Here is a 115343-nt window from a genome sequence, read left to right on the forward strand (position 1 = left end):
GGCTCTGTAAAATCTACCTCAGTGCCGCTAGCAGGTACGCTTGTGGCATCTTTTGAAAGTGTTAGGTTAGGTTTTAGCGCTGTGATACTACTTCCTGCGAAGGCTTCAATAAATATCGTATGGTTTTCATCGTCTATAACAGCCGGGCTTAGTTGCGCATCTAATTCAAAGAATAAGATATTTGCTTCGCCATTTTCAGGACAATCTACACCTGCATCGGTAATGGTCCATTTTTTTTCGTTAATCAGGAAATTACGTGCTTCTTCGCCCGCACAAAAATTAAGACCATTGGCTCCAAGCTCAATATTAGGTCTTACATTCTGAGAGGCCCACCCAATGAGTGTTCGATCATAGTTGAGGCGAGATAATCCGCTACTCCTCAGAGCCAGATCCATGGTTGGTGTGTTTTGTACGTCCCAGTTACCTAAACTTTGATCAAAAGCAGACGCACTAAAGAACATTCGATCCATGTTCAATAAGCTACTTATATCCCATCTTGAAATATCGGCGTTGAAAGCTCTTGTCTCTCTAAACATTTGAGACATGTTTGTTACATTGCTCACGTCCCAATCGCTCAAGTCACTGTTGAAAGCTTTTGCTCCATTAAACACGTCAGTCATACTAGTTACGTTACTCACGTCCCATCTACTAAGATCGCCATTAAAAAAATCTGTCTTTCTAAACATACCAAAAAAGGAAGTGACACGACTAAGATCTGGCACATCGGAGGCACTAAAACCACTTCCATCCCAGTTCGAAAAACTAAACCCAAGCCATTCTACATTCCCCCATTGATTCACATCTAGTAGTTTTTCTCGGGGATAGTTACTGAAACTTGGAAAGTTTCCGATAATTTCCAATGTATATGTTCCCACATTTTGAAAAGACGTGGTAAAATCCGTTCCATCACTTGCTATGCTATGTGCGCCACTAGCTATTGTGGCACCACCTTCATTTTTCCATTCATACCTAAAATCAAAATTTTGTTCATCGTCTAGCTGAATACTTACGTCATCGTTTGAAGTACTTGTTTCCCATGTGGTGATAAAAGGTTTGAAATCGACTGCTGAAACCGTCCAACTTTGGGTTGTGACGCCATCCTCAGCTGTCACGATATAGGTTACTGGACTGGATAGATCCACTGTCTCACCGCTAGCCGGAATGCTTGTAGCTCCGTCTGATAGTGTAAATACAGGCACCACATTTGTCAGGTCTATATCAGACACCTTGTTGGCTGTGACTGTATGATTTTCTGTATCTATTGAAGAAAAACGAAGAAGGTTTTCCAATTCGAAAGTCAGGAAATCCGTCCCTGTGCGAGGAGGTACCACCGCTACACTAACGGTCCATTCCTTAGCAGTAGTGCTACCTGGTCCTGTCACACTGTACGTAACCGGCTCGGTAAAATCCACACTGGCACCAGGAGCTGGATCACTTGTAGCTCCTTCCGAAAGCGTGATGGTTGGTGAAAGACTTGTTGGATCTGTGCCTCGAACAACCTCGGCACTAATGGTAAGATTTTCATGATCAATGATCGAACGGCGCGCCTCTTCGCCAAGCACGAATGTTTGAATATGATCGTCTGGAAGAATGTGTGCACTTGATCCTATCGCATAACTATAATTGATCCTGTCCTCTAATTTTACACGTGTTGTCGTGACCACTAACAGGTAGAGCTCCTGTCCTTGTGCTACCTCTACTTGCACTTGTGATTCTCCATCTCCCAAAGCAACTGCGCTACTGATGGGTATATTGTGGTATTCGTAAGATCCAGGCACTCCAACAACTACTTTTCCTACAAAGCTTGTTCCTTGCTCATTGTCTGTACTCCCTTTTAACTTCAATGTGTAGGTGGATGCCGCAGTGGAGCTGACCTTATACGTATTCCAGGCATAAAAACCACCAGGTAAAAATTCTTCGTGAGCTGGCTGGAAAACCCCAAAGGTGCCAACTTCTGTCATGACATCCACGAGTCTGTTGTCTTCCAAACCGACATTAATGGCGGATTGCTCACTTGCAGCAAAATCATCGCTTATGGTCGGATCAGGGTAATCCCAAACGGCTGTACGTGCAGCAAACTCAGCAAATACCTTGTCAAAATCGTGCCCTTCTTCTGCCAATAACTTACTAATTGCCAGAACGGCATTACCCACTACAGTCGGTTCATTGTAAAGCCGACCCATAAATGCTTCATCCGATACAAAGTGCGTGATGTAAGAAAGTAAAAGAGAACTATGGTAGAATCGGGCAAACTCTGACCCCACCTGAGACTCAAATATTGTCCGATGCGGATCAAGTGTATATCTCCCTATTGATCGAAGGGATTCTTTATAGTAATTCCAAGTGGCCCAGTTTGCGGAAGCTTCTGCCAACCATTTACCTCCTTTTTCAAGTGGTACTTGATAGCCATGGAAATTTTCATGAAGCCAATAGGAAGTATTGCCTTGCTCCTTTGTAAAGATGTTGTCCAGCTTGAAATAATCAAACCCACTAGAAATGACGTTTCTGTCTTGTTCCACCCACGCATCTAGGTCTGGCTGAAGATACATGCCGACATCAAACGTGTTCTTATCGTAGGCAATATCTTGTGCTACAAGATAGGCACGTTTTCTTTCTTGCTGAAGCTGTGATTCATTTTGTACCCACAGGCAGGTGTATACCCCACAATGTTTAAAAGGAGAATTGGAAAATGGTAGTTCTGAAGGTTCTACTTCACTGGTGCAGCCTCCACTGATTTCATTGATGATTGCATCGTCAATCTGGGAGTTCACAAAACGTACTTCCCACAGGTTTCCATTGTATTCACCTAGTGCAAAACTATTTATGCTAAATGTTCCAACATTTACATCATCGAACCACGTTCCATTGACATATGGGGACATAACTCCATTGTTAAATCGCAACGCTATATGATTACATGTTATGGAATCAAGCATTACATCATAGATATTAATCTCGCCATTTGCATTGATAAGAAGTTTATCTCGAGCCTGAGTGATCCTCAATGACTGAGAGCGAAAAAAATCCACACTTTGATTGTGTGTATTGGGCATTATTTTGAAAGAAATGGTGCCGTCTAATGAGGATAAGGGATCCTCCAGAATCACACCGATCTGTTTACCGATCATTCCTGGGTGCCTTAAGACATTCTCAACGGTATCAGCAGTCGTATTTACGTTGATCGTATTATTCTGACTCGTTCGATCGTAATCGCCAGCCAAACGCTGCAGCAGCAACGTGGTGAATTGGATTTTCTGGATTTCCACATCTTCCTGATTGCTTGGGAGTGATGCCATATTTCCATCGATGGCTCTCACCCGGTAAAAAAAGGTGCCTCCTAATGTCAGGCCATCATCCTGAAAAGAGGTCACATTTGGACCTACTTCAGCCAGATCTTCAAATATGAAGTCATCTCCCTCTATTGCACGTTCTATGCGAAAGCCCGTTTCATTATCCGAGTTGTCATCCCAGGATAATATTGCTTCATCTGTCTGACTTGACTCTACTTCTAAGTTGGAAGGAGCTGCTAACGTGCCTGAGCCTTGTGAGACAGCAACGTCTCTCCAGGTAGCATCGCTGATTTTATCATCTGAACTTGCATGAGATACCAACCCAATAAACGTATTTGCGCCCATTGCGATAGTTTCCCGATTGGTCTCTGTCCAATTCTTCCCATCTTTTGAGTATGAGGCAATAAAGATATTGCCTGATCGCTCCATCTTTAGCCAAATAGGCGTGTTGTGAGTTCTGGTACTATCTTCTAAACTGAAAAAATTACCATTCTTGCGGCCTTTGAAAATAAGTATCCGCTTATCTCGATATAGCTCATTCATTGCATACGATGACCCAGGGTCAAGCGTCTCTTTGATCATTATTCCCTGATGATCCCAGTGAGCCTCTCTCATCCTGGTTAGCTGAGCTATTATTTCCCCGTCCCCTTGCAGGGACTGATACACAAAATGAAAACTATTTGCTGTTTGGCCCATCCGTCCGTTCCCTTCCGTTTCGAAGACGCCATTACTAAATGTTGCCGAGCCATCTAATCTGGGACTACCTATATCTATATTGCTCCAGTAGTAAGGAAGCTCTGACGCATTGGAATTGGTCGTACTGCTTGCAACATTAGAGTACACTGAATCTCCGGTATCATTGAATGCACTTACCCGATAAAAGTAAGTAGTTCCTGCGGAAAGCTCATGATTGACCAAGTAGGTAGCATTGGCAGGCAATAGGGCAAATGATTCAAAACCTGAATCGACACTTAGCGATCGCTCAACTTTGAATCCGGTTTCATCAGTTGAATTGTCTGTCCAGGTTAATTGAATGCTGCTACTTGAAATAGTAGATGCCGTTAATCCAGAAGGTGCCCCTGGAGGTGCCTGAAATTCAACTTTCCTTGAGAATGATTGCGAGATTCCTGTGAAGACCAGTAAGACACAAAGTAGCCAATGAACTGAGAAGGTTTTATAAATAGTATTTTTCATCTAATTAGTTTCATTTTGACGATAAATCTACTTGTCATGGGATGGAGTATCTATCACAAATCCGACATAGAGTAGTGCAAATCCGACAATCGATGAGAGGGCAATAAATGGCGATTAATGAATATAGAAAAAGAAAAGGGGACTCATAGAGCCCCCTTCATTGCATTCTCTACCTTAGAAAATGCCACCTTAGTTGTTTTTAGCTGTTGGCTTTAGTTTGATTTGATAATTCTGCGTGAAGTGATTTGACTGCCCGATTGTATCATCAGGAGATAAGTACCATTCTTCAGTTGGCTCAAATCCATCTCGAACAAGCTTCCTTGTTTCTCAGTCATGATCACACGTCCATTCAGATCAGTTAGGCTGATATGGACTTCCTTTTCTGTCTTTACATGAAGAATATCACTCACTGGATTTGGATACGTACTTATTTCTACCTTCCCATCTAATCCTAGAGGTTGCTCAACTTGAGTTACAGTCACAACCCAGTCTTGCGATGTTGATTCATCATCAGCAGTAACTGTGTAGGTCACCCGATTACTGAAGTTCACAGTTGCTCCGTTTGCCGGATCGCTTGTTGCACCTTCTGATAAAGTAATTGTAGGAGTCAGTGTGGTTACATCTGTCCCTGAGGTAACCCCAATCGCTACTGTATGATTGGTTGTATTGATAACGGCGGTTTCAGCTTGTTCAGCCAATACGAAAGTAAGAATATCTGTTTCTGCACTCAATACCTCTTCCTCGACAGTAACACTTATTATCCAATCCTGATTGGTTGTTCCGTCCTCGGCAGTGACAGTGTAGGTGACAGCATTCGTAAAGTCTTGAACGGTACCACTTGCAGGATTACTTACAGCGCCATCTGATAGGGTGATCATAGGAGTCAGTTCAGCTACACCTGTGCCGAAAGCTACTTCGATGGCTACCGTATGGTCCGTAGCATTGATTACTGCATTTCCTACTTGTTGATCTAAGGAGAAGGTTAAAATATCCGTTTCTTCACTTGCAGGAGCTATCGTTACTAAGATTGTCCAATCTTCGGTGATTTCTTCATCTTCTGCTGTAACTTGGTAAGTCACAGGATCGGTGAAATCTATTGGATCTCCACTAACAGGATTGCTGACAGCTCCCTCTGATAATGTAAAAGTTGGGGTTAGTGAAGATATATTAGTTCCGAAGCTTACCTCAATGGCCACCGTATGATTTAACGGATCAATTGTGGCTACACCCGTTTGCTCATCTATAGTGAAAGTTAAAATATCTGTAGCGGTATTCTCTGCTAGCGTTACATTGACTGTCCAATCCTGGGTATTTTCCCCATCTGCTGATGTTACTGTGTAGGTTACTTCACTCGAAAAATCTTGTGCCGTACCAATGATAGGATTACTTATAGCTCCTCTCGATAGGGAAATTTCTGGTGCCAGATTTGTAAGATCAGTACCAAAGGCGACCTCAATACCTACGGTATGATTTACCAAATCAATGATCGCTTCTCCTGTTTGTTGATCCAATGCAAAGGTCAAAATATCTGTTTCTGGACCAGGTGCTGCTACTGTCACATTAATTGTCCAATCCTGAGTGGTGGAACCATCCTCTGCCGTCACTATATACGTGACAGCATTTGAAAAGTCTTGTACAAAACCACTGATAGGATTGCTCGTTGCTCCAGGAGATAGTGTGATACGGGGAGCCAGCGTGTCCAGTACATTGGTAAATAGGACTTCTATGTCTATGGTATGTGTATCCGGGTTAATCACTGTATCACCCGTTTGATCGGTCAATACAAATGACAAAATATCCGTTTCAGAAGAGCAAAACTCGCCTCCATCATTGATGGTCCAATTAAATGTATCTGGATCAGACAATATGTCTCGGGCTGCTGCTCCTTTACAGAATGTGGTTCCCACAGCATCAAATCTTACGCCGCTAACTACTCCGGTAGTTTGCGCAAGATTGGCCCAGCCGACCAGTATATTATCAAAATTTTGAGGCGAGATCGCACTGCTTGAAAGCATTCCCGTCATATCCGTTACTTTACTTATATCCCAACCGCTCAAATCCTGATTGAATCTACTAGCAAGAAGAAGCATTCGATTTGTGTTTGTCACACTACTCATATCCCAACCGCTAATATCTGAATTGAATGCTATGGCTTCTCTGAACATAACAGCCATATTTGTCACATTACTCACGTCCCAAGTACTTAGGTCGCTATTGAAATTGGTTGCTTCACGAAACATGACAGACATGTTCGTTACCTGACTTAAGTCGGGATTATCAGCAGCACTAAAGCTTGTGCCGGTCCAATTTTGAAAACTATTAGCCATACTCCCCCAAACGATATCTCCCCACTGCGTCACATCCAGTAGTTGATCTTTCGGGTAGTTTCGAAAATGGGGGAAGTCTCCGGTGATCTCCAGCGTGACATTTTCTGTAACGGTGAATGATTGCACAATGTCACCCGTTACTCCTATATCGGAAAATATCTCCGTCCCTGATGCATTTCTCCATACATAGTTGAAGTTGTAAGTGAATCCAGTATTGGCAGGGATGATAATTTCATCGCCATCTGTTACAGACCAGGACGTGATGAAAGCACGTGATTCTGTTAAAATCACTGTCCAGTCTTGGGTAGAACCATCTGAAGTTGTCAAAGTATAGGTAACAGGATTCATAAAATCCTGAACTTCCCCACTGGCTGGTATACTGGTAGTACCTTCAAACAACGTAAAGGATGGTATGAGTGCAGTTAGATCAAACCCTTCGGGAAAGTCTACAATAATTTCAAAATTAGTCTCATCCACGATCGTTGATCCTATTTGTCCTGGTATTGCGAAAAATTGAATATCAGTAGGGCAAAACTTTTCATCTTCGATAATATCCCAACCCTTATCATTGATCAATGTATTTCTGGCTACTTCTCCTTCACAAAAAGTTAAGTTTCCTGCTCCCAGGGTTACGCCTTCCTGAACATCCTGTTGCGACCATGCTGCCAACAATGCATCATAATTCTCTTGGGATAGATCAGAATCATTCAACATTTGGGTCATATCTGTCACGTTACTTACATTCCAGCCACTCAGATCTGCATTGAAGGCGCTGGCCAAATTGAATAGGTGATTCATTGTGGTAACGTTACCTACTTCCCATTCACTAAGATCTCCATTAAAAATTTGAGCCTCCGTGAACATAAAACTCATATCTGTAACGTTATCAACCTCCCATTCACTGAGGTCGCCATTAAATTCCGCCGTGTTTTGAAACATCCGACTCATATCTTCTACCTCGGTCAGGTTAGGCAGATCTGTAGCACTAAAGTCTGCCCCTGGCCAATCTTGAAAACTTGAGTTCATACTCCCCCAAATGATATCTCCCCATTGGGTTACATCCAGCAATTGGGTTTTCGGATAGCCTTGAAAGTGGGGGAAGTCGCCGATGATTTCTAATGTGACCGTCTCTGTGGCGGCAAATGATTGCACTATATCACCCGTGACATCCGTTGCTGATGCAATCTCAGCCCCTGAAGCATTTTTCCATACATAGTTAAAATCATAAGTGAAGGCAGTATTGACCGGAATGGTAATCTCATCACCATCGGTCACCGACCATGAAGTTATGAATGTAGACTGCTCAAATACACTGACTGTCCATTCTTCGCTGATAGCTCCATCACCTCCAGGTATATCGTAGGTCACGTTGTACAAAACAGGGTTAGTGAAATTTACTGCTTCTCCACTGGCTGGTGAACTAGAAGCTCCAGCTCCCAAGACGATGATGGGAGATAATGCAGTAACATCTGTACCTACTGGCACGGGTACAGAAATGGTTGCATTTGCTGTGTCGATGATGGAATTTCCTACTTGTTCGTTGATAATGAAGGATAGTATATCCGTGGTTCTTTCACAAGCTTGTCCTGCGTCTACTATGGTCCAGCCCAAGCCTTCTAATACTGCTTTGGCTCCATTAGAACTACAAAATGATATGTTGGTGGCTGTAAGTGTTACTCCAGACTGTAAGTTTTCTTGAGCTGCCCAGCCTATGAGGGTTTGGTCATAGTTTGATGTTGACAATCCTGATCCACTGAACATTGCATTCATATTAGTAACTTGACTGACATCCCATGATCCGAAATCTTGATCAATCTTGTCAGCAGCAGCAAACATTCGACCCATATTGGTGACATTACCAACGTTCCAGCTGCTTAAATCCTGATTGAAGCTGTCCGCGTTTTCAAACATAATGTTCATAGCTGTTACATTGTCCACAACCCAGGCACTCAAGTCCTGATTAAAATCAAATGCCTGTCTGAACATAACTGCCATATTCATTACATTACTCACATCCCAGTCGCTGATGTCATCATTAAATGAGCCTGCACGAAAGAACATTTGAGACATATCCGTTACCTGGCTCAGATCAGGATTGTCTTCTGCACTAAACACCACACCGGGCCAGTTATTGAAAGTCTGGAACATACTTCCCCAAACGATATCTCCCCATTGGTTCACATCTATCAGTTGATTTTTTGGGTAGCCTTGAAAGTGAGGGAAGTCTCCGAGGATTTCTAGCGTGACGTTTTCTGTGACGCTGAATGATTGTACTATGTCACCAGTGACTCCCGTAGCGGAAAATATCTCCGCTCCTGATTCGTCTTTCCATATATAGTCGAAATTGTATATGAAACCTGTATTTGCAGGGATGGTAATCTCATCGCCATCGGTCACCGACCATGACGTGATGAAAGGATTCTGACCATGTGCCAGAAGTTGCAAAAATACCAGCAGCACAAAAGAGGTAAATTTTAAGACTTGTTTCATTGTGGTAAATTTTAGAAATGCCTTAACAGTCGATTTCTTAAGCTTTTACTTTTAGCAATCGATGATTCAAGGCATGAATAAAAATTGTATTATTTGAATTTTTATTTTAATTATTCCACAAAAGTAGATGAGGGTATTATTTGAAAATGACACTTTTTCGTCTTATTCTATCACTTTTCCGACATGAATGCCGAAATGCAAAGAAGACACGCATGATATGTTGTGATTACTTTGCAAGCCAACCATCTTTGTTTCTGCTAATGATGTTTGAGATACATAGTCAATCAAATGCAACTTGTTTGATGATTACTTGATCTCAGTTTTTTAGGTACTATTTTCTGGATTAAACATATAGATAACCATGTTGGAAAGGATTAAAACAAGTTTATTGGTATGGAGTGCTATTTCTTTGCTTAATACTACTCCCGTTTTAGGGCAAAGTACTACGGATAGTTTAAGGCAGTTACTATCTCGAAATCCTACAGACACTCTCAGGATTGATGCATTGAATCATCTTTCGGAAATGTTCTACAATTCTGGGACGGATACTTCAGTGCTACTCGCTAAGCAAGCAGCCGAGCTTTCCACTAAAATTGATTACAAGAAGGGACTGGCAACTGCTTATCACAATTTTGCAACAAATTTCCTTTATGATAGAAAACTAGATAGTGCTTTAAGCTACTATGAGAAAGCGCTCAAACTGAGAACAGAAATCAATGACATCAGATCCATCGCAAATACAGTGAACAATCTAGGAGTGATCTACTATGTCAAAAATAATTATGCTGGAGCCCTGTATTATTATCAAAAATCCTTGAAACTGAAACTTGAACTTGGTGACAGCTTAAAAGCTTCATCCACACTCAATAACATTGGGAATATTTATGGCGAACAGGAAAAACATGACCTGGCCTTGAAGTACTACAATCAGTCACTCGAAATCAAGGAAAAACAGCATGAGGATGAACCTGAAAAACTGTCTTCTACTCTTAACAACATTGGCGCGACGTACCAAGAATTGAAGGAATATTCAAAAGCACTCATCTATCTTGAGAGAGCATTCAATATAAATCTACTCGACTCATCAGGGACCAATTGTGAAAAGGTCACTACGGCGATCAATATAGGTATTTGCTACAGAGAGCTCAATGAGTTGGAAAAAGGCTTAGAGTACCTGAATCTGGCCTATATATATGGTTTGGGTTGTGATCATCCTTTCAATACATCGCTTGCCTTGTTGGAAATAGCAAAATTACATAGGATGAAAGGCATGATCTCCCAGGCGGAAAATGAAATGATACGGAGCTACGAAATGGCTGAAAGCCATGATTTAAAAGTGCGATCGGAGGAAGCCTCGAAAGCACTTTATGAACTCTACAAAGAAAAAGGGAATGTTACCAAAGCTTTTGAATACCTTGAAATCGCCACTCAACTAAAGAATGAATTATTCGACGAGGATTTGACAGAACAACTCACTACCATGGAGCTAAATTACCAGTTTGAGATAGAACGAGACTCTCTTGAGCACCAGAAGCAGGCAGAATTGCTTACGGTACATGCCCAGTTAGAAAACCAGAGGTTTTTCAAAAATCTCATTATACTGGGCTTGATTGTGGCTATAGCGTTTTTATTTATAATCTATCGAAATTTTCTTCTAAAGAAATCAGCCAATGGTTACCTCATAAAGAAAAACGAACTGCAAAGAGAGAAGCTAAACATTGAGGAAGAGGTCAGAAAGCAGTTGGAGATAGAAAACAATCAAAAAGCAAGATCACTGACTGCCACTTCTTTACAATTGCTCAATTTGAATGAGAAAATAGCCGAGCTATCGGAGGAAATAGAAGAAGATCAGGAGATAAGTAGCCCTCGTAAAAAGACCTTAATCAAAGAGTTAGGAAATCTTCGAAATGAAGATAACCAATGGGATAGTATCAAACTTCATTTTGAAAACGTACACCCTGATTTTTTTAAGCGACTAGATCAATCCTTTACTGAGTTATCAACCAATGATTATAAGCTGCTGGCATTTTTGAAGATGAAATTATCAAATAAAGAGATTGCACTGATTCTCAATGTGACAACAAGAGCCGTGGAGCAGTCAAAAAGGAGACTGAAAAAGAAACTTGAGATGGCCAGTGAGGATAATGATATTTTGGGTTTTGTAGAGCATGCTGTGGTGGAGGGTGTCTGATCTTCCAAGATTAGCAAAAAGGCTGGCAGCACACTACCAAGAATACTAACCAGCCATACTACCGTGCTAAATCACTGACGTGATATTTGCAAACTTAAATTGCACAAAGAGCAACCTCTTTTTGAATTTTAACAATGCAAATTTGTTCGATTAGTGTATCTCTTAGTCTAAGATATTCGCCAAAAGATGCAAAAGATCCGACAATCAAAATCACAAGAGTTTCCTTTTGGGAATTTTATTCAAGTATTATTGACATTAGCTAAAATATTGTTTGAGTTAAAAACGAGCTTAATGTTTAATAGAAGATGATTCTGATCCAGAAAAGAGACCACCCCACCCTTATTCAGATAGCATCTCTTAGCCTTTTCCTACTTCCTTTTTTCCTTGACGAAAAAAGTATCGCAGCGGCGAACCGCCAAAAAAGTCAAGAAAGTTTGAAAGCTGCCCTTGCTAAGGCTTACCCACCCCGCCAAACTTTCATTCCCACCCTCCTAAGCACTTGGTTATAGTATATTTCTAAGATGTTAGTATTCAAATGTGATAAGTAGCAGATGGGCTTGTCCCAAACTCTTCCTTAAACTTTTTAGAAAAGTAAGAGGGATTTGAAAAACCTGTTTTAAAGGCTACCTCGGCAATATTGAGATCTTTTGATTTCAATAACTCCTTAGCACGGTGCAGCTTTACTGTATTTATAAACTGAATAGGAGATTTACTTGTGATCGTTTTTAGTTTTCTCTGAAGCTGTCTTTGACTAATACCTACTGATCTACAAAGTTTACTAACAGTTAATTCTTCACTTATATGTGTGTTGATACTCTTCAAGATGATTTCTACAAAAGCAGTATCTCTAGGTATTTGTTTGGTTTCTAGATGAACCTTAGGGTCGGTATCCGGGTCTGAAACTTTATAAATTGTCAAAGGATTTTTCTGAAAAAAGTCGAGTTGGTTAGCTTGTTCTGAAAACAATAACTCTGTTCCAGTAAGTAAGTACTTGACGGTTTGCGTAACTGCTAATTCATTTGGTTCTATTTTTTTCAAGAAGATTTTAATAAGCTCATTCGCTTCTTGATCTTGGGCTCCAACATCATTTTTAGCAACCTCCATAATGTGAACTCCAGCGGAAATCGAAAGGCCTCTTTCTTTTGAAAGCTGCATCACTTCTAGTCCACAGTAAACTGCTTTACTGGGGCCCTCAAATGTTGCTACAATTTGTTGGCTGTAATTCAATATTTCCCCATTGAACTTTGATACAATTTCTTTAACACTGGAGACTATTTGCGGGGTGTTAATCGCATTTTCAGGTATACTTAGAGCAAGAATCGTTAAAAGCTGTTTGTCATAGCTGACCTTCGGTCTTGCATCTTGGATGAATGTTTTTATTTCATGTAACACTGATTGAGTATCGCCGATCCAAAAGAGATGATCTTCACCGGCTAATTCAACGAAAGAAGCATTTTCTATATGATCTGCCAAGAAGGTGCCTTCTTCCACTTTTACATCTATATCGTGAGTTCTTTGGAGAATGAGCGTGGGTACCTTGATTGAACTCAGTATATGAATGATATCTACTTGAGTGTTCATTCTAGTGAGGAGCATAGCGGCATTGGGACTGGCGCCAGATCGAAAGTAGTTAGCCAACCATTCCATAAATATTGGATCATGGGCTTTTGTTGGAGCAAGCTTATCCAGATTCATTTCTCCATTGCCCCAACTGTTTTCGATCATCTTATAAACCTCTTGTCTCTCCGCATCTGTAGGAGCCCATGGGTATTTTTCAGCATACCTACGTTTTGCAAAGGCCCCAAAGGTGATTAGGGATATAACTCTATTCGGATAAGTTGCCGCAAAAAGCATAGCAGCACTTCCTCCCTCTGAATGACCAAATAAGATTGCTTTTTCAGAGTTAACAGCGTCCATAACTGCTCGAATGTCGTCCATTCGCTCTTCTAAAGTGGATAGTTCCACGATGCGATCTGAAAGCCCCGTTCCTCTCTTATCGAATAAGATTACTCGGGCCACTGTTCCTAATTCTGTCAAAAATTTGACCAAGTCTGGAGATTGCCACATCCAATCAATATTGGAAACCCAGCCTGGTATATACACAAGATCAACTGGTCCGGAACCAAAAACTTGGTAGGCAATATTGATACTACCACTTGTCGCGTATCGAGTGTTGGGCTTATCCATGCTGGTAGTAGATTTTAAATCTGTTCATGGCAATAAAACCTCATGTGTTATTTGAGGCGATGGTTAATCGCTACAAACTTACTTCGGGACAATGGCTGAGAAGTAATTCTAGTGCCCTACAAAACTACGACAGTAGAGTACTGCTGTAAATATCTTTAGGAATTGGGTAATCAGATTCTTTCAAAGGTTTGAAATACCAAGCAATGAATTATCAAGCAAATCGATTACTAAATAAAATTTAAGTTTGTCACCAAATTGTCTACCACTCTGATCGTACTTTTCAAGTGTAACTATTTTACTTTGAAGTAACTATCAACTATTTCAATTAATTATAATATCCTAAATGGTGTTTGTGGATTGAAATGTAAAAGTATACCATCATGAACATCCTGATTCTGGATGATGAGTTACATGCTCGTCTTTCTGTAAAATCTTACCTCGATCGGTTCATGGATTCTGAATACACTGTTCGAGAAGCCAGTGATATCAACGAGGCTATCACTATCACTAAAGAATTTCACCCAGATCTGGCCTTTTTGGATATTAATCTGGAAGGGGGAACAAGTTTTGATTTCCTTTCTCATTTTGAAGAAATCAACTTTAAAATCATCTTCGTTACTGGTCATAATGAATATGCTGTCAAAGCCTTCAGGTTTAACGCTCTTGATTATATCTTAAAACCAATAGAGCCTAGAGAATTTGAAGAGGCACTAGAAAAAGCTATCGAAGCTTCGCCAATCAGCTCTGGACAGTTAGACAAGTTGACGGAAGACATTCACTCTGACTCCATTGAAAAAATTGTTCTAAAGGATATTAACTCGGTATATTTTGTTGCAATCAACGACATTATATATTGCCAATCTGAAAACAACTATACTTCTTTCTTCTTCCTTGACGGTAGCGAAATAACCATTTCAAAAACATTGAAAGGGTATGAAAATATTCTAAGGCCATTGGGCTTTTTCAGAACTCATCGTTCATTCTTGATCAATCTAAAATTGGTTAAATCCTTTGACAAAAAAGAAGGGGGAAGTATCAAAATGATAGATGAGAGTATGATTCCTCTAGCAAGAAATAAAAGAGATACATTCACCAAATTGATGAAAATCAGTTAAGTGGTCGCTCATTCGATCAAGCCGTTCTCTCATCCAACCCAACCAAACCAATAACTTAACATTGCATAACCTTTAAAAGAGGGACTTTAGAGTATAAGATTAACCTCTTCTTATTATGCTCAAGAATATAGGCTCTCATCTTAATTCTTCGGAATGGATCATTTGGGGAATATTGATCATTTCTATTCTATCGCTAATAATACTCTACATCAACTATCGTGGAGCAAGAAAAAATGCGAAGAACTTAGCTAAAGAATACGAAAACTTATCCTCGAGTATTAAAGAACTCAACGAGGAGCTCCAAAAAAAAACCAGGCAGATTTCCAGTATGTCTCTCCACTTAATGACGGTGGATGATAATATTGAAAAATTTGTAGAAAAAACATCAAACGGACGACAAGATGTTAACAAAGTAACTTTGGAAATACGTCAGTTTTATAGAGAACTGAAAAACACGAAACGCTCGCTTGAGTCAATGAAATTTTGTTTCAATAATATGAATTCAAAATTTTTCGATAAAATCGAAAAGCAATACCCTGCTGTTAGCAAACAGGATCTGAAATTGTTAGCCTTCTTAAAAATGAATCTGACCAACAAAGAGATATCGAATGTAATGAACGTCACGACGGGAGCTGTATTTCAATCCAAGAGGAGGTTAAAAAAGAAGTTGGGTCTAAGTCCAGAAGAAAAATTGAGCAAATTTCTGGAGCGTTTTGAACATCTCTCAAATAGTCATTTTAGTTTGAATTAGTTAAAATCCTAAACCAGCTGTGTCGGATCAACCAAGGACTCTACTGTTTTGTGCAGTAGGGTCTTGCTTGCTAGAAGATCGTATTGTTCATCCCGACACACCTCGACTACAGAACAAGAAACATTTTAACACAGATCATTTGTCCATTTTTTCAAGCCTCCATCTTAAAGTACTATTCAAACTTTAAATACGAATAGTTGCACTACCCTTTTTAAGGTATTTTTTGTATAAATCGCTTAAAAGATTCCTTCTTGCTTCCAATTCAAAGTATCTTAATAAGACTTTACATTCATAAAACTCACCAACATGAACCAACTCAACACAACCAGTGCACAGGTGGAGTGGAAGGAGGAGGAGAACGGCGTACAAATTCAGATTAATTTACCAGTAAACAATCCTTTGACTGTATTACTGGAAAAAAAACAAGAGGCTAAAATCGCAAAAGCAAAAGGTATCTATCGATCATGTGTACCTGGAATATTTGTTAGAAACGGCATTCGGTTTGACAAAATTCTCTACTGCGATATCCTGTACCTGGAAGCTCAAGGAGCCTACACACTCATATGTACCAATAATAAGAATTACACAATTTCTCGAAATCTGACTCAAAGCTGCAAGGAGCTTGCCTATCCATTCATGCGCGTCCATCGCTCTTACACCATCAATCTTGAAAATATTGATTCTTTCTCTGAAGCGAATGTTTTTTATCGGGACAAGCGAATTCCTGTAAGTGAACAATATCGAAAAAATCTTCAGACCTACTTTAATCGAATCTAGCCTCAACTCAAAAGTTATGAAAAACACAACCTTATTCGCTTTGCTAATAGCAAGCATGCTTTTCCTATCTACAAAGTCTCCTGATGAGGCAAAAGATGAACAATTTCCTAATCCCAAAAAGCTTGTGGAGCAGATGCAAAAAGAGCTGGATCAGGTTTTTGATAAATACGAGAACAAGCTGGATGATCAATTGCAGAAATATGAAAACAAAATGGATGAGCAGATCGGTCGCATGGATCAGAAAGTAGCAGCCATTGAGCAACGACTGGATGATCAGGTCTCGAAAGCGGAAGGTAGACTGGATGATACGTTTGATAAAGTTGATAATGAACTCGGAGATGTGAAATCTACCCTACTCAGTACGGTTGGTACCATTGCCTGGCGTCTCACGATCGTAGACATCATTACTGCGCTTGTAGCTACATTCGTTACTGCTTTTCTAACGGCCTACTTAGCAGCAAAGAAACTGCATGTAGAGAAGTTTAGAAAAGAGATGGAGGTAATGATGGCGGAGATGAAGAAGAGTATGGAGGGGTTGAAGACATAAAGGCACTCGTTCCAAACAAGTGCTAGCATGGGACTTTAGGAATTGTCGTCATTCCATTTGTCCCAATTAAAAATTTTAGGATTAACTGATGTACCGTCATGTCCATTTTTATCCTTTACATTCTTTCTTATCTCAAAATGTAAATGTGGTCCTGTTGAAAATCCTGAGTTTCCGGTAATGCCTATGATCTCACCTTCAACCAACTCTTGTCCCTTACCAACATCAATTTTTGATAAATGACCATATCTTGTGACCAATCCATTTCCATGATTAACATAAACTACTGCGCCATAAGTTACCGGCCCATCAGGATATGTGTTTTTATAATCCTTGCGAACAAATACTACCGTTCCTTTAGCAACAACTCCTACAGGAATTTCTCCCTTATTATCCTTACTAAGATATCTCGTCGGTTGATCCAATCCTCGATGAAAATGACGTCCTTTGGAGCCAATTGCCCCGCGCCATCCGTATCCAGACCCTTTGCTGCTTAAAGGCAATCTCACTCCTCCTTTTTCCTTAGTAATTTTTGTTACATCCCTACCTTTTAGCCATCCAATAAAGGCATTCCACCAGTGAGATGCAGTGGATCCCACAGTTTTAAAAAAATTCAGAATGACATTAATAATGTTTTCAAATGATAGTCCTGCATTCAAAGCAGCTTCTCCTCTTTCAAATGTATTATCTCCTAGTATCCCGTCCCATTCTCTCCTTTCCTTCTTCAATGGGAAAAGTTCCTTTTGAACAGACAATACCAAATAGACAAAATTGGCAGTAATACGTCCGTTATCCTTTAGTGCTCTATCGTAATGTTTCTTGTTTCCTGATATTTCCAAAAGCTTATCTAAAAGTCCTTTGGTTGATTTATGCCCCTTGGCTTTGTTTATTTATATGGCATAGGCTATCCAGCTTTCGTCTTTCTGCTTTTTTCTTGAAATATAATTATTCGATAATTTCCCTTTTCTCCGAATTAAATTGATGGGAGTGGATGAAGCCTGGGGCAGGATGGGAGATTGTTTGGCAGGCTGCCTTGCTCCACGTCGATTCGGAGAAGATGTTTTTGAAGTTTGGAACGATTTGGTGGTGGGTTGATGCATTGATTGATTCAATATGTTAGATCAAGTAAAGCAAGCCAAATGCTGTAGCAAAGGATTGAAATACATATGAGCACACATTTATCTTGATGGGAATGTCTACAAATTGAATCGTATTCATTTCACTTCTTTCTGCTTAAGTTGGCTGATCAATGTTTTCTTTAGATCCTGTACCCAGGTTTTCTTTATCCTTGCATCGACCTCCTTCTTTTGTCTTCCATCTAAATCCCTATAAGATTTCTTGTACACCTTCTGAGCTGTTTTTTCCTGGTGTTCATTTTCAGTATGCGCGATTAATAATGTAATGTACCTTTTAGCTTTGGCATCAATTCCTGCTTTGCCAAACACTTTCAAACCATGTTGATCTTTCCAGATCAATTCGATATTTACCGTACCACCACTTGTAATTCTATTAGCAATAAGAATGACCGAATGAAAACCATTATATAAGGACATTAGAAAAGCATAGTAACCATCGTGCTTTTCCTTCTTTACAGTCTTTATAATTAAATCGTCAACACTTTTATTAAATCCTGACTTGTTAGCACCAACTTTCACAGATTTTTCTGCCAACCCTAATTTCTGCAACTTTTTAATTGATCCAAAGGCTGTGCCTGACAGATCTCCTCGCTCCAATACTTTTTTACCTTTTATTGGATTATCACCATACAACTCTACTATTGCATTATTGAAAGTAGGTATACAAGAGGGCTTTCCCTCATCATCTGTTATAGGTGGGGCATCTTTCAGGTCTTTTGCTTGAATATCTAAAAATGTCTTGGGATAACTCTTTCTAAATGCTTCGACAAACTTTATGATCGCTTTTATATCATCTTTTTTCGAAATGAAATGAGGACCAGTCCCCAAAGCACTTTTTACTTTAGAAGGAGTAATCGAGGTATATTCCAATTTTGCCTCCCAATGTTCATCAGCGTGTTTCTTTTTCGGAGGTTTCACCATAGCTTTTTTATCAATCAATACCAGCCTAATACCAATCATATTAAGCAATCTATTGAGCCTACTAAACTGTGTCACCGGTCTAAAGTAATAATGATCTTTTTCCGCGGGTTTTTTGTTTACTTTATTAGCAGATCCTTTAAACTGCTGCACTGTATGCGTCAACTCGTGTGCCAGTAGGTGCTGCCCTGAACTGCTGCTCGTATCATACTTTCCCTGGTTGAAGTAGATGTGGTTACCATGGGCGAAAGCTTGAGAGTTTAGTTCTTTATTCATCTGCACTGCACTGCTGTCTGTATGGACTTTCACCCCACTGAAACCCGTACCAAATCGAGAGCTCATAAACTCATTGGTCTCCTGAGGAAGGGAATTTCCTCCACCCTTGCTATTGCTCAGACGGGATTCCAATGAAGCACTTACTTCACCCGATCCTCCTTTTCGCTGGATGGTTCTGACCAATCCTGTGATTGGCTTTGTATTGACGTGTTCAAAATCCAGGTCTTCTGATGAATGAGATCTTTTTTCAGTTTTTGGCTGAATAGGGGGCTTCTTCGCAGGTTGCTTTACTCCACCTCTTTTGGAGGTAGAATTTTTTGAAGTTTGGGCTGATTTGGTGCTGGAGTAATGCATGGACCGGATCAATATTTAAGATATATACAACAAGTAGCTTGCACCAGTGGGAGTCTTGGTACAATACCAGTTCTTACAATTCCATCGCAAAGTAGGCGTAGCTATCAGCATTATCGATCGTCTTGTCTGCTTTTAACCCGGCATATTTTGAAGTCTCCCATTTATAAGCATGATCATCTATACCGGCATACTTATGAGCTATTTCGTGAATTATAATTCTCCTTCTTTGAAAGCTTGAGATAGTATGGAAATAATAGAAACATATATGAACATCACCTGCTATCAAACCAAAGAAATAGTAAGGCACATAAGCCTCTATATTAGATTTACAACTATTGTCACATTCAAACTCAAGGCCCTTAGAGAAGGACATCTCTATTTTATTGAGCTTCTCCAACATTATATTTATATCACTATTTAATCGAAAGTGTCTCTTAAGAAGGTTTTTGTAATGATTTGGTATAATCTTTGGATTATTTTTAATCAGCTCCAGTGCTTTACGTGCGGCAATTACTTTTCTGAGAGAACTCTTTATTTCATTCGCTATTTTTCGACGTTGAATAGGTGTACAATTATCAAATTGTTCCTTGCCCAATTTGAATCCATTTGGTTTTTTATTAGCTGAAAGTCGCTCCTTGACAGACTCTAATGATGGCATGAAGAATTCTCTATTAGTAGGGACTTTTCTCCAGTTAGAAACGGGACCATTCAACTTAATGATGTAGGCCCGAATAGCTAAGTTGTTAGCCCTACTTAATCCATGTTTTGTGTCCTTGTAAATATTCCATATTGCAGTGCCAATACTCTTTACATTTTTAATCTTGCCCGGTTTGTTTTTCTCCACCGGCAAGATAACTTCATATGGATCGTTGCTTTTCTTCTGAATAATTCGATTGCTATTATTATTTATAACTCCTTTATGCGATGGACTGATAAGATCTGCAATTGCTTTTGTTCCTTTTGCTTTTTCATAAACACCTGTATGAATATTTTTTTTTATACTATCGCCATTTTTAGAAGGCTTATTATGTATTGATTTAGTAACATGTCTTGTTTTAGAATAACTGCTAGTAAACATATTATACTCCTTTTTTTATAAGGATTTCTCCAAATTAATGGTATTCATCCGATCTGTAATTAAGATCTTAATTGTATTCAACGATAACATATTTTCTACGCCAATTTTCATCTGAAATCTTATTTGCATCCAATTCTTTACCCAAATCAGATGGGGCAGATCCTTTTTCTAAACCTGTCCATTTTATAGTTGGAATTTTGTTATAATTGATCGACTTAGTGGCTTGTAGAGCAAGTGTTTTCATTTCAGATGAAATTAGTCTGTAATATCTTGGTCCTGAACCGACATTGTAAAAACGACCTTCGCCAGTTAATGCAAGTACCTTGCGGTTAGCCCCTTCTATCCATCGAGCTTTAATAGTTCCATACCTTCCGTCATCCGTCTTTTCACCAATTGGTTTGATTTCATTTTGAAACTTAAAAACTAAAACTTCGATTAACTTACCATATTGCTCCTTGGTTGGATCAAAAGCCAAGAACAAAATTCCAAGTTCTCTGTTATTTTTAATTGATAAATTATTATTCAACTTATCAAACCCCTGAGCAGCTGATTTTTTCAAGACCTCAAAAAAAGCTTCATATTTAGAATCCCCAGTTATTGATGATAGCTGGTTCTGTGCATTAATACTGGCCAATTTTCTTCCGGTCTCAGTGGCCTTTAAAAAAAGGCTTTTAGTTCTTTTATCATCTAGGAGTGCCAAAGCGAGTCTATACTGGGTAGTTGATGCAGATACAGGCAATAGTTTAGCAAAAGCGGCTAAACCTTTACCCAATAGTTTTCCAATTCCTGGCATCAAAAAACCAAGAGCAATTTCCAAAATAATTGATGCAGCTTCTTTTTGAGCCTTTAGCATATTTGCAACCTTAACCTTAACCTCAAGTAGAGCCGTTCTGAAATAGCTAGAACAAGTTACTATTCTATCACCAGTAACTCTGATGAGTTCACTTCGTTTGCTCATTGGCAGCCTAAAAGATAGCCCACTTCCCTTTTTCATTATTTTTGACTTTCTAGGGGTAACTCTATATTTCTTTTCTTTTAATCCTCCCCCCTGCTGCACCGTATGTGTCAGTTCATGCGCCAGCAAATGTTTACCTGAACTACTATTCGTATCGTACCTTCCTTGATTGAAGTAAATGTGGTTGCCATGAGCAAAGGCCTGCGAGTTTAGCTCTTTGTTCATTTGCACCGCATTGCTGTCGGTATGTACTTTCACACCGCTGAAATCCGTCCCAAAGCGGGAGCTCATGAACTCGTTTGTTTCCGCAGGTAATGGATTGCCTCCACCCTTACTTGCGTTTAGCTGAGATTCTAAAGAAGACCCAACTTCTTTTGATCCATTCGTTTTTCGTTGGATGGATTTTCCCTGAAGTGGTTCCTCTTCTTCAGGAGGCATCCGTTGAATCCTCTTGGTCATAGGCTCTTCCTCCTCAGCACTCATTCTTTGGATCGGTTTTGTTGCCAGTTCTTTATCGTCTTCCATCCGCTGGATTCGTTTTGATTGAATGGGTTCCTCCTCTTCAATGGGCATGCGTTGGATGGATTTGCTCTGAACAGCATCTTCCTCCTCGAAAGATTGTCGTTGAACCAATGGGGTAATCAAACTGGCTAAAGGTTTGGTTTGTGCTTCTTCTTGTTGACAGGCCGTGCATTTTTGTTGGATACTTAAATGCCTCCCCCTTAATCCCCCAAAACGTTGGACCGCTCCAGAGGGGGAGATTTTGGGTGCGGGCATGCTCATCACCTTATCGGCCATCGCATCTGCCTCATGTTCATACTTGTCATTGGGGTCACCTACCTTGATTTTGGTTTGAACGACTCCTTTGCGCTGAGCCCCTGCGTCGCGTTTGCGTGGGGAGGTTTCTTTGTCTGAGTTGCTGAACATGGTTTTATAAGGTTGTTTTTATTTCTACTCGATGACCCACCCCTAGCCCCTCCGAGGAGGGGAATTTCTTAGTGAGATCTTAGATTGTTTTTCCTTCTTTTAAAAATTCCTTTTGAATTCCCTTTTTTAGGTCCTCCAGTCGGATATTGTTACTGTTTCTATTCAATGCCATCAGGCTACCGTATCGAATTACATTCATTACTGATCCTCCTGCCAACTCATAGCTTTTGGCTAATTGGTCCAAATCAACCGCTATATCCAATTCACAATGCTCAGAAAATCCTCTTTTCCATAGCTCTAACCGCTCAGCCTGTTCAGGCATGGGGAGATGGATAATGGATTGAAAACGCCTGGTAAAGGCTTCATCCAGGTTGCCACGCATATTGGAAGCCAGAATCACGACACCTGGGAAGTCTTCGATACGCTGCAAGAGGTAAGACACTTCCTGATTGGCGTAGCGATCGTGCGAGCTACTAACGGTAGTGCGCTTACCAAACAGTGCATCCGCCTCATCAAAAAACAAGATCCATTGCTTGTTTTCTGCTAAATCAAACACTTTGGCTAGATTCTTCTCGGTTTCTCCAATGTATTTGGATACCACCTTAGATAAGTCAATGCGATAGACATCACGCTGCATAGCCTTCCCTAATAAAGTGGCTGTCAAAGTCTTACCAGTCCCCGGTGGACCATAAAAGAGTGCTCGATAACCAGGTTTGATTTTTCGATGCATGTTCCACTCCACCAGAAGCTTATCTCCATGCTCCATCCACACCAAAATTTCATCGATTTGACTTCTAATAGATTGATTTAACACCAAGTCATCCCATTCCATATCAGTGGTGAGCAGTTGAGCAGGAAAGTCGACGCTATAACTCATCTTCTGCTCCTCTCCAGTCAGCAAGAAGTGAAGGTAATTTTCATAAACACTCAGTAGACCACTTAAAGAAGGCTCACTTACCCCTTCACCAGATTCCATCCTAACTACCTTGTTCTTGATCAATGGATCTTGCTTTTCAAAGAGCTGTAAGCACTTCATTCGATCTGAGAGATGATCGCCCGCCAGCAGAAATAGCGCAGTTTCACCAGTAGGTAAAAAACCAGTGTGACTTTTGCCTTTTTGTCCTCCAAACTCAGTGAACTCACGGTCATAGGTAGCATTCTTCACAAAAAAGGGATCCAGCAATTGAGGCTGCAGATGGGGTACTAATGTCAGCAATAGCAGCAAGCGTTGATTGATATTCAATTTCAATTGATCAATAAGCCTAGCGTATGGGGTATGACTATTGACAAGGTCAGGTGGAATTACTTCATGAATGTTTGCATATTCACATTCATGACCGAAGTACAACTTCAGTCGAGTTTCAAGGACACGAGTGAACCACGCTAGTTCCTCAGCAAATTCTGTTGCAATTCTATCGTTTAGTTGTGGTGCCATTCGGTATAAATAAAGTAATCGTTCCAGGGTAGTGTACAGATGTTAATGCCCCAGGGAAGGTGTTCCAGGAGCATGTCGTAGGGCCTTTCTTCTACATCCAACCTCCAACCATCCTCTATGAGCGACAGTTTTCCTTGTCTTTGTAGAAATGAGGTTCTCAAGCCTTCAATCGAAGTATTCTTAAGAACACTCCAGTTGTTTATCACGGAGGTCAACAGGTCGTCCGATTCTGCCTTTTCCTCCTTTGAAATACTCAGTTCAAGAGGAACTGGTGTTTGAAGAGGTAATCCACAGATCAGTTTATTGAACGTCAGCAAGTGTTCCGGGTGTTGGGTTTCGCCTGACACCAGGAACTGTACTAGATGGATGGCCCGAATGCGAGCCTCTTCATCCACGAAGGACCTGGTATCGTTCAATAATCCAAGGTTTTTAAAAAATGCCGGTAAAAAAGAAGCTAACAAGATCACGCCTGCATTGTCAATGAAATAGGCTTTAGTCTGGTCATACTCTTCTGTTTGATGCTTACTCATCAAATGCTCCAAAGTCAGGTTGTCCTCAGAGTGAGTACCAGAATTTTCATTGTCTCCTCCTATGATCGACATGTCATCATCGATGTTTGGTAGGTCGTCGCTATCCACCTGTGGTTCGCTGGTTTTGTTAGGTGTTTTTGGATGAATCCAGCTACTTGTATCATGTTCAGGAACCTCTCTGATTTCCTTCTTGGGTGAAGAGATATTCTGCAGATCATTGCCTTCCAATGTTGCGAAGAAAGAAGATAAGGAACTCGAAAAGGTATGACCCTTATCTTCCAGGAAGGTAACGATTCTGGCAAATTGAGCAGCTATCTTTTGATAGGGTTTTACCTGAAAAGAAGCGATTTGTTCAAGCCAACCTTTAATCAGGTAATCTGCCGACCTGGCACCACTTTCAAGCGTCCAAATACTTTTCCATAGCCATTCCTTTGTTTCCATTAGTAAGGTAGTAGGTAACGATTTAGCTTTCTCGGATGAACTAATGAAGTTCTTTTCGTATACCAGGCAAATGGTCATCAAATCCTCAATGAGAGGAACAAATCGTACAACATGATCAGCATCTGTTAAGTAGGTAATTCGGACTAATAAGATATGGTCAAACTGCTGGATCAACCCGAATCTACTTTCGCTAACGAGCATCCTGACCAGCGCTTTTCGTTGTTCTTCGGTAAGAAGGAATTTTCCTTCGGCATGCATCTGATAAATAAGGTGTTCAACCTCATCCAACCTTCCCTGATCCATGGCCTTCTGCAAGTCCATCAACCAGGCATTTACCTGCTCGTCTAACGAGGACTTTTTTTCTTCTTTCTTAGAAAAAGAAGAAGTCACTGACTCATCCTCGCTCAGTAGCCGATCGTAGCTTGATACGTAGGTATTCCGATTTTCAAATTGCTGAATCGCTGAATGAACGTTAGTAACCAGATCCTGATAGGTCACTTCCGTGTTGCCGGCAATATATCCAAGCACCGAATGTAAAAGCGGCAGCTGATCTGTACGCTTAATGCTCCGAAGAAAAGCCTTTTCCCATATCCAACGACGAACATGCGTGACGATTGTGCCAGGAATTTCAATCTCTTTAAACAAAGTAACCAGGAACAACACTTCTTGCCCATTCACGATTTCAACATCCAGAATTTTGAATAGCTCTCTTAGTTGATCATCTGTGATCTTATCCATCCACTCCGTTGAACCAATACCATACATTAGGTTTTCTTTCAAAAAGGATGTCCACTCTTCTTTGCTAAACTGCTTTAACAAAAACTCCCACTTCCCAAATAAACCTGAAGCGATCTCCGATTCAAGAAAACGCTTGAGTCCTTTCTGACTACCTGATTGTTTTCTTTCATTTTCCTCCTCTACAGCCTGCTTCTTTTTATGGTGTTCTGAGTTTTGCTCCTGATTTTGTTTACCTGAATCGTGGGAAGCAGCATCATATACCTGGTTCTCTTCGGATGCGTTTGAAGTAATCGTTAATGCCAGAGGGGTTTGTAGTTTTTGAGGACTACCGAGTAGGTTCTGGTTTATTTTCTCATCACTCAGCTTCTTTTCACAGCGTTTCCAGCTTTCTTCGATTTGTTGCCTGAATGAAGTGGGAGCATCATCAATCAACTTTTGAATTGAAGCACCTTTCTTACCCATCAGTCTAAAAACATGATCCACCCATGCTTCTTCTTGCCTAGGATTATCAACCAGGAACTCCAGATATCGTTCAAGCATTTCCTGAATGGAAACGGACACCAGACCCGAGTTCCACATTCTTTTGATCAACCAACTATCGAACTCTACATGCTGAGTCGAGTTGGACGGATTCGGCATAAGCCAGTTAGCTACCTTCTCTATGGTGGTTAAAGAACATTGCATGACCATTCTTCTTATGCACTTCGGATCCTTCAAGGCAGTACTTAATAGCAACTTCAATTGATCTGCTTGAGAAGTAGTCATTCGATCTAGAATGGTTTCAATGGAGAGGTCTGGCCCGGATGCAGCCCACCAGGGAACAGCACCCGTTTTCAAATAGCTTAGTAACAGCTCTTCATCTACGACTTCCGGTGACATTTCTGACAGCTGTGGTTGATCAGCCCCATCCGATTCCCTCAATATATCAGGAAGAATTGTTCGTAGTTTTTCACGTGTTCGTTTGGGCATTTCTTCCTCAAGATCTTCCAGCATGATATCTCCCAAATCAAGTGGTAATGATTCTAAACGAAGGTGTACATTTTCAGGAATGAACTCATCACATACTTCTTTCAACACTGATTCCAGTGCACCATGCATCACGTCACTGCATCTTCGATGTAGTACGAACGTATCTGAGGATTCAGGTGCCTGTACCTCCAGAAGTAATGTTTTCAGTTTATGCTGCTGTCCTCCCATTATTCTACGTCAAAGTTTTTGTTGATACGCATTCGTCCAATTCCCCTTTTCGTTAATTCATCATGGCGAGTTACTCGAAAGGTATCTCCCATCCTCATATCACCAATGCCCGGGTAGTATTCACACGTATGGCCAATGACAAACTCTTTCCCGATACTCATCTCTCCGATTTCCCAATAGTCTGTGGGACGAGGAGAAACCAAAAAATCTTTATGGAATGAAATCACATCATCCTTAGCTGATTCATTCCGTCCATCTGATTCTGTCAATGGTTTCTTAGGCACGATTTCCATTCCCTCTTCCCCGATCCCATGGTTATCATGTATTTCCTGTAAAGCATCTAATAATTTCCGATGAGCCCTGTTCAAATCGTAGGCATAATGTTCCTGCAGGATCGGATCCATTGATTTTTCTGCTGCATTCATTAATAACCAGCCCCTATATGCCCGCTCAAATCGCTCAAACCCTTCCGGATGTACCCAGTAGATCTCAGGTAAAATATGGGCGGGAAGCTCTTCTATGATCTTAGTTTCAGCCAAAGACCTAAAGGCAGGGTGACAAAACCGACCGGTATGCAAGGGGAGCACCACACTTACCTTAAAAGAATACGGTTCGACCGCCTGTTCCTTGGTAACCTGAAGCGGGGGTAACAACTGGTCTTCCAAAAAGACCGGTAAAGACTTGATCTTGGAAAAGTGAGCAACGATTCCTTCGATCAAATCTTCAAGTTCTTCTTTTCGAGTTGTTCTGGATGAAGTGGCTATCATTTGGCCTTCTATATCCGTCAATCGGATCTCGTACTTTTGCTTTGTTGCTTTATGGATTTCATATCTCCTTTTATCCGAGATGTATCTGGCACTCAAGCTGAGTTTTTCTTTCAGCTCGTAAACATTCTGATAAGTACCACTCTTTAACCACCACTGAAAACCTTCTTCTTCACCAGATCTATCTCCTATTTCAAATTCGTAAGTGTCAACAAATTTTGCCCGTGTGCCAAATCCTGTTTCCACTTGTGTATCCTTTGGACTTTTTTTGATTCGATAATACCTCTCCAATGATAGAGGTGTATCTTCTTCACCTGATTGGTTTGGAGTATACAGCAATCGCTCTTCATCAAAGTAACTAATGCGATTGAGCAGGCTCGATGAAGTAACTGTTTGCCTGATTTTTGGTCTCAGCAAGAGGTGTTCCAAGACGTAAAGCCGTTCATTTGCAAACCTTGATCGCATGAATTCGATTGTATGCTCGATCTCTTTATGAACTTCTTGGTGTGTATCAAAGTAAGCAATCCTACGTCCGACAATGTCTCCTGTTGGATCTAACACATTAAAATAGAATGTCCCGTCCTGAGCACATTCGCACCGATAGTTGTAGGAATGAAAACTTGAATGGATCAACGTGTCCAATTCCCGGTGAAGCTCTTCTAACTCGAAAAATTGTTTAGTACTACTTAGCAACACGCTTCCCTTCTCATCCTTTATCCGAAACCGATATTCATCAATATCATCCAGGTCTTCCTCCTGGTAGATCTCTACGTACTTGTTAGTCAATTTCCCAGAATGAAAGTCACGTCTCTGGTAATTTTCAAGCCCTAGCTTAGCATAAAGTCTTCGTTCAAATCCTGAAATGTTTTTGCTTTCCCATACGTCAGGGTAATGATTAACGTCGATTTTTTTGTAATTGAAAGCAGTGCTTCGATCCCTACTCAAGGTCGGATAATCATTGAGGAAATCTAATTTATCGGCAATAACTGTATGTGCATCATTGATTTGATGCAAGGACATCATGCGACCCAGATCATCGAAATCTTCACCATGCCTAGCCAGCAAGTGATCGAGTACTTCATTGCGTCTTCTCAGGAATGTATTTTCATTTTCTGAAATGTGATTGATTGTTCGGATGTATTCGTTTTCAGGATCCTTTTTAAAGTATTGCCATGCTTCCGTTGGATCTTCAACATTGTTTTGGTCAGCTAAAAAAGCTTTGAGAAGATTGGATACGTGGGGAACATCATAGACAGGTTTAGGGAAATAAGTTCTCGATTGACGAGGGTCAAGAGAAAAAAGATCCTTGGTATGGGATAATTGAGATAAGTAGTCTGCCAATAATTGATCAAAAACCACTAAATATCCTTTCAATTGCTTAGCCTGTGCTTTTCGCTTCTCAGATTGTGCATCGCTTATTCCTTCATCCCCAATGTGGTACACATTAGGAAAATCATTTTGAACGGAATCATAGGAATCCAATTCCCATGATTCACCTTCTGGCATCACTTTACGTAAAAGCGTCATTGGATCATCTCTACGTTCCCTTCGAAATTGGTGAAAATACTGTTGCGCTTTTTCAGCATCCGCATATTGATCTAGAAAGGAGATTTGGCAATACTCCGTACCTAGCCGAGGTTTATAGATCTTAGGATCCAGCACCAGGAAGTCTGAAATTTCTTCATAAATCGTTCTATGCTCTGCCAGATTCGTGAATTCCAATCCACTTACTCCAATCACTTCATCAATTCCCATAATCAGACTGACCAGATCAGAGGCATAAATAGTCTCTCGATCGGCTGCTGCCTCTATGTCAGCATCACTGATAAAGCCATGATACAAAAGAGGGCCTTGCAAAATGTCCTCCAGATCGTACCCTTGATCTTTCAGTGACTCCACACTCTTACGCTTAATGGGAGGGTCTAAATACTGATCTAACAGATCATATATTTTCCCAAGAACCATATTAACATCACTATGAGGCTTGACCTCCACATTTGCCAATACTCCTACGAGCTGCTTTCTGGCACTACGGACCCCAACAAAGTCTTCGCAGAGATTTCTATGATCATGCAATAGTTGAAATACTTTGTTAGCCAACTTTCGTGAACGGTTGATCCTCGCAATGTATTCCGGAAGTAATGGTTCAATAAAAGGTAAGACCTGATCAGCGATGAACGGAATAATTGCCTCACCTGATAACATAACCTTAGTACCCAGTTGATGCCCTTCTCGCTCGTAAAGAGCTAATGGATTGAGTTTGAAAGGAATCACCCGCTCTTCTCCATCTATGATGGTATTGATCTTAAATAGGCTACCGGAGAGTTCATCTTCTTTATTTGATTCTTTATCGAAGATTTCAGATATTTCTATTTCAAGAATCCGGACAGCATCCCTTACTTCATCAGAAAAAGCCAGTTCCTCCCAATGTGGAAAAATGACCACAGCGTCAAATACAAAGTATTTAGATCCATCGCTGAACTCAAACCTATTCTTGAATTCATAGGCATTGAGCTCTTCTTCCTCGAACTCTAACAGTACCTCATACATCCCCTTAAGATCGACCCGATCATTTTCGTCTCCGCTGTATTTCATCTTAGAATCAGATGGATCGCCTAAATTTGCTTCAGATAAAAACAAGCTCTGCTCGGAGCGAAAGCTTTTTTCGATCCAGCAGTTCTTTATTCCTGGCAAGTCGATGACTATTCTTCGAAAATCATTGACCGATAGTGGTGCGTTTGGTAAAACTTCTTCTGGAGCAAAAAACGGTTGGTATTTTCCCAACAGCGATTTTCCATCTTCGGAAAGGATGTCCTCAATCGCATGGTTAGTCCGGTATCCAAGCTCGGTCAGTGAATAGCAAAGTGCTTCCAGGATGGTGATACCCGGATCATGGGTATTATGATCGGTCCATTCCCCGGCATGATCACAGATGTACTGCATACCTACCTCTCTCAGGAAGGTATAGTCCATACTGGTATGAGCGGGACTGGCCCTTGATATAGTAGTTTCCGAAGACAACCGAATGACTATTTTTTCGCTTCAGCTACTGCTTGCTCTGTTTCACTTTCAGTAGCCAGTCGATCATTGAGTTGCTCGCCCGCCTGATATTGTAGTTTGTGAATGAGTTGATGCACTTGCAGGTAGGGCAAGCTACCCAAAGATTGTAAGATCTTGTTGGTCTCTTCTACGGTAAGTTTTAGATTAATTGTTTCCATGATTTTTGTATTTAAGTTGTATTTATTCTGATGGTTTTAAACCCTCTATTTCATTGTTGACCTGTATGAGGACTTTATGTAGTATGGTTAAGTAATTTTTGAGATCAAGATTGTCCATCTTAGCTTCTAATTCTGCCAATGCCTGGCTAAGTGTCCCAGTAGTAAGCACTTCGGTTGACGGATCAACCTTACCTACTATTACATTGTCACACGTTATGCTCTTTGCCACATCAACTTGTCCGGTATATTTTGCAATCTCATTTTCTTCAGCCCAGGGAGAGTGTGTGAGGGTTTTTCCTCCCAGCTGTATAGCTTGAAAGCTTGCTTCACCGTTTACTACCAATAAGGGATCCGTATGGTCAGTGGGAGGTTTTGAAATGCTCATCTTTCCCTCAATGGAAAGTACTTCGCTTTCCTGAGGAGGTTGCCCAATACCTAAGGCGTTGAATTGGCCTTCTCCGCCTACCTTAAAGAGCATATTTATAGAAGAATTAGGAGGTTTCTTAATACCCACCTCGCCCGTAATTGAAAGTACCTCACCAGATTGAACTTGTCCACCAATACCTAATGTTTGAAACGTTCCGTCACCTTTTACCTCAAGAAGAGGAACCGTTGCAGTCCCATCAATCTGAACAGGACCCGTTCTTTTTATACCATCGTTTTCATCATCTAATGACTGCCAATGGATGATTAGATCATCATCTCCAAGTTTCAGTGACCCAACGTTTATCGAGCTAAAGACTGCTGAACCATCCGATAAAATGCTGCCAGAAGTGCCAGTACCTATTTTAAGTCCTCCATCAATCGTAATATCACCGGTAAAGCTGGCCTTGTCTTCAACCTTTTTCCAGACCTCTTCTACCTTGTTTCCATCCACGTTTAAGGTTCCAACATTCAACACTCCATTGACCTCTAACTCCTTGATGAATCCGCTTTGAGCATCCAGTGCATTCACCAAAACCTGACTCCTTAATATTTTAAACGTTTGCTCGTCAACGTCAACGCCATCATCTTCCGGGTTAAGGAATGAGTCAATGACCAATGCAAAATCTTCATCTGTTGGCTTATCTCCAGGTTGGAATTTATCTTTTAGGCGATCTCGACTGCTTTTCTCTTCCTGATTTACTTCACCATCCATAGCTCTACTTCTTTAGAAATGTCTTTGATCTTGAACCAGGAAGGAGCAGTAGGCGATCCTTTCTTTAAAGGGATTTGACCCAGAAGTCCCACACAGTTCCACTCGGGTCTTTTTTCCCTGCTTATGTATTGTTTGTTAGGGGCATACTTCGGATTTAGCTTAGGACGCTCCATCGTTTCAAATTTTCCAGAACCTACCATCATAGGTCTTCCTTCTTTATCCAATACTGGAACTTCTTCTTCATAGGTTTCTATCACTGGAATTTGATGCTCACCTACTTTGGTTTTCCCACTTTCATCAAATAGCTGTACTGTTTTAAACATCGGTTCTTCCACTTCTCTTTTCTCTTTCTTTTCAACTGGTCTTTCGACATACTTCTTTCCTTTCTTCACGACTTCATAGGTGGTTACTATCTCCTCTATTGTTCTTTTCTCCACTTTTTGCCGTTCTTTCTTCACCTTCTCCGTCTTAGGCACCAAGATCTCTTCTTTGATCTTTTCCATGACTCTCTGACCATAATCGTCTTTGAGATATTTACCAGGCCAATCCATATAAACTCCTCCGACTATTCCAGCGCCTACTGATATAATTCCGAAAGGTGATTCTCCTTTTTTGGCTGGTCTGACTTTTCCTGCTTCTAATACTACCGTAGTGCCAACAGGTATAGGCTTCCCATTTTTTGATTCAAAATACTCTGCGTAATCCTGGTTCTGATTGTAGGCTGTACCGGCTATGTAGAGATCCCCATTTCTATTGAGCTCGAGTGCATTAGAACGCTTATTATTATCTATTCCGTTACCTACTATAAATATGGGTTCATCTTCTCTAGTTCCGCTATTCTGCCCTTTGATTTGATTATACATTCCTGCGGTTAGGGAGGATCGGGTGGTAGCCACTACCCCTTCGCCTATAGCAGTAGATGCCCACCCCCTTGCTTCAGATCTATGACCTGTTGCAAATGAATAAGCCATACTTGCATCACAGTTTTGTCCAAATGCAACGGAAGAATTTCCACTGGCGATGCTGTTCACACCCATCGCAACAGAACCAAAGTTTGAAGATGTACATCGGCTCCCTGCAGCAAAAGAGGAACTTCCTTCTGAAGTAGCATAATAACCCAATGCTATTGATTCCGGACCAGAAGCAACACATTCACGTCCCAAAACCATTGCATAATTACCTGAAGCGGTGGAGCGAAAACCTATCGCTACGGAATTAGTACCATTTGCATTTACTTGAGAACCGATTGCAACAGCTCCATAACCATGCGCTTTTGACGAATTACCCATCGCTAACGATTGCCGCCCAAATGCTTCACTAAAGTGGCCAAAAACCATCGATGATTGCTCTGAAGCCACACTACCGGATCCCAATGCGACAGAATACATTCCAGCAGCATGCGAATTATGACCTGCAGCGAACGATGTAAATCCAACATTCTCAGGATCCCAGCGATCTCCTGTAACATAACCAGCTCGGAACGCAGACTTCTCAGGAATCCACATCATGCGATGACCACCTCCCCTCTTTTCAGTAGCAAACCCTTCACCCTCCACGATCAATCCCCCGTTTTGCACATGTAAGCTAGCCTGAGCAAATCCTCCCCCAACAACAACTCTCCCTTCATAGTACATTAAGTCATCTTCATATTTTTTCCAAGAGGTAGCGCCTTCCATTCCTTCGGTCAAGGATTTCCAACCATCAGTTGTCCTGCCTTCAAAATCAGAGCCAGTCCAGCGAATAGTGCCAGGTTGATTTAGTGCACTTCTTCCAATTTTGATCGCACCATCTACTTCTAGTCTCTCTTTTGGATTTGTTAGGCCTACTCCTACGTTTCCATCAGTATAATAGACCCGATTGTTTGAGCCTTTAGTCCAAGTATCTGATTTTGTAAAGGATATCCATTGATTTCCGATTTTCCCTTCAAAGTCTGTTCCGGTCCATCTTATGGTTCCTTTTGAAGCATTATTTTGAGTGTTTCCTAAAGTCATTGCTCCGTCTACTTCTAATTTTTCTTTAGGAGTATCTACCCCTATTCCTAACTGGCCACCAGGGCGGATAACCATCTTTTGAGAGATTTCTCCTCTATTAGTTCCACTTTGCGTTACAAAACCTATCTCTCCACTGTAATTGTTGACCCTTTTTCCTGTGATCGCTGAAAAAACATTGGTAATAGGCTCATCATCCGTCCCTGGATGCAATGCGATCCCGACCATTGTACCTGCTGTTGTCTTGTTGGATTTCAACAAGAGGTTGTAGCTACCAATTTGCGAAAGGTGATGTTCAGGACCTTTCCCATTTTCCAACTCGACTGTCAGCTTAGCAGCTGGTCTTTTTGCACCAATTCCTACCTGGCTTTCATCTGCGTAAATGCCTCTGCCCAGTTCCGCTCGCTTCCATTCTGAAGACTCGTAAAAGGTAAGAGACTTCCATCCCTCATGGGTCATTCCTTCGAAATCGTGACCGTTCCATCTCAATGTACCTGGTAGGTTGGTACGTGATTGTCCGATCTTTATCCCTCCTTCTACTTCAAGTTTTTCCCTTGGCACAGGATTATTGATCCCTACATTGCCTTCTCTTGTAATCGTCAGTTGTTCTCGCCCCCCAGTCCAAAACTCCAGTTCGGCATTCGTTGTTTGAAGTGCAACAGGTCGATCCCAACTATTGAGTACGACTTTACCATTTAGCTGTGGATCACCATAATTAGAGCTGTAGGCTCCAACGTATCCGTCAGTACCAGGTGCCACTACATGCAGTCTGGCGCTGTAGCGATTCCTTGTTGTCTCCACTTTAAGGATACTTTCATTCTCATCTTGAATATGAAGCGGGTTTGTCGGGTTTGACACTCCAATTCCGACCTTTCCGTGAGCATAATATACATCGGAGGGATTGGTCGCCTCTTCCCATTTTCCAAACTGACTGACATCCTTACCATTTAAAAAAAAACCTTCAGCATTTATGCTTCCATTGACATCCAGCTTACTGTCACTAGACGGTTGTTTACCTATGCCAATGTTATTGGTTCCTTTTTGGACATTGACCTGATCTTCCGATTGATGAATGAATGAATCAATAAGCTCAGCAAATTGAGCTTCTGTAGGCCGTTTGCCTGTTTCAAAGTAGTCTTTTAATCGATTTCTCCCTTTTAGTGTACTCATGGTGGTTGCATTTAGTGGTACTTATTTCTTGAGGTTATTTCGGAATTTTTGTACTTGGAATGCATCTAATACATAAAGCATTTGCTGATCGTCTACGGCGATACCTCCACTGGTTAAATGATTTATGGATTGATCCTTCTTAAAAAGACTTCCCAGTGAGGTGATTAATGTACCTTCATTATCATATATTTCCAGGTATCCTAAAGCTTGACTATATATGTATACATTTTCCTGATGGTCAAGCGCGAGTCCGATTCCGCCCCTTGAACTTAGATGTAGAAGTTCGTCTACATCTTCATGGATACCCCTAATTTTCCATTCCTTGATAAATTCTCCGGCGGGGCTAAACTTCAAAATCCTCCTGTTCCTATAATCACCAAAATAGACGTTGGTTCGTGCAGCAATACTTGACCTATCATGATGGACCATCTCATCAAGTTTAGAATTCCTTAAGTATCCTTGAAACTCACCATTTTCTGAAAAGATCTGTACCCTTGAATTACCTCTATCTACCACATACAATTTGTGGTCAGTTGAAACCGCAACACTTACAGGGCTTTCGAATTGCCCTGGTCCGGAACCTTGGGATCCAATAGTCTCGAACTTAGGGTTTTTACCCGGCTTAAATTTCTGGATCCGATGATTAGACATATCAGCCACATAAATGTGGCCTTTTTGGCTTACTGCTATCCCCCGGGGATGGATAAAGTTTCCGGGTTCATCAGCATATTTAGAAATTTTCTCTATTTCACTAGATGAAGGGTTGAGTTTTTTTAATCCTCTTTCAGAATGATGACCACCAGAATCAAATAGGAGGTATTGATCATCGCCACATGGAATGGAAAATTGAGGAGATTGTAATAATTGATTCTCATTTGTCCATACCTGTTCTCTCGTACCATCTGATGGATTTAACTTGATAATCCCTCCATTCTCTTCCAATACAATAACATTGTTGTCATTATCAACACGAACATCTCTGACATACAAATCTTGAAGTAGGCCAGACCAATCACTATCCAGCAACCCTTCCGAATCATAGCGGTTTATTTTTCGATTACTTACTGTATATAAATGGGTATTGCTTGGATCTTGTGAGGTAATAAACCGTAGTTGATAGCTATTAGCAATTTTCCAATATTTCACTGGATTCCCTTCGGAATCGAATTTAAAAAACAGTTCCCTTTCACAGGCATAGACATTTCCTTCAGCATCTACCGCTACATTATTCAGGTGAATGGAGTTAAGGTGTCTTTCTTCTTCTAAAGGGAAGAATTTATAAATATCAAATGTCTTTTGGGATTTTAACTCACTGTCGAATTGATAGACTGTGCGACGGCTTGAAACATAAATGTTATCAAATTGATCAATACTTAACCCTTCAAAGTATAGTCCTCTGCGTTCATATTTATCAATAAGCCTGCCGTTTGCGTCATGCAATAGAATTACATTGTCATTCAACGCTATAATCCTTTTATTACTGTCTATTGCAAGAGCTCGGAAATGATGCCATACATCTCTAAGCATAAACAAGTTACCATACTGCCGTAGAAATTGTCCATTTAGATCATATTCTTTGATGTTGTGATAGATTTGATCCACAACAAATACTGACTTTTTCGAAACAGTAATACCCCAAGAGCTTAAGAGTGACTCGTTCTTATTGTCACCAACTCCTCCCCAGGATTCAATAAACTCAAGATCGGGAGTTATTTTCCAGCTGATCGTCGTATTTGCCAGCTCAGGCATGATTTGACTGCCATTTATTCCAATTTCTATTGCGGCTTCTTTATCTAACTTTCCATTTATATAGTCAAGTACCTTTTTGGAGAGAGTGATTTCAACAGTGAAATCATCAAGTAATTGCTTTTCATAGTTTAGCTGCAAAGGACTTGAACAACCAGATTGGGTCTCCTGTAATTGCATATTATGATCTATTGTCACGCCTACCGGAAACAGATAGGGCTCGTAATAGACAACTTCAAGGTTCTGATCATTTAATTTCTTTGCCTCAGGAACAGACAGTTTCAAAATGAATGATCCGGACAATTCCTTTATGGGAATTAAGGTTCCATCAGTTATTGGCTTTGAGCTACCTTCGTCATTTTGTAATATTAGCTCTGATATTGGATTTACTTTTGAACTCTCTCCATGGGTAATTTCCTCTCCATTGACGTAGATGGCTTTCGCATGGATCGCTCCCTTTACATCTAGCTTTGCGTCCTTGTCTGGATATTTTCCTATTCCTACATTTCCGTTCACCAGAAGTCCGCTGGCTGGCGCTTCTTGTGTACTACTGGAAGGAAATCCTACACTCAGGTTCCCTGATACATCTAATGTATTGGATGGTTCTTTTTTTCCTATTGCTATTTTTTCCGTTTGCAATCGTGTTTCTCCTTTTTCAGTCCTTTCCCACATGCTCTCACCTGATCCTTTTGTCAAAGACTGCCATGCTCCACTTATATTCAGTACCTCCAAATCCTCTCCTGTCCATCTGATGGTCCCTGGCTCTGCCTGATTGGTATTTCCAACACTAAAACCACCACTTATTGAAATTTTCTCTGCTTTAATTGCTCCCTTCACTTCCAGCTTTTCGGTTGGATGGGTGGTACCTATTCCTACATTTCCTTCTACTAAAAGTCCGTTGTTGGGATCTTCATTTTTGTCAACGTAGGAAGTACCTATTATTAATCCGTCCCGTACTTCAATTGTATTCTCACTATAAAGATCGTTTGCTACAATGGTCCCTTCGACATGTAGTTTTTCCTTTGGATTTTTGATCCCTATGCCTACCCTGCCCTCTACTATCAAACTATTAACATAGGGCACTTCTTTTTTGCCAGCATAGTTAGACCCGATAGCCACACTTCCTGAAACATCTAGTTTATTTGATGGGTTTTGAATGCCAAAGCCTACATTTTTGGTTACCTCATCAACAAAAATCTCATCATCAGTGCGAGAAATCATCTCATCAACCAGTTGTTCAAACTGCTCGGCAGTAGGCCTTTTTCCTACTTGGAAATAGCTTTTTAATATTTCTCGCATGGACATGGTCGTGTTACTCATTTTCTTCTATTTTCATGATAAAAGCCAAAGCATAGTAAGGTGGACGGTTTTCGTGAGGTAGGTTTTTCCCAGTTTTATCTGCAGTATGGGAGTGGGCTCCTGCATATTCACTATCCTGTGTCGTATGGCCATCTAAAGCTCCTCCACTACCTTTTGCTCCATCGCCTGTTTTATCTCCTCTTGAATAGCTATGTCTATGATTACCTGAGTTGCTTATACTATGTGTATGGGCCGGTAGCTCTTCTATCTTCAGTGCCACATTATTCAGTCCTCCTGTAGCATTCGCTTCATAAGATTCACCAGCACCAACTATGAACCTGTCTCTTAAATCTGGTGTCCCATTTTCTCCATCACAGAGAATCCACCCATGTGGAATTTGATCCAAAGAACCACTCCACATAATGATGGCCCCAGTTGGAATACTAATGTTTTGAACTCCGTTGATGTTTGTCCATTCCAGCTCACCTTCCAGTTTGCTGGCTCTAACTACATCAGTTACCACCAAGTTCTTTGCGTTGATTTCTCCGTCAACTATAAATAATGACGTGGAATCTGTACTTTTCAATTCCACCTGCTGATGAAACACCACAGCACTGTTGAATTCTGACACTACATCAGAGGATAAACCGATGATCAATTGGCTTGCATTTACCTGTCCAAATACATTCAACTCTCCATTCGCTTCCGCTTTCCCGATATGGACAGATCCCTTAATCTGAAGTTGGTCCTTTGTAAAATGATGATCTCCTATCAACAGGCTTTCTGCTACCAAATCTCCTTGTACCGACAACTGAAAAGCCTCTTTCGATCCATCATCCATCTTTCCAATCGTCAGCAAATTATCTTGTGTTTGAATCCTCCCCGTCAATTCCAGATTTTTAGGAGCATCTAAACTTCCCACTCTGACATCACGACCAAACTCCATTGAGCTCTCTGCATTTTCCGGAACCTGAATACCGTCCTCCTTTTTGTGCACAAATGCTTCTATCAAATAGCTAAAATGCTCGTGCTTAGGTCGTTCACCGGTCTGAAAATAGCTTTTCAGTTCGTTTCTGCTTTTTTCTTCTCGATCAGTCATGACTTCATGTGATTAGCAGTTCTACCTCTGTTGCCATGGTTCCAATTCCTTTAGGTTCTCTACTACCATCTACGATGTTGATCTGATGTGATGATGCTGAAATAAGAATGGATTTCGCATCCCTGGGTTCGGCTACTTCAGGCTCTAGAAATACCTCAAAATCAATCTGGCCTAATGGCTCGGATTCATCCGAATCCTTTCTTGTAACCGTCATTCTATTAATTCCTTCCTCCTTGTCTACTGAAAAGAATTTGAAGTCAGTAATAAAATCCACGTATTTTCTACGCTCAATAAAGTCAATAATGGCTGACTTGTAGATCTTCCCACCAAATACAATCTCCTTGGAAGAGTCTGTGATCCATGGTGACAGAAACCCAATGATCTCTTCATTAAGCAATTGTAAATGATACCCTTTGTCTACGCCTACAGTAAAGCTTACATTGAATTCTACCCGTATTTCCTGGTATTCAGGATTGAGTACAGTAACATCCACCCAATCAGAAACATAGTTCTTGATGTAGTTTTTGATCTCCAGAAGCAGTTTGCCTGTCGCTTTGGGAGCCAGCGTATTGACCCCTGTACGATTCAGTACTCTAGGTAAAACCACAAGTGTCACATTTCCGGGAGCATAAGCACCAGATAGATTCGTATGCCCCAAGCATTTTACTTTGTAGATAGAAGGAAACCGATCCAATATAATCCGCTCATAATCCCAGGTGGTAACTGCCCTGTTCTTATGCCGCAATCGCTCACTTGCCCGGATGTAAAGATCATCTCCAGATTCTTTGATCTTTCCACCCCAGGATGAAAAGGGCTGTGAGATTTTTTTGATGGCCGAATCCTTATTTTCCAGCTTATTGATTCTGTCTTTTGGTAACGGATGTTTTAAATGATCCGGATCATTCTCCTGATCAACAAACTCCACCTCGACTGCTTGAGTCCCTAAAGAAATGAATTTTCCTACCGCCTTGTAATTCGTGACATTGGCTCTGATCCAGAAGGCACTCTCAGGCATTAGGGTGGCTAACTGAGAAGCCTCCTTCGGGATCTCAAATTCTATGATGCCTGACACCTGCAACTTTTCTGTTGTATCGGAGAGTACTTGTGAAGCCGAAAAACTCTTCCAGCCCTTTTCTGTCAGAAAACTCCAGGCAATATTTGCCTCTTCCTTTGGATCAGCAGATCCATCTGCAATATGAAACAGAATGGAAAAATTTTGGGGCGGCTTCAATCCTGTTACCTTTAAAAACAGATACCCCTGCTCTGTGTACTCGGGAAACAAGAGCAGCCCATGAGATACCGATACCTGTTTATTTCCAAATGGTTCCAGATAAAAAAATTGTACGTCATCGTTAGACGTATGTACCGAAATATTTTGTTCAGCGGAGTAGGATAATTGAATGGATTTAACCATAGGTGTATAGGGTGACTTGGGTAATGCCAAATCACCATCATCATCCGTAGTATTGGTAAGACTCAGAATAGCTGCTGTATTCAATCCCACAAATTCGCTGTGCCCAAATGCCTGCATTGGCATAACTGGATGACTCAGTTCCATTTTAAGAAAGCCATCTACAGTAGTTGATCGGTAAATCTCCTCTTTATAATCATTAGTCAGCATAAGCTGTCGATCGCTGAGGCCCATCACAATCGACCGGTTTTCGTTCACAACTATTTTCTTCTCCGTCCCCTCATTCTCTATTTGTGTTTCCTCAAAAAGTGGCACCCCTTCTGCCAACGGCTGCCAACTGCCTTTCTCTAAAATGGAAGTGCCCATTTTAAAACTTGATGTATCAACTTTTCCATAAGCCTGGTAATGATCTTTAAACCCTTCTGGGGGTAACTCCATCCATTCCAGATCTATATCAACGGAGGAAACGGATTTGGAAAATATTTCCTTGCTTCCAAGGTAGAAGGAGGAACCAATCTTGGGAGAAAGGCCAAAAGGGTTAAACGGTTTGGAAGGGTCCAGTTTTCCATGGTCACTTTGAAGCGTGAAATACGGAAAAGAGGAAGCTTTGATCCCAATGTGGATCTCTTTGACCATTAACCATTGGAATATGTCAGGTATGCCAATTGACGGATTAATATGTACTTTGAGAAGTGGCCATTTTGATGCAATAGCTTCTTTCATAAATAGTTCTTCATTTACTACAAAAGCCGGATCATCTGCTCCCAATTCCAACAGAAAAGTTAATTCTATCTCACGTTCGAAATTGATTTCAAGATCTACTTCCAAAGGGGATGACCAATCTTCCTCCTGGCTCCAGGTGACAATAAGCGCTCGCTCAAGTTTGCCTTGATCCAACGACCATTCCGATTGATTATCAGAAGCTTGTTTTTCACATTGAATCTTAATCTCAATCGTTCGATGGCCTCCTTGCAAGTAAAAAAGTGGCGAGCTCAATGCAAATCCAAGCGTTGTTCTATCCATCACCGTATCTGGATCAGATAAAGATGGAGGGCTACCAAACGCAAACCATTCGGTACCTGAAGGGAGTTCTCTGATAGAAGAAAATATTTTTTTCCCTGATTCTACTTCTCCATTATTCGAATCAATAAAAATGGATCTGGATTCTTCAATGATTGCCTGATTTAAGGCAATATCTTTAGTTGTTTTGTATGAAAGCGTCTTACCGTTTTTATCCTTTCCGGCCTGAAGAGATGTCCCTTTCTGTATCTTATGCATCCCGATATTCTTGGCAAGCTGAAATGTGATATAAGCTTTATCCGGAATGGCTTTCTTAGTGTTAAAGCCAATGATCTTATCCAAGTATAGGTCAAGGTGTCGTTTCGGAATCGTGTTTAAATGAGCTTGTGTATGCTTAAAACATTCTAAAAAAGCCCTAAAAAGCTTAAAGTGTGGATGATCTCCAGCTTCTTCCTGAAAAAAAGAACGCCAGGAACCATTTGGTCTGTTTTGCTGGTCGTAGTATTGGATCACATCGGCATACTTCTCTACGTATTCCATGAGGTCATCAACACTTCTGTCATCAACTAAAAAAGAGGAAGGTGTAAGTGATCTACTTGACCGGGCTCCCTGACTGGTTCCATCCGTGTTTATCTTTTTACTACTATGTCCTACTCTATTGTTCATCAATTTGCTCCTTCATCTTTATAGAATGGATAAACCAGATTGTATCTCGAATTGGTTGTTCTGATCTTATATTCTATGTCAATCAGGATCAGTCCGTTTTCTTCATCTACCTCTTCAAAAGTCACGTCCAACACTTCTATTCGTGGTTCATGATAGAGAACGGCCACTTCGATGATTTCCTTGATCATGGTTTGAAGGGTAAGGGTAAGCGGTTCATAGAGCAATGGGGTGAGATCACAACCGAAATCGGCATTCATTACTCGCTCCCCAGGTTGTGTCGAGAGAAGTATTTCCAGACTTTCGTTGATATCTGACTCGCCATGGACTAACCCCACTCCTGTACCCTGAGAAAAGTCTGGAGGAAACGACCATCCTGTTCCATGAAATAGTGAATTATTCTGTTCCATTTGTTTTCAATCTCCAATTAATACCGTTGGACAACCTACTACAATAGATCCTCCATGCGCTGTTGTATCTCCCATTCTGGCAGCAGGCATACTACCGATCATGACAGTACCCGAACCCATTGCTATGGTATCAGGTGATCCTACACACACCAGTATATCCCCAACTCTTGCCGCCGGCATTCCTCCAATCAACACGGTTGGCTCACCTGGTGGATTGATAGGACCTCCAACATGTGGTACCGGACCTGTTGTCATTGGGCATGTATGCATATCTCCTACTCTGGCGGCTGCTCCCATGGCTAATTTATTTGTACCATTGACCCTTTAATTACTGCAATTGCACCGGAAGCGAATTCCGCCCCGGACCCGCCTTCGCATTTCCACTCGGCAGATGCAGCACCCTCAATATTAGTTCCTTCCATCAGCAGATCACCTGCTGCCACCAGTTTCAGATCAGCGGCGCTTTCTATAGTTACCCCGTCAGCTGTCATCTCTATCTTATTCCCATTTTGATCTTCGATCAACACGCCCTTTGTTTCTTCGCTTAGACTAAGTAGGTTTCCAGATGGTGTGCTTATCTCAAGGCTTTTGCTTTCATCATTGATCACTATTTTCATTTCTGATTTCGTGATGATCCCTTTTTCAGGATTCTCATCTGAAGCGGCAATGGCTGGTGGTGCAGAACTACTGTATAATGATCCAAGAATTATCGGATTTCTGGGATCATCATTCAGAAAACCCAGGATCACCTCATCTCCCACCTCTGGCCAAAAGGTTAAGCCCCTGTTATTTCCTGCATCGGGATGAGTCATTCTTGCCCAGATACCATCTTCCTGATCATTGATAAGTGGCACCTTCACCAGTATTCTTTCTTCTCCATCCGGATCGCCTGATAATTGCGTTACAATACCAATGTGTAAGCCTTTGATCGGGGGTATGATCCCTGAAGCTGCAGGAGCACTCACGTCTACTTTTTGGGTGAAACAATCCGGGTCCAGTCCAAATTGGAGTTCCGTATTCCAATCGCCTTCACTAACTGTATGTGAAACTCCGGAAACAAAAGCTTTTCCATTAAAACGGTCTCCAAGTCCGCCCAACTCAATCATATCCCCTACTTCTATATCAGAGAATCCTTCGTGCATTACCTTCCCTCGAACAGGTGATAGATCAGATCGTAGAAAGTGCCCATTAGCCCATGCGGTCATTTCTGCATCTGCAATCTGGCCTCCATGAAAAAGATTCAGGCTTTCGAGACCCATAACTTCCGACAACTCCCCATTGAGATTCCCTGGTTTTGTCAGTCCCGGACTCGTCCCTTCCATCTCCAGCACCGATTGAGAAGCTGCATCCCAGGAATAGCTTTTAATGGCACCAAATTGATTTCTTGCATCGATCTCTCCCTCGAATTCTTTTATCGTTTCACCATACAATAGTCCTAACTTAGGTTCTGTACTAGTATCTGGTTTGCTTAGCACCACATTACCATCATTCACCATCACTAAGTAACCATTGGCATCTGCTCGTAGCATAACAAAATCCCAATCCGATACATTGTATTGGACCATCTCAGTATGGCTGACTGTTGTCGGCTCAATTTCGGATGTCAACCCATAGGTGCCAATGATCTCTTCTATGATCTCACTGTCCTTGCTTTCGTAAAACAGATTGTTTTTCCTACCGATCGTCATTTTTACCGCCTCATCCTTACAGTCGAGAACCAGTTGCGAAGATTTTCCATTTTTGACCCGAACACCGTGCTTGACAATAACTCCTTTGAAAAGTGGTTGATCTTCTGAGTTATACCCTACCTGAATTTCTATTTTTTTGCCTGGTAAAAAAGTATCCGTACTGCTCAGTTCAAAATCTTCTTCTGGAATACTACCATCATCAAGTATGAGCCTCGCGGTTGGTATTTTCCCAACGGATTTACTTGTGAAAATTCCAATCACATTATGCTCCGGTTTTATTTTCTCCCCTTCAATCAAGATGGTATAAGTGATAAGGTCAGTAGGTGTTTCAATTGGTAGTGTTCTGGAAATACTCATGAAGCTTTATCTAATGGTGGAAAATAAAGTTTGGTCCCAGGAGTGAGCATACGAAAGTTTTTCAGTTTGTTGAACCGGGCCACTTCCAGGTAGTACGACTCTTTCCCATATATCTCTTTGGTGAGTAAGGGCAAGGTATCTCCTGCTTTCACCACACGTGTATGGGTTAGATCGGGAGAATTAGTATTTTCTTTAAGTACTCTCTCTTTTTCCGTTAAACTACTATGGAAGGTAGCTTCCCCTTTTGCCCTCAAAGGCGCTCCGTCTGCTTTAAAAAGCGTATAGGTCAACTTCAATGAAGTGAGTAATCCTTTGAATAGAAAGTCTCCCCAAATAATTTCTACTGTTGGTGGCTTATGGGTCTCACCCTTTAGATCTACGGTAAGCTCTTTAAAATCCTTTATTTGTGATTTTACATCCTTACCAACACCATAAATGCCGGTCCCATCAAACAAGAGGTTCAACTTAAACTTAGTGGATGACGTTCCTACGTATTTGAAATTCGTGCTTTTTCCTTTTTTGCGGTTCTTCTTATCGTACTGGATTTCAATGAAATCTTCCAGTTGATCTGGGTTAAACAGCACTTCATGTGTTCCTAGCTTATCTTTATAGCTATTGTCTTTGTAGGCCACCATTTTCAGTTTCTGCAGCTTTCCTGTAATCATCTTTCGTTTTGCTCTTTAAGAAGTTCTAAAACCTGTTCTACACATTCTTTTATTATTAAATCCGCATCCAATTCATAGTTATTCTTCTCAGGATCTTCTTCACTATTGGATTTATCCAGAACGTTGATGCGAATGATGGATTCTCGTATTTCTAGTGGCATGGTTTTAAAATCTTTTCGCGAAACGTTTGACTTTGCTGTAAATACTGTACCCCTCATCGACCTTACGTTTCAATTTCTTTACTTGCTTCAGCTTATCTCCAAATGCCGTCAAAGGAGCAGAAGCTCCATTGATCACCTTGAAATAATTGTAGTGAAGCTTAATGGTCTCGACAGATATCTTACTGTCCATACTATTGAAATCGGATATTGACCAGTGAACGGGATAGGCATGATGCACTGCCCACATATTAATAGGTTCTCCCTCCTCATTGAGCAATGTGATATTGATATCTATCGGATTAAACTCGAAATCCTCAATGGCTTTCCTGCACCACTTGATCACCTTTGAGTCTGTTAACAGCCCGCGTTTTAAGGTAAGGTCTGAATATTTGGTCCTTACTGGTAGTTTATGCACAAATCGGTTTTCCCCTCCCTCCTTGAAATCCTCTGTCTCAACATCTACCGAGAGTCCTGACACTTCCTGAAAGCGTAAATCCTTCGAAGAACTCCCAATATCAGTAAATTCGACTTTGAAGTAGAAAGAGGTCGGTGGGAAATAGATACTCATCTAGCTAAATCTAAACTAGTGTCAAACCCTCATGAGCCAACTCTATCGACTCTATGGCGACATTGTTATCATCAGACTTCAGGCTTGGACCTTCAACCTTGATTGGCCAGGCATTTTTTATACTCCAGGACATAACCGGTGCGTGATCCTCATTCAACAAACTAATGGTAAGGTCCTTTCGCTCAGTTTTCCGCATGCTTGTAGTTTTGATCCACTTGAAGAACTCATTGTTCCCTGAATCTTCAACAATACCTCTCTTAAGTGTGATATTGCTGTACTTCTTTAATCCTGCCAATTTAATTTTGGTGAACTCCGGACTGAATCCATCTCTATATTCTATTACATCATTTTCAACTGTGAGTCCGGAAGCTTCCGAAAACCCGATAGCGCTACCACCAAGGGTAACCTCGAAATGGAAAGCTGGTATTGGATATGCCATAAGTTTAGTTTTTAATTATTGAGTATTTATTTATGCTTCCTGGAGCTTGTGAGAAAATCGCAAGACAATGAATTCGGCAGGACGCACGGCTGCCATTCCAATTTCTATAATCATGCGACCTTCCAGGATATCTTGAGCCGTCATTGTGGTACCAAGACCTACATTGACAAAATAGGCTTGATCTGGCGATGATCCCGCCAACGCTCCGTCTCTCCATAGTCCGGTCAGGAAGTTTTCTATCATTGATTTGACTTTGATCCAGGTATTGGCATCATTGGGTTCAAATACCGCCCAGTGGGTAGATTTCTTAACCGATTCTTCGACCATGTTAAAAAAGCGTCGAACAGGTACATACCGCCATTCATTGTCATTCCCGGCCAGTGTACGCGCACCCCAAACAAGTGTTCCCTTGCCAACAAATGATCGGATGGCGTTGATGGATTTCCCTCCATTCACATCCACATTCAGGCTTTCCTGGTCTTTGTCATCGATCTTAAGTGTAGGTTTAATTACTCCATTCAAGCTGACATTGGCTGGTGCTTTCCACACCCCCCGATCACCATCTACCGCGGCATAAATACCAGCAATAGCCCCGCTTGGAGGAATTACCACTGTGTCTTTATCCAACTCTTTTTTGATCTTATTGTATAGAGAGGTTCTTGAGGTTTTTAGTGTTGCCAGCGTAACATCTGAAGCTACTAGTGTTGTATCTAATTTTCTGACCACCGAATCTCCCTCACCCAATTCGTTAATTAGAAAAGTACCTTTCTCCGTAAACCCTGCCCAGTCCGTCACCACCTCTTTCCCAGTTGTCCCTTTTTCAACAGTTATTGTTAATTGATCTAGTTCATTGGTCCTTTCTACTGTAAAATCTGCTTTCTTATCACCAGCCACGGTTCCTACATTGATTTTGATTTTAGGTGAATAAACCTTATCAACAGTTCTGCTGGGATCTTCGGGAGTTGGATCTGGTACAGTCTCAATTGGAGTTGGTATCGTAAAAATCACCTCAATGGCACCTGGAATTGTATAATCAAATTCAGCGGAATTCGCATCACCCACACCTTCTACTGTCAGCGTACTTTCATCAATTCGTTTTTTCAGAATCGTCTTTAGGTTGGGATAATAACCTGCCCCATATTTAAGATCCTGAGTACCCATTCCGTTCCTAAATGCTAAAACGGTATCATCACCAGGTTCGCCATGGATGTCCAGTACTGCAAACCTATCTTGAAGATTAGCGCACTGAGCTACAGAATTTTGAGCCAAGGCATAATACTCATTGATACTTGTTAGATTGATCGCATCAGTAAGAAGAATAATGGTAGGTTCATCTTCCTTAGCTAATTCCTTCAATCCTTCATCAAAATCACCTTTAGATATTGTTCCTTCAGCATTGTAACCTCCAATGGAAACAATGTAACAATCTCCACCTCCATTATTAAAAAACATTTCCAAGTGGTGAAATAGTAAATAACTTAGAGGTTTAACTGTGTCAATTTTCACATCCCCATCCAGTTCAACTGTCGCTTGATATTCTACTTTTTGAGAACCACCAAACAGCTCCTGATATTCCAGTAAGGAACCTATTCGTGTAGGTTTTAAAGTGAGATCTTCACCTTCATCATCTGCTTTTTCCGTGTACCCGATAAAGGCCGGAATGGCGGTCTCTACCTGGGCCACAGATGCCGGAAAAGTAGAAATCTCTTCTACGTATACTCCGGGTGTTTTGTACGTTGACGCCATTGTCTATTCGTTTTTAATTGGTTGTATATTTTTTACTTAATTTCTTCAGTTTCCCTATCCAAAGTCTCCTGAATCATTCCTTCTTTTAAATCATCCAAAGAAGCTTGTGATCCATAGGGGGATGCATTTCGCGATCCAACCAAAATCTTGTCTTCACCTATGATACCCACTTGCTCCAGATCATGATCAGAGGTAATGGTGATCATCTTCATCTTGTATATCAGGGAAGGGGCATACTTAGCACCCAGAGCTCCCCACAGTTGATTGATTTGCTCGAAACTCGGTGTATGTAATTCAAAAATTAGTCTGGCTTGTATCGTCACTGATCCTTGAATAAGGCCTGGTGTAAAAACCCTTTCTTGTTGAAAAAAACTAACAATATGTGTTAGTGATTTAAGTGCTTCTACATAGTGTTTGAAATGATTAACAAAGAGTATGTAGAGGTTAAGATTTATATCAGCGTTACGCTTTACATATCCATTCTCACTTTCCACATACTTAAATGCCTGATGATTGGTAATCTTCTCCTCCTCTACATTTATCAAGGAACATAGAATTTTATCCTCCGGCAAATGATCAATACTGCCATCCTGTTTTACTAGGTTCGCAAGAGTGACTTTTTTCTCACTACCAGTTTCATCTTCGGTTTTTACCTTGATGTAATTAGAAAGTTCAGTACATATGTATTCAAGAGCTGGGTGAATCATTCTGCTATGTGTACCTTTTCTATATGTTCGATTAAAACTTATATGAAGGTATGGATAGCTTTTATAGCAGCGAATAAGGTTTTATGTAGGGGTGTTTTTTCTTTATAAAAACTTGGTATTTCTTTCTAATACACAAGTAATTATTGAAACCTTTATCGTTATTACCTTTTCAAAAGGAATGAATAACATCGATTTCGCAAATAGCGTGGACAAGACTTCTTTTATCAAGCATGGGACAGGCTTCTCTTCAAATTAAACAAAAAGCCTCAGATTTCTCTAAGGCTGTCTAGTATAGTAGGGAGGACAAAGACCCGGCGTGGGTCGCTCGAACCACTGTGGTGGGCCGTCTGTGACCTTCGGGTCATGAGAATGTTTTTATTTTATACTTATTTCCTTCATCAACACTTGGGTACTCTTAGCATCTCTGATTCCTGAAAAACCAGGTTGTTTACCTCCTACACTTATAATCATCTTCTTAGGATTTGATGATGGATTGCCATCTGCATTAAAGATTTGTAGTTCCTTTTCTCTTACTTCTATGATTACCTTCTTGGTTTCTCCTGGCGCTAGTTTCACTCTTTGAAAAGCCACTAACGTTTGATTTGGGCTGTCATATAATTCTTCATATTTAGAATAAACTTGAATCACTTCTTCACCTGCCACTTCACCTATATTGGATACCTCTACTCTCACTTGCAAAGGGTTTCCATTTTCTAAAATTGAAGGAATCTCCAAATTGGCATAAGTAAAATTGGTATAGCTAAGTCCATGTCCAAATGGAAAAAGAGGTTCTTCTCTAAAGTACTTGTATGTCCTATTTGTCATGTCATAAGACTTGAAATCAGGGAGATCCGCTACTGATTTGTAATAAGTAACCGGAAGTTTTCCTGATGGATTATAGTCTCCAAAGAGTATATCTGCTATTGCATTTCCTCCAAACTCTCCTGGATACCATGCCTCAACAATGGACGGGATTTTTTCAGCTGCATAGTTCACGGCAAGTGCGCTACCATTCATTAATACCACAATCACAGGCTTACCTGTTTCCACTACCGCTTTTAAAAGCTGACGTTGAGTCTTGGACAATTGAATATCAGACCGGTCTCCTTTATCAAATCCTTCTAATACAACTGGCATTTCTTCACCCTCTATGTCAGGACTGAGTCCTAAAAACAGGATTGCTACATCTGACTGTTTCACCGCCTTCAAAGCAGGTGATAGCAAATCTTCTCCCAACTTGGCCCATAATAATTGTATTTGTGGATCTGTATGAAAATTGGAATAGTCTATTTGTATATCAATAGGCTTATCTTTTTCTAGGATGATATCATAGTATTTCATAGACGGTTGATGATCGTCTTTAAACTCAATCACCTGTTCGCCATTGAGATACATCTTACCCACATTACATGCCCTAAGACCTAAGCGATATTCGCCACTTTTCGGAGCTATCAGTTGCCCTTCCCATCGAACAGAAAACGTGTCTGACTTGACCTGAGCCATTGGTCTCTCTACCCAAGTAAAATTCACTTCTTCATCTATTCTTTCCATAGACGGCTCACCTCCACAGTTGCTGTTGGCGTAGTATTTTCCCTTCAATCCTGTGTTACCTTCTGATTGTAAGTTTTCGTTTGGTATAGGCGTTAGAAGTGGCCATCCATCGGCGATATAAGATCCTTTCTCATACAAAATATTTGCATTTGGAAGCTTATTCTGAATACCCATCAATGGAGTGATATTGTTCGTAGAGGTCCCATGATAGTTTCCTAACAATGCCTGGCGCGTATCGGCATTAGGTCCAATAACCGCAATTGTTTGCAAGTCTTTACTCAGAGGCAGCATGTTCTCATCATTTTTAAGTAATACAATGGATTCTCTAGCTGCTTTTAAGGAGAGAGCAGCATGTTTACTACTTCGTACTACGTCATACGGAATTTTCGAATATGTCACTAACGAAGGATCATCAAACATTCCAAGCTTAAACCTGGCTGTCATCAATCGAACTAACGCTTTATCGACTTCTCCTTCATCAATCATCTCTGCAAGTACCGCCTCCGATAGGTTGGGATCAAATGTGCTTCCACAATTCAAATCTGTCCCCTGCTTCACTGCCAGTGCAGAAGCTTCTTCAGGACTATTAGAAACTCCGTGTCTTTCAGGTATATAGAAGTCATTGATTGCCCAGCAGTCTGAAACCACGTAACCCTTAAATTTCCAATTTTTTCTAAGAATTGAATCCAATAACAAATTACTTCCACAGCATGCCTCGTCTCGATAACGATTATATGCGCACATGATGGACTGCACATTTGCTTCTTTAATTGTTGCCTCAAAAGCTGGTAAGTACGTTTCGTATAAGTCTTTATTAGAGGTTTGATAATTATCCTCGTGTCTGGATTTTTCTGGTCCTGAATGCACTGCAAAATGCTTAGCAGTAGCCACTACTTTTAGATAGTTCTCATCATTCCCCTGTAAGCCATTGATGAAATTGACCGCCATTCTACTCGTTAGAAAAGGATCTTCTCCATATGTCTCTTGTCCTCTACCCCATCTAGGATCGCGGAAAATATTGATATTGGGCGTCCAAAAAGTTAATCCTTGATAAATTCCTCTTTTGTTTTCACTAATAAAACGATGGTGTTTTGCTCTAGCTTCATCAGAGATCGCTTCTCCAATCTTCATCATCAATTCTCTGTCCCATGTTGCTCCCATACCTATAGCCTGAGGGAAAACAGTAGCCTCTCCCGCTCTACCCACTCCATGCAGGCATTCATTCCACCAATTATATTGCGGCACATCAAGACGCGGTATGGCGGGTGCATCATACTTCATTTGAGATACTTTTTCGCTCAGAGTCATTTCAGCCACCAAACTTTGCGACCTTTCTAAGGCAGTGAGCTCTGGGTTCTCAAAGTCATAAGTATACCTTTCTGCTGTAGTACATGATATCGTAAGACCCAGTATTAAGGTCAAGGTAAAAATCTGTACTGTATCAATGTATGAATACTTTTTCATTCGTATTTTCAAGTCTTATTTTATCTGTTCTACTGTGAGTGCCGAGAAATATTAATTAAGAAAAATTCTTCCAACTACTTTAAAATCATCATCAGCCATCAACTACAATATAGCAGTAAAAATAAACTGAATTTGATGTCACATGTTCCGAACATGTGGGGGTGATGTGTCGCTTCCTCAGGTCTATTGGTCATGTTAATTAAGTACATATCTATCTTTCAAGATTCAATCCTTGTATAGCTTCTACATAAAGTCCAAATTGAAAACACCTTCGAGAGGGGAGATTTGAGTTCAATTAACATCATTTAATGGGATGAGTTAATGAAATAAGAGCGCTATGATTAGTTGCGTTTTAAAAGTGTTTCACTAAACCCCGATTCATTAAACTCCCACAATCTGGTAGATTACAAATTCCCCAAGGTTTTATTTCTTCTATAATGATGCTAAGGCTTTATTCAAACATAAGAATCCTTGCCAAGAAACTAATCAACCAGTAAGTCAATCGCCAACCTGCTTACAGAAGACGAAAAGCTGGAATAAGCTATATAAGTTCGGTCTTAATTATTCACCTATGTTCTCTAGTGGCTCTGCAAATGTGAGGTAGTAGCCATTGACATCTCTCACTGTAAACTGTCTCATGCCTTGAGGTGTATCTTTCAATGTAACAACTACATCTAAAGATGAATATAGGTGATTGTAGAATTCGCTAATATCAGTCACCATAATAACTAGTGTCAGTCCTCCAGCAGGATCATCGTGACGTAATTCGGGTATCTCCTTTTTGAGGCTTTCTTCACTTTGAAACATGATTTCTACATTTCCCTTTTTTACTTTGGCTTTCCTAAATTCTTCACCCGATTCTGGCCAAGTACTCACTGTATCAAATCCAAGGACTCCATGGTAGTAGTTGAGGGTAAGGGAAATATCCTCTACCATCAAATTAGGGATAAGTTTTTCTAGTTTCATATTGGTATTTTTTTGACTGAATACGTTCATCTACAATGGCTGATTTACTTACAAATCACTTTTCTTTTAATCCTAGTGAAATCATTTCTTGTTTGATGGCATCAATCCTTTTGAAGTATAATTTTTTTATTCCGTCACCGATCTGGATAGTTCTATTCTGTAAAACAGAAATTAGAAAATTCAATTCAAGCGCTAGCTTGCTTATTTTCTTTTCATGATATATTTGTCTGGTCATTACTATTCTTATGACTTAATCTCCTATTAAAAGTCACAGGATAGAGTGAAATATTTTTTGAGTAATCCTGCAAATGGCCAAAAGATTATCAATGATCGTTATCATTTTTTTTCTCAATTTCAATGCGAACCTTAACAGCTCTAATCCCATTTATTTCGAGAATTTCTACTTGAACTCCTTCATCTAGTTCGATCTTTTTATTCTTCTCCAATTTATGACCCTCTTTTTCCACAATCAGTCCTGATAGGGTATCTGCGTCTTCTGCGCTAAGGTTGAGTTTGAATCGCTCGTTGATATCATCAATTTGGACATCTCCATTCACAATGAATTTACCGTCTTTTTGTTCGACAATTTCAGGCTCTTCAATATCAAACTCATCTTGCATACTACCGACCAATTCTTCCAATAAGTCTTCCAGTGTGACAATCCCCAAAACTGTTCCATATTCGTCTTGGACAAAAGCAAGGTGCTGACGTGCACTTCTGAACTCCTGTAGCAGTTTGCTAAGCAAGATGTTTTCGGGAACCATCATGGAAGACCTAGCTACTTCTTTCAGATCTACGGTATCATTTTGATTATACCCTACAATGTCTTTTATATGGACTACTCCCAAAACTTTATCCAGGGAGTCATCACATAAAGGGAAGCGGGTGTGCCGTGATGCTCGTGCAAACTCAAGGTTCTTGAGAAATGAATCGTTGACATCAAGGAATTCTACTTCGTTTCTGGGTTTAAGAATTTGCTTAGCCACTGTATCGTCAAATTTGAAAACTGCATTGAGTAAACGATGCTCATTTTTTGTCAGTTCTCCTTTGGCGTAGGCTATACTCAAAGAAGCCTGAATTTCTTCTTCGGAAAGTGGGGTGTCATGCTCATCAGACTCATCAATTCCAAGCCGTCTGAGAATGACATTCGTGATGCCATTTAGAACATACATAAATGGATATAGCACCATATAGAATCCTTTCAATAGCAATGCCGAGCCTAAAAAAACGGGGACAGGCTTCCTGATTGCATAGATTTTAGGGACTTGCTCTCCAATTACAATATGGAATGCTGTGATCGTAGTAAAGGCGATTGTAAAGGCAATTCCATGAACAACGTTTTCCGAATTGATACCAAGGTCATGTATTAGAGGGGTGATCAGGTTAGCAATGGCAGGTTCACCTATCCAGCCTAATGCAAGTGATGCCATGGTAATTCCAAGCTGACATGCTGAGAGTGCAAGATTCTGACGCTTGAATAACCACATAGCAGTTGTAGCAAAAGGCTGCTTTTCTCTAATCATTTTCTTGATCTTACTTTTGGTAAGCTTGACTAATGCAAACTCCGCTGCTACAAAAAATCCATTTAGAATAATAAAGATGACGGTCAATCCAATTTTGATTCCGTCCATTGTATAGTTAGGTCCTGCTTCCATTGAAGTTTAGGTTTGTTCGTGATTTGAAATTGCTGTTGAAGTATAGCGATCCACTTCATCCATTGAATGTAGCCAATAGCTCGATGAATAGATGGTAATAGTGGTTTTATCTGAATCTATCTTTGAATCAAAATGCCAAATAATTCCCTCTGACTCAGGAAAAGGCTTGCCATCAACCTGCTCGTCAAATAGCCTATTGATCACGGCATGATCGTCCATACCATTCGCAAGTAATCTTGCCAAAAAGGTATTATCTACTTTTGCTAAAGGTTCATTTTCTTTTGCCACCACCTCTATCACACATTTTACTGCATCAGTCTCCGGAAATTGGCCAGGAAATGACCACTTCAATAAAACTGCACAATCATAGAGTTCTTTATGAAGATTGATATCTGTGTACTCTTCCCACAGTATCTCATCCATCATTTCGTATGATAGATTTTGTATTTGACCTGCACTTAGCTTGTTGCCTAGTTTGAAACTTAACACTAGTACCGCCGCTTCATCTGCTTCAAGTTCTTGCAATGCCATGATTGTATAATGCCGTAGTTCATCTGAATCAAGCTTATCTAGGTCTTCAAAATCAGCGCTTTCCAGAATTTCTTTAAATTCCTCACTGCTCCAGGAATCAGGTAATTCGTGGACTTCTTCGAAGGAAAGAACCTTCACTTCGTATGTTAGTTTCATCAATAAATTTTCTATAACTATTAAGACTTCTTCATTTCAAAAAAGTCACAATCCTTACCCTGCGAGAGATTTTATTTAGCTTTGAATGAGAGGTTTTCCTCTTCCACATCAACTATGAATCGGGACTGAAGAAGTTTTCGCCCCAACAGTATTGGATAATTCATTTCAGTTCTATCTGTGAGAGAGAAAGATGTTTGGATTTTTCTTCCAAACAGAATTACGGTTGTTTTAATGATGTATCTTTTCTCTGAATGTCCATTAGAGCTTCGTATCTTTTTTTCAAAAAAATCTTGGGTCTGAAACACATTATCCCCCTTACTATTGTCAAGGGGGATATGAAAGCTTAGTTCCATAGAATCATTATTTTCGATAATTACAATATCGCGACAATGAATCGCTGACCTATTTGCTCCTGTATCAATCTTTGCTTCAATGTCATAAAGGTTAAAGTGAGGTAAATCAACTTTATCTACACCGCCAATTACTTTTTTCTGCATTTTCTTTTTTGATATTAAAACCTGGTCCTAGATGAGGATTAAGCTGTAGTTATGGTTGTTTTAAATTATTTTTTTATTTCATTCAGTATATCTGCAGCTCCATCGACTCCTTCTCTAAGAGATTTCTTTACAGAATCCGCAGCTTCTCCTCCAATGTCTTTTGCTGCTTCAAGTGCTGCAAGAATTGAATTCTTTGTAGCCTCTACAGTATCACCACCAACCTGCTTAACACCACTTATAGATCCTTTGACAGCTTCCACAGCAACTTCTCCAACATCAATTCCTAATTCCATTCCAGCATGAAGTGCTTGATTTACTGAGCCTTGTACAGCATCTTTTTGCTCTACTCCAGCACTCATTGATCCCTGAACAGCTCCCTCTACTATGCCTTTCACTAGTTTGATCGTACTAGTTCCTATAGCCGCAACTCCTTCAAAAGCTCCTTGCACTATTGATGCTGGCACTTGAATACCCTTTACTACTAAATCTGAAGTACTTTTGATTGTTGTAATTGCCAGATCCTTTATAGACCCAACAATTGAACTTCCTAAATCTGCACTTCCGGATAAGGCTCCTTTTACTCCACCTTTTACTCCGTTAACTACGTTTGATAAAATGTTTGACATGATTTTTTTCGTTTATGGTTTAAAATGATTGTTAGAATATTCTTATGATGCGATATTTTCAGTTTCTCCCAATGTGCATGAGTGCATCTCCTCGATTCACCACAGGGTTATTGTTCACAGCGATGATATGTCCATTAAACTGGCTTTTGACACTTTTTTCGAATTCACCAAAAGGCCCAGCAATGATTCCTACTTTTTGTCCTTTTTCGACTATTTCTCCTGGGCGAACAAAAGAGTAGTATAACCCTCCGGCTTTTGACCTAAGCCATGAAGATGAACTGATGCGAATGCTTTGGTGAACAGGTTCAGGGGCTTCTTTTCTCATCCCTAAATACTTCATGACCCTTAAAGCCCCATTTACACCCTCGTCGATAGAGTTTTTTCTCAGGCGTTGGGATTCGCCTGCTTCATACACAAGAATATGTTTTCCTCGTTTGGCAGCCTCCTTCCGTAAGGATTTTTCTCGAAAAGGTGAATGGATGATGTATTTAGCGCCAAAGGCTTCTGCCAACTTAAGATTTTCCGCTACATCCATTTGACCCCTTATCTGTGGAAAGTTGTTGATGCGTGATCCTCCGGTGTGAAAATCAAGTCCAAAATCTATCAGCGGTAGAATTTCATTCCTAAAATGGAATGCGATCTGACTCGCCAGACTACCACTTCTTGTTCCAGGAAATGAGCGATTGACATCTTTCCCGTCTGGTACTTGTCTGGAGAAGTTGAGAAAACCATAAACATTTAAGATTGGGATACATATAGTCGTTCCGATTTCAACTTTATGAAGTTTTTGACTAATTATTCGCCTAACAATCTCTACCCCATTAATTTCATCTCCATGCATTCCTCCCATTAGCAAGAGAGTTGGGCCCGGCTTTTTGGAACGCGAAACCACTATGGGTATATCAATTTGTGTTCTTGTTGGTAGACGAGAGATAGTGGCCAGAATTTGTTTGTCTTTCCCAGATTCAATAATCTGACCAGCTATTTTAAAATCTTCCATTAAGCTTTACTTATCTTTTAGTTGTCGTTACTTATTCTGGTTCAACTCAATGTATTCAACAATCTTTCCCGCAATATCAACCCCGGTAGCATTTTCTATTCCTTCTAAACCAGGAGAGGAATTAACCTCCAGCACTAAAGGTCCACGTTCGGATTGCAGCATATCCACACCGGCAATCGCTAGTCCCATACTTTCAGCTGCCTTAAGAGCAGTCTCTTTTTCCTTCGCACTCAATTCAATTAAATTGGCTTGTCCACCTCTATGAAGATTGGATCTAAACTCACCTTCTTTCCCCTGTCTTTTCATTGCTCCTACGATTTCGCCATTTACAATAAATACACGTATATCAGCACCACCTGCCTCTTTGATGAATTCTTGTAAAATAACCCGTGTCTTGAGGCTATCGAAAGCTTCTACCACTGATTTTGCTGCTTTATCTGTCTCAGCTAGCATAACTCCTAAGCCCTGAGTTCCTTCAAGCAGTTTAATAACCACCGGAGCTTGCCCTATATGTTTCAAGATATTATTTTCCTCCTTGCTGCTATTCGTAAATGCTGTTTTAGGCATTCTGACACCCGAACGTGACAGAATTTGAAGACTTCTCAATTTATCTCTTGACCTTGTGATCGCTTGTGACTCAACAGCTGTGAAAACTTTCATCATTTCAAACTGCCTAACTACAGCGGTTCCATAGAAGGTCACTGAAGCTCCAATTCTTGGGATAACAGCATCTATATTATCAAGTTTGTCTCCTTTATAATAAATCACAGGCCCTGAATCTTCCATTATGATGTCACACTTTAGATGATCCACTACCATTGCTTCATGGCCTCTTTTTTCGATTGCTTCAATCAATCGTCTGGTTGAGTAGAGTTTAGGGTTTCTGGAAAGAACTGCGATTTTCATAGTTTATAGTTTTGAATTAGTAATTTGATTTATTTAAAATATGCCTAGAGCGGATCCGAGTAAGGTTGCTAAGCCAAGGAAACTTAAGAATCCCATGATATCTGTGACCGTAGTAAGAACAATAGAAGAAGACTGAGCGGGATCTTGCCCAAAAGCTTTTAAGACAATAGGTACCACTGCTCCGGAGAATCCGGCTATGACCATCGATAGTATCATGGAGGTTCCAATGACCAAAGAAATACCAAAGGAAGAGGCCCAGAAATAGGCTATGATTGATGTAGTAAGTGCTACAGCTATTCCATTAATAAAACCCACCGCCACTTCTTTACGAGCCACCTTCCACCATTGACTCGTTTGTATTTCCCTTAAAGCGAGTCCTCGCATAGTAACTGCTAGTGCTTGCGATCCGGTGTTACCTGATTGCCCGGCAACCACTGGTAGAAATACGGCTAAGACAGTAACCTGAGCAATGGTTTCCTCAAAAGCACCCACAATCGAAGCTGCCAGAAATGCTGTTGCAAGATTAATCTGAAGCCAGGGCAGTCTCTTCTTTACAGCGAACAAAGGAGTTGATAATGCTCTTTCCTCTCTACCTGCACCAAACATGGCTAGTACGTCTTCAGAAGCATCTTTTTGGGTAGCTGCTATCAACGCACTATTGCGAATAATTCCCAATATATGATTGTCAATATCTACTACAGGAAGGTTGATAATCTTCCCTTCTTCAAAGAGCTTCACAGCTTCTTCCGCCGGTGACATTACGGACACACTTTCACATGGGACCACCAATTCTGCCAATGTCATTTCCGGTGTTGATATGGCGATGGTTTGAATGAATACTTTTCCAAGAAGCCTCCCTTTGTTATCGGTGACATAGATATTCACCATTTTCTTATCCCCAATCGATCTCAGTTTGTTCAATACTTGATCTACCGTATTCTGTGACTGGAACGTGATGATTCGGGTATCCATCAAATAGCCAGCAGCCTGAGGTGGGTAGGAAAGCATTTCCCGAATGCTTTTTGATTTTTTTTCTGAAAGTAGCCCTAATCTTTTTTCTAAAAGGGATGATTTGACACGTGATAATAGTTTTGCTGCTAAGTATGGATCTATTGCATCGAAAAGCGATAAAAAGATGCTTTCCTCCATGCTCTCTATTACATTGGCCACTACGTCAGGGCTAAGGTTGCTTAGTATCTCTTCTGAAACATCTAGTGGTTGATCCTTAAGGTATTCTACTATTTCTTCTGAGGTGAAAGCATTGAGCGTTGCTGCCACTTCTGCTGGAAATAATTGAATGTATTTATCTACTAGCCCACTTTTGATCTCTGTTAGTTCCATAGCTTTTGGCAATTAAGGTTTTAGGTTTGATTCCGCACTCCCTAGCAGGCTAGTCAGCCCGATTGTAAATAACTCACCCAAAGCATTCCCTGCTTTTATAGCCGAGTTGTCTATTGTTGCTTTGCTGGATTTAAATTCTGCTAAAGAGACCCTTGACACGGTCCCAATAAATTCTCTATTTACTTTCACTACTGGCAAATCAATGAATGCATGATCCCAATTTTCAAGTAGATCCTTTGCATTCATATCTGCAAAGACTGTTCGTGGAACCTTTTTCATGACTGTTTGAATGGTTCTATTTGGATCATTTGTGATCAACTCATTCACTTCCAGGTATCCGACAAGTTTTTTCTCATCATCGAGGACAAAGACGTGTGGTTTGACAACTGCTTTACTACTCTTGATAAGATGTAAAGCCTTTTCTATTTTCATGTTTACCGGTAGCGTAAAAACATAGGGCTCGAGGTGGGCACCTACCAGATCTTTGTCAAAGGCAAGTGCTCGCTTTAAGTATTTAGCTCTTTCTGGTTGAACTCCGTTGAGTATTTGAGTGCTTATGGATTTTTCACATATCCTTAGAATTGCTTCAGCATTCGAAAGGGACAGGTGATCCATACAGGCTATGGCTCGCTCAGGTGTGATCCTTTCTAGTGCCTTACCAGATTTGTATGGAAGCAATCGTGATAAAATGACCATAGACTGATCGAGTGATAAGGTTTCGATCAATAGGGCAATTTCCTCAGTTTCAAGCTCATTAATTGAAGCTATTGCGATTTCAGGGTGGCTGGAGAGAAACTGATCGATCAGGAGTTGGTCGTTATTCATTTCGATTCATCTTTGATGACAGTGATTCTGGTTTCATTGAATTCTTTAGCAGGAACTACCACTAAGCCAAGACTTGTTTCTAGCGAAATGGCATGATCTGTGATTTTGACTATGGTGCCCTCTAGATCACCCAACCTGATGGTGGTCCCTATCTGGTGAGACTTTCGCACATAATAAGATCCAAGAATATTGCTTACAGAAGTTTTGGCCCCTAAACCAAAAGCAAGTGAAGCACCAAACAGCAAAGAGGCGAGAATGATGATAAAGAGATTGGTCAGGAACACAATATTCACACCCAATTGACCGACAGCAATGACAATCGCAATAAATATGACTAAATACCTGAGTGTTTTCCCTAAAAATTTACCATTGGCAATACCTGTTCTGGATGCAGCTGAATGAATAAGGTCACCAAGTAGTCTTCCGGAAACAAGACCAATAAAAATGATAACTACAGCTGCTAGAATATTTGGGAGATAACTAACAATTTTATCAAACCACTCGCTAAAAAAATCAAGGCTCAAAATCCGGATTGCAATCAGAACGGAAATAGTAAGGATGATCCAGAAAAAAGTAGCTGCTATAAATGTCGCTGAGCTTTTAAAATCGACATTCACCGTTCCTTCTTGAAGCCTCTGGTTCAGACTTTTATTTAGGAAAAGAATAAAACGACGAACCAGTTTTTTAACAAGTCTTCCGATCACAAAGCCAATGAGAATGACAACAATGGCCATGATCAATCTGGGCAGCAAATCTGTAAAACTAGAAAGTAACGTACTCAGGAATGAGTCTATTTCTTCTTTCATGTGTGTGAGTTTAATTTCAATTGTCACATGGAATTCGCATTAAATCTTATCATCCTTTGGTTGATTTATAAGGATTCTAGATTTATGCTCGTTTCATATAGAGTCAGTAATTTTTCAATTGCTACCTTATGACTCCAGGTTATATAAAAAGTCACATTTTATTTACAAATCATCTTTAGGAGGAGTAGGATCTACCATCTTGCCAGCTGTATGTGCCATATCTATTGAAAACAGTTTACCAACATCTGTAATCAGGAGAGCGGAGTTAATGGTCGCCATCACCTCATCCTTTAATTCAGGTGGAAGTTCCTCAACATTATTTATGAGCTTGAAAGGATTCAGTCGCTCATTTGCTTCTGGCATTTGGTTATTTTCCTTGCTCATAGAGTTCCATCAATTTAGTTTTCGTCCTCTTCAATTTCATTTTCACAGCACTGACACCAGAACCTGTTAATTCAGCTATTTCCTTGATAGAAAATCCGTCCTGATACTTCATCAATAAAAGTGACTTCTCCGTAGGACTAAGCTTTTCTAATAACAAATACAGTGTCTCAACACTAAGGCCTAATATTTCTGTATCAGTGGGTGATTTATTTGCATCACTTTCTTCTTCTAATCGTATCTCCTCTGCCATATTCATCAATTTTTTATGCTTTACCTGATGATCTACACAGTGATTGTAGGTAATCGCATAAACCCAGGTTGAGAATTTTGATTTTTTGTTAAAGCCTGAAAGGTTTAGGTAGATTTTTAAGATTATATCATGTACTACATCTTTTGCCTCTTCTTCATTTTTTGTAAAACTCAAACACTTCTGAAAGACCTTCAATGCATACCGATCATATAGCTCCTCAAAGTATCCAGAGTGTCTTGTTTCCAGAAGCAGGTCGATGATTTGGTCATCGGAAAAATTCCTTAACTCATGTTTTTCATGGAATTTCAATTGCAGTAGGTCAATGTCTGGAATTACTTTAGTTTGACAGTTTCGGTAAGTAACCTTTTTACAGGAACAATCACTACCCCTGAACTGGTCTTTAGGGTACAAGATGTGATATCTATTTTCTCAATCGTTCCTTTGAGATCATTCATCTCCAATTCTTGACCCACCTTAAAGTTACTTTTAGTGTAGAATGAAGAAAGGATGTTTGTTAGAATATCTCTGGATCCAAGTCCGAACGAGACTGCAAAAGCCAGAATGATTCCACCAATAATTATGGTAACATTAGAAGTCACTAATGCTGTATCCACTCCTGCCTGATTGAGGGAGGTAATAGTGACTATAACCAAAATGAGATAGAAAGCGAATCCGCTAATGGCTCGAAAGGATAAAACACCAAGTGATTCTAAGATACTTCTTAACCCTTTTCTAACAATTGAAGCAATGTAAAAGCCGACCACAAAAATAACAATGGCGCTAAATAGTTGAGGAAGGTAAGAGATAAGGTCACTGATCGATTCTGAGACTACAGTCCAACCAAGTGTATCAGATGCTGTCACGAAAAAGAGTAAAATGATTACCCAGTAAACAAATTTTCCAACCACAATAGAGGGTGTGATCTTTAGGTCAGTCCCGCTTAATAACTCGTCTAGATTTAATTTTTCTGATAGTTTGTCAAACTGCAGAGCTTTTAAAGTTTTTCTTACAATGAAGGAAACAATTCGAGCAACAGCCCATCCAAGCAAAATGAGAAAGAGCGCACCCAAAATATTCGGAAGTGCAGACATGAAGCTTTCACCTAAAGCAACTAGAGATTGAAAGCCTACTTGAGTTAGATCAGTAATTTTTTCCATGATTTTTAGTATTAATGTAAGACTTATTTGTGACTCGGAATTTGGGAAAAGTCACATTTTCATAAAGAAGTTATTTGAACTCTTTGTAAACAGAGTCGATAAAATCACATCAGTTTTAACAATCTCTGGTTTTGTGAGACTCTTATTCAAAGATCCAGAATATAATTCTATAATTATCTAGGCATTTTAAAGTTAATCTCTTCAAAACGGCTCAAAACGTACACTTTTGTTTAGCCTTGAGCATAAAAAAGGCAGCTACTTAAATGTAGCTGCCTGATTTTCTAGTAGCGGGGACTAGACTTCCCGTATCAAGTACGGGACAGGCTTCTCGTCCAAATTAAAAACAAAAAAGCCTCAGATTTCTCTGAGGCTATCTAGTAGCGGGGACTAGACTCGAACTAGTGACCTTCGGGTTATGAGCCCGACGAGCTACCAACTGCTCCACCCCGCGATATGAGTGCAAAATTACGTCGCTTATATTTTCTTACCAAACAGATTAGAAAATATAGTTTTTGCTTCTGCCACTATGCCAATTATTAAGGTGAATTTTCTGTACATCGCTATACCTCTTTACTCAAGATCATGTGCTCTCATTTAACTTAATCAAGAAGGAAAGCATTAGTATGGTTAGGGTTATACTCATAGCTTTGCCTGTGAATGGAGAATACGAAAGAATTTAAGTCTGGTTTTGTCAATATTATCGGTAGGCCCAATGTAGGTAAGTCTACACTACTTAATGCTTTGATGAATGAAAAGATAGCCATCACCAGCAGTAAAGCTCAAACAACTCGTCATCGGATGTTTGGCATTTTAAATGATGAAAACCATCAAATCGTTTTTTCTGATACTCCTGGAGCTATAGATCCTGCATACAAACTGCAGGAAAAAATGATGGGTTATGTTCGTATGGCATTAGACGATGCAGACGTCATTCTCTTCATGGTCGCGTTAGAAGACAAAAATGAATACCCTGAGCTTGTAGATATGGCGTTAAGGGCAGGTGCTCCGGTTATTTTCCTTATCAACAAAACTGATCAGAACAAGGGGTCACAAACTTTTGATAAAACAACTTATTGGAAAGAGTTGTATCCTGAATTGGAAGTAATAACGATTTCAGCTCTAGAAGAGCAAGGAACCGATGTTCTTCTGGATAGAATTTTGGAATTACTCCCAAATCATCCTGCCTATTTTCCGAAGGATGAGATGACAGATAAAAGTGAGCGTTTCATTTGTGCTGAGATAATACGCGAGAAGATCTTCATGAATTACCAGCAGGAAATACCCTACAGCTCAGAAGTGGTGGTGACTAGCTTTAAAGAAGAAGAAAAAATCATCCACATTGATGCTGAGATCTACGTAGAGCGTGACAGTCAAAAAGGCATTATCATTGGTAAGAAAGCCGAATCTATCAAAAAAGTTGGGATGCAGGCCCGGAAAGATATGGAGGCCTTCTTTGGTAAGAAGATTCATTTACAAACCTTTGTGAAAGTAGAGAAGGATTGGAGGAAAGATGATCGGAAGTTGAGTAAATTTGGTTACTAATAAATCCTAAACCTTATGCGTAAATTCTCTCTATTCGCTATAGTATTCTTCTTTTTACTAACAAACTCACACTCTCAACCGATTCCCCGTACAAGTGATGAGAACTTATCAAAAGTTGACAAGCTATACTACACCTGCAAAATTTGGGGATTTCTGAAATACTACCACCCATTGGTAAGTAAAGGTTCCTACGAATGGGATGAAAAAATACAAAAGATAATCTCCCAAACAGCAGGCTATCAAACTCACGAAGCATTTTCGGAATACATTGCTCGCTGGATTTATTACATGGGCCAAATCAAACCCTGTAACACTTGCAATCAGCGAAACTCAAATGAAGTATTTCTGGAAAACTTTGATTTATCATGGACTCAGGATAGACGCTTCACTGAAAAGTTTAGAAGTACTTTTAAAAACATCGAGAAAAATCGATTTCAGGGCGACCACCACTACATCGAGAAAGGAAAGATAGGGGAATTCATTCCCAAAAATGAGCAACAACACTTCGATCTCAACTGGAAAGATGAGAACCAAAGGCTCATTCCACTTTTTAGATTCTGGAACTATGTCGAGTACTTTTATCCATACAAATATCTGACTGAGCAATCATGGGATGATGTTTTAAAAGAAATGATTTCAAAATTTTTGGAAGTCAATACAAAAGTTGAGTTTCATTTGGCTATGTTGGAGTTGGTGGTGAAAATAGACGACAGTCATGCAGGCCTAATGACCACAGTGTTAGAGGGAATGCCCTATTATAACTATCTACCAGCACGCTTTGATATCATCGAAAATCAAGCGGTGATAACAGAGATAATTGATGCTGCTAAATCAAGACAAGCAGACCTTCAATTGGGAGATGTAATTACCAAGATTAATGGAAAGCCTGTCATGCAGGTTCATAATGCTAATAAAAGGTACATCTGGGGTTCAAATGAGGCCATCAAAGATCGAAGTATCTATCACACTCTTTTCATGGGAATGCAAGCCCCCGTCGATGTGACGCTAGAGCGCGATGGTTCTACGAAAATGGCTAGCCTCTCACTCTATAAGTATTCTGACATTAGCTATTCAAAGGCAAGCCAAAAAGAAAAGTGGACTACTTACGGTGATTCAATCGGCTATGTAAACATGGGAGAAATATCCTCAGGTGATGTAGCTCCAATGATGAGTGAATTGAGCGATAAAACTGTCATCATTTTTGATGTAAGAAATAGTCCGAAAGGAACTTATAGAGCGGTTTCAAAATACCTCAATCCATCGGATACGACATTCGCTATCTACACCAAACCCGATTTTACCTATCCTGGGAAGTTTGTTTGGGAAGGGAAGGCTAAATGCGGTAGCAATAATCCTGATTACTTTAAAGGAATGATTATTTTATTGGTTGACGAAAACACCCAAAGTCACGCAGAATTCACCTGTATGTCTCTTCAGACTGCTCCAAATGTAGTTGTGGTTGGTAGTCAAACTGCAGGAACAAACGGGAAGGTTTCTAAGTTTCCAATAATCACAAGTCAGTATACCGCCATGTCTGGGACAGGTGTTTATTACCCGAACAGAAGTGCTGTACAGCGTGTTGGAATTACACCTGATGTTTATGTCGAACAGACAATGCAGGGAATCAAAGAGAAGCGAGATGAGATACTCGAGAAAGCAATTGAGATCTCAAAAGAAAAAATAGCAGAGGAGATTGCAGAAGCCAAAGCAGCATTAGAAAAGGCCCTAATGGATTCCATGATGAGACTAGACTCACTAAGGTTAGATTCACTTCAAATGAACGCAATACCTATTGACACGCTTAGGTTAGATACATTGAGGATTGACACATTGAAGGTCGATAATATCGAGAAAGACCAATAGCTCTCACATAGTATTTTACCTGATTTAAAGAACCAACTAGAGCTCTTGTCTAATTTTTATAGGATGATCTCAGGAAATATGTAGATTTATGCATTAACCTATCACGATTTCAGAACCTAATCGCAGTTTTTAGCAAGTATTATGTTGAAGAATATCACCATTAAAAAGCATATGATGCTTTTTATTCTTGGCAGTACCATAATTATTTATCTAGGAACACTCACTGCCATCAGTTTGAATTTGCGCAAGAGCTACCTCAAAGAAGGAGAAGAATTAGCCAATACACGTGTTCTCCAGATGGCCAATAATATTAAATCGAAAATGAATGAAGATCTTTCGATTGCCCGGTCAATGGCTACTATCATAACTGAATATTTAGAACTTCCTGAAAATGATAGAGTCGATGCACAACGTCGAGTATTTAATAGCATTATGAGAGATCATCCAAATTATGAGGCAGCATGGATGAGTTGGGAATTAGGTGCCATTGACCCAACATGGGGTGGACTCAATGGAAGAAGAAGGTTCACCCTTTTTAAGAAAGATGGGAGACTAACAGAAGTAACAGAAATAATTGATACGGATGCTCAGAATCCCACTGGCGATTATTATCGAATAAGGTCGAATCCAAATTTTGAAATGAGTGAACCATATATCAGTGATGAATATATAGATGGAGTAACCAATACCTTATGGATCACATCTCCTTGTGTGCCTCTTTATAAAGAAGGAAAATTTGCAGGTTTGTTAGGAACTGACTATTCGGTAGAAAACTATGTAGAATTATCTCAAATCGATAAAATCTACGGACGGGGATATTCTTTTATATCATCAAATGGAGGTGCTCTAGTTTCTCATTCGTCAGAAAAGACCACTAAGGAATCCACTCTCAAATCACTGAGTTTTTTCGATAACTCAGAAACGAATATTAACCTGATGATAAAAAATGGTGAATCTAATAGTTTCACTGTCTATGATGAGAAATTTAATGAAACTGTATACGTGACTTTTGCTTCTGTTTTACCATCAGAGAGTATCCTTCCATGGAGTGTAGGAATGGTGATTCCAATTTCTGAGCTTACCGCTCCTTACAGTGGATCAATTAACCTAACAATAATTCTAGGGATAATCGGTTTGGTCATCTTGAGCTTAGTTATTTATCGTGTTTCGAATACTATTTCAAAACCCATTGAAAAAACAAACCATCTTTTAAAATCGATTTCAGAGGGCAATATTGTTTCTGAAAAACTAGAGAATAATGGAATAGGCGAGATTTCTGAGATGACTCGATCCTTAAATAATTTGATCGAAGATTTACATGTGAAAGCCGAATTATCCGCAGAAATAGGAAAAGGCAATCTGGAAGCTGAGTATGAATTGAAGAACGAAAATGACGTATTGGGTAAATCATTGCTAAAAATGAAAAGCAATCTTCTTGCTGTTATTAGCGAGACAGAAGAGGTAGTCGCTCAGGCAAGTTTTAAAGGAAACTTGTCAGCACGCATAGACCTTGAAGGTAAGGAAGGCGCCTGGAAAGATTTAAGCATGGCTATTAATGGGTTATTATCATCTTTTTCAAAGCCATTGATTTCGCTTAATAAAATAATAGATAGTATGGCTACCGGAGATCTAACACAACGCTATACGGAAGTTTCAGATGGAGATATTAAGGTTATGACGGATAACCTCAATATAGCTCTGGACACACTCAATAACTTGTTTCTCCAAATAGCTAGTAGCTCCAATATCATTGAAGAGTCCTCAAAAGATATGTCCTCTTTTACTCAAGAGTTGAGTACAAATACTAACCAGATTTCATCGGCTATTGCTGAAATGAGCAGTGGGGCAAACACGCAGGTATCGAAAGTAGATGAGTCGTCCAATCTTGTAGAAGGAATTTTAGCCTCTGCTAACGAAATGGAAACCCGTGCCAATCGAATTCACAAAACAGCGAAAACGGGAGCAGAAAATAGTGAGAAAGGAATGAGTATGATGAATAATGTAGTGGAAAGTATCAGGGATATCGCCAAGTTCTCTGATAAGACTACTGCATCAATGAGTGTATTGACAGATCGATCAAGTGAAATCGAACGAGTCTTGGGTGTAATTACAGAAATAGCAGCTCAAACTAATCTTCTGGCACTAAATGCTGCCATTGAAGCTGCTCAGGCTGGCGATGCTGGAAGAGGATTTGCTGTGGTCGCAGAAGAAGTACGGAAATTAGCAGAAGATTCAAAAAAATCCGCAAGTGAAATTGAACGTCTGATTTTTTCAGCTCAAAACGACACCAATGATGCCTCACGTGTAATTTCTGAGATGAACAAAAGTGTTAAAACAGGGGAAGAAACGGCAAGTTTAGCTTCTAAAACATTCAATCAAATTCTGGAGTCCTCAAACGAAACACTATCTTTTTCAGAAGACATTCTAAAAGCAGCTCATGCTCAAATAAATAATATTAGTGAGGTTGTGAGCATCACAGAGGGCATTGTCGTCATCGCTGAAGAAACAGCAGCAGGAACTGAAGAGGTGGCAAGTTCTGCAACAGAAATGTCTGCTGGAATGATGAATTATAATCAAAAAACTCAAAGCCTTGTTGATATCGCTATATCATTAAGAGATAGTCTAAGTCTTGTCAGAATACTTAAAGTAAATCATTCAGAAGAGAATCTTAATGAGGCTGATCAAAAGGATACCGAAAATTGAAATCAATAATACTTGCATCATAATTTCGACATTCAATGATTCATCACCCCGCCTTAAAGAAAAACCTAAAACAGAGTAATCGAAAAGCTCTCCTTTTTCGGATCATTAGACGTTTATTATCCTTTAAATTGAGTTCGAATAAATTTCATCTTCAATGAAAAAATGCTTTCGATATTCAATCATTCTAGTTCTTCTCTCCAATTCACTATTGGCGCAATCAGGAAAAAAACTTAGTAAGATTTTTGCAGAAATAGATGAAGTAAATAAGTCTTATTCTGTCCGAAACACTATTTGGAGCGGTAAACATCCAAAAGAATACACCTTTCAGAGAGTAGATGCTAAAATCGAAACCGCAGATAAACTTCGAGGCAAACTTGAATTATTAAGCTCCATCCCAGATGATAAGCTATCAGATCAAAACAAGATCAATAAACAAATTAAAATCCTTCAATTAAGAAATTCAATCAGTCAGATTGATTATAAAATATATCTTATCCCTTTCAATTCAGAGGGCGGTTTCTTCAATTCTCCTTCATTCTTCCTTCCAAATCTTCCTTTTGAATCCATACAAGATTATGATGATTATCTAGAATGGCTTCCCTCCTTCACAAATTTCATTACTTACAATAAAAGCCTACTTCAGAACGGAATTGATGAGAAGATTCAAGCTCCAAAAGTTATCGTGAAGAATATTATCTCCTTGTTAGAACCATGGACAACAAATGAACTTTACAAAAATCCGTTCTATCAGCCTATAAAGAATATACCCTCAGATATCTCTGAAAAAGACAGAAAAAGAATTGAAGATCAAGCAGCCGGCATAATCAAAGGCAAAATTCTTCCAGTCTATCTCGAACTAATGGATTTTCTTAAAAATCAATATTTGGTATCCGCTCCAGAGAAAATTGGAATTGGTGAAATAAAGAATGGCAAGGCTTATTACGAAAATAGAGTTCAGCACTTCAGCACGCTGAATATTTCTCCAGACTCAGTATTTACGATTGGTGAAGCTGAGGTAAGCAGGATTAGAAAGCAAATGGAGAATGTGATAACAGAATTAGATTTTAAAGGATCATTCGCTGATTTTCTTCAATTTCTTCGTACGGACGAACAGTTCTATGCTAAGTCAGGTCAAGAACTATTAAACTATGCCGCTTGGTTGAGTAAAAAGGCAGAAGGAGAGCTTCCAAGGCTTTTTTCTAAGCTTTACGAATTGCCATTTACCGTAGCTCCTGTTCCTGAAAATATTGCCCCCAACTATACCAGCGGTAGATATTCTGGCGGTAGTAGAACTCAAAATAAGTCTGGTGCTTATTGGGTAAATACATACAATTTATCAAGTAGAACACTTTACACTCTTCCAGCACTCACTCTACATGAGGCGGTTCCCGGTCATCATCTACAAATTCAGATTGCTTCAGAATTAGAAGATATACCTGACTTTAGAAGAACATACTACATAAGTGCATTTGGTGAAGGATGGGGGCTGTACGCTGAATACTTAGGTGAAGAAATGGGCATGTATGAGACTCCATATGATTTGTTTGGAAGATATACCTATGAAATGTGGCGTGCTTGTCGTTTGGTGGTAGACGTAGGAATGCATTATAAAGGTTGGACAAGAGAAGAAGCCATCAATTTTATGTCAAAAAATACAGCTCTTTCACTCCATGAAGTAAACACCGAAATTGATCGGTACATAGGCTGGCCAGGTCAAGCGCTTAGTTACAAACTCGGTGAGTTAATGATAAAGAAGTTAAGATCGCGGGCAGAGACCAAACTCGGAGAAAGGTTTAGCATTCAAGAGTTTCATAATACGATCCTAAGAAATGGATCAGTACCATTACCAATTCTAGAGGAACAAGTGGATAAATACATATCTTCCACTCAAGAAGACTAACTGGTTCTGTTTTAGCTATCTTCGCGTTTTAATACTTATTTTCAGCATTAATGGCTAATATTCTAGCAATCGTAGGCAGACCGAACGTAGGGAAATCCACTCTTTTTAATAGACTAGTAGAGAGTAGACAGGCAATCATGGACAATGAGTCCGGCGTGACCAGAGACCGTCACTACGGCTATGGAGAATGGAATGGTAAGAAATTCACTGTTATAGATACTGGAGGATATGTAGAAGGTTCTGATGACATTTTCGAAGGAGCCATTCGAACGCAGGTAAAAGAAGCGCTTGAAGAGGCAACAGCCATCTTATTTATGGTTGATTGCGATACAGGACTGCATGGTCTGGATCAGGATTTCGCCAATGTCGTACGAGAAATTAAAAAACCTGTTTTTCTAGTTGCCAATAAGGCCGACAATCAAGAAAAGCATTTGGCATCTAATGAATTCTATAACCTAGGAATGGATGCCGACCTATTCCCAATAGCTGCCGCAAGTGGCGCAGGAACAGGTGACTTGTTAGACGAGGTAGTGAAGGAGTTTGATAATGAGGAATTACAAAAAGATGATGTTCCTCGTATTGCTATTCTGGGGAGGCCCAATGTCGGTAAGTCTTCATTTGTAAATGCTTTGGTCGGTAAAGAGCGAAGTATTGTCACGGACATAGCGGGCACCACCAGAGATGCAGTAAATACACGCTACAATCTATTTGGTAAAGACTTTATACTTACAGATACAGCAGGAATACGCAAAAAATCTAAGGTCAAGGAAAACATCGAGTTCTACTCCGTACTACGGGCGCTTCAGGCACTTCAAGATTCTGATGTTTGTATTGTGATGATTGACGCAGATAGCGGCATAGAAGCACAAGACATGAACATCATTGGCTTAGCACATAAGTATAAAAAAGGCGTTGTTTTGATGGTAAACAAATGGGATCTACAGGAAAAAGATTCCAAAACAGCAGACACCTATAGAAAATTTCTAGAAGAAAAGCTTGGCCCGTTAAACTATATTCCTGTCATCTTCACATCCGTACTGAATAAGCAACGAATCATGCAAACTTTGGAGTTGGCACTTCAGGTTTACGACAACAGGTCAACAAAAATTTCTACTTCTAAGCTTAATGAGATTATGGGCAAAGAAATTGAAAGTTATCCTCCTCCTGCTGTTAGAGGTCATTACATCAAGATAAAGTATATCACCCAGCTTCCCACACACACTCCAACTTTTGCTTTCTTCTGCAATTTCCCTCAGTATATTAAGGAACCTTATCAACGATATTTAACTAACAGGATGCGAGAGCATTTTGATTTTCGGGGTGTTCCAATAAAAATGGTCTTCAGAAAAAAATGACTTCAGAGAAAGTCTTTCAAAAATTTGTCCCCGAGGCTTCAGTCGGCTACTGCGTGAAGCTTTACGAACGTTTAGGATTCGAATTTAAAGTTAAAAAAGCACGTCAAACAAAACTTGGAGACTATAGATTCAACCCTAAAATCAACAAACATACGATTACGGTCAACAACGACCTCAACGTCTTTGCTTTTCTGGTTACCTACCTTCATGAGGTAGCTCATTTGATTGCTTTTAAGCAGTTTGGCAGAAAAATATCTCCTCATGGAAAAGAATGGAAGCAAGCTTTTAAGGAGGTTTCTGAACCCATGCTTACCGAGGATGTATTCCATAAAAGTGTATTAAATGCATTGAAGAGGTATTTCAAAAATCCTAAAGCTTCCAGTTGCTCAGATCCCGTTTTATATCAAATCCTTAAACAATTTGATGAGCCTTCAGACAAGGTTCTGTTAAAAGAGGTTCCTATCGGACAAGAATTTGAATTTAATAGCAAGTCTTTTATTAAAATTGAAAAGAAACGAACCCGCTCCATCTGTCAGGAAATAACTACCAAAAGAAACTATCTCATTTCCGATTTGGCTGAAGTTATCCCGTTTACTGCTTCTGAAAAAGGTCTGCCAAGGACTATTTAAAGATTTTTTTTCCTTATTTTAACAAAACCAAAAATCACTTCTGCTGGGAGTTCATGTTTAATGAGAAGAAGATGTCCCAAACGATAGCTGTATACAATTTCAAAGGTGGTGTGGGTAAAACCAGTACTACATTAAGACTTGCACACAACTGGTCAAGATCATTCAAAGTACTAGTCATTGATTGTGACCCTCAAGCTAACCTCACGCAAGCTCTTTCTGAAGAAAGTCATTCCAATACGCTCTTTTCTCTCACTAAGAAATTACTTCATAATGAGCAGCCTGAGATCAAACCCGTAGAGATTCATTCATATCTCCACCTGATTCCTGGTGATTATCAAATGGCTGAGATAGAATCCAATACTCAGTTCATTTCTTTTGGACATATCATATTTTACAAGCTACTTTCTGCTATTAAGCATGATTATGATTTTATTCTATTGGACTGCCCTACTCATTTTGGGGTTACCGTAAAATCTTTCATCGCCAACACCAATAGTATCTTGATTCCCTCCACTCCTGGTTCGTTTTCTGTCACTGGCTTTAAGAAACTAATGACTTACCTCAATGAGGTAAAGAAGGAAAAGCCTCTTAGTATTCTTGGCATATTTTTCAATTTATATCGAAAGAATACCCTTCTACATCAAAAGATCGTACGAGAGGCTGAGCAAGAATTGGGAGACCTTATTTTAGACCAAAGGGTAAGGGAATCAATACGTGTGAGTGAAGCAAATCAACAAAATGAATTGCTGTATTCTTTTACTGATCAAAGCGCTGTTGCTGAAGACTTTTTAAAATTGAGTGATGAAGTAATCTCAAGAATGAATAGAGTGACTCTTACGGAAATTGTGGATCAACTCTCAAGTCAGGAAGTAAATTAGATAGTCAATCTTCGAGTGATCAATCCATTCACCAATTCATAAAATCGCATGGGTGGTAATGTACGCCACTTTTCTATTTGCAGACTTCCGGACATATTGATGTAGTTATCAATGTTATAGTTTTTCATCTCATCAATAACGTGTTCGCTGAAGTTCACGCCTGCTATCCATCCATCTTCCACATCTTCAAACCACTCTTCATAGTAGCAATCATCGCTCCCATGAAAATTCATAACATTTTCACCGATCAACACATACTTTGTTATTCCAAAATCGGATAAATGCTCGATGATATTTCTCTTGAACTGCATGATGTCATTATTCAGTGCATCATTCCACTCACCGATCATTTGAATCACTACAAATCCTAGATCATAGTCAGTAAATAGGATTTTAATGTAAAGCGTTTCTGATCCAAAGAAATCCCAAGCAGGGTCGATGTAGTAGCCGTAGATATTTTCAGAATAAAGATCATAGTTATACTCCTTTCCTGCAAAGGGTGAACGATCGTCATGACTGGAGTTGTAGTATTGATTCCAGCGTTCGTAAGGAGTAATGGTATGCATCCAAGCAAATGTAGATTCGGAGTAATTGGAAACAAAAAAACCTGACTATATGGTCAGGTTTTTTTGTTTGAAAACTAATCCTAATTAGTCCCCGAAGATATATCTTAAACCAACTTGCATTCTCCAAATTGAAGCAGTGTTATTAACTTCCCAAGCAGTGTCTCTATCTGAATATGTATAGAGAGGCCTTCCTGTTCCTGTTTCAGTTCCTTCGTACTGAAGAAGCTCATAAGTATTAAAATTCACAAAGTACTGCTTACCCCAATCCTTGTTTAGGAAGTTTGCAAAATTTTCAATGTCAACGGTGAATTGTAGTCTATTCACAGAGTTACCTGTTTTCAACTTAAATTCTTGCATGAATCTTACGTCAATTAGAGCCGTCCACGGAGTACGTGCGCCATTTCTCTCTGCGATCTTACCTCTATTTTCACTTAGGTAATCATCTCTCTCTATGAAAGCATTCAACTCCGCCCATGTGGCATTTTGCGTCGCAGCATCAAATGCTGCTCCCTCTTCTCCAAACAGAATTTCATCTTGGCTAGCAGGAATGTATGCTTGATCGTTTCCAAACGAACCATCACCGTTTAGATCTCCATCTACTATGTAGCTAAAAGGAGATCCAGACTGAGCACTAAAGAACACACCTAATGAGGTAGAAGTAATTTCAGAGTACTCGAACTTATAATTCGCGTTTCCTACTATTCTATGTCTCAAGTCCCATACGGAAAAACTTAAATCTGCAGCGTTCGGATTACCAGGGGTTGGGTTAAATTCCCATCCTGAGTTAGCTGTTGTATGTGTACCACCATTAACATCTTTAGATACGCCATATGTATAACCAAGCATAGCAAAAAGATTGTTACTCCAAGATTTGGTTAGCTGCGTAGTAAAACTGTACTGATGTCCTTTGTTTGTGTTGGTCAACAGAAATACATCTCCAAAGTTGTTGCTAACTGAAGATCCAGGAAATGTAGGCCTGTTACTTTCTGTAGCTATTGTGCCATCAGAAGGCTGCAATTGAAGGTTCTGATACTGAATTGCATTGATGGTCTTTGAATAGATAGCTTCAAACGTACCAGTCATTCCCCATGGTAACTTAGCATCAATTGCAAGGTTTGCTCTCAATTGTTGGGGCAATTTAAAATCATCATCAATTGCATCTATCTGAGATGTAGGGGCGTTGGCTTGCCTGTTCTCAATCTCTTGTCTTACCGACGGATCATCAACATCTACACCCAATATATCTGCTATATAAGCCTCATAGGTTCTATTTCCATCTGAAGATAGAGATACGTTATTACCACCTCTGCTTATTCTTTCATCCGCCCGAGCAGTTGTAGCTCCTGCATTTGTATAGGCGTTTGAAATCCATACAAATGGCACTCGACCTGTAAAGATTCCTACTCCTCCTCTTAACTGAATGCTTTTATCGCCATTTACATCATAGTTGAATCCAACTCTCGGAGACCAAAGTAACTGACCGTTTGGTAGATCGTTTGTTCTTCTATTAAATTCCTGCTCAAATGCTGGATTGGCAGTAGGCTCATCAAGGAAGAATGGAATATCTACTCTCAATCCTGCTGTCAATTTCAACTTGTCTGAATAATCAAACTCATCTTGTACATAAAATCCTGTTTGAAGGAACCTTAGGTCTACAGGCTGGAATCGATCATTGTAATAGTCAAGAGAATATCTTACTCTGAACCTTCCATTCGGACCTAGTTGATCGTTAAAGAAGTTATCCAAGCCATCGTATTCAAAGTGGCCAGGATATCTGTTTACGAAAGAGTTAAAGATCTTGAAAAACTCGTTATGAGTACCTATTGTGATCGTATGTCTATTTTTGAAAATAGTGAAGTTGTTTGTCAACTGACCAATACCTTGCTCAAGTCTGTTTCCAACAGAGCTTCTCTGGCTTCCTGCTATAATCGTATTTCCATCATCTGTATCGATTTCTACCTGAGGAAATAGCCCGCCATAATCATCAAGATTCCGCTCTCTGTTCGTTGAGGTATAACCAATAATTAAGTTGTTTGACTTATTATCACCAAACCTTGATCGAAGTTCCACAATAGTAGAGTTACTTATCACATCATTTAAGTACCCGTTATTTGAAAACTGTAGGAAGTTTTGACTTCTTCCGATATTTTCATCCGTTGCTTTCAAATAGCTATGTCTCACACTAATCTGATGATTGGCGTTTATGTTGTAGTCTATCTTACCAAAAAGCTTAGTATTTTCAGACTTTGGAGTAAGAGATCCAAAAGTACCCGCTTCGTAACCATAGTTAGTGAATAGGTAATCACTGACTGCTTGTGCCGTTTCAGAACTAATATTTGAAATATTCGAAGGAACATTCCCGCCAAATGCATTTAGTTCATCTTGAGAGACAAGGTTAATCTGGATTGGACTTTCGGCTACTTGTTTCTCAACATTGGCAAAAAAGAATAGCTTATCCTTTATTATTGGACCTCCTATTCGTGCACCGTATTGCTTATTGAAGAACGGAGATTGTCTAATAGGATCATCCCCTAATGTTTTACCTGCTAAACTCTCATTTCTAACAAAATAGTAAGCTGAACCTTCATAGTTGTTTGTACCACTTCTTGTAACTGCATTGATTCCTCCTCCTGTAAATGATCCTTTTGTCACATCGTAAGGTGCTACTAGGATCGAAATTTCTTCGATTGCGTCAAGTGATATCGGCTCTGCCCCTGCACTACTTCCTGGTAGACCATCTGCATTAAGTCCGAAAGCGTCATTATTGATAGCTCCATCAATAGTCACATTATTATATCTACTATTGCTACCTGCAATTGAAGTACCTCCGTTTCCAACACCTGAGGCTGCCTGAGGTGTAAGTCTCACAAAATCTTCAATGGATCGATTGATCGAAGGGTTTTGATTGATTGTTTGATTAGAAACATTTGTCGAAGCTCCAGTCCTCCCTGAGTTAATCAAATCATCAGTTTGTGACGTAACGACAACTTCTGCTAACGTTTGAGAGTTTTCTGCTAGGGTAAAATCTAAGTTTCTCTTTTCTCCTAAACCAAGATTAATTCCTTCTATGGCTTGAGTGTCAAAACCAACATAAGAAACGGTTATCTTATAAGGCCCACCGATTCTCATATTTAGAATTCGGAAGGAACCATTTACATCTGTAACGTTTCCATACTGCGTACCGGAAGGCTGATGTAACACGATCACGGTGGCACCAATCAGTGCTTCTCCGTTATTGTCGACAACTTTACCATTCATTGAAGCTGTTGTCACGCCTTGTGCAAAAGCTGACGCTCCAAATATGGAAAGTATCAGGATTAGTAAAAATTTCTTCATCTTATTTATTTATTGTTTTTATTAGGTTTCACAAAAGTAGATTCTTCTGTTTGAGTAGGTGTTTCTTGATGTTTAAGTTTTAGCAAAACATTTTAACAATATGGTAACAAACAAAATTTTGTTAAAATCAATATTGCTTCTTGAAGTTACTAAATACTTACCTTGACAAAAAACGTTTCTATACTTATCTGTTAGAATCGAGTACTGCTCTGATTGAGCCATGCTTTTCGAGGAGTGATTGTGCTTTTTCTTCTGAAGTCTGAAGTTTCTCCATGATCATTTTGATTCCTCTATCGACCAACTTCTCATTACTCAATTGCATATCCACCATTTTATTCCCCTCTACATGGCCTAGTTGGATCATCAGAGTTGTAGAAATCATATTAAGAATAAGTTTCTGACTCGTGCCAGCTTTCATTCTGGTGCTTCCAGTTACAAATTCTGGCCCAACCAGGGCTTCAATTGGATACTCCGATGTTTCGGCTAACCGTGTATTTTCATTGCATGTGATACATCCTGTAAGAATTCCATTAGCGCGAGCTTCTTTTAGTGCACCAATTACATATGGCGTACGGCCTGATGCTGCTATTCCTATTACAGAGTCGTTATCCTTAATACCTAAAAATTTTAAATCTTCCCAACCTTGACGTTCATCGTCTTCTGCAAACTCAACAGCCTTACGTATAGCGCTATCGCCACCAGCAATAATCCCAACTACTAAATCATGTGACACTCCAAACGTTGGCGGACACTCAGAGGCATCTACTATACCCAATCTTCCACTAGTGCCTGCTCCAATATAAAAGAGTCTTCCACCTTTTTTCATTCGTGGAACAATGTGATTGATCAGGTTCTCGATTTGAGGAATACATTTTTCTACTTCTAATGCTACTTTCTTATCCTCCTCATTGATATTAGTCAATAGTTCACTCACATTCATTTTTTCTAAATGATCATAATTTGAATCAGATTCTGTAAGTGATTTTTTAGTCATTTTCTTGATGATATAATACCAATCTGGCAATCGGTGATTCAATGATGTTACTGATTAAGATTCCCTTATCATTCCCAAGCTGACGAAGGGTATCTGAGAAATAATACGCTATAGATCCTGAGAAGTGATAGGCTTTTGACGAATAGTCGCTTCTATGAAAAAAAGCCGCAAAGAAGTCTTCAAAAGATTTATATATCAACTTATACACATCTGGATGATTTCGATGATTATAAATAAACGGGGCGAAAGATGCTAAATATTGATTTGGCAGAGGTTTATCATAGATCCTCTGGATTACCTCATGAGAGGTAAGGTCAAATTCTTTTTGAAAAATGTCAATAATATCAGATGACAATTGATCTCTAAATAGTTGAGTTAACAGCTTTTTGCCCAGATATGCACCACTTCCTTCATCTCCAAGAATAAACCCTAATGAAGCGCCAACCTTATTGACAGATTTTCCATCATAATAGCATGCATTAGCGCCTGTGCCAAGAATACAGACGTTTCCTTCTTTTTTACCGCACAATGATCTGGCAACACCAACTAAATCGTTTTCTACATATAAATCATCGCCAAAAATCTCAATCAACGATGATTTTACTTCCTTTTGTTGCTGAGGCGTATCAACACCCGCTGCATAAAAAAAAACTGGAATGTTCTTTTCTATTTTATTCCCAAAGACTCTTCCAATGTCCTCTTTTAGCTCGTTTAAGCTATGTGTATAGGCATTAAACCCGACTGTTGTAAACTGGTCGATTACCCCATTGCTTACAAGCCTCCATTGAGTCCCGGTACCTCCAGCATCTCCTATTATGAAAGAAGAGTTAGGCATTTGCTGACTTATAAATTTTCTCAATGATTTCAACAGTCTTCAACCCTTCTAAACCATTCGTAGCAATGCTTCCTTCTCCATTTAATACGGCTATTAGGTTTTCATACACTCGATCGTGGTTACTCATGCTTCCCTGATATTCGCCATACTCATTGGCGGGGTTTCCTTCTTTCAGCGTTCCAATTTCTTCTCCTTCAAAAGATTGATATTCCAACTTATTCAAATATTGGCCTCCAACTTTCACGGTACCCTTTTCGCCAAATATGGTAATTGACCCTTCCATGTTTTTAGCAAAAGCATTCACTGTATAATTTATTGTCCCTAAAACACCGTTTTTAAACTTCAATGAAACAACTCCTGTATCCTCAAATTCAATCACCTCATCATGCGCATAGTTTTGGATCATAGCTGATGTTTTTTCTACATCGCCAATCATCCAGTATAAAAGATCGATAAAATGACTGTATTGTGTGAAAAGTGTTCCTCCATCTAACTGCGCAGTTCCCTTCCAACCAGAATTCTTGTAGTATTCAAAGTTTCTATTCCAAAAGCAATTCAGCTGAATTGAATAAATATTGCCCAAATCTCCTTTATCTATTTTTTCCTTTACTGCTTCTATTGCTGGGTTAAATCTATTTTGCTTGACAATGAAAAGTCGCTTATTGCGCTTTTCAGCCGTCTTGATCATTTCCTCACAATCCATAGAATTAATAGCCATTGGCTTTTCGCACAAGACATGAAATCCTGAGTTCAACGAAGCAATTGAATGTTCTGCATGAAGTCCGTTTGGTGAACAAACAGCAACGACATCCATATCCTTAAAACTTAGAAATTGATCAACTGATGAAAAAAAAGGTATTTCATACTCCTCTCCGAGTTTTTGAGCCTTATCAATTGACACATCACAGACTGCTGCCAACTCTCCCAATTTAGCTATATGCCCAGCGTGTCGCTGTGCTATTCTTCCACAGCCAATTATACCAACCCTTATTTTATTCATTATTTAAGATTTCTTCCAGTTTATTTACCAGGCTTTCATGTGAAAATTTTTTCAGAAGGATATCAACATCTTCCTTATCTGGCATTCTTTCATTTTCAAAAGTGTCCTCAATAAACCCACGAATTTCATTTACTTCTGTATAGGACAATATCACTCCAACATGTTTATCATTTATGAGATCTCCTAGGTCACTTTTACGTTCACCCAAACACAAAATTATTCGCTCTGCTGCTAGGTACTCAAAAAACTTTACAGGAAGAATCCATTCTGAATTACTTGTTTTGTTCTGTAGTAAAAGTAAAATATTGCATTTACTATATTCATCCTGAACTGCCTCATGGGAAAGATATCCTAGAAACTCAACCTTGCTTTTTAACTCTTGAAGCTCTCCAATTTCAGCCTTTATAGATTCTGACACAATACCTCCGATCCTGACCCGAAGCTTATTAGCAAATACCTGACTTTCCCTACACATCTGATCCAACAATTGCCACAACTGTCTAGGATTTCGGAGCTCATTCAGCATTCCGAAATAGCCCATTGTAAAGTGTGATTCATTTGGCTGGGCGGTAGACTTGTTGGTGATAGTAAGCCCATTGTGTAACACATCAATGTTTCCGAAAGATTTAGCTAACCTCCCGCTTACAGTGGTTGCTACATCAGATTCTTGCAGTACACTTCTTTCCATCTTTTTGTGAATACTCAGTGCAACCTGTGAAACGTTTAGCTTTTGAAGTACATCCCATTTGCTCCAAGGATCTCGGAAGTCTGCAAGCCACTTTACGCCAGTTGATTTTTTAACCCTCCTACCAATCAAATGAATACTATGTGGAGGGCCAGTCGTAACAATAGTACCAACCTCTTCATTCTTCACTAATTTTATTGCCTTAGAAGCTGCGGGTCTAACCCAGAAAAATCTTGGGTCAGGAACGAATAAATTACCCCTCACCCATACCGCAATTTTATCTTTGAAAGATTTATTTGTTTTTTCAAGTACTAAGCCTTGCTGAATATTTTTTCGATCTTTATTTCCTGTCAGTTTATGAAAGAGATTGAAAGGTTCCCATATCGGGACTTTAAAAACAGGTATCTCTTTTACGCGCTCTAATAATCCTTCATCTTTTATTTCAAACTGCGGATTTTCTGGGGTCAGTACTAGAGGTTCCCATCCTATTTTTTTGAGTTGTAGTGCAAAATTCATCCAACGCTGCACACCTACACCTCCGCTTGGTGGCCAATAATAGGTAATGATTAAAATTTTTCGATTAGGCTTCATGAATACAAAGGCAAATCAAAATAATATTCAATGAATTTTAGTCTTAATTAGGGATTTGATTTCATCTTCTTGATTAGGATTGAACCAATGGATATCCTCATCTCTCCTAAACCATGTCAATTGACGTTTTGCATAGCGTCTGCTATTTCTCTTCAATAACCTAACAGCTTCTTCTTTATCATATTCACCATTCATAAATCGGAATATTTCGGAGTATCCTACTGTTTGCAAAGCATTGTGAGCTTTAAACTCATATAGGTTTTCCGCTTCTTCAAATAGTCCATCCTTTATCATAAGATCCATACGATAATTAATTTTCTCAAAAAGAAGCTCTCTATCCATATGTAGTCCAATCTTCAGATTCTGATAGGGTACGCCTTTTTTTATCTTTTTCCGAAAAGATGAAAAAGGTTTACTTGTCGTTCTAATAACTTCTAAGGCTCTTATGATTCTTTGACTATTATTTTCATCTACTTCTTTGTAATATGTTAGATCTTCTCTTTTTAGTTCCTTTAGTAGTTCTTCTAACCCACCATCTTCAAATTCATTATTTAATTGATTCCTTATTTCAGAATTTATTTCAGGCATATCATCAAAACCTTCCCATAATGCTTTCAGATAAAGCCCTGAACCTCCAACAGCAAGCACAATAGGATTTTCTTTACTAATCTCTTCAATCTTTTTTGATGCATCACGACCAAACTCACCCGCATTATAAACCTCGACAATTGAATGAGAATCGATAAAATGATGCGGAACTAAAGAGAGTTCTTGAGGAGTAGGTTTTGCGGTTCCGATCATCATTTCTCTATAAAATTGGCGTGAATCCGCAGATATAATTTCTGTGTTTAGCCATTGAGCTAACTTGATGGAAAGTCCCGTCTTTCCAACGGCGGTAGGACCAACGATAGATATTAATAAGGGGTTACTCGAATTTGCCATCTTTTGTAATGGCTAAAATGCCTAATTTTATTCGATATGGCCGAGGTGGAAAACGATATTAATCAACTGAAGAACAAAATTGCGAATCTTCAGGCTCAGTTAGATAATACTCAGCGTGACTATTATACACTTGTCGAAAAGACCAATCAAAATCTCAAGGATCTATTTGACAACTCGAATGACCTTATTACCATATTCAAAAAAACAGGAGAAATAAGATTTGCGAATGAAGCTGTGAAAAACAAGCTCACATATACCGAAGATGAAATTACAGATCTCAAATTTCTAGAAGTCGTCCATCCTGACTACCGTAGAGGAACCCTCGAAAACATTCTTAAAATAACAGCGGGAAGTCGGTTTGAAAGATTTGAAACAGTTTTAATTTCAAAAACAGGTAAAAATATTTATGTGACTGGTAAGCTTACTTCAGTCTTTGAGAATGACGAACCGGTAGAATACAGGTGTGTATTCTACGACATTACTGAACGAATTAGAGCTGAAAGTGCCCAAAGTCTTTATTACCAGATTGCCAATATTACTATTACAGAAAATGATCTAGAACAACTATACAAAAACATCTATCATCAACTGCACCAGATGTTGAGAGTATACAACTTCCATATCTCTTTAAAAGAGGGTAAAAAATATCGCAGCATATTCTACATCAACGAAAAGGCCAAAGAGCAAGAGCTCACATTTGATGTGGATCAAACGCTCATGGAATATACTATCCAAAGAGATCGGTCTTTGATTGTTTATAAAGACGGAATAGAGAAAATAAGTCAGCAAACCGGTGTTGCGTTTGAAGATCCTATTCCAAAGATATGGCTTGGTGTTATTATCAGAACCGCCTCTGAGATAGGCGTTATGTCAATTTGCAGCTACAAAGATCAAAGTGCTTTTAATAATAAAGACCTTGAACTTCTTGATTATATAGGTGGTCAAATAAGCCTGGCGATGGAACGTCAGCATAAAGAAGAAAAAATTGAAAATCAAGCTGCTACTCTGGGGGCAATTTTCGATAGTAGTACGCATGAAATTTGGTCGGTGGATAAAAAATTTAGATTTACTTCATTCAACCAGAACTATGAAATTGCTTTCAAAAAATATTACGGATTTCCTCCAAGAATAGGGCAAAGTATAAGGGAAGTTTCTGGAGACAGTCTAAGCTTAGAAGTAAAAGATTTCTGGGTAGAGAAATATACGGAAGCTTTTCAAGGAAAATTTATCAATTTCCAAACACATACCCTTAACAAAGAAAGAAAGATGGTCTGGCGAGAAGTATTCGTTAACCCTATCTTTCTTCCTAATGGAAGAATTGAAGAGCTTTCTGTCATTGCGAATGACATCACCGAAAAAAAGGAATCTGAAAGTGCTATAATTGAAAGTGAAGAAAAGTTTAGAACTATTTTCGAGTCGTTTCAAGATATTTACTTTAGGTGTGACACAGAAGGAAAAGTCACTATGATTAGTCCTTCTGTACAAGAGGTGTTGGGGTATGAACCAGCCAGTGTAATTAATACAAGCATCTTAGATTTTGCGGATAAAAAAACGCAAGTTGTAGAGATCGGCAAAAGAATTAATAAGGAAAAGAGAATACGAAATGTTGAAGGCACGTTAAAAACAATTAAGGGGAAAAAACTGCAATTCTTCTTCAATATCCGACTCATAAATAAAGATGATGGTGATTTAGAAATAGAAGGTGTAGCCAGAGACGTATCCAAGCTGAAGGAAACCAATGAGGAATTGATGCGAGCTAAGGAAATGGCTGAAAGATCCCTTAAAATCAAAGAACGTTTTCTTGCCAACATGAGCCATGAGATTCGAACTCCAATGAATGGAATCATTGGTATGATTGATCTTCTTGCAAGTACACGTCTAAATGGTGAGCAATCAGAGTACGTCAAGACAATTAACAAGTCTTCCCAAACTCTTCTCAATATTCTTAACGACATTTTGGATCTATCCAAAATTGAAGCTGGGAAAATGGATCTTCGCCAACAACCTGTTCACTTAGTAAAGACTATTGAAAAGGTGTACGATCTATTTTCTCAGCAAGCCTCTTCAAAAGACAATAACCTATTCTATCACATTGATGAAAGTATTCCAGAGTGGATCTTGGGTGATGAGACAAGAATGATTCAGGTACTATCCAATCTAACTTCTAACGCTATTAAATTCAGCGAGAGTAAGGGGAATATTAATATGAGTATCCGGCTGATTAAGAAACGAGGAAAACAGTTTGTTTTCAAAGTTTCAATCAAAGATTCAGGCATTGGGATTTCAGGTGAAGATCAAAAAAGTTTATTTCAGAGCTTCCATCAACTTGATAATAGTAGTTCTAAAAATTTCGGAGGTACGGGTCTAGGTCTGGCTATTTCACGTGAACTTGTAAAATCAATGCAAGGTGAAATTGGAGTAGTATCCACTCCTGGGCTAGGCAGCACCTTTTGGTTCACTTTTATGGCAGAGGAAATATCTGCTGATAAAGTAGAAGAAATAAAACCTGATAAACCATTTACAAAAGAATTTACTGGGAAACAACCCAAAATACTCCTCGTTGATGATAACGATGTAAATCGAAAAGTAGCGAGTAGTATTATGCTAAAGTCTGGATGTAATGTGATTGAAGCCATTGATGGGTTTGATGCTATCGAAAAGGTTAGTAAAGAAGGTTTTGACCTTATCTTTATGGATATTCAGATGCCAAAAATGGATGGCATTCAAGCTACTCATGAGGTTAGAAAGATTAATGGAGGATCAAATACTCCAATCATTGCGATGACTGCCTATTCTATGGAAGAAGACAGAGAGCGTTTTTTAAATGCTGGCCTGGATGATTACCTAGCTAAGCCCATAAAAGCGGATATGCTAATAGACAAAATCAAGAAGTGGGTAGAATTTGATCCTATTGAAGTTTCAATTGAATCTTTAAATGAAGAAACAGAAGATCTCCCAATTAATCAGAACACACTTAATCAGCTGGCTAAGTTTGGTGGACAAGAGCTCATTGAAGCTACCTTGATAGAATTTGAAGAAGAGGCCGAAGTGCTGGTAAAAAACATAGAAAAATTCCTTAACGAAGAAGAATATGAAAAAATGAGAGGGGAATTACACACACTAAAGGGCAATGCTGGCACTTTAGGAGTAGAAAAATTATCTAAACAAGCTGCGACTATTGAAAAAAGGTTAAAAGAAAATAAATTTGAAGGATTGGAGAGAGAAGTTCAATTGCTGAAATACCTTTTTAAAGAGTTTAAAGAAAGTAGCCAAAACCTATTAGTCACCGATGAGTAAAAAAATAATAGTAGCTGAAGATAGCAGCGTAATACAAAATCTGACAAAGAAGATTCTCTCGCAGCTTAACTACGAGATTTCGTCCGTTAAAAACGGTCAACAAGTTCTTGATTTGCTGGATAAACAGGAATTCGATATGGTATTGTTAGACATTCATATGCCCATTATGGACGGAATGGAATGTGCCAAACAAATCAGAAATCTTTCAGGAAGCAACAAAAACATTCCAATTGTTGCCATCACCGGGAATGCAAATAATTATACCATGGAGAATTTTAAGGAAGTTGGTATTAATGCATTTATCCCCAAACCTCTCAACTATGACTCAGTTGTAGAGATGGTGAAAAAATACACGGATGACGATTAAGTATACGAATCATTTCCTGAACAAGCTAGAGGATGTCATGTCTGAGACTGATTATATCCTTCGCTATGAAAAAGGAAATTTCCAATCTGGGTATTGTATACTAAATGAAAGCAAAGTAGCAGTAATAAATAAATTCTTTGCTTTAGAAGGAAAAGTCAATAGTCTCATTGAAATTATTCGCTCTATAAAAGTGGATACTACGAGGCTTAGTGAGAATAACAAAAAACTCTATTCTGAAATCACTAATAATCAGCTTCAATTGTGAAGGTCACCTTTCTTGGTACCGGTACTTCACAAGGTGTACCTGTCATTGGTTGTAAATGCAACGTTTGTACATCTCTAGACTTTAGAGATAACAGATTAAGATCATCCATTTTAGTAGAAATGAACGATGTGCATATGGTAGTAGATACCGGACCAGATTTTCGTCAACAGATGCTTCGTGAACGGGTTGATAAATTAGATGCTGTACTTTTTACACATGAACATAAAGACCATACCGCCGGGATGGACGACATTAGAAGCTATAACTTCAGTCAGAAAAAGGACATGCCTATTTATGGCAGAGCCAAAGTCCTAAACCAGTTAAAGCAGGAATTTTCTTACATATTTTCTGGAAGAAAGTATCCTGGAATCCCTAAAGTTGATTTAAATGAGCTAGATGGTAAACCATTTAAGATTGCCGGAAATAAGATTATTCCAATTGAAGTGATGCACCATAAATTGCCTGTTTATGGTTTTCGTTTTGGCGATTTCACCTATATCACAGATGCCAATTTCATCTCGGAAGATGAAAAGAATAAAATAAAAGGATCAAAGATTATTGTACTTAATGCACTCCAAAAAGAAGACCACATTAGCCACTATACATTAAGCGAAGCTATTGAACTGATAAAGGAACTTAACCCAGAAAAAGGATATCTAACACATATCAGTCATCGACTTGGACTTCACATGGATGTTTCAAAAGAGCTTCCTGAGAATATTGAAATAGCTTGGGATGGATTGCAATTGTCTCTGAACGATTAATAATCCATTGCCATGTTTCACAACTATTTCTTCTTGAAACGTCTGGCCCCAGAACTTGAAAAAGAGCTTCTTGGATTATCTCTTCTAGAATGCTTTTCGCAAAATAAAGATGAGCTAATTCTAACTTTTGGTAGTAGTACAAGAGAATTTCATATCAGAGCAAATTTGGATCCCAATGTCTCGCTGCTGTCCTTTCCTGAAGAATTTGCTCGCGCGGGTAAAAACAGTGTAGATCTCTTTCCGAAATTGCTAGATAAAACTGTCAGGCAAGTATCTGTTTTTCAATACGAAAGATCTTTTAAAATCGATTTTGGTGATGAGGCTCTGATCTTTAAGATGCATTCGAGAAGAGCAAACATTCTTCACTCCAGAAACAATGATGTTATTAACATCTTTAGAAAAAATCTAAGTGCCGATATTGAAATAAGTCCTACTGACCTAAACAAGGATATTGAAATCTCGCAAGAGCAATTTATTGCAGCTAAGCATAATCCTATTGAATTAATTCCTGCTTTAGGAAAAGAAATAAAGGTTCATTTGGAACAAGCTGAGTTTCATAATCAACCCGATCAAAACAAATGGAGTTTGTTTGCTCTTCTGCTACAACAATTAGATGATAATCCAATCTTTTTACATGAAGGACCATCCATCAGTCTAGTGAAGCTAAGTGATGAAAAAACACAAAGTGCAATTGCCGCAGCGAACTGGCTTTACAACAAAACCGTTCGTAGTTTCTACTTTGAAAAGGAGAAATCCGATGGGATAAATAAGCTTAAGCAGCGAATCAAAAAATCCGAAAACTACCTATCTAAGACAAAAAGCAAATTACATCAAGTAGAGAATGCCAGAAGCCCAGAAGAGATAGCAAATATCTTAATGGCTAATCTTAATAGTTTACAAACCGGCCTCTCTAAAACAGTACTCCACGACTTCTATACAGATCAGCCAATTGAAATAAAGCTCAATAGAGAACTTAGCCCTCAAAAGAATGCTGAAAATCTTTATCGAAAATCAAAAAATAGACATCAGGAAATAGATGCATTGAAAGAAAATATTGACGCCAAAGAAAACCTCATTGAAAAACTAAGCAGGCAGATTCTACATATTCAAGATATAGATGGCACAAAAGAGCTCAGGAAGTACCTAAAAGATCATGGCTTGATTCAAAAAGAAAAGGTCAAATTAGACAACCTACCCTACCATGAATTTGAAGTAGACGGATGGCAGATTCTTCTCGGCAGAAACGCAAAAGCCAATGATGAACTCACCCTAAAAGTCGCCAACAAGAATGATCTCTGGCTACATGCAAAAGATGTTGCTGGCTCTCATGTCGTTGTTAAGCAAAGACCTGGGCAGAACTTCCCCAATTACATTATTGAAAAAGCAGCAGCATTGGCGGCCGCTAATTCGAAGCGCAAGAGTGACACTCTTTGCCCTGTCATTTACACTCAAAAAAAGTTTGTTCGGAAGATGAAAGGCTCTCCAGCAGGTCAAGTAATTGTAGAGAAAGAAGAAGTGATGATGGTTGAACCATCAAGCATCTAAAAACAGAGGGTACTTAAAAGTACCCTCATCGCAATCATATCAAAATACTCTACTATGATGAAAGACTGCTGTTCTTCAATTTCTTTTCACTTTCAAAAGTGAATAATATGTAGTTGTGAGAATTGTAAAATTGACGGTGAATCTATTTTTATCACCTACAAATCTGATAAGGATATTTTTCAAAACATATTAGTTAATCGATTAATTGATCCGGTCTGTAGAATAACCAAATAGTTAACTTATCTGGTACGCTAACCTCTGATTCAAAACAATAATTGACTTTTAAACAAACAGTCTTACTTTAGCTATTCAACAATTCAACTATGTCTACACTGGAACTTATTGGATGGCTAGGTGCTGGCTTATTGCTGCTAGGTTTTGCCCTGAATATCTTTCAAAAGATACAAGCCGAATCAAATACCTATCTATCACTCAATTTAATAGGCTCACTTCTTTTATTATATAATGCCTACATGAATGAAGCCTTTCCGTTTGTAGCGGTAAACTTTGTATGGGTAGCCTTTTCCGCATTTAAATTGATCCAAATAAGGGTAAAATCATGACAGACGGAACGCAAAGGAGTGAAATTAAGATCGGTTCTGAAGTAGAAGTTGTTCAAAAGCATCACCAACGATCAGGAGAGCTTACAGAAGGAATTGTAAGAAAAATACTTACAAAGTCCCCAAATCACCCACATGGAATAAAAGTGATGCTGGAAGATGGAATTGTAGGTAGAGTCAAGAAAGTAATTCACTCTTAGAAATTCTTCTCAATCCAAGAGTCAAGTCCTATTACATTTTTTAACTATTTTGGAGGTTGGTGTTATTGCCAACCTAGCTATGGATATTAATTACGAACCTCTTTTCATCATTTTTATTATTGCATGGCTTGTGCCATTATTACTCTCCTGGCTTGAGGTTTCAAAAATTCCTGCGGTAGTGGTAAAAATTGTATTAGGAGTAGTCATTGGACCATACGTATTGGATCTGATGGACGAAACACCCTATATGGATTTTTTAGCACAAACGGGTTTTCTTATCCTCATATTTCTTGCGGGACTTGAAATTGATGTGAACAAGATAATTTCATCATTTCCAAGAAAATTTAGAATGTTTGATATGGTCAGTAATACACTGATCGTAGCGATTATCATCTATTTCTGCTCACTCATACTCTCGCTACCAGTAGCATGGCTTATTAATCAGTTCATAGAAGTTGATATCGTTTTTTATTCATTGATATTACCAACAGTTGCTTTGAGCATCACTGTACCAATTCTTAAATCCGACGGAGAGCTTACAAGACGGTTTGGTCAAATTCTTTTAATGGAAGGGGCTATCGCGACTGTGATGAGTATTATCCTTATATCGATTTATTCTGGCGTTTTAAAGAATGGCTTTGAGGTAGAGTTGCTTTTATTCTCAGTCATATTTTTTGTTTTCATTGTGACCTACATTCTCGGCAAAAAGCTGGTTAAGGTTCGCGTGTTTCAAAAATTGCTGTATAAACTTGAGCACGCAGCTAGCCAAATAAGGGTAAGAGGCGCAGTAGTTCTTTTGCTACTTTTCGTAATCGTCGCTCATCTTATTGATACAGAATATGTGATGGGAGCTTTTTTTGCAGGCACTTTACTTAGCATGTTTGTAAGCAAAGAGCGTTCTGCTTTACTGTTCAAATTGGACGGAATGAGCTATGGTTTTTTCATACCCATATTTTTCATCATGGTTGGGGTAAACCTTGACTTATCCGCATTAAGCAACTTTCAAGAATCCATCCCCTTAATACTTTCACTCATTGTTAGCTTTTTCTTTATCCAGATTATACCCTCGCTTGTAATGACTCGAATTTTCGGGTTGAAAAAAGCTATCGCTGGTGGTGTACTAAATACCGCACGAATGGGCCTCACAATTGCTACTGCGCAGATAGGCCTGTCACTAGGTGTAATCACCACAGCAGATAATGCAGGAATTGTTGCAGCTTCAATTATAGTAAGTCTCATCTCTCCATTAATCTACCAGTTTTTCAGATCAGAAAAAGAAGAACATCATGGCATTTACATTTTAGGAGGTAGTAGGGCGAGTCTTTATTTAGCTGAACGGTTGAATATGCATGATTCCTCGTGTATCACATATTTACAAAACCAAGAAATACTGCCTGAATTCGATCAAAAAGGAATTAGACATGAAAGTGTTGTAAAGCTAGACAATGACTTCCTCAGCACATTGTATTTTAGACCTACGGATCTCGTAATTGTCTTGTCAGAGTCCAGAATATTGAATTTGAATTTGACTAGGTACATCAAAAATGAACTGAATCACAATAAGATCATTACTCGAAAACAATCAGCCGCACATGATCTGATAGACCCTCAGGGAGAGTTAAAAATTGTGGATCATGATGAGGTTTTGGCAAGCCATATTGAGGGAATGGTGACAAGACCTAATTCGGTAGGTACGTTGCAGGAAAGTTTTGGGATGTATCGTGTTGAAGAAATTCAAATCACCAAAAAGGACATCCACCGAAAACTAGTAAAAGAGGTTGCCTTCCCTCCTTCAGGGTCATTGGTAATCCAACGAAGAAAGGATGAAATTTTCATCCCACATGGAGATACGCATTTACTCATTGGAGATGTAATTACCGTCATAGGAAATACGTCAGCCTTAGCTGATTTTAGAAGAACTTTAGAAGGTTAATCACTCCCTACGTATTGCATCCACAGGATCTAGCTTTGAAGCCTTCATTGCTGGATAAGTTCCAAAAATAATTCCTATCAATATTGACACAATCATGATAATCAATAGTGTATCTAGAGTATATGCAGCTTCAAAAGGCATCTTTGTTAGATACTTGACTATAGGTACCGCTATGAAGGTGAAGATGACTCCTAAGATTAATCCAAGAAAACTCCCTATGAAACTGATACTCAAAGACTCTGATAAAAATTGAGCTACAATATCTGCTTTCTTTGCTCCAACAGCCTTTCTAACACCAATTTCAGAAGTTCGCTCCGTAACAGAAATCAACAACACATTCATCACTCCCACACCACCTACGATAACAGAGATACCCACTATTAATCCCATAATGATTCGAAACACCAAGAATCCCTGGTTTGCCTGTTCAACTCTGAATTCATTGGTAAACACACTGAAATCATCTGACTGACCTTTGAAAGTATTTTCCAAGAAAGATTCAACCTCTCCTTTGACTATCGGTACTTGTTCTACAGTAGATGCCTCAATAACGACCATTGGAGGCCTAGACTTTAATTTTTCTTCATCCAAGATAGTGATGGGACAAATTATCTCCAGATTATCTGATGGGGCATCTATGATACCTATGACGTTAAAAGGCTCTCCCTTAAATCGAATAGTATCGTTCAAGATTTCATGCAATGGTTTTTGAGGCTTTAACGCTTCCGCAAGCTCAGATGATACTACCACGTTTTTTGTGCGATTTCTCAGATCTTCTAAGGAAATAAACCTACCAGCTCTTAGTTCTAGTTTATCGCTCCAGGTATCTACCATTCCTGAAAATAGCACCCCCCTTTCTGTTGAATCATTTGTATTGATGAATCCTGACTCTTGATACCTTAGAAATCCTTTAGCATTTTCATCTGAAACTTCATCGAGCATGTTCTTGAATCTTGCATAATTGAAAAATCCATAATCTTCTTTAGAAATTTGAACATTATCAATTCTTTTGGTTGTATTCGTTCGGATGATAACGCTCTCCAAAGAGGTCGTACTTGAAATTTGCTCGTGAGCATATTTCTCCATTCCATCTATCAGAGATAAAATAGCAACTAAAGCTCCAACCCCAATAACCATCCCTAAAACAGATAGCAGTGTATGAAGAAGGTTTTTCCGAGCGTCATTAAATGCAGTCTTAAATAGGTGAGTAATTCGCTTCATTTTTGGTTGACGTCAATTCCACACTAAATGTTACTGATCAATGATTTACTCACCTTAATTATCTTTTTTGTATACTCCGAGATCTTAAAATGATCATCAATTCGGTATCCTACTACCCAAGCAATCTTCTGACCTGATTCCAAGACCAAGACATTTTTTTTTCTGGATAAGGGAGTTTTCTCATCAATCAATAAATCACTGACTTTTTTATGCCCTTTCATTCCCATTGGTTGAAACTTATCCCCCTCTTCCCATTGCCTGATTTTCAAAGGGAGCTTAAATCGATCAGCATCAAAAAAAACTACTCCGGCAGAATCGAACGATACTTCTTCCTCAGCTGCCTCTCCAATTTTAAAGATTGACTCGTAAAAATTGTATTCACCAAACTCATCTATTATCAATTCTTGAATGCTCTGTTCTTTATTCGGATTGATGAACAGCTTAGAACGATCCATGGTGACAATCCAATCATTAACAGGAAAAACCTTACCTGCTCTCCCTTTAGCCTCAAAAATCTCCCTGCATGTAGCATAATTAACACCAAAAGCATTGAGAATTTCTGAGAGGATGACAACATCTTCAGGTTCATTGATCCATTCAAGATTAAGTTCACATGAAAGATCTGATGATTTGAGAAACTCTTTCTTAATATTTTCTACCTGCCTTTTCAATAAATCTTCCGTATATGAAAGTCGCTCTACGGTTGAAAAAAAAGTTTTATGTAGAGATGGATTGACCTTTTCAAGAATTGGAATTACTTCGTGACGAATCAAATTTCGATCATAATTTATCTTTTGATTACTTGAATCTTCTCTCCATTGGATCTTTTGGTTAGAAGCATACGTCAGTAGGTCTTTTCTCTCGGCAAAGAGCAATGGTCTTATAATTTTATTATTTAAAACAGAGATACCAGAAACCCCACTAATTCCCGTTCCTCGGGTAAGGTTTATAAGCACTGTTTCAAGTGAATCATTGAGATGATGCGCTATAGCTACTTTATGATGACCATATTGCTCAGTTAAAGCATTAAACCAGTCATACCTCACCTCTCTTGCTTCAATTTGGATGGACTTACCTTCCAGCTCAAAAGATTCAATAAAGCAGCTAACCTTATGATCCTCAGCCCACTTCCTTACAAATGCCTCATCTGCGTTTGATTCCTCTCCTCTCAATCCAAAATTACAATGGGCAATGTCAAAGTCAATTTCTGCATCAAAAAAGAGGTGAGACATCACCATAGAATCCAGTCCTCCACTGACGGCAAGCAGGACTTTTTCTCCTTTATCAATCAAATGACGAGAAAGAATAAAATCATGGAACTGTTTTTGTAAAGAATGCACAACTTGATAAGTTAATTTTGCCGAATGCGGAAGTTAGTCCAAACCACTTTTGTTTTTTTTATTCTATGCTCTTCCTTGAGTGTTGTCGCTCAAAAGAAAGACCGAATTAAATACAAAGCTCTCGATTTATTTGAATTTCGAAAAAATGGAGAAAAAGTAAGACGATTGATCGGCGATGTTGTTTTTGTTCAGGAAACATCTACTATGTATTGCGATAGTTCTTACTACTATGTCAAAGACAATATTATGGAAGCCTTCGGTCACGTAAAAATCGTGGATGATTCTGTAACGATTACTTCAAACAAGTTGATTTACAATGGACAAGATAGAACTGCTAAGCTTCGTGAAAATGTAGTGTATACAAAAGCAGATCAGCGACTAACTACTGATTTCCTTGATTATAACATGGACACTGAAGTAGGAAACTACTACAATGGAGGTAAACTCAAGGATTCTGTAAATGTGCTTACCAGCAACACTGGCTATTATTATGGGTTACAGAAATATGCACTTTTTTGGACTAATGTAGAGTTGATAGCTCCGGACTACACGCTAAAATCAGATACACTTAGATATAATACAATACCAAAAATTGCCGTATCAGAAGGTAAGACCACCATCATTACGGAGGACGAATCCATTCTTCATTCAGATGGAGGAACTTTCCGAACAAAAATTGATCAGTCGGAATTCAATGATGGCACAGTAGAGACCATAGATTATTACATGGAAGGTGATGAACTCTTTTTTGACGATTTGAAAAAATATTATGACGCTAAAGGAAACGTAAAGCTCACGGCAAAAAATGAGGATATTGTGATCACTGGGGACAAAGGTTATTCTGATAAAAACAATGGAGTCAGTAAGGTTTATGGAAATGCGCTAATGGAACGTTATCTCCAGAATGACACACTTTACCTTGCAGCTGATACTTTGGTGTCTATAGAAAGCGAATACGATTCTGCAAAAAGAATCCTAGCATATCATAATGTAAGGATTTGGAAAAGTAATCTTCAGGGGTTAGCAGATTCTGCATCATATTTTCTAAGCGACTCATTACTTTTTTTCTACGAGGATCCTATCTTCTGGAACCTAAATAATCAACTTGAAGGTGACACAGTCATTATGGAAGTCACTGAAAATGAAATTAAGTCCATGTCATTACTCCAAAATGCATTCCTTGCTACTGAAGATACAGTACAAAATTACAATCAGATCAAAGGCAGAACGATGGAGGCACATTTCAAAGAATCTGAAATAAGTCACATTTTCGTCAATGGGAATGGAGAAAGCATCTACTATGTACTTGATGAAGAAGATCCCAATGATATTATCACAATGGGAATGAATAGAATTCTGTGTAGCAACATGACCATCCGATTTAAAGATGAACAATTGGACAACATCTCTTTTTATATTAAGCCAGAGGCTAGGTTCATCCCACCTCAAGAATTGACTGATGATTTACAAAAATTGGATGGATTTGAGTGGAAAGGTGATCAAAGGCCATCGCTTAGTGACTTAATGATTGATCTACCTATTCTCCTTGAAGAGGATGCAGTACCTGTGAAAATTCCAGACGGAGAAAAAATTGATCTTGAAGGAACCTCTATTAAGAAAGAAAATTTGTTAAAATCTATTAAAGAAGATGGGTAATGGTACGCCCTATGCTTTCGTTTAGTCCATAAGTCTTTAGTTTTGCCGACTATTATAAAATTATGAGGGAAATTCGAATACTTTTCTTGTTGGTAGTAGCTGTAAGTATAGTGGGATGCAGCAAGTTTCGTAAGATTCAAAAAAGTGGAGATTGGAAAGTTAAATATGAAGCTGCTCTCGAATATTACGAAGAAGAGGACTATCATAGAACCATCATTCTTCTAGAAGATATTCTACCTATCATCAGAGGAACGGAAGAAGCTGAATTAGGGAATTTCTATCTGGCTTACAGTTATTTTCATCAAAAGCAATACATCCTGAGCGCACATCATTTTGATGAATTTGTTAAAATATATGGGCGATCCGAATATGTCATGGAAGCAAGCTACATGCATGCGTACTCTTTGTATCTTCAATCTCCTGATTATCAACTTGATCAGACTGTCACTTACGAAGCTGTAGCTGCTATGCAGAATTTCATCAATAAATACTCCAGCTCAGAATATGCACCAGAGGCAGACAGAGTCATTGATGATATGCAGGAAAAGCTTGAAAAGAAAGCTTATGAACAATGTAAGCTTTACTATAAATTAAGGAGATATAAGTCCGCACTAGTTGTCTACGATAATTTTGCAGATGATTTTCCTGATTCCGACTATAACGAAGAAGTGGCTTATTTAAGAATAGAAACTTCTTACGATTTGGCTGAAAAAAGTATTACTTCAAAACAAGAAGAACGGTTCAGAAGCACAATAGATCACTACCTTAATTTTATTGATAAATATCCAAATAGCAAATTTTTAAAAGATGCTGAGAAGTTTTATGCTGAAAGCATCGAAGAAATAACTAGATTTGCCGATTCAAATTAAAAAGACGAAATGCAGCACATTACTTCTTCACTCATCACAAGAGACAATCAGGATATTTTAGAACCTACCGGCAATCTATACGAATCTTTGGTGATCGTTTCTAAAAGAGCAAGGCAAATTAGTGCCAACCAAAAAGAAGAGCTTAATTCCAAGCTTGCTGAGTTTGCTTCTTCGGTAGATAATCTAGAAGAAATTTTTGAAAATAGAGAACAAATCGAAATCTCTAAGTTCTATGAGCGTATGCCAAAGCCTTCGACTTCAGCCGTTGAAGAGTTTTTAAATGGCCAGCTTAATTTCAGATTACCCGAAAAAGAAGTCGAGACTCCTTCTGATTTAACATAAATTAGTCGCCATGCTGGCGGGTAAGAAAATATTATTAGCGGTTTGTGGTTCAATAGCAGCCTACAAAGCCGCTTTTTTTGTGCGTCTTCTTAAAAAAGAAGGAGCAGAAGTAAAGGTCATTATGACCAAAAGTGCACAAGATTTCATAACTCCTCTTACACTTTCTACACTTTCTAAAAATCCCGTTCACTCAGAATACTTTGACAAAAAAAATGGCGAGTGGAACAATCACGTAGAACTAGGAATGTGGGCTGATCTAATGATAATTGCACCTTTGAGTGCAAATACACTCGGTAAAATGGCCAATGGCATTTGTGACAACCTGTTACTTGCAACCTACCTCTCAGCAAAATGCCCGGTAATGGTTGCTCCCGCAATGGATCTAGATATGTATCGGCATCCTACCACCACGGAAAATCTAAATCGACTACAATCTTTTGGCAATGAAATAATCGAAGCACGTGATGGCGAATTAGCCAGCGGGCTTTCTGGGCCTGGTAGAATGGCAGAGCCTGAGGAGTTGATAGATGCAATAAAAAAAAAAGTAATTAATACTCAAGCTCTAGCAGGGAAACAAGTCTTAATATCTTCTGGCCCTACTTTTGAACCAATAGATCCGGTTCGATTTATCGGCAACCACTCTTCAGGAAAGATGGGAACAGCCATTGCAAACGCCTTCAAAGATTCAGGAGCGTCTATAACCATGGTGAGTGGTCCTGCATCACATTTCCCAAATCATGGAGAAGTAATAAAGATAAATTCAGCAAATGAGATGCTGAATGAGATGCAAAAGAGACATGATCAAGCAGATATTGTGATCTTCTCTGCGGCAGTTGCAGACTACCGTCCTGAAAATCCTGTTAAAGAAAAAATCAAAAAGAAGGAAGAGTTACTTGAACTTAGGCTTATCAAAAATCCAGACATTGCCTCTGAGTTGGGAAAGAAAAAGAAAAACCAATTTCATGTTGGGTTTGCATTGGAAACAACCAATGAAGAAACAAACGCCAAAGAGAAACTAAAGAAGAAAAATTTTGATCTAATTGTCCTAAATTCATTAAACGATAAAGGTGCTGGTTTTCAGCAAGACACAAATAGGGTGACCTTTTTTGATAAGAACAATAACCAACAAAAATTTGAGTTGAAGAGTAAGAATGATGTGGCCCGGGATATTGTTGAATACGTAATAAAAACTCTCAAATGAAACTTATTGGACTTGCGTTTCTATTTATTTATTCTGCTTCATTTTCGCAAGAATTAAACTGTCGTGTTATTGTAAATGCTCAACAGGTCCAAACCACTGAGCGTGCTGTTTTCAGGGAGATGGAGACTGAGTTTGCCCAGTTTCTAAATACAACTAAATGGACGAATGATGATTTTGGTGAGGAAGAAGTCATTAATTGTAATTTAGTAATTACTATTTCTGAAATGCCCAGTATTGGTGTGTTTGTTGCTTCCGTACAAGTTCTGGCAAGTCGACCTGCATTTGGGACCAGTTATGAATCAGTGGTGATGAATTTCGCGGACAGAGACTGGCAATTTGAGTATGTTCAATCACAACCCTTAATCTTCAATGAAAATACCTTTACAAATAATATCACCTCATTATTAGCATACTATGCTTATATGGTAATTGGGTTCGATTATGATACGTTTTCAGAACTTGGAGGCACACCTCATTTCCAAAAGGCTTTTCAAATTGTCAATAATGCTCAGCAAACTAGTTTTCCTGGTTGGCAGCAGTTCAACAGTGTTCGGAATAGATATTGGCTAGTGGAAAATGTGCAGAACCCACAATTAGAGCCTGTAAGGAAGGCGCTTTATGCATATCATCGCAACGGACTGGATATTATGGTGGAAGATAGACCGCAAGCTGAGAAAAATATTTTAGGCGCACTATCTGAAATACAAAAAGCAAACCGGGCAAGACCGAGATCCATTCTAACCATTAGCTTCATGGATGCAAAGTCTGGAGAGATTCAGCAAATATTCTCAGAAGCCAATCTTGCTACACGAAGACAGGCATACAACCTACTTAGTAACATTGACCCTTCAAGAACTGACGATTATAAGGCGTTGATTGAGTAGTCTCTAATATCTTTGCTACTCATTCATGATCAAATCACTTCAGATAAAGAACTACGCACTCATTCAGGAGTTGGAGATGTCTCCTTCCCCTCAGCTGAACATAATCACTGGAGAAACGGGGGCAGGTAAATCTATCATGCTTGGTGCTGTCGGCCTTCTTCTTGGGAAGCGTGCAGACACGAAAGTTCTATTAGATGAAAATCAAAAGTGTGTCGTAGAAGGGCTTTTTGATATCTCCTCGTATGCTCTCCAAGAGATATTTGAACGAGAAGATTTGGATCATGAATCCGAATGCGTGATAAGGAGGGAAATAAGTCCATCCGGAAAGTCACGCGCCTTTGTAAATGACACACCCACAAATTTAAGTGTCCTTAAGGCCATTGGAGAGAAACTCATGGATGTACACTCTCAACATGAATCTCTTCAACTAGGAGATAATACCTACCAACTAAATGCATTAGATGCCTTTGCTGCTCACCCTGAATTAATCACTCAATATCGAGAAGTTTTCAAAATCTTTTCCAACGCCAAGAAGCACCTGAACAAGCTTGAATCGTTGGCAACTCAAAGTGCCGAAGATGCTGACTATAAGCAGTTCCTTTTTAGTGAACTAAACGAAGCTCAGTTGGATGGTTTGGATCAGGAAAAACTCGAAAAAGATCTTGAAGTCCTTGAAAATGCCGAAGCTATCAAGCTCAAACTTTCACAAGCTCTCCGCGCTCTAGATGACTCTGAAGCTTCTATCCTACAGCAACTTACCGAATCAAAATCGCTTATAAATACTATTTCATCGTTTTCAAATGAGCTCGAAGAAATAAGTAATCGTCTGGAAAGCAGCTCCATCGAATTAGCTGATGTCTCCAATGAGATGCAACGCATTCAAGATAAAGTTGAACATGACCCTGAAAAAATTCAAGAGCTAAAGGAACGACTGGATCTATTGTTCAGATTGCAGAAAAAGCATAATGTACTTACCGTACAAGAGCTTATTAAACTGAGAGACGAATTAGATCAAAGCTTAAGTCAAGTAGCTAACCTTGATGGAGAAATCACAAAGGCCAAAAAGGAACTCGATGTAGCTGAAAAGTCAATGTTAAAACTTGGAACTAAGCTATCTGAGTCACGAAAATTATCCGCTCTCAATTTTGCCGACGAGATTGAAAAGATCATTCACCAGATAGGAATTGAAAATGGAACGGTAGAGCTAAAAGTAAATCTATCAGAACCTGACTCAGCTGGGCTTGATGTCATAGAAATGCTTTTCAGTGCTAACAAAGGGATCAAACCTCAAGAGTTAAAAGAGGTCGCATCTGGAGGTGAGTTTTCTAGGCTAATCTTTGCAGTCAAATATCTGATCGCTGATAAAACGGCTATGCCCACCATTATTTTTGATGAAATAGATACAGGTGTCTCCGGAGAAGTAGCGCTTCAGATGATTAGAATGATGAAGCACATGTCTAAAAATCATCAAATAATAAGCATTAGTCATCTTCCACAGTTTGCTGCTGGCGGTGACGCACATTATTACGTATACAAAGATCACACTTCCGATAGATCGGTAAGTAGAATTAGAAAACTAGTTGATCAGGATAGAGTAACAGAAATTGCCAAAATGATTGGCGGAGAAAATCCCGGTGCTTCAGCAGTAGAAAGCGCTAAAGAACTGCTTCAATTATGAAGCAAAGCAATAATTCAAGACATAGTCCATTTGAACTTGACTTACACCAGAGAAAGGTTTATTTCAGCGTCTGTTCATACTGAGATATATTTGAATTCTCTTTCAAATAGAATAATCATAAAACACAATGTCAAATAATCTACTTAAAGGAAAAAGAGGAATTATTTCCGGTGCACTTGATCAAAATTCCATTGCCTGGAAAGTGGCAGAAAAAGCACACGAACAAGGTGCCGTATTTACACTTACCAACGCGCCAATCGCTATGCGAATGGGCGAGATCAATAAACTAGGTGAGCAATGTAATGCGGAGATTATTCCGGCAGATGCCACCTCAATGGAAGATCTGGAGAATCTTTTCAACAAGTCAAGCGAGACGCTTGGAGGTAAAATTGATTTTGTTTTACACTCAATCGGGATGAGCCCTAATGTACGTAAGGGGAAAGATTATGGAGATTTGAATTACGATTGGTTTCAAAAAACATTGGATGTATCTGCTTTATCATTTCATAAAATGATGCAAACTGCAGAAAAACTAGACGCAATGAATGAATGGGGATCTATTCTTGGCCTCTCTTACATAGCTGCCCAAAGAACATTTCCTGACTATTCTGATATGGCTCAAGCCAAAGCATTGCTAGAATCCATAGCCAGAAGCTACGGTTACCGTATGGGAAAAGACAAAAAAGTAAGGGTCAATACTATTTCTCAGTCTCCTACAATGACAACTGCAGGATCTGGTGTACCAGGTTTTGATGTGTTTTTCAACTATGCAGACAAAATGTCTCCACTTGGAAATGCTAGCGCTGAAAGCTGTGCAGACTATTGCATCACCATGTTCTCAGACTTGACACGCATGGTAACTATGCAAAATTTGATGCATGATGGAGGATTCTCTTCTTCTGGCATCACAGAATCAATGGTTGAGGAGTTAACGAATAAATAGTTCTCAAGTAGTTATTCTAACTTACCGTGTATCACATTTAATCAGCCAACATATGAAAAAATTATTTTATTTAATCGCGATTGTTCTAGCCTCGTCTACGATGGCACAAGAACTGCAAACTCCTTCAACGAGCTTCTCTCACAAAAAGAAAGCATATTTGACTCTTTCTGATGGTACAGAAATCATTGGAAACATCAATGATATTGATCGCAAGAAAGGAATCATTAAAGCTATAAAAGTAACAGATGGGGCCGGTGAAAAAAGAAAATTATTGCCCGCAGACATTTCTTATATGTATCTACCTCCAAGTGGTTTGGACAAGCTGGGTAATGCTATAAACACAGTCAATAGTGTGCAAAAATGGAAACAATCTAAACTGGATGAAGATCTATTGAATCAAGGACTCGTTTACTTCGAACAAGCAAATGTCAAGATCAAAAAGAAAACCATGACACTACTTGCTCAGTTACTCAACCCTAGCTTCAGTGCCAAAGTAAAAATTTATCATGATCCACTAGCTAAAGAAACCGCATCCCTGGGTGTTGGAGGTCTTAAAGTGACAGGAGGAATCGCAAAATCTTATTATGTACAGAAAGAGGGTGATGTAGCTGCGTTCAAATTTGATAAAGGTGGGTATAAAAAAGAGTTCTCATACTTCTGGAATTGTGACGCATTGGATCAGCAGTTCAGCTCTGGAGAAGAAAAGGCATGGAGAAATCTTGGAAAACATGCTGCTTCTTACACAACAGATTGCGAATAAGAAACAATCGCTTTAAAGTCATTCTTTCAGAATAACTTTTTTAGATTCTAAATCAATGATATCCTTCCCTAATGCCAAAATCAATTTGGGGCTCAACATAGTGAGCAAACGGGAAGATGGATTTCATAACATTAAAAGCTGCTTCTATCCTATCCCATGGCATGATTGCCTAGAGGTGATAGAAGCAGCTTCTTTTTCCTTTCACAGTCATGGGCTAGCCATTCCAGGAGATACCTCTTCCAATCTCTGCATCAAAGCGTATGAGCTAATCAAAAATGATCACGACATACCTCCTGTAGAGATACATCTACTCAAAAACATCCCGATGGGTGCAGGACTCGGTGGCGGTTCTGCCGATGGAGCATTTACGTTGAGAATGCTTAATGATCTTTTTGAACTAGGACTATCCAACTTGCAACTTGAGACTTACGCCCTGAAGCTTGGAAGCGACTGCCCTTTTTTCATACAGAACCAGCCAGCAATCGCGAAAGGTCGTGGAGAACAACTGGATAGAATAAGCCTTGACCTTTCCGATTACCACTTATCCATACACAACCCTGGCATCCATATTTCTACCAAAGAAGCGTATGCCGGAGTGAAACCAAAAGAACCACTTCATTGCATTGAAGATATTGTAGCAAAGCCCATTTCGGCATGGAGAGATCTGCTAGTCAATGATTTTGAAACTTCAATATTTCCTAACCATTCAGAAATCAGTAAACTCAAAGAAGAGATGTATGAAATGGGAGCAATCTATGCTTCTATGACTGGAAGTGGTAGTACAGTGTTCGGGATTTTTGACCACAAAATAGAAAACGCTAAGTGGAATTTTTTTGAATTGTAATCTATTAGTAGTAGCAATAAACGTCTCATAAACCAATATATAAAAACTTATTGTCGGTGTTAAGCAGTTCTGCTAGCTTTATCTTTTATTGCTTAACTCAAGGCATGCGATAGATAGCTGAGTTTCATCTACAATACTCACAGCAACAACGCGTACAAATGGAAATCAACAAAGAAAAAGATCAACTAAGTAAGGATCAAATTGATCAATGTATATCCATTTTAAAAACATTGAATGAAGACACCAACCAAATATTTGAGATTCCAAAAGATCTAAGAATCGAGCTTATTACACAAGCTGGGCGACTATCAAGACCACAAAGAGAAGAATTTAAGAAACGTAAAAAAGACGCAAAAAAAATCCTCAAAAGAAAAGCCGCTGAAAAGGATAAACACGCTCGCAACAAAACAGGAATACGAAGTGCTAGAGAAGCATCTGTTTTTGTTGCTCCCAAAATGATCGCATCAAAAGATAAGGAAGCAAGACCTGCTAATACATCAGTCGCTCCACGTAACTGCTACGTATGCAAGGAGATTTTCACAACACTGCATCACTTTTATGACACCATGTGCACATCATGTGGCGACTTTAATTATGCTAAGCGTTTTCAAACATCAGATCTTACTGGACAAGTTGCTCTGGTTACTGGTTCTCGCCTTAAAATTGGCTATCACATTACCTTAATGATGTTAAGAGCTGGAGCCACGGTAATTGCAACAACAAGATTTCCGGTAGATTCCGCTTTGCGTTATGCCAAAGAAGAAGATTTTGAAACATGGGGTCATCGTCTTAAAATACATGGATTGGATTTAAGACATATTCCCAGCGTAGAAATTTTTTGTAATTACATTGAACACCAATACGACAGGTTGGACGTACTGATTAATAACGCTGCGCAGACGGTCAGACGTCCAGCAGGTTTTTATCAGCATCTATTAGTACAAGAAGAGTGCAATATTTCTGAATTACCACAATCAGTAAAAAAAACCTTATCAGATCATGAAGCTTGTTTACGAGAACTAGGAGCTATCAGCTCTATGAAAGGAGATCAAAACAAGAATCTACCAGTTTCTTGGAATGACAAACAGGTAGGTATTGGCCTCAGCGCCTCTGCAAGATTATCTCAAATCCCATACGCTGTTGATCATTCTTTAGCATCTGAAGAAGTTTTTCCCACGGGTAAAATGGATGCCGACTTGCAACAAGTTGATCTTAGGAAGGTAAATAGCTGGCGATTAAAATTAGGTGAAATTCATACGCATGAAATGCTAGAAGTACAGCTTGTTAATTCTGTTGCTCCTTTTGTATTATGCAATCGCTTAGTTCATCTAATGAAAAAAGAAAACACCGGGATGAAACACATCATCAATGTCTCAGCTATGGAAGGTAAATTTCACAAATTCCATAAAGAAGCTCGCCATCCCCATACAAACATGGCTAAAGCTGCCTTAAACATGATGACTCTTACTTCATCTGCAGAATTTGCGAAATATGGAATATATACCAACGCAGTAGATACCGGATGGGTAACTGACGAGGACCCTATTGAGTTGGCTAAAAAGAAAGAAGAAATTCATGACTTCCAACCTCCTTTAGACATTGTTGACGGAGCTGCCAGAGTTATGGATCCGTTGTTTGATGGGATCAATACAGGGAAACATTGGTGTGGTAAATTCCTAAAAGACTATAGGCCGACTAGTTGGTAATGCTATTTTTTAAGGTCAGCAGATTATTCCCAAATCACTCCCATATTGGAAAAATAATCAAGAGACTCTTCCATGCTATTTCCAGCTGGTGTAAGCATCCGAGGGGTGCTGGTTTCAGTAGTACCGACAATCCCTGCCCACGCACGCCTTGAATCTAAAGATTTCGTTACTTTTAGTGCGGTCGATAACAAAATGCACTTCTCATTTTCTTTAAGATGGAAATACTTGTCTATCTATTTATCATAGCCATAGCTTTTGGGTTTTTCATGGGAAGCTTAATTCTCTACAAGCCATTTTTCAAAAGCGCTACTAACAACTATTTGGCATATGCTATCCTGATCATTTCTATTCTGATGCTAAACATCGTACTCATGGTCGAGGGGGTTTATTATGAGTACGATTTGCTGACCATTTTCTACGACATTGAATGGGTATTTCTATTTCCTGTGTTTCTATTCATATTCGTATTGAAACGAATAGACCACAAGCTAGATGGCAGAAAGGAACTCAAGCTGCTATATCTGCCTTTCATTCTTTCTGTCATTCTCAATACTGTCAATGCTTTGGTACGTGATTTTGAATTATTCGAGATCCAAAATCAAGTGGTGTTAAACATGGGAAGCAGCCTATTCTCTATCGAAAGTTTTTCAGTCTATTTGTTTAATCTATTTATGTCCGGATGGTTATTTTTTATCTTGAAGGATTATAATGGAAAAAAGGATTTAAAATGGCTTTGGCGACTGTGGTGTATGGTACTAATCCTCGTTATAGCCTGGACTACATTTGATTTTCTTGAAAATACTGTCTCCCGAGAATACATGAAGATCTTTACCCCTACCCTGTTAATCGGTATTTCTGTCTTTCTCTTTTGGGTTTCATACAATACAATTTACAAACACAAGCTGACAACTGAAATAGAGGAAATAACCGAACTTCTGAATCAGCCAACCTCTCGACAACCGTTAAGAAAATCATCTTCAGAAAACACTCATTTTAGCAAGTTTGAAAAACTATTTGAAGAAGAACATATATACCGCGATCCAGGGATTACCAGAGAATCTATTGCTGAACGATTAGAGATAAGTCCTGGATACCTCTCACAATTGATTAATTCTCATGCAGATCACAATTTCGCTACCTATATAAACCAGCATAGGATTGATGAAGTAAAGAAAATGCTCCACGATTCAAGATTTGATAGATATAGCATTGAGTCAATAGGACTGGAGGCCGGGTTTTCATCAAAGACCACTTTCTATAAAACCTTCAAGAACCTCACAAGTAAAACACCAAAAGAGTACAAAAATCATCGCAAATAAGTACCGATTTGTTCACTTCTGACAAATCAGGAGGCGCGTTTTTTTCGGAAACCTAGTTTTGGCAAAAAACGATTACTTATGAAATTATTCCACTTCTCTTTTAAGACCATGCTGAAAACTTCAGCAATCGCCTCTTTGATTTTTTTAATGAATTGTAAAGATGATACCAATGCCCCAACTACTTACTGGTATGCTCCTCAAAATGGATACATTTTAGAAGAACAAAAAGACCGTTACACATTGTATGGGACCTCCGCTTCAGGATGTGTCTTAATAGATAATGATGTCAGCCCTAGGAATTACTCAGGAATCCAATTAACAAAAGAAAATGGAGGCCTAATCGCATCGTCCGAATTGCTCACCGGCCATATAGCATTTGATGAGCTATTGACTACCGAAGAGTTTTGTGATGTTGATAACCCAATCATGACTAATGACCCTGTAACTAACTTCAACTATTTCTGGAATATTTTTAACGACTACTACGCCTTCTTTGAATTGAGGAATGTTAATTGGAATGAGTACCGCGAACCTATCAATTCTGTCAATGAAGATAATCTATATGACATTTTAGAGGCCATGATCCTACCCCTCAAGGACGGACATGTAAGTATATCCAATGAATCAGTCAACATACGCTCTGATAAAGAAAACCTGTTGCAGCAAATCAACATGCATCTAGATAACGACATAAAAACCAGAGAGGAACTGATAGAAATTGCAACAGATCGCATCTCGTTTATTAACACACGCTACTTAAATGATCAAACAGATGGGGATTCCAATGGAAACATGGTATGGGGTCTGCTCTCTGCTGATATAGGATACGTCAACATCATTTCTATGCAAGATTATGCTGCTTCTTATGATCAGGAAATTTCGGTTGTTGATGAGTTGATGGGGCGCTTAACTCAAGCGATACAGCAGCACGAGCTCCAAAAGTTAGTGATAGACCTGAGATTCAATACCGGAGGGTACGATGGTGTAGCACTTGAGATCGCCTCCAGGTTCGTAAGCCAATCGGGACCAGTTTTTACAAAAAAATCACGGCTAGAAGATAATTTTACTCACGAGCAAATCATTGAACTGTCTCCGAATGAAGGTTTTCAGTTTAACGGAGACGTAGTTTTACTCACCAGCCCTCTAACTGCCAGTGCTGCTGAGGTATTTACACTGTGCTTAAAGGATCTTTCCAATCTTACCATTGTAGGGCAAAATACGAGTGGCATTTTTTCAGACATCCTCACACACAGGCTACCAAACGGAACCTTTGTGAACTTGTCAAACCAGGTATATGCTGACCCCTCGGGGAAAGTATATGAAGCCATTGGCATAAGCCCGGATAAAGATCACGAAATCCCCTTCCTGAGCAGCGATGATTTTAATAACAATGTTGATAGTGGAATTGAGTGGGCGATGGAGTTATTAAAGTAAGATTTAGTGTATATCTAATCCCAATCTGTGATATTACAGATTGGGGTTAGAATACATGAATCTCTCATTTGTTCCAACTAACAGAAGCATCCACTGTAGCTCCATCATTCTAAAACTTATCTCATGTAGCGAGTAGAAAATAAATTTAAGGACCAATCAAAAGTCCTTGTTGCTTTGAATGAGAAGTTAGGGCTTCACCCGACTTAATCATATAGAAATAGTCAAGAGATTTCTCCACACCATCTCCAAATATTCTATCTTTGCGCGCTCATTTGAAAAAACGCATGCAAAGATTATTTCGAAATTTCACTTTTAATCCCAAAGACGATATCCTTTCAGGGCTCACTGTAGCGCTTGCGCTCGTTCCTGAGGCGGTTGCTTTTGCTTTTGTTGCTGGTATAGATCCCATGGTGGGTCTGTACGGAGCTTTTATGATGGGCATTGTGACTTCTATGTTTGGGGGTCGCCCAGGTATGATTTCGGGTGCTACTGGCGCCATGGCTGTTGTAATGGTGCACATGATTCAAAAAGGAAATGAAGTTGGAGCTTCTCTGGCAACACCCATGGAGAATCTTGGTCTTCAGTGGCTCTTCATTACACTCCTTCTGGTTGGAGGGATTCAGATTCTGGCCGGGATATTCCGACTTGGAAAATTTGTACGCCTTATTCCCCATCCAGTAATGATGGGTTTTGTGAATGGGTTGGCTATTGTGATATTTCTTTCTCAGCTTGGGCTTTTCAAGGAAAGAATAGGCGGAGAATACCAATGGATGCAGGGTAAGGATCTTTTCATTATGCTAGGTCTGGCAGGACTTACGATGGCTATCATGTTCTGGTTACCCAAAGTGACCAAAAAACTTCCTGCAGCACTTGTGGGAATCATAGTGGTTGCATCTATAACCATCTTTGGAGGTTTAGATGTAAGTACCGTTGGTTCATTCATTCGCGAAGGAGGTGGCAATGGCCTAGAAGGAAGTTTGCCATCATTCCAAATCCAGATTTTTAGTTTGATCGATACACTTCAAGGACATTGGGGATTGATTATTTCAACAGCCGTTCTACTAGCAGCTGTAGGTCTGATTGAGTCTTTGATGACCCTAAACCTTATTGATGATATGACGGAGACCCGAGGAAGTGGAAATCGGGAATGTGTAGCTCAGGGTGGAGCTAATATTTTAAATGGACTTTTTGGAGGTATGGGGGGCTGTGCTATGATTGGTCAGTCAATCATCAATGTTAGCTCTGGAGGACGAGGAAGACTCTCTGGAATCACTGCTGCTCTGGCATTACTTTGTTTTATCCTTTTTGCCGCGCCGATGATTGAGCAAATCCCAATTGCAGCTTTAGTAGGGGTAATGTTCATGGTTGTTATTGGAACGTTCGCTTGGAGTAGTTTCCGGATTATTAATAAAATTCCAGTGGCAGATGCAATTGTATTGATTACTGTATCCGCCATCACCGTATGGCAAGATTTAGCCATTGCAGTGATTGTAGGCGTGATCATGTCTGCTTTAGTTTTTGCTTGGCAAAATGCAACAAAAATTAGAGCAAGAAAATCAATCAAAGACGATGGCACAAAAGTCTATGAAATCTGGGGGCCGCTATTCTTTGGCTCTGTTCAGGCTTTTAATTCAAAATTTGATCCCGCCAATGATCCTAAAAAAGTAGAATTGGATTTTATCGAATCTCGTGTAAGTGATCACTCTGGCATTGAGGCCATATTTGCTTTGGAAAAGAAGTATAAAGAGTATGGCAAGCAGATCAAATTAATTCATTTAAGTCCAGAGTGTAAGATGTTGCTTCACAAAGCCAGCCCTGATTTTGAGCACATGATTGTTTCATCTATTGATGATCCAAGATATCATGTAGTGACTGACCTGATGGACAAAGAAGTCTAAAATTTAGACTTCTTTCTAAGTGCTAAGAAGGTAGTATAAATGTAGAACCAACACTCAGTGATTCCCCCAATTTTTCGCATATTGAAGATGTGTGAAAAGATTCGTAGTTAAATGGTGTAACAAATTAGCTTTCGTCTTCGTCCCATACTTTAATAATCCTAACTATTAATCATTGAAAGCCTTAACCTGCACCAGCTACGGTCCTACCGAAAATCTTACGATTAAAGAAGTAGAAAAACCCCATCCAACTAGCCATGAAGTATTAATCAGGATTCACTACTGTGCAGTAAATGATTACGACTGGAGCATGGTCAGAGGTAAACCATTTATCTATCGTTTATTATTCGGATTATTCAAACCAAAAAGACCAATTCCTGGAATGGAACTCTCAGGTGTTGTTGAAGCATGTGGTGAAAATGCAGGCACCTTCAATATTGGAGATGCTGTTTACGGAGACATTTCGGATCATGGTTTTGGGAGTTTTGCGGAGTATATATGTATCAATGAAAAGGCGGTTGTATCAAAGCCAGACCTTATGCCTTTTGAAGATGCTGCCGCTCTTTCACATGCCGCTAACTTAGCCTGGCAGGGATTGATTGATGTGGGACAAATTCAAAAGGGAATGAAAGTTCTCATCAATGGAGCTGGAGGTGGTGTAGGGACATTGGGGCTACATATTGCAAAAACCTACGATGCAGAGGTAGCGGGAGTAGATACAGGAGATAAGCTAAAAGTGATGAAAGAGATTGGTTTTGATCATATCATAGACTACAAACAAACTGATTTTACCAAAAGCGGTAAACAATATGATTTGATATTAGACGCCAAAACAAGTAGAGCGCCCAACAGCTATATCCCCTCTCTTACTTCCAATGGAAAATACGTATCAATTGGTGGTAACATTGGTCGGTTGATCCAGCTTCTTATTGCTCGAAAAATCTTTAAAAAGAGCGTGTTCATGGTTGGCCTTAAAGCCAACAAGGATCTTAACCACATCCATAAACTTTATGAGGAAGGAAAACTAAAGCCTATTATTGACGGCCCTTACCCATTGGATAAAACTCCGTGGGCAATCCAACATTTTGGAGAAGGAAAACATCAAGGCAAGGTGCTCATTTCTTTAATAAACGAGTAAAGTTTATTTCATCCCTTCGTATACTTTCTTCACCATTTCGCCAATCTTGGATGGCTCCAGCCAACGTGTGACGATCACTAAATCATTTTTTTGGTCTATTACAATAAAATTTCCACCAAACCCAGCAGCATAAAATAGATGATCTGGTAAGCCTTCCCATGCTCTGGGACCTTTATTGAGCCACCACATATACCCATAGCTTTCGAATGCCGGTGTGGGGGTTTGTATCATCTCCGTCCATTTTGCAGAAATAAGTTGCTTACCATCCCATTTTCCCTTGCGGGCAAAGAGCAATCCAAAACGCGCATGATCTTCAGTGCTAATAAACACACCACCTCCATGATGACCTCCACCACTCACCACTTGCATATGCTGACCATCCAATGTAACCCATGAATTGTCATAACCATACCAACGCCACGTTGTACTTGCCCCAATGGGGTCCATAATTCGTTCTTTTAACACCTGAGGGAGAGGTTTTCTCCATACATTCAGCAAAGAATAGGAAAGCACATTGACCCGCACATCATTGTACTTGTAGCTTGTTCCAGGCTCCTTTAGTTCACGGTATCTCCAATCATCGAACGTTCCTTTTCTATCAGGGCGATCAGTCCAGTCATACAATCCAAAAAGTGCTCCTGACCAATCAGAAGTCTGGTAGAGTAAATGCTCCCACGTAATTTTTGAATTATGTTCACCTTGAAAAGTATCATCCCAAACATAATCTTTCACTTGATCCTGGATAGACCGGATGAGTCCATCATCTACAGCAAGACCAGCAGTGGTAGATAAATAGCTCTTTGTCACACTGAATGTCATATCCACTCGCTTCGTGTCACCCCAACTAGCTATTAGATAGCCATCTTTGATGATCATCCCCGCTGGACCTCCTCGCTCTTTTGTAGGCCCCTGAAGTTGATGATAAGGCTCTCTGTTGAAACCCTCCAGAATCGCCAATCTCAAATCCTTTTGCCCGGAATATTCATTATCCATAGCAAACTGAACCGCATCTTCAATTGCTGATTTATTTAAACTAACTGATGATACAGACTTGCTTTCCCACTTATTTTGAGATGGATAATATTGAGCGCTGAGTGATATAGAAAGACTCAGCGCAAAGAAGAATAATAATTTTCTTGCCATGCGGGCAAGATACAAAATGTACAGTTTTTATTAGTCGAGCTGTATCGCTGTTCCACTTGCACTGACCATCATCATACCCGAATCCTTACCTAAGGTTTCATAGTCCAAATCGATGGCAATAATCGCATTTGCTCCATGTGCCTGAGCCGCTTCTATCATTTCCTTCACAGCTATATTTTTGGCATCCTTGAGTGATTTCTCATAAGAACCTGACCTGCCTCCTACAATATCTGTAATTGACGCAAAAATGTCTTTGAAAATATTGGCTCCAATGATTGCCTCACCAGTAACCATTCCATAGTATGTAGAAATAGTTTTTCCTTCTACGTTGTTCGTTGTTGTAAGTAGCATATTTATCTAATTATGTCGGTTGAAAGTGCTTTTTTCTTATAGCGTCGATTCAATAACGGATAGAGAAGTACCGAAGTTAAGATTAATAAGGTTCCCAAATAAAATCCAGGACTCATCTCTTCACTATCTCCGAAAATAACAAGCGCTAGTATGATCCCATATACAGGCTCAAGGTTTACCACCAAATTGATTGAAAAAGCGGACAAACGCTTCATTAGCTCAACGGAAACAGAATACGCATAAACGGTGCAGACAATAGCCAAAATACTTAAGTAAACCCAGTCAAACATAGAAGGATTAAGTGCCAGTCCATCAACGAAATAGGCAGTATAGAATGGGAAGAATAGAGCTGTCGCAGCACAAGCTCCTATCATCTCATAGAAGGTAATAACATAGGGATCATACTTCTTTGTCAATCTGCCATTAATGACCGTAAAAACTGAAGCTACAAACGCTGAAAGCACGGCAGTAAGAAGGCCTGATAGATAATCGAACTCTACATTGAATATCACACCGATTCCTATAAATGCAATAATACTCAGCAGCACTTCAAAGCCTTTAATTTTCTTTTTCTGCGATATTGGTTCAATTAGGCTTGTCCACAACGAACATGTCGCCATTCCTGCAAGACAAACAGAGGCGTTTGAGATTCTGGCGGATAGAAAAAATAGAATCCAATGTAGGGCTATTAAAACACCCGTCCCGAGAATAATGAGTAAATACTTTCTTGAGTCTATTTTTAAAGACCGCTTCCAAAGCACCAGTAATAGCCATAAGCCAACAGCAGATATCAGTGTCCTAAAGAAAACAACCTCTACCGCTGGCACCTCAATAAGAAGACCCAAAATAGCCGTAAACCCCCAAATTAGGACTGTGAAATGAAGGGTTAAGTAATCCTTCTTCTCCTGTATCATCTAGGAACTGTTTTATAAAGAAGTATGGCCACACCCGCAAAAATGATGTTTGGCATCCAGATAGCCAGAATGGTATTCATGGTTCCTGCTTCTGCTATTGCAGTAGCAAGAATAAACGCAATGATGAATGCGAAAGCAATAACAAAACCAAGAGCTATTTGAAAACCAGTACCCTGGCGAGTCTTTCTTGCAGAAACTGTAGCTCCTATGGCCATTAAAATGATCACTGTAAATGGAGACATGTACCTCACATATTTTTCAATCTGAAAAATATGGACATCATCGGCACCTCTGGATGTTTGAAGTTTGATATGCTCGTTTAGTTCACCCAGTGTCATGGTTTCCCAAACGCGATCTTTATTCCCAAAATCTTCCGGTGAAAGATTGAGCAATGTGTCTAATTCATCCCCCTGCGTTATAATTTCCTTTTTTTCCTTCAGCTCCCTCTTTTGCCATTTTTTAAGCTTCCATACGTTGGCTGAGTCCCAATCTATCTGCCGTGCAGTTATTTTTTCAACAAGTTGAGTTCCTTTAACCGTTTCTAGAGTCACTGAAGATCCTACGTCCCTTCGAACATCATATCTATACATATAGATATAATCCTCTAGTGAGTCTCGTTCAGAAATTTTAATGTGTATGTGCTTATCTGTATTGTAGAATGGGTCTTTGAGGTATTTCAGCTCAAATTCTAATCTAAACTTGTTGGCTTCCGGGATTACAAAACTATTTAGATAAAAACTAGAAGAACCAATCAGAACTGCCGCTATCACATAAGGTACAAGCATACGTCTAAAGCTTATACCGCTGGCCAGTATAGCAACGATCTCTGTCTTAGCAGCCATGCTAGCAGTCACAAATACGGTAGCAATAAAAACCGTTATAGGAGTCAAAAGACTTGCTATGTACGGAATGAAAGTAAGGTAGTAATCCCAAATAAGAGCTGAACTCAATTCATTTTTAATAAAATCATCATTCTTCTCTGTGAAGTCAATCACACAAATAATTAACTCCAATATCCCCACCACAAAAACGAACGTGACAAGTATTTTTTTAAGTATGTACCAATCGAGCTTCTTCATTTTAGACACCTTTTCTTAAAGGCGTTGGCTTACATTTTTGACCATTTCTTCTTTCCAGATTGCGAAGTTATCATTTATGATTTGCTTACGTGCTTCTCCCACCAGCCACAAGTAAAACGTTAAGTTCTGGATGCTTGCAATTTGTGCGCCAAGAATTTCATTACTCGTGATCAAATGCCTCAAATAGGCCTTGGTGTAAAAGCTACTCACATACCCGTCTAGTCCTGGATCAATAGAGGAAAAATCATCTTTCCATTTCTCATTTCGAATATTAACTATCCCCTGGGTGGTGAACAGCATCCCATTCCGTGCATTTCGTGTAGGCATTACACAGTCAAACATATCTACGCCTAATGCAATGCATTCAAGAATATTGGCTGGGGTGCCTACCCCCATTAAATATCTGGGTTTGTCTTTTGGCAAAATTCGGCAGACATGATCAGTCATTGCATACATATCTTCTGCTGGCTCACCAACTGACAAGCCTCCAATGGCATTCCCCTCTCTTTCTTTGCTCGCTATGTATTCTGCAGATTGTGTTCGAAGATCTTTGTACACACTTCCTTGAACAATCGGAAATAAGGTCTGGTTATAGCCATACTTACCTTCTGTTGCATCGAATTGATTCACACATCTATCCAACCATCGATTTG

The 115343-nt window shown here is 39.3% G+C and carries 88 protein-coding genes and 1 tRNA gene (2 of these 89 running past the window's edge); 35 read left to right on the forward strand and 54 right to left on the reverse strand.

Features of this window, described 5'->3' with window-relative positions; translation table 11 throughout:
* Nucleotides 1-4484: the 5' portion of a BspA family leucine-rich repeat surface protein gene (locus ABJQ32_10070; GenBank protein MEP5289987.1), read on the reverse strand. The gene continues 325 nt to the left of window position 1, outside the view; the window shows 4484 of its 4809 coding nt (coding positions 1-4484); the start codon lies at nt 4482-4484; the stop codon falls past the left edge of the window.
* A gap of 212 nt (nt 4485-4696) precedes the next feature.
* Complete coding sequence (locus ABJQ32_10075) at nt 4697-9301, reverse strand: BspA family leucine-rich repeat surface protein (GenBank protein MEP5289988.1); 4605 nt, start codon at nt 9299-9301, stop codon at nt 4697-4699.
* Between the two features lie 361 nt (nt 9302-9662).
* Here ABJQ32_10075 and ABJQ32_10080 point away from each other — a divergent pair, with 361 nt between their 5' ends.
* Nucleotides 9663-11492 (forward strand): tetratricopeptide repeat protein, encoded by a 1830-nt coding sequence (locus ABJQ32_10080; GenBank protein ID MEP5289989.1) that lies wholly within the window; start codon nt 9663-9665, stop codon nt 11490-11492.
* A 531-nt stretch (nt 11493-12023) separates the two neighbouring features.
* Here the strand turns inward: ABJQ32_10080 and ABJQ32_10085 are convergent.
* Complete coding sequence (locus ABJQ32_10085; GenBank protein ID MEP5289990.1) at nt 12024-13679, reverse strand: alpha/beta fold hydrolase; 1656 nt, start codon at nt 13677-13679, stop codon at nt 12024-12026.
* Between the two features lie 380 nt (nt 13680-14059).
* On the opposite strand from ABJQ32_10085, the gene ABJQ32_10090 reads away from it, so the two are divergent.
* From ABJQ32_10090 to ABJQ32_10105, 4 genes are all read left to right on the forward strand, one after another.
* Nucleotides 14060-14794 carry a LytTR family DNA-binding domain-containing protein gene (locus ABJQ32_10090; protein MEP5289991.1) on the forward strand — a complete coding sequence of 245 codons (735 nt, stop codon included), beginning with the start codon at nt 14060-14062 and terminating at the stop codon, nt 14792-14794.
* 115 nt (nt 14795-14909) lie between these two features.
* Nucleotides 14910-15545, forward strand: coding sequence for a hypothetical protein (locus ABJQ32_10095; protein ID MEP5289992.1), 636 nt, complete (start codon nt 14910-14912; stop codon nt 15543-15545).
* A gap of 306 nt (nt 15546-15851) precedes the next feature.
* Complete coding sequence (locus ABJQ32_10100; protein ID MEP5289993.1) at nt 15852-16322, forward strand: LytTR family DNA-binding domain-containing protein; 471 nt, start codon at nt 15852-15854, stop codon at nt 16320-16322.
* Nucleotides 16323-16338: 16 nt separating this feature from the next.
* Nucleotides 16339-16869, forward strand: a complete 531-nt coding sequence (locus ABJQ32_10105) for a hypothetical protein (GenBank protein ID MEP5289994.1) — start codon at nt 16339-16341, stop codon at nt 16867-16869.
* A 35-nt stretch (nt 16870-16904) separates the two neighbouring features.
* On the opposite strand, the gene ABJQ32_10110 is transcribed toward ABJQ32_10105, so the two are convergent.
* On the reverse strand, nt 16905-17705 hold the full coding sequence (locus ABJQ32_10110; GenBank protein ID MEP5289995.1) for a M23 family metallopeptidase: 801 nt from the start codon (nt 17703-17705) through the stop codon (nt 16905-16907).
* Between the two features lie 152 nt (nt 17706-17857).
* Here ABJQ32_10110 and ABJQ32_10115 point away from each other — a divergent pair, with 152 nt between their 5' ends.
* A complete protein-coding gene (locus tag ABJQ32_10115; GenBank protein ID MEP5289996.1) occupies nt 17858-17986 on the forward strand; it encodes a hypothetical protein in 129 nt (42 codons plus the stop codon).
* A gap of 94 nt (nt 17987-18080) precedes the next feature.
* Here the strand turns inward: ABJQ32_10115 and ABJQ32_10120 are convergent, their stop codons facing one another.
* The 36 genes from ABJQ32_10120 to ABJQ32_10295 all read right to left on the reverse strand — a co-directional run bounded on the left by ABJQ32_10120 (nt 18081) and on the right by ABJQ32_10295 (nt 63674).
* A complete protein-coding gene (locus ABJQ32_10120) occupies nt 18081-19550 on the reverse strand; it encodes a DUF4157 domain-containing protein (GenBank protein MEP5289997.1) in 1470 nt (489 codons plus the stop codon).
* A gap of 73 nt (nt 19551-19623) precedes the next feature.
* Entirely contained in the window at nt 19624-20628 is a 1005-nt protein-coding gene (locus ABJQ32_10125; GenBank protein MEP5289998.1) for a M35 family metallo-endopeptidase, read from the reverse strand.
* Nucleotides 20629-20695: 67 nt separating this feature from the next.
* Nucleotides 20696-22510 carry a DUF4157 domain-containing protein gene (locus ABJQ32_10130; GenBank protein MEP5289999.1) on the reverse strand — a complete coding sequence of 605 codons (1815 nt, stop codon included), beginning with the start codon at nt 22508-22510 and terminating at the stop codon, nt 20696-20698.
* 79 nt (nt 22511-22589) lie between these two features.
* Entirely contained in the window at nt 22590-23945 is a 1356-nt protein-coding gene (locus tag ABJQ32_10135) for an ATP-binding protein (protein MEP5290000.1), read from the reverse strand.
* A complete protein-coding gene (locus ABJQ32_10140) occupies nt 23930-26851 on the reverse strand; it encodes a contractile injection system tape measure protein (protein ID MEP5290001.1) in 2922 nt (973 codons plus the stop codon). Before ABJQ32_10140 ends, ABJQ32_10135 begins: the two co-directional genes overlap by 16 nt.
* The gene (locus tag ABJQ32_10145) at nt 26851-30588 is read right to left on the reverse strand and encodes a hypothetical protein (GenBank protein ID MEP5290002.1); all 3738 of its coding nucleotides are present in this window, start codon (nt 30586-30588) and stop codon (nt 26851-26853) included. The genes ABJQ32_10140 and ABJQ32_10145 overlap by 1 nt, the downstream gene beginning before the upstream one ends.
* Nucleotides 30589-30644: 56 nt before the next feature.
* Nucleotides 30645-30833, reverse strand: a complete 189-nt coding sequence (locus tag ABJQ32_10150; protein ID MEP5290003.1) for a hypothetical protein — start codon at nt 30831-30833, stop codon at nt 30645-30647.
* A 22-nt stretch (nt 30834-30855) separates the two neighbouring features.
* Nucleotides 30856-31971 (reverse strand): hypothetical protein, encoded by a 1116-nt coding sequence (locus tag ABJQ32_10155; protein ID MEP5290004.1) that lies wholly within the window; start codon nt 31969-31971, stop codon nt 30856-30858.
* Nucleotides 31956-35129, reverse strand: a complete 3174-nt coding sequence (locus ABJQ32_10160; GenBank protein ID MEP5290005.1) for a peptidase G2 autoproteolytic cleavage domain-containing protein — start codon at nt 35127-35129, stop codon at nt 31956-31958. The genes ABJQ32_10155 and ABJQ32_10160 overlap by 16 nt, the downstream gene beginning before the upstream one ends.
* A 21-nt stretch (nt 35130-35150) precedes the next feature.
* A complete protein-coding gene (locus ABJQ32_10165; GenBank protein MEP5290006.1) occupies nt 35151-38195 on the reverse strand; it encodes an NHL repeat-containing protein in 3045 nt (1014 codons plus the stop codon).
* Nucleotides 38188-39273 (reverse strand): hypothetical protein, encoded by a 1086-nt coding sequence (locus ABJQ32_10170; GenBank protein ID MEP5290007.1) that lies wholly within the window; start codon nt 39271-39273, stop codon nt 38188-38190. The genes ABJQ32_10165 and ABJQ32_10170 overlap by 8 nt, the downstream gene beginning before the upstream one ends.
* Before the next feature lie 4 nt (nt 39274-39277).
* Entirely contained in the window at nt 39278-42370 is a 3093-nt protein-coding gene (locus tag ABJQ32_10175) for a baseplate J/gp47 family protein (protein ID MEP5290008.1), read from the reverse strand.
* Nucleotides 42370-42777 carry a GPW/gp25 family protein gene (locus ABJQ32_10180; protein MEP5290009.1) on the reverse strand — a complete coding sequence of 136 codons (408 nt, stop codon included), beginning with the start codon at nt 42775-42777 and terminating at the stop codon, nt 42370-42372. The genes ABJQ32_10175 and ABJQ32_10180 overlap by 1 nt, the downstream gene beginning before the upstream one ends.
* Nucleotides 42778-42783: 6 nt before the next feature.
* A complete protein-coding gene (locus tag ABJQ32_10185) occupies nt 42784-43074 on the reverse strand; it encodes a PAAR domain-containing protein (GenBank protein MEP5290010.1) in 291 nt (96 codons plus the stop codon).
* Between the two features lie 2 nt (nt 43075-43076).
* Nucleotides 43077-44822, reverse strand: coding sequence for a type VI secretion system tip protein VgrG (gene vgrG / locus ABJQ32_10190; GenBank protein ID MEP5290011.1), 1746 nt, complete (start codon nt 44820-44822; stop codon nt 43077-43079).
* Nucleotides 44819-45487 carry a hypothetical protein gene (locus tag ABJQ32_10195; protein MEP5290012.1) on the reverse strand — a complete coding sequence of 223 codons (669 nt, stop codon included), beginning with the start codon at nt 45485-45487 and terminating at the stop codon, nt 44819-44821. Before ABJQ32_10195 ends, vgrG begins: the two co-directional genes overlap by 4 nt.
* Nucleotides 45484-45648 carry a DUF5908 family protein gene (locus ABJQ32_10200; protein ID MEP5290013.1) on the reverse strand — a complete coding sequence of 55 codons (165 nt, stop codon included), beginning with the start codon at nt 45646-45648 and terminating at the stop codon, nt 45484-45486. The genes ABJQ32_10195 and ABJQ32_10200 overlap by 4 nt, the downstream gene beginning before the upstream one ends.
* A gap of 4 nt (nt 45649-45652) precedes the next feature.
* Nucleotides 45653-46216, reverse strand: a complete 564-nt coding sequence (locus tag ABJQ32_10205; GenBank protein ID MEP5290014.1) for a phage tail protein — start codon at nt 46214-46216, stop codon at nt 45653-45655.
* Between the two features lie 10 nt (nt 46217-46226).
* The gene (locus ABJQ32_10210) at nt 46227-46655 is read right to left on the reverse strand and encodes a phage tail protein (protein MEP5290015.1); all 429 of its coding nucleotides are present in this window, start codon (nt 46653-46655) and stop codon (nt 46227-46229) included.
* A gap of 30 nt (nt 46656-46685) precedes the next feature.
* Nucleotides 46686-48401: a phage tail sheath C-terminal domain-containing protein gene (locus ABJQ32_10215; GenBank protein ID MEP5290016.1), complete on the reverse strand. Its 1716-nt coding sequence runs from the start codon at nt 48399-48401 to the stop codon at nt 46686-46688.
* Between the two features lie 32 nt (nt 48402-48433).
* On the reverse strand, nt 48434-49108 hold the full coding sequence (locus tag ABJQ32_10220) for a DUF4255 domain-containing protein (GenBank protein ID MEP5290017.1): 675 nt from the start codon (nt 49106-49108) through the stop codon (nt 48434-48436).
* 375 nt (nt 49109-49483) lie between these two features.
* Nucleotides 49484-52123, reverse strand: a complete 2640-nt coding sequence (locus ABJQ32_10225) for a glycoside hydrolase family 3 C-terminal domain-containing protein (GenBank protein ID MEP5290018.1) — start codon at nt 52121-52123, stop codon at nt 49484-49486.
* 561 nt (nt 52124-52684) lie between these two features.
* Nucleotides 52685-53089 (reverse strand): VOC family protein, encoded by a 405-nt coding sequence (locus tag ABJQ32_10230; GenBank protein ID MEP5290019.1) that lies wholly within the window; start codon nt 53087-53089, stop codon nt 52685-52687.
* Between the two features lie 323 nt (nt 53090-53412).
* A complete protein-coding gene (locus ABJQ32_10235; GenBank protein ID MEP5290020.1) occupies nt 53413-54744 on the reverse strand; it encodes a hemolysin family protein in 1332 nt (443 codons plus the stop codon).
* A 6-nt stretch (nt 54745-54750) separates the two neighbouring features.
* A complete protein-coding gene (locus ABJQ32_10240) occupies nt 54751-55431 on the reverse strand; it encodes a hypothetical protein (GenBank protein MEP5290021.1) in 681 nt (226 codons plus the stop codon).
* A gap of 71 nt (nt 55432-55502) precedes the next feature.
* On the reverse strand, nt 55503-55928 hold the full coding sequence (locus tag ABJQ32_10245; protein ID MEP5290022.1) for a RimK/LysX family protein: 426 nt from the start codon (nt 55926-55928) through the stop codon (nt 55503-55505).
* Nucleotides 55929-55993: 65 nt separating this feature from the next.
* A complete protein-coding gene (locus ABJQ32_10250; GenBank protein MEP5290023.1) occupies nt 55994-56554 on the reverse strand; it encodes a hypothetical protein in 561 nt (186 codons plus the stop codon).
* 58 nt (nt 56555-56612) lie between these two features.
* Nucleotides 56613-57554: a succinylglutamate desuccinylase/aspartoacylase family protein gene (locus ABJQ32_10255; GenBank protein MEP5290024.1), complete on the reverse strand. Its 942-nt coding sequence runs from the start codon at nt 57552-57554 to the stop codon at nt 56613-56615.
* A gap of 27 nt (nt 57555-57581) precedes the next feature.
* A complete protein-coding gene (gene rimK, locus ABJQ32_10260) occupies nt 57582-58460 on the reverse strand; it encodes a 30S ribosomal protein S6--L-glutamate ligase (protein ID MEP5290025.1) in 879 nt (292 codons plus the stop codon).
* A gap of 33 nt (nt 58461-58493) precedes the next feature.
* Nucleotides 58494-59801, reverse strand: a complete 1308-nt coding sequence (gene mgtE / locus ABJQ32_10265; protein MEP5290026.1) for a magnesium transporter — start codon at nt 59799-59801, stop codon at nt 58494-58496.
* Between the two features lie 12 nt (nt 59802-59813).
* Nucleotides 59814-60626, reverse strand: coding sequence for a CBS domain-containing protein (locus ABJQ32_10270; GenBank protein ID MEP5290027.1), 813 nt, complete (start codon nt 60624-60626; stop codon nt 59814-59816).
* Nucleotides 60623-61432, reverse strand: a complete 810-nt coding sequence (locus tag ABJQ32_10275; protein ID MEP5290028.1) for a hypothetical protein — start codon at nt 61430-61432, stop codon at nt 60623-60625. The genes ABJQ32_10270 and ABJQ32_10275 overlap by 4 nt, the downstream gene beginning before the upstream one ends.
* Nucleotides 61433-61594: 162 nt before the next feature.
* A complete protein-coding gene (locus ABJQ32_10280) occupies nt 61595-61816 on the reverse strand; it encodes a hypothetical protein (GenBank protein ID MEP5290029.1) in 222 nt (73 codons plus the stop codon).
* Nucleotides 61800-62375, reverse strand: a complete 576-nt coding sequence (locus tag ABJQ32_10285; GenBank protein MEP5290030.1) for an RNA polymerase sigma factor — start codon at nt 62373-62375, stop codon at nt 61800-61802. The genes ABJQ32_10280 and ABJQ32_10285 overlap by 17 nt, the downstream gene beginning before the upstream one ends.
* 23 nt (nt 62376-62398) lie before the next feature.
* On the reverse strand, nt 62399-63223 hold the full coding sequence (locus ABJQ32_10290) for a mechanosensitive ion channel domain-containing protein (protein ID MEP5290031.1): 825 nt from the start codon (nt 63221-63223) through the stop codon (nt 62399-62401).
* A 378-nt stretch (nt 63224-63601) separates the two neighbouring features.
* A tRNA-Met gene (locus tag ABJQ32_10295) sits at nt 63602-63674 on the reverse strand.
* Between the two features lie 206 nt (nt 63675-63880).
* Between ABJQ32_10295 and era the strand changes: the two genes are divergently transcribed.
* The 7 genes from era (at nt 63881) to ABJQ32_10330 (ending at nt 74093) form a co-directional block, all read left to right on the forward strand.
* Nucleotides 63881-64765: a GTPase Era gene (gene era / locus ABJQ32_10300; protein ID MEP5290032.1), complete on the forward strand. Its 885-nt coding sequence runs from the start codon at nt 63881-63883 to the stop codon at nt 64763-64765.
* Between the two features lie 15 nt (nt 64766-64780).
* Nucleotides 64781-66628 carry a S41 family peptidase gene (locus ABJQ32_10305; GenBank protein MEP5290033.1) on the forward strand — a complete coding sequence of 616 codons (1848 nt, stop codon included), beginning with the start codon at nt 64781-64783 and terminating at the stop codon, nt 66626-66628.
* Between the two features lie 141 nt (nt 66629-66769).
* Complete coding sequence (locus ABJQ32_10310) at nt 66770-69331, forward strand: methyl-accepting chemotaxis protein (GenBank protein MEP5290034.1); 2562 nt, start codon at nt 66770-66772, stop codon at nt 69329-69331.
* Between the two features lie 154 nt (nt 69332-69485).
* Nucleotides 69486-71231 carry a DUF885 domain-containing protein gene (locus ABJQ32_10315; GenBank protein ID MEP5290035.1) on the forward strand — a complete coding sequence of 582 codons (1746 nt, stop codon included), beginning with the start codon at nt 69486-69488 and terminating at the stop codon, nt 71229-71231.
* Between the two features lie 50 nt (nt 71232-71281).
* A complete protein-coding gene (der, locus tag ABJQ32_10320) occupies nt 71282-72586 on the forward strand; it encodes a ribosome biogenesis GTPase Der (GenBank protein MEP5290036.1) in 1305 nt (434 codons plus the stop codon).
* A complete protein-coding gene (locus ABJQ32_10325; GenBank protein ID MEP5290037.1) occupies nt 72583-73215 on the forward strand; it encodes a SprT-like domain-containing protein in 633 nt (210 codons plus the stop codon). The genes der and ABJQ32_10325 overlap by 4 nt, the downstream gene beginning before the upstream one ends.
* A gap of 71 nt (nt 73216-73286) precedes the next feature.
* On the forward strand, nt 73287-74093 hold the full coding sequence (locus ABJQ32_10330) for a ParA family protein (protein MEP5290038.1): 807 nt from the start codon (nt 73287-73289) through the stop codon (nt 74091-74093).
* Here ABJQ32_10330 and ABJQ32_10335 read toward each other — a convergent pair.
* From ABJQ32_10335 to miaA, 7 genes are all read right to left on the reverse strand, one after another.
* Nucleotides 74090-74659, reverse strand: a complete 570-nt coding sequence (locus ABJQ32_10335) for a hypothetical protein (protein ID MEP5290039.1) — start codon at nt 74657-74659, stop codon at nt 74090-74092. The genes ABJQ32_10330 and ABJQ32_10335 overlap by 4 nt on opposite strands.
* An 84-nt stretch (nt 74660-74743) precedes the next feature.
* On the reverse strand, nt 74744-77995 hold the full coding sequence (locus tag ABJQ32_10340; protein ID MEP5290040.1) for a carboxypeptidase regulatory-like domain-containing protein: 3252 nt from the start codon (nt 77993-77995) through the stop codon (nt 74744-74746).
* A 184-nt stretch (nt 77996-78179) separates the two neighbouring features.
* The gene (murQ, locus tag ABJQ32_10345; protein ID MEP5290041.1) at nt 78180-78989 is read right to left on the reverse strand and encodes an N-acetylmuramic acid 6-phosphate etherase; all 810 of its coding nucleotides are present in this window, start codon (nt 78987-78989) and stop codon (nt 78180-78182) included.
* A complete protein-coding gene (locus tag ABJQ32_10350; GenBank protein MEP5290042.1) occupies nt 78982-79824 on the reverse strand; it encodes a hypothetical protein in 843 nt (280 codons plus the stop codon). The genes murQ and ABJQ32_10350 overlap by 8 nt, the downstream gene beginning before the upstream one ends.
* The gene (locus tag ABJQ32_10355; protein MEP5290043.1) at nt 79817-80824 is read right to left on the reverse strand and encodes a Gfo/Idh/MocA family oxidoreductase; all 1008 of its coding nucleotides are present in this window, start codon (nt 80822-80824) and stop codon (nt 79817-79819) included. Before ABJQ32_10355 ends, ABJQ32_10350 begins: the two co-directional genes overlap by 8 nt.
* On the reverse strand, nt 80817-82100 hold the full coding sequence (locus tag ABJQ32_10360; GenBank protein ID MEP5290044.1) for a hypothetical protein: 1284 nt from the start codon (nt 82098-82100) through the stop codon (nt 80817-80819). Before ABJQ32_10360 ends, ABJQ32_10355 begins: the two co-directional genes overlap by 8 nt.
* 27 nt (nt 82101-82127) lie before the next feature.
* A complete protein-coding gene (miaA, locus tag ABJQ32_10365; protein MEP5290045.1) occupies nt 82128-83042 on the reverse strand; it encodes a tRNA (adenosine(37)-N6)-dimethylallyltransferase MiaA in 915 nt (304 codons plus the stop codon).
* A 36-nt stretch (nt 83043-83078) separates the two neighbouring features.
* Here miaA and ABJQ32_10370 point away from each other — a divergent pair, with 36 nt between their 5' ends.
* The 8 genes from ABJQ32_10370 (at nt 83079) to ABJQ32_10405 (ending at nt 91973) form a co-directional block, all read left to right on the forward strand.
* The gene (locus ABJQ32_10370; protein MEP5290046.1) at nt 83079-86339 is read left to right on the forward strand and encodes a PAS domain S-box protein; all 3261 of its coding nucleotides are present in this window, start codon (nt 83079-83081) and stop codon (nt 86337-86339) included.
* The gene (locus ABJQ32_10375; GenBank protein MEP5290047.1) at nt 86332-86706 is read left to right on the forward strand and encodes a response regulator; all 375 of its coding nucleotides are present in this window, start codon (nt 86332-86334) and stop codon (nt 86704-86706) included. The genes ABJQ32_10370 and ABJQ32_10375 overlap by 8 nt, the downstream gene beginning before the upstream one ends.
* Nucleotides 86696-86971, forward strand: a complete 276-nt coding sequence (locus ABJQ32_10380) for a hypothetical protein (protein ID MEP5290048.1) — start codon at nt 86696-86698, stop codon at nt 86969-86971. The genes ABJQ32_10375 and ABJQ32_10380 overlap by 11 nt, the downstream gene beginning before the upstream one ends.
* Nucleotides 86968-87735 carry an MBL fold metallo-hydrolase gene (locus tag ABJQ32_10385; protein MEP5290049.1) on the forward strand — a complete coding sequence of 256 codons (768 nt, stop codon included), beginning with the start codon at nt 86968-86970 and terminating at the stop codon, nt 87733-87735. Before ABJQ32_10380 ends, ABJQ32_10385 begins: the two co-directional genes overlap by 4 nt.
* Before the next feature lie 12 nt (nt 87736-87747).
* Entirely contained in the window at nt 87748-89280 is a 1533-nt protein-coding gene (locus ABJQ32_10390) for an NFACT RNA binding domain-containing protein (GenBank protein ID MEP5290050.1), read from the forward strand.
* A 323-nt stretch (nt 89281-89603) separates the two neighbouring features.
* Nucleotides 89604-89843 carry a hypothetical protein gene (locus ABJQ32_10395; GenBank protein ID MEP5290051.1) on the forward strand — a complete coding sequence of 80 codons (240 nt, stop codon included), beginning with the start codon at nt 89604-89606 and terminating at the stop codon, nt 89841-89843.
* A complete protein-coding gene (locus tag ABJQ32_10400; protein ID MEP5290052.1) occupies nt 89840-90040 on the forward strand; it encodes a YwbE family protein in 201 nt (66 codons plus the stop codon). Before ABJQ32_10395 ends, ABJQ32_10400 begins: the two co-directional genes overlap by 4 nt.
* 79 nt (nt 90041-90119) lie before the next feature.
* Nucleotides 90120-91973 (forward strand): cation:proton antiporter, encoded by a 1854-nt coding sequence (locus ABJQ32_10405; protein MEP5290053.1) that lies wholly within the window; start codon nt 90120-90122, stop codon nt 91971-91973.
* On the opposite strand, the gene ABJQ32_10410 is transcribed toward ABJQ32_10405, so the two are convergent.
* Entirely contained in the window at nt 91974-93194 is a 1221-nt protein-coding gene (locus tag ABJQ32_10410) for an ABC transporter permease (protein MEP5290054.1), read from the reverse strand. It abuts the gene before it with no gap.
* Between the two features lie 23 nt (nt 93195-93217).
* Nucleotides 93218-94534 carry a tRNA lysidine(34) synthetase TilS gene (tilS, locus tag ABJQ32_10415; protein ID MEP5290055.1) on the reverse strand — a complete coding sequence of 439 codons (1317 nt, stop codon included), beginning with the start codon at nt 94532-94534 and terminating at the stop codon, nt 93218-93220.
* Nucleotides 94535-94558: 24 nt separating this feature from the next.
* Between tilS and ABJQ32_10420 the strand changes: the two genes are divergently transcribed.
* The 14 genes from ABJQ32_10420 to ABJQ32_10485 all read left to right on the forward strand — a co-directional run bounded on the left by ABJQ32_10420 (nt 94559) and on the right by ABJQ32_10485 (nt 111203).
* On the forward strand, nt 94559-96190 hold the full coding sequence (locus tag ABJQ32_10420; GenBank protein MEP5290056.1) for an OstA-like protein: 1632 nt from the start codon (nt 94559-94561) through the stop codon (nt 96188-96190).
* A 62-nt stretch (nt 96191-96252) separates the two neighbouring features.
* On the forward strand, nt 96253-97059 hold the full coding sequence (gene bamD / locus ABJQ32_10425; protein MEP5290057.1) for an outer membrane protein assembly factor BamD: 807 nt from the start codon (nt 96253-96255) through the stop codon (nt 97057-97059).
* 9 nt (nt 97060-97068) lie between these two features.
* Entirely contained in the window at nt 97069-97401 is a 333-nt protein-coding gene (locus tag ABJQ32_10430; protein ID MEP5290058.1) for a DNA-directed RNA polymerase subunit omega, read from the forward strand.
* Nucleotides 97402-97411: 10 nt separating this feature from the next.
* Nucleotides 97412-98602 carry a bifunctional phosphopantothenoylcysteine decarboxylase/phosphopantothenate--cysteine ligase CoaBC gene (gene coaBC / locus ABJQ32_10435; GenBank protein MEP5290059.1) on the forward strand — a complete coding sequence of 397 codons (1191 nt, stop codon included), beginning with the start codon at nt 97412-97414 and terminating at the stop codon, nt 98600-98602.
* The gene (locus ABJQ32_10440) at nt 98599-99486 is read left to right on the forward strand and encodes a DUF4835 family protein (protein MEP5290060.1); all 888 of its coding nucleotides are present in this window, start codon (nt 98599-98601) and stop codon (nt 99484-99486) included. Before coaBC ends, ABJQ32_10440 begins: the two co-directional genes overlap by 4 nt.
* Before the next feature lie 25 nt (nt 99487-99511).
* Entirely contained in the window at nt 99512-101164 is a 1653-nt protein-coding gene (recN, locus tag ABJQ32_10445) for a DNA repair protein RecN (protein ID MEP5290061.1), read from the forward strand.
* A 127-nt stretch (nt 101165-101291) separates the two neighbouring features.
* Nucleotides 101292-102107 (forward strand): SDR family oxidoreductase, encoded by an 816-nt coding sequence (locus ABJQ32_10450; protein MEP5290062.1) that lies wholly within the window; start codon nt 101292-101294, stop codon nt 102105-102107.
* Between the two features lie 52 nt (nt 102108-102159).
* A complete protein-coding gene (locus ABJQ32_10455) occupies nt 102160-102867 on the forward strand; it encodes a hypothetical protein (protein ID MEP5290063.1) in 708 nt (235 codons plus the stop codon).
* A gap of 55 nt (nt 102868-102922) precedes the next feature.
* Complete coding sequence (ispE, locus tag ABJQ32_10460) at nt 102923-103711, forward strand: 4-(cytidine 5'-diphospho)-2-C-methyl-D-erythritol kinase (protein ID MEP5290064.1); 789 nt, start codon at nt 102923-102925, stop codon at nt 103709-103711.
* 158 nt (nt 103712-103869) lie between these two features.
* Entirely contained in the window at nt 103870-105417 is a 1548-nt protein-coding gene (locus ABJQ32_10465; GenBank protein ID MEP5290065.1) for an SDR family oxidoreductase, read from the forward strand.
* Nucleotides 105418-105632: 215 nt separating this feature from the next.
* The gene (locus ABJQ32_10470) at nt 105633-106736 is read left to right on the forward strand and encodes a helix-turn-helix domain-containing protein (GenBank protein ID MEP5290066.1); all 1104 of its coding nucleotides are present in this window, start codon (nt 105633-105635) and stop codon (nt 106734-106736) included.
* A gap of 78 nt (nt 106737-106814) precedes the next feature.
* Nucleotides 106815-108170 carry a S41 family peptidase gene (locus tag ABJQ32_10475; protein MEP5290067.1) on the forward strand — a complete coding sequence of 452 codons (1356 nt, stop codon included), beginning with the start codon at nt 106815-106817 and terminating at the stop codon, nt 108168-108170.
* 284 nt (nt 108171-108454) lie between these two features.
* Nucleotides 108455-110068 carry a SulP family inorganic anion transporter gene (locus ABJQ32_10480; GenBank protein MEP5290068.1) on the forward strand — a complete coding sequence of 538 codons (1614 nt, stop codon included), beginning with the start codon at nt 108455-108457 and terminating at the stop codon, nt 110066-110068.
* A 172-nt stretch (nt 110069-110240) separates the two neighbouring features.
* Nucleotides 110241-111203 carry an NAD(P)-dependent alcohol dehydrogenase gene (locus tag ABJQ32_10485; GenBank protein MEP5290069.1) on the forward strand — a complete coding sequence of 321 codons (963 nt, stop codon included), beginning with the start codon at nt 110241-110243 and terminating at the stop codon, nt 111201-111203.
* Nucleotides 111204-111206: 3 nt separating this feature from the next.
* On the opposite strand, the gene ABJQ32_10490 is transcribed toward ABJQ32_10485, so the two are convergent.
* The 5 genes in view from ABJQ32_10490 to tgt are tightly spaced (at most 30 nt apart) and all read right to left on the reverse strand, a layout consistent with a single transcriptional unit that may run on beyond the window.
* Complete coding sequence (locus ABJQ32_10490; protein MEP5290070.1) at nt 111207-112346, reverse strand: serine hydrolase; 1140 nt, start codon at nt 112344-112346, stop codon at nt 111207-111209.
* 30 nt (nt 112347-112376) lie between these two features.
* A complete protein-coding gene (locus ABJQ32_10495; protein ID MEP5290071.1) occupies nt 112377-112697 on the reverse strand; it encodes a heavy metal-binding domain-containing protein in 321 nt (106 codons plus the stop codon).
* Nucleotides 112698-112699: 2 nt separating this feature from the next.
* Complete coding sequence (locus tag ABJQ32_10500) at nt 112700-113611, reverse strand: DMT family transporter (GenBank protein ID MEP5290072.1); 912 nt, start codon at nt 113609-113611, stop codon at nt 112700-112702.
* The gene (locus tag ABJQ32_10505; GenBank protein MEP5290073.1) at nt 113608-114690 is read right to left on the reverse strand and encodes an LptF/LptG family permease; all 1083 of its coding nucleotides are present in this window, start codon (nt 114688-114690) and stop codon (nt 113608-113610) included. The genes ABJQ32_10500 and ABJQ32_10505 overlap by 4 nt, the downstream gene beginning before the upstream one ends.
* 15 nt (nt 114691-114705) lie before the next feature.
* On the reverse strand, nt 114706-115343 hold the 3' portion of the coding sequence (gene tgt / locus ABJQ32_10510; GenBank protein ID MEP5290074.1) for a tRNA guanosine(34) transglycosylase Tgt. It continues 493 nt past the right edge of the window; only the last 638 of its 1131 coding nucleotides appear in the window; the start codon falls outside the window, past its right edge; it ends in the stop codon at nt 114706-114708.

This window comes from Marinobacter alexandrii (assembly GCA_039984955.1).
Classification (GTDB): Bacteria; Bacteroidota; Bacteroidia; order Cytophagales; family Cyclobacteriaceae; genus Ekhidna.

Bases quoted from the DNA above. Each gene is read 5' to 3' on its own strand.
- ABJQ32_10090 (MEP5289991.1), top strand. From the start codon at position 14,060: ATGAACATCCTGATTCTGGATGATGAGTTACATGCTCGTCTTTCTGTA.
- ABJQ32_10395 (MEP5290051.1), top strand. From the start codon at position 89,604: ATGTCTACACTGGAACTTATTGGATGGCTAGGTGCTGGCTTATTGCTG.
- ABJQ32_10350 (MEP5290042.1), bottom strand. From the start codon at position 79,824: ATGCCTAACTCTTCTTTCATAATAGGAGATGCTGGAGGTACCGGGACT.
- ABJQ32_10130 (MEP5289999.1), bottom strand. From the start codon at position 22,510: ATGTTCAGCAACTCAGACAAAGAAACCTCCCCACGCAAACGCGACGCA.
- ABJQ32_10075 (MEP5289988.1), bottom strand. From the start codon at position 9,301: ATGAAACAAGTCTTAAAATTTACCTCTTTTGTGCTGCTGGTATTTTTG.
- ABJQ32_10455 (MEP5290063.1), top strand. From the start codon at position 102,160: ATGAAAAAATTATTTTATTTAATCGCGATTGTTCTAGCCTCGTCTACG.
- ABJQ32_10100 (MEP5289993.1), top strand. From the start codon at position 15,852: ATGAACCAACTCAACACAACCAGTGCACAGGTGGAGTGGAAGGAGGAG.
- ABJQ32_10105 (MEP5289994.1), top strand. From the start codon at position 16,339: ATGAAAAACACAACCTTATTCGCTTTGCTAATAGCAAGCATGCTTTTC.
- ABJQ32_10370 (MEP5290046.1), top strand. From the start codon at position 83,079: ATGGCCGAGGTGGAAAACGATATTAATCAACTGAAGAACAAAATTGCG.
- ABJQ32_10290 (MEP5290031.1), bottom strand. From the start codon at position 63,223: ATGGAAAAAATTACTGATCTAACTCAAGTAGGCTTTCAATCTCTAGTT.
- ABJQ32_10225 (MEP5290018.1), bottom strand. From the start codon at position 52,123: ATGAAAAAGTATTCATACATTGATACAGTACAGATTTTTACCTTGACC.
- ABJQ32_10080 (MEP5289989.1), top strand. From the start codon at position 9,663: ATGTTGGAAAGGATTAAAACAAGTTTATTGGTATGGAGTGCTATTTCT.
- ABJQ32_10165 (MEP5290006.1), bottom strand. From the start codon at position 38,195: ATGAGTAACACGACCATGTCCATGCGAGAAATATTAAAAAGCTATTTC.
- ABJQ32_10465 (MEP5290065.1), top strand. From the start codon at position 103,870: ATGGAAATCAACAAAGAAAAAGATCAACTAAGTAAGGATCAAATTGAT.
- ABJQ32_10145 (MEP5290002.1), bottom strand. From the start codon at position 30,588: ATGGACTATACCTTCCTGAGAGAGGTAGGTATGCAGTACATCTGTGAT.
- ABJQ32_10475 (MEP5290067.1), top strand. From the start codon at position 106,815: ATGAAATTATTCCACTTCTCTTTTAAGACCATGCTGAAAACTTCAGCA.
- ABJQ32_10360 (MEP5290044.1), bottom strand. From the start codon at position 82,100: ATGAAGCCTAATCGAAAAATTTTAATCATTACCTATTATTGGCCACCA.
- ABJQ32_10215 (MEP5290016.1), bottom strand. From the start codon at position 48,401: ATGGCGTCAACGTACAAAACACCCGGAGTATACGTAGAAGAGATTTCT.
- ABJQ32_10185 (MEP5290010.1), bottom strand. From the start codon at position 43,074: ATGGGAGCAGCCGCCAGAGTAGGAGATATGCATACATGCCCAATGACA.
- vgrG (MEP5290011.1), bottom strand. From the start codon at position 44,822: ATGAGTATTTCCAGAACACTACCAATTGAAACACCTACTGACCTTATC.
- ABJQ32_10500 (MEP5290072.1), bottom strand. From the start codon at position 113,611: ATGATACAGGAGAAGAAGGATTACTTAACCCTTCATTTCACAGTCCTA.
- ABJQ32_10115 (MEP5289996.1), top strand. From the start codon at position 17,858: ATGAAGCCTGGGGCAGGATGGGAGATTGTTTGGCAGGCTGCCTTGCTC.
- ABJQ32_10210 (MEP5290015.1), bottom strand. From the start codon at position 46,655: ATGGCATATCCAATACCAGCTTTCCATTTCGAGGTTACCCTTGGTGGT.
- ABJQ32_10180 (MEP5290009.1), bottom strand. From the start codon at position 42,777: ATGGAACAGAATAATTCACTATTTCATGGAACAGGATGGTCGTTTCCT.
- miaA (MEP5290045.1), bottom strand. From the start codon at position 83,042: ATGGCAAATTCGAGTAACCCCTTATTAATATCTATCGTTGGTCCTACC.
- ABJQ32_10380 (MEP5290048.1), top strand. From the start codon at position 86,696: ATGACGATTAAGTATACGAATCATTTCCTGAACAAGCTAGAGGATGTC.
- ABJQ32_10230 (MEP5290019.1), bottom strand. From the start codon at position 53,089: ATGAAACTAGAAAAACTTATCCCTAATTTGATGGTAGAGGATATTTCC.
- ABJQ32_10305 (MEP5290033.1), top strand. From the start codon at position 64,781: ATGCGTAAATTCTCTCTATTCGCTATAGTATTCTTCTTTTTACTAACA.
- ABJQ32_10135 (MEP5290000.1), bottom strand. From the start codon at position 23,945: ATGGCACCACAACTAAACGATAGAATTGCAACAGAATTTGCTGAGGAA.
- ABJQ32_10470 (MEP5290066.1), top strand. From the start codon at position 105,633: ATGGAAATACTTGTCTATCTATTTATCATAGCCATAGCTTTTGGGTTT.
- ABJQ32_10390 (MEP5290050.1), top strand. From the start codon at position 87,748: ATGTTTCACAACTATTTCTTCTTGAAACGTCTGGCCCCAGAACTTGAA.
- ABJQ32_10480 (MEP5290068.1), top strand. From the start codon at position 108,455: ATGCAAAGATTATTTCGAAATTTCACTTTTAATCCCAAAGACGATATC.
- ABJQ32_10495 (MEP5290071.1), bottom strand. From the start codon at position 112,697: ATGCTACTTACAACAACGAACAACGTAGAAGGAAAAACTATTTCTACA.
- mgtE (MEP5290026.1), bottom strand. From the start codon at position 59,801: ATGGAACTAACAGAGATCAAAAGTGGGCTAGTAGATAAATACATTCAA.
- ABJQ32_10405 (MEP5290053.1), top strand. From the start codon at position 90,120: ATGGATATTAATTACGAACCTCTTTTCATCATTTTTATTATTGCATGG.
- ABJQ32_10410 (MEP5290054.1), bottom strand. From the start codon at position 93,194: ATGAAGCGAATTACTCACCTATTTAAGACTGCATTTAATGACGCTCGG.
- ABJQ32_10160 (MEP5290005.1), bottom strand. From the start codon at position 35,129: ATGAGTACACTAAAAGGGAGAAATCGATTAAAAGACTACTTTGAAACA.
- ABJQ32_10505 (MEP5290073.1), bottom strand. From the start codon at position 114,690: ATGAAGAAGCTCGATTGGTACATACTTAAAAAAATACTTGTCACGTTC.
- murQ (MEP5290041.1), bottom strand. From the start codon at position 78,989: ATGACTAAAAAATCACTTACAGAATCTGATTCAAATTATGATCATTTA.
- ABJQ32_10120 (MEP5289997.1), bottom strand. From the start codon at position 19,550: ATGCATTACTCCAGCACCAAATCAGCCCAAACTTCAAAAAATTCTACC.
- ABJQ32_10235 (MEP5290020.1), bottom strand. From the start codon at position 54,744: ATGGAAGCAGGACCTAACTATACAATGGACGGAATCAAAATTGGATTG.
- ABJQ32_10255 (MEP5290024.1), bottom strand. From the start codon at position 57,554: ATGGAAGATTTTAAAATAGCTGGTCAGATTATTGAATCTGGGAAAGAC.
- ABJQ32_10335 (MEP5290039.1), bottom strand. From the start codon at position 74,659: ATGCATACCATTACTCCTTACGAACGCTGGAATCAATACTACAACTCC.
- coaBC (MEP5290059.1), top strand. From the start codon at position 97,412: ATGCTGGCGGGTAAGAAAATATTATTAGCGGTTTGTGGTTCAATAGCA.
- ABJQ32_10095 (MEP5289992.1), top strand. From the start codon at position 14,910: ATGCTCAAGAATATAGGCTCTCATCTTAATTCTTCGGAATGGATCATT.
- ABJQ32_10155 (MEP5290004.1), bottom strand. From the start codon at position 31,971: ATGGATGGTGAAGTAAATCAGGAAGAGAAAAGCAGTCGAGATCGCCTA.
- ABJQ32_10355 (MEP5290043.1), bottom strand. From the start codon at position 80,824: ATGAATAAAATAAGGGTTGGTATAATTGGCTGTGGAAGAATAGCACAG.
- ABJQ32_10340 (MEP5290040.1), bottom strand. From the start codon at position 77,995: ATGAAGAAATTTTTACTAATCCTGATACTTTCCATATTTGGAGCGTCA.
- ABJQ32_10440 (MEP5290060.1), top strand. From the start codon at position 98,599: ATGAAACTTATTGGACTTGCGTTTCTATTTATTTATTCTGCTTCATTT.
- ABJQ32_10400 (MEP5290052.1), top strand. From the start codon at position 89,840: ATGACAGACGGAACGCAAAGGAGTGAAATTAAGATCGGTTCTGAAGTA.
- era (MEP5290032.1), top strand. From the start codon at position 63,881: ATGGAGAATACGAAAGAATTTAAGTCTGGTTTTGTCAATATTATCGGT.
- ABJQ32_10175 (MEP5290008.1), bottom strand. From the start codon at position 42,370: ATGAACAATAGAGTAGGACATAGTAGTAAAAAGATAAACACGGATGGA.
- ispE (MEP5290064.1), top strand. From the start codon at position 102,923: ATGATATCCTTCCCTAATGCCAAAATCAATTTGGGGCTCAACATAGTG.
- ABJQ32_10375 (MEP5290047.1), top strand. From the start codon at position 86,332: ATGAGTAAAAAAATAATAGTAGCTGAAGATAGCAGCGTAATACAAAAT.
- bamD (MEP5290057.1), top strand. From the start codon at position 96,253: ATGAGGGAAATTCGAATACTTTTCTTGTTGGTAGTAGCTGTAAGTATA.
- ABJQ32_10270 (MEP5290027.1), bottom strand. From the start codon at position 60,626: ATGAATAACGACCAACTCCTGATCGATCAGTTTCTCTCCAGCCACCCT.
- ABJQ32_10205 (MEP5290014.1), bottom strand. From the start codon at position 46,216: ATGAGTATCTATTTCCCACCGACCTCTTTCTACTTCAAAGTCGAATTT.
- ABJQ32_10490 (MEP5290070.1), bottom strand. From the start codon at position 112,346: ATGGCAAGAAAATTATTATTCTTCTTTGCGCTGAGTCTTTCTATATCA.
- ABJQ32_10275 (MEP5290028.1), bottom strand. From the start codon at position 61,432: ATGAAAGAAGAAATAGACTCATTCCTGAGTACGTTACTTTCTAGTTTT.
- ABJQ32_10170 (MEP5290007.1), bottom strand. From the start codon at position 39,273: ATGACTGATCGAGAAGAAAAAAGCAGAAACGAACTGAAAAGCTATTTT.
- ABJQ32_10140 (MEP5290001.1), bottom strand. From the start codon at position 26,851: ATGGGAGGACAGCAGCATAAACTGAAAACATTACTTCTGGAGGTACAG.
- ABJQ32_10150 (MEP5290003.1), bottom strand. From the start codon at position 30,833: ATGGAAACAATTAATCTAAAACTTACCGTAGAAGAGACCAACAAGATC.
- ABJQ32_10450 (MEP5290062.1), top strand. From the start codon at position 101,292: ATGTCAAATAATCTACTTAAAGGAAAAAGAGGAATTATTTCCGGTGCA.
- ABJQ32_10085 (MEP5289990.1), bottom strand. From the start codon at position 13,679: ATGGATAAGCCCAACACTCGATACGCGACAAGTGGTAGTATCAATATT.
- ABJQ32_10195 (MEP5290012.1), bottom strand. From the start codon at position 45,487: ATGATTACAGGAAAGCTGCAGAAACTGAAAATGGTGGCCTACAAAGAC.
- ABJQ32_10280 (MEP5290029.1), bottom strand. From the start codon at position 61,816: ATGAGCAAGGAAAATAACCAAATGCCAGAAGCAAATGAGCGACTGAAT.
- ABJQ32_10250 (MEP5290023.1), bottom strand. From the start codon at position 56,554: ATGTCAAACATTTTATCAAACGTAGTTAACGGAGTAAAAGGTGGAGTA.
- recN (MEP5290061.1), top strand. From the start codon at position 99,512: ATGATCAAATCACTTCAGATAAAGAACTACGCACTCATTCAGGAGTTG.
- ABJQ32_10330 (MEP5290038.1), top strand. From the start codon at position 73,287: ATGTCCCAAACGATAGCTGTATACAATTTCAAAGGTGGTGTGGGTAAA.
- ABJQ32_10430 (MEP5290058.1), top strand. From the start codon at position 97,069: ATGCAGCACATTACTTCTTCACTCATCACAAGAGACAATCAGGATATT.
- ABJQ32_10420 (MEP5290056.1), top strand. From the start codon at position 94,559: ATGCGGAAGTTAGTCCAAACCACTTTTGTTTTTTTTATTCTATGCTCT.
- ABJQ32_10325 (MEP5290037.1), top strand. From the start codon at position 72,583: ATGACTTCAGAGAAAGTCTTTCAAAAATTTGTCCCCGAGGCTTCAGTC.
- ABJQ32_10125 (MEP5289998.1), bottom strand. From the start codon at position 20,628: ATGTTTACTAGCAGTTATTCTAAAACAAGACATGTTACTAAATCAATA.
- ABJQ32_10200 (MEP5290013.1), bottom strand. From the start codon at position 45,648: ATGCCACTAGAAATACGAGAATCCATCATTCGCATCAACGTTCTGGAT.
- ABJQ32_10310 (MEP5290034.1), top strand. From the start codon at position 66,770: ATGTTGAAGAATATCACCATTAAAAAGCATATGATGCTTTTTATTCTT.
- ABJQ32_10240 (MEP5290021.1), bottom strand. From the start codon at position 55,431: ATGAAACTAACATACGAAGTGAAGGTTCTTTCCTTCGAAGAAGTCCAC.
- rimK (MEP5290025.1), bottom strand. From the start codon at position 58,460: ATGAAAATCGCAGTTCTTTCCAGAAACCCTAAACTCTACTCAACCAGA.
- ABJQ32_10220 (MEP5290017.1), bottom strand. From the start codon at position 49,108: ATGATTCACCCAGCTCTTGAATACATATGTACTGAACTTTCTAATTAC.
- ABJQ32_10315 (MEP5290035.1), top strand. From the start codon at position 69,486: ATGAAAAAATGCTTTCGATATTCAATCATTCTAGTTCTTCTCTCCAAT.
- der (MEP5290036.1), top strand. From the start codon at position 71,282: ATGGCTAATATTCTAGCAATCGTAGGCAGACCGAACGTAGGGAAATCC.
- ABJQ32_10245 (MEP5290022.1), bottom strand. From the start codon at position 55,928: ATGCAGAAAAAAGTAATTGGCGGTGTAGATAAAGTTGATTTACCTCAC.